Here is a 115343-nt window from a genome sequence, read left to right on the forward strand (position 1 = left end):
TTTGTTTTTGGGGGGGGGGGGGGGGGGGGGGGGGGGGGCGGGGGGGGCCGTCTGGGCGGGGGGGGGCCCCCGGCCCCCCCCCCCCCGCGGCCCGCCGCAGGCGGGCCGCCTTGATCCAGTAAAGAAACTCTGAACAGCACCGATGCCCTGGTCTCTCGGCCGGTCGCAGGGCCGTGCGCACTGTCCTCCGCTCCCATCCGTTCCGCAACCTAGACGCCGTTATCGCCGCATTAGTCGTACTGCCTCTGATTCGTTCCGATGGTCGCCAGAACTTATCCACAGGCTGAGGACTGCATGGTTCTCGTCATGAATGAGCACCGCTCACCACGTTATGGATTCGCAATCAGGTGCCGGTCACGAATCGCGGCCTTCTCCTACTTGGGGATACAGATGGGCCGCCTAGTGACTCAGGTCACTCGGGGAGGTGTCACACGGACTGGGGTGCTCGACACCTGTAGCAGGTGAAGGCAGGGACTCCGACCGGCCCTGGAGCCAAAAGAAAAGGAGTGGCGTGGATCACAGCAATTGGTGTCACACCGATGCGGAATTCCGCACCTCTATAGGCGATCCGCAAACGGAGGGAGCGGCGGAACATAGCAGCACATCGCCGGTTAGCCAAACCGGCGGTTCTCTGGACCATTGGTGCTCCCCGACGGACTTGGGGAGTGTGAGGAGGTGGTGCGCAGTGCGCCACGCGGGACACGAAGGCGAAACGTTTCGTCGCAGGGCGGGAAATCCGCGCGAGGTTGCCCGTGGGGCGGGAACGGGCCGTGCCGGTGCCCGTTTCGGCCCTCAGAGTGGTGTCCGTGGCCGCGAGGATCGCTTACCGGCTGGCTCACCAGGGCTGTTGTGGCCGAGCCGTTATGCGTCGGGCTCGCTGGTGGCGAGCGGGGTGGTGAGTACTCCGGGCTTGCATGGTGCGCAGATCTACATGGAACACACCGAGGAGAAGACCAGAACGTGGACACGCAGGAGACGGAAGAGATAGCGGCCCGGATCGCGGAACTCGTTGCCAAGATGGCGGAGGTCAAGCGGCTTGCTCAGCAGATTGAAGAGAACGTGCAGGCTACTTCGGAGGCTGAGTGAACGCTGCAAGTCGCTGGAAGAACTCGCGCATCTCTTCGATGGCCTTGTCCATCTGATCCAGCCGTTCCGACAGTTCGACGTATTCCTTCGTGGGCATCCGCCCGCCGCTTGCCGCCTCGGGAGTGCCGGCCTTCGGGTCGGCCTCCGGCAGAGGATCAGCGACGAAATTGCCGCGACCCGGCATGGTGTTGATCAGCCCTTCGTCGCGCAACATGCGCAGCGCGGAACGCGCGGTCATGTTGGCGATCTCGTAGGTCGCCTCCAGATCGCGGGACGAAGGAACCTGCTCGCCCGGCTTGAGTCGGCCGGATCGGATCTGCCGCCGCAGTTCCTCGGCGACCAAGCGGTAGGGCGGGGTGTCGGAGTCCTTGGGCAGCTTCATAGCCCGAGCGTAGCGGGCCTGGCCCGTCTACCGCAGTAAGACCCTGTTGCACCTCCCATTTCCCCTACGTGCTTACCCTGCCACAGGTGCGATGTGCGCTAGGCGCTTGACGGACCCATTCAGGGTGGTGCACTGTTGCTCTCGCCCCGCCACCCCGGCGGAGCACCTACCGAAAGGACGTAACTCCCATGGCCCGTATCCGTGTTGGCCTGCTTCCCACCGCATCGTTCATGGTCGGCAACCTGCCGGTGCCGAAGTACGCGGACGCCGAGAAGACCCAGTTCGCCACCGACCGCGAGACCGGCGCGAAGCTGTTCACGATCACCCTCTTCTTCATGGAGGAGGACCGTGCGGAGGCGCTGAAGATCACGGTTCCGGAGACCGGTCTCCCCAACGGCCTCAAGCCGGGTCTGCCCGTGATGCCGGTGGAACTGTTCGCCACCCCGTGGGCGCGGATCTTCAACGGCTCTCTGTCGGACGGCATCGCCTACCGCGCCGACCGCCTGGACCTCGCCACCCCGGCTCCGGCCGCTGACGCCGCGTGAGCGGCACGGCTTTCTGGTTCGGCGCTGAGCGCAGCTACCCGCTGGCTCACGCCGGGCCGGACCCCCGGTTCTCCGAATCGCTCGTCAACTCGGTAGCGGCCGTGCTCGTCGGCTATGGCTACCCGCGCATGGCGGCGCTTGAGGACTGGATGGCTCTCGAATCGGCCCTCGCGGCCTTCCTCTACACATCCAAGGAGCAGTGAATGTCCGTACAGGAGGTGTCCGGCCTCGTCCCTGTCGTCGCGCTGATCGGCGTCGTCGTGTTCGCCGTGTGGGGCGTGTTGTGGGTGGTGCGCTATCTGCGGGCCGATGCCATGACCAGGCAGTCCATCCGCCAAGCCGTGCGGGTGCGGCGGACGTGGAAGCGGCTCGCGCAGATGCTGAAGCTGTGCGCCACGGACAGGATGCCGACCACGCTGGCCTCGCTGGCGAACACGGACGGCAAGCCCGTCAAGCCCCGCGTCCTGGTGCCTGCGCTGAAGGTCACGCATGACGCATACGGGGTGATCGCACGGGCCGCCTGCCTGCCCGGGGTCGGTCTGGAGCAGTATCAGAAGGCGGCCCCACACCTGGCGGACGCCTGGCGGTGCACGCGGGTGGCGGTCACCCAGGACGAGCCGGGATCGGTCGTCATCCGGGGTGTGCGGCTCGATCCGCTGAAGTTCCCCACCGAGCATCGCCCCACGGGCAAGGCGCCCAAGCAGGTGGCCCAACTGGACCTGGGCGTGGACGAGTACGCACAGCCGGTGTCCCTCGACCTTCGGCACGTCCCCGGCATGACCGTGGGTGGTCTTCCCGGCAAGGGCAAGACTTCGCTGCTCAATCGGCTTCTGTCGGACTGGGCGCCGGCGTCGTGGGTGCAGTTCGCCTGCGCGGACGGCAAGGTGTCCGCCGCGTACGAGGGGGACTACGCCGCGTGGGTACAGCGCATGTTCGCCTTCGTCGGCGATGACCTCGAAGAGGCCAACAAGCTGTTCAAGCGGCTGGTGGACCTGCGGCGTGTGCGCTCGGCCCGGGTCGGCGATGTGCTCGGTGTGAAGTCGGTGTGGGATGTGGGTCCGTCCGAGAGGTGGCCGCTGGTCGTGCTGATCATCGACGAAGCGCACACCTACTTCCGCGATCACAAGGGCAGCGACGCCCGGACGAAGAAGCTGGCCGCGCTCGCCGCCGAGAACGCCCGGCTCGTGGAAGACCTGGTCAAGAAGGGCCGCTCGGTGGGCATCCTCGTCATCCTCGCCACGCAGAAGACCACCGGGGACGCCATCCCGACCTTCATCCGCGACGTGTGCCCCGTCGGCCTGTCCTTCGCGCAGAAGACCGCCGAAGCCGCCGTGGCCGCGCTCGGTGAGGACGTCCGGGAATGGCCCGACGCCAACCCGATCAACCTCCAGGACCCTGCCTACGTCGGCGTCGCCTCGATGAACCACCAGTCACAGCCCGGCTTCACCCGCATCCGCACCCCGTACGTGCCGGACGAGTGGGCGTCCGGCATAGCCCACGCAACCAACCATCTGACCGCCGATCCGGCCGACTTGCTCCCCGCCGTCGACCTCACCAAGCCCGGCCCGGACGACGACGGCCCCATGCCGCTCGCTGCCTGACCCAACACCCCGCGATTACAAGGCACTTGGAAGGGAGGTGAACTCTCTGTGTCCGAGGACCGGATCACCCAGCGCACCGTGACCGTCGTCATGGGCGTCATCGCCGCCCTGGCGTTCGTCTTCTCCTTCGGCAACGTCTGGACCCTGGCCCTGCGCCTGGGCGTCCCCGCCCCCATCGCACCGCTCATCGCCCCGATGGTGGACCTGTCCGTGGTCGGCCTGCTGGTCGCCCTGCGCCACCTGTCCCTGCGCGGCCTTCCGCCCGAGCAGTTGAAGGCGGCTACCCGGCTGATGCACGTCTCGGGGCTGCTGACCCTGGCCCTCAACATCGCCGAACCCATCACCGCCGAGCACTACGGCCGCGCCGCAGTGGACGCGGTGGCGCCCCTGCTGCTCCTCGGCTGGGGAGCGGTCGGGCCGCAACTCCTGCGCTCCTTCCACGTGGACGCCGCCGAAGCAAGCACCCCGGCGCCCACTGCCGAACCGGAACCCGCCGAAGCGCCGGTCCCGGCCTCCGTCGAACCGGTCTCCGCCCCGGCAACGCCTGCGCCTGCGCCTGCGGTCAAGGTGCCTGAGCCGCTGCTGACCGAAGCACGCTCCATCGCCGCGTCCCACCGGGCCGAGCACGGCGAACCCATCACCGCGGCACAGCTCAAACGGCGACTCGGCATCGGCCTGCCCATGGCCACCGCCCTCCACAGCGCCCTGTAGAGCCGCACTCCCCGCCGGCCTCCCGGCACCCCCACCCCCTGCCCGCCCCAGGGCCGACCCGTCATGCCTGCGGGCAGCAGCCCGAACCCAACTTCTTGCTGCTGCCCGCAGGTCCCACCCTCGCGCCGGAAGATGCCCCACGCCCCATGCGCCCCTGCCTGCACCACGTGATCAGCCCCGCCCTGCGGGACCTGATCGAACTGGCCAACACCCACGACTTCGACCGCGTACAACAGCAAGTCCGCGACCTGCGCGGCTGCACCAGCCCCATCAACCTCCACGGCTGGACCCTCACCACCGACCCGGCCACCAAGGAAGTCGTCCGCTCCTACCGCTCCGAGGACGAACCCACCGGACGGCTGCTGACTACCTGCGGCAACCGCCGCGCCTCCCGCTGCCCCGCCTGCTCTCGCGTCTACGCCGCCGACACCTACCACCTCATCAAGGCCGGGCTCTCCGGTGGCAAGACCGTCGCCGAAACCGTCCGCCACCACCCCCGCGCCTTCGTCACCCTCACCGCCCCCTCCTTCGGCCCCGTTCACCACCACAAACCCGACCACACGGGCAACCCCCGCCCCTGCCACTGTGGCACCCAACACCCCGAAGACGACCCGGTGTTGGGCACCCCGCTCAACCCGGCCACCTACGACTACACCGGAGCCGTGCTCTGGAACGCCCACGCCGGACAACTCTGGTCACGCTTCACCACCTACCTGCGCCGCGCCCTCGCCGAACACCTCGGCATCCCACAGAAATCGCTCAACGCCGCCCTCCGCATCTCCTTCGCCAAAGTCGCCGAATACCAGAAACGCGGCCTCGTCCACTTCCACGCCGTCATCCGCTTCGACGGACCCGACGGCCACACCACCCCACCCCCGCCCTGGGCCACCTTCGACGCACTCAAGGTCGCCGTGGGTCTGGCAGTCGGCCGCACCCGGCTGACTATCGAGTCCGCCGCCATCGGCGAACACACCATCACCTGGGGCGACCGGTACAAGGTCGACCCCATCACCGCCCTCGGCGACGGCGAACTCACCGACGCCAAAGTCGCCGGATACGTCGCCAAGTACGCCACCAAGAACGCCGAAGGTGCGGGCACCGTAGACCGCACCCTCATGTGCCGCCCCTGCACTGGCCGGGGCTACGTACGCGGCCCCGACGGCTTCCACGACCGGTGCACCGACTGCGACGGCGCCGGACAGGCCGAACCCATCAAAGCCCTGCCCGTCCAACAACACGCGCGACAAATGATCCGTACCGCCTGGGCTCTGGGCCACCTACCGGAGTTCGCCCACCTCAAGCTCTGGAAGTGGGCACACATGCTCGGCTTCCGCGGCCACTTCTCCACCAAGTCCCGCGCCTACTCCACCACCCTCGGCGCACTCCGCGACCAACGCCGCGCCTGGCGCCTCGCCCAAGCGGAAGCCGCCCGCATCCGCGCCGGCCACCCCACCACCGACGACAACACCACCCTCGTCACCGCCTCCTCCTGGACCTACCTCAGCACCGGCTACCGCCCCGGCGAAGAACTCCTCGCCGCCCAGGCCCGCCACGACAGCGCCCGAGCACGTGATGAAGCCGAACGCGCCAAGACAGAAGGAGAGGTGTGGCAGTGACCGCGGCGACTGAGTCTCCTGTGAAGCGGTCGATGACGTGTGATGCAGAAGCCGTGGACCGTTGGGTCGAGCGCTGCTTGCGTGACGCACCGCCACTCGGCGACTCCCAGCTTCGCCGCATAGGGGAAATCCTTGGGGTCTCCCTCACTCGGAAGAGCGCCACACCGGCCTGAGCTGGTCCACGTCGAACGGCTTCCGGCCCTTGCCGCTCGGTTCCGCGATGACAGCGTGAAGCACGCGCTTGATCATCTCTCGCTTCTGGGTGAGCGTCTTTCCTTTCCACTCCATGTCGATATCGGTCGTGGCTTCCTCAGCAGCCACGACGAGTGCCTGATGCGCCGCCTGGTCGGCGCGCAACTCCTTTACGAGCGAGTCGAGAGCTGGGAGGTTGCGGAAGAAGGCCTCGTCGTCAATCTCGCCGGTCTGCCAGCGTTGTTCGAGAGCATTCCTTCGCCTGACGGCGGCCTCTAGTTCGTTGCCCCTCGTCCACTCTGGGACCTCTTGAGCAGCGGCGGCGGCCTCCTTCTTGAGCTTGGCTCTGACCAGCCGTTCTATGTACTTGTCAGTCTCATCGCCGCGCTTGTACGTCTTATTGCAACCGCCGTCCACGGTCTTCTTGCACATGTATGCGTGCCTGTAGCTGACCCAGGCGTTTGCCTTGAGGCCGATCATCTTGTTGTTGCAGGTGGTGCCGTCGTCCAGCACGCTGCCGCAGCGAAGGATGCCGGTCAGCAAGTACTTGTGGACAAGACCGCCGCGTGGCTGACCGGCTCCTTGACCCCGCTTTCTGATCGAGGCCACGACGGCGAACCACTCCTTGGGCGTGACGACGGCTTCCCACTCACCCACGATGGGCTGCTCATCCTCGCCGCGTACCAACTCGCCCTTGATCTCGCGGTAACCGCAGAGTCGGGCGTTGAGGAGTACTTGTTTCACGGTCGCGTACTGGAAGGGGTTGCCCCGGCTGGTCAGGAAGCCTGCCTTTTTCCACTGCGCGGTGACTTCGCTGATTGATGCTCCAGCGATCACGTCCTTCACGGCCTGGCGGATCGCTGCTGCCTCCTGGGGCCGAAGCGTGATCTTGTCGTCGTCCCAGCCGAAGGGACGCCAGGCGGATACCGACTGTCCCCGGACCGCGCGGTTGTGATGGCTGGTGCGACTGCGGCGCTGTTTCTTCCTCGTTTCGGCCAGCGACATGGCGACGCCCACAAGCCCCTTGACCTCGAACCCTTCGGCGTAGAGGTCCTGGAGCCCGTTGGAATCGAAGTAGACGCGATCGGGGTGGGCCGTGAAAGCGCGGAGATACCGCTCCCAGTCGCCGGGCCGCCGGTACAGCCGGTCGTCATTGATCGCCATGACGCCGTGGATGGGGTACCCCTCTGGTGTGCGGCCTGCGTTCAGGTCCACAAGCATCTGCTCGAAGTCGTCCCGGACGACTTCTTCTTTGCTGGCGCTCTTGTCGTTGTCTGTATACCGGTAGACGACCAGCCAATCGAGCTCCTTCGCCTTGCCCGTGAGTTCGCGGTGCTGGTCCTCGATGCCATGAGCGTCCTTTGCCCGTCCGTCGAACGAGATACGGGTGTAGCAGACCACGCACTTGATCGCTGGATTTGCGGCCAGCATCGCTTGGACTTCGGCCACCGACGGAACATCGGCCGGCACTCCTCGAAGCCTGTTGACTACCTCGTCCCGTGCGGCCACATCTCCCCCTCAACTCCGTGTTCTGTCAGGTCGGGGAAGCAATCTAGCATGTGGCGTTTCTAATAAAGTTCTGCTCGATGAAGATCAGCCAGGACATCCGCCGTGAGCACGGCGGCACCCGGCAGGAGGTGGAGGAGGGCATGGCGCGGAAGTCCCGCGAATTCGCCGCGGGAGGCAACCGCGTGTACCTCCCGATCGCGGACTGACCGCGGAAACCGCAGCCGACGGGGCGGGCCCCGAACCGAGGGGCCCGCCGCGACCGGGCCGGGCGCCGGCAGCCGCCCGTCATCATGGGCGGATGGCATACAGCGAGGTCGAACTGGAGGTCCTCCTCCACCGCCTGGACGATCCGGTGCTGATGGAGCGGCCACCCGGCTACGACCACGCCGCGACACGGGCCTTGTTCGAGCGGCTGGTGGCCAGGCTGGAGGAGGACTTCGGCACCCGCTGCACAGCCGATCGCCAGGTCCAGGACGCGAGCCTGCACGCCAGGGTCGAGGTGCCGGCGCAGGCCGCGGCGTGCGGGGAGCGGATCACCGTATCGGTGAGCAACTTCGGCTCGATGGCGGTCGTGGCCGCCGAGAACCCGGGCGTCTACTCCGATAACGAAGAGGCGGTACAGGCGGGCGCGCTCGCTGCCGACGACCTGCGGAGAGTGGAGCGTGCCATCGCCGACCTGGGGTATGTGCCGATCCCCGAGCGCCTGCTCACCCGCCCGTACGACGGCCCGAGCCCGCTGGCCCGGTACCGCCCCGGGGGCCGGGTCGACTGGTGGGTGCGGTACTTCGACTACCTCTAGGCCGGGTGAAGTCCCCGCCCGGAAGCGGCAGTTCACTGCCCGGTGTGGTCAGGGCCGGGTCAGGCGGTGGGCGGCTTCGATGGTGGTGTCCACGTAGGCGAGGGCGTCGCGGCGGCGGGTGAGGGGGGAGTGGTAGCGGGAGTGGGGGTCGGTGGTGCGGCGGATGCGGAGGCACTCGTCGAGGATGCGGTGCCAGCGCGGACCGAAGACGTCGCGGGCGTAGTCACCGGCCGCGGACTTGGAGACGATCTCGCCGGTGGCCAGGGTGCAGTGCATCCGGCTCACCCCGAGTACGCCCCAGGCCGGTGCCCAGGAGCCGAGGCAGGCCAGGCCCGCCGGGGTGCCGAGTCGGGAACTGCGGCGCCACCAGGGCCGCCAGTACAGGTCCAGATTGCGATCGGTCCAGCGGGCCAGGCCGACCGGATCGGTGTCCACGGTGAGCAGGGCGGGGTCCGGGCCGCGCAGCGGGATGCCGTGGCGGGCCAGGGTGTGCCAGACGACGGGGGTACGGCCGGCGGAGGACGGGTGCCGCAGCCGCCCGGCGTGGGCGTGCGGCCCCGGCGGCACCCCGGCCGGATCGTCGGCCAACTGCCGCCAGGTGACATAGGGGCCGTCGAAGTGGGGCCGTGGATAGCGCACCGAGAGCAGCTTGTGCACCTCGGTGAGGGCGTGCGCCTGGGCGGGTGTGGCAGGGCTGGCGGAGACGGCGACGAAGTCGATGTCGCTGTGCCCGGGCACGAAGTCCCCCAGCGCCGCGGACCCGGTCAGATACAGCCCCTCGACCAGCCCGGGGACGGTCTCGTCCACCAGTGACAGGTACTGCTCCGCGGTCTCGTGTACGAGAGGATGCACCAGCACATTCGCCAGGCTGCCAGCTCCCCCGCGTTCCCGCATCGCGACCCCGGCACCCGGCCCCGACCTGCGGACACACCGGGCACACCGCGTACGCGGCCCCGGTGCCGGTCAGTCCGGCTGGTGCTCCGGGCCGCCGAAGTCGGGGCTGGTGAAGTCGGGGCTGCTGAAGGTGGGGTGCGAGCCGGTGGAGGGTTCGCCGCCGGGGCTGGTGAAGCCGGGCCGGTGGTAGCCGAGGTGCGGCAGTTGTCCGCCCTCGGCCCTGCGGTCCCGGCTCGCCCCGCTGACCGGCTCGGCCAGCGCGTCCCGGAGGAACGGCAGGATGCCCCGGTCGAGCAGCGCCCGGTGCCAGGCCTCGCGGGCGCGGGCCAGCTCCTCGTCCTGGGCGCGGGTGTCGGCGGCGCGCAGCGAGGTGGACCCGTTGCGCAGGGCGGTGAGCAGCAGGCCGACCGCGGCCAGCAGGATCGCGGCCGCGGTGAGCGCGGTGAAGACCCAGCCGGTGACGAGCAGGGTGCGGGCGGCCCCGGGCGCCGGATCGAGCAGCCCGAGCAACCACCCCGCCAGCAGGAAGATCACCGCCGCGGCCCCGGCCAGGACGGGTGCCAGTACGGTGACCACCGCGGCGAGCCCGGCCCCGGCCGGACCGCCCGGATCCGCCGGACCGGTTCTGCCCGCACCCGGGAAGCCGCCCGCCACGCCTCCTGCCGCCACGCCGAGCGGTGCCGTCCCGCGGGCCGGCGGTGCTGCGGCGGGCGCGGTCCGGGCCGGCCGGGTGCGCGACTCGGTGCGGATCTTGACGTACTCGCGGTACTCGTCGGACGCGGCGGCCGTGATCAGGGCGATGGCGCCGAGGGCCATGGTGCGTAGTTGTCCGGTGCTGAGCGGGCGGGTGGCGCCCGCGGTGGACGGCGCCGAGCGCAGCGCCTCGTCGAGGAGCCGCTCGACGTCTCGGCGGTCCTCGTTCAGCAGGTGCGGAGCGCTGTTCATCTGCATCCCCCGATGCTCCGTAGGGCTTGGGCACGCTGGTTGCGGGCCCGGAGGGCAGAAACGGAGGGGAGCCTGCTACGGATGGACCGATGGTAGATCGGTCACTGCGCGCAGTGACAGGGAAATAACGGAATTGCGCGGTGGGGCAACGGTCAACCGGCCAGCGGAAGCTGCTGCACCAGCAGCTTTCCGGCCATGGTCACCCCGCCGTCCATGGCGATGGCCAGGCCCTCGGCGTAGATGTGCGGCCCGGTGACGGTGGGCCCGGTGCCGTCCTCGCCGTCCTCGGAGCCGACCTCCCCCAGCAGATAGGGGATGGGGCTGTGGCCGTGCACGATGCGCTCGCCGCCGAAGGTGTCGAGGAGCTTGCGTACGGCCTGCGGGCCGCTCTCGTCGCGGAAGGCGAAGCGCTTGGTGAACTTCCGGAAGAGGTCCCAGCATTCATCGGCGTCATTGCGCGTCAGGGTCTCGCGCACGGTGTCGTTGACCGCCTCGATGGAGTCGCCGTAGTCGAGGTAGGCGGTGGTGTCGGAGTGGGTGAGCAGATGGCCGTCCTCCAGCTCCATCGCGTCGAGGCGGGCCATCCACTGGAGGTGGTGGTCCTGGAGGCGCTCCATATCGGTCTTCTGGCCGCCGTTGAGAAGCCAGGCGGCCTGGAAAGTGGCCGTACCGGCACCGGAGTTGACCGGGGTGTCGCCGAAGCGGCGGGCGCCCAGCAGCAGCAGCTCGTGGTTGCCGAGGAGGGCCTTGCAGTAGCCGCCGGCCGCGGCGGCCTGTGCGGAGAGGCGCATCACCAGGTCGATGACGCCGATGCCGTCGGGGCCGCGGTCGGTGAAGTCGCCGAGGAACCAGAGGCGGGCGTTGCCGGCGGTCCAGTTGCCCTCGGCGTCGGTGAGGCCCTGGGCGGCGAGGGCGGCGAGCAACTCGTCGAGATAGCCGTGGACATCGCCGACGACATAGAGCGGGCCGTGGCCCTCGTCCTCCGCCTCGGCGTCCTCGGGCTGCTGGGCGACGGGGACCTGGAGGGTGTCACCGCGGCGGATCACCGGCAGGTCGTGCTGGGTCGGTGTGTACCCCTCGGGCGTCTCGGCGTCGCCGTCGGCCGCCTCGGCCGGGGGGACGAAGCGGAACTCACCGGCCTGACCGGTGCCGTCGGGCTCGCCGGACCGCTTGGCGGTGGGCTGCTGCACATAGGCGGGCACCCGGAAGTCGCGCAGCGTCGCCGTCCGCATCTCGGGTCCTTGGCCGGCCCCCTGAGTCATCGACCCCTCCACTGTGCCGCAACTGCACCTGATCGGACTGCCTGGTCGCAGCGGCCCGCGGTGTCCTGCGCCCATCATAGGAACGCGGATCGCGCTGTGTGATGACCCAGGGGTGGTCAATCCTGACCTGACCCCGAATCACTGTGCCTTTCGCCCGGGTTGGGGCGGAGTTGGGCACTGGCCGATTCGCTCTCCCCGGTACAGGGCGGCGTGGATCCGTCGGACTTCGGGGCGTCCGACGGCCTCGCCGCCGCCCTGCGTCCCGCTACCCCGGCCCCGGCGAGCGCGGTGCGGAGACCGTGGTGCGCGGCGGGCGGCGGCGGGAGGACGTCCTCACGATCAGCTCCGTCGGTATCACCTGCTCGACCGGTTCACCGGAATCGACCCCCTCGATGGCGTCGATCAGCAGTTGCACCGCCGCGGTGCCGATCCGCCGCGGCTGGAGGGAGAGCGTGGTGACGGGTGGCTCGGTGGTGGCGTAGACGGTGGACTCGCTGCAGCACACCAGCAGCAGATCGTCCGGGACGCGCAGCCCGTAGCGGCGGGCGGCGGCCAGCAGATCGGTGCCGTTGGGGTCGAAGAGTCCGTAGACGGCGTCCGGCCGGTCGGGCCGGGCCAGCAGCCGGTCGGCCGCGACGGCACTGGCGCACGGGTCGTGCGCGGGATAGCTCTCATAGACCGGGGCCTGCCCCACCCGCCGGCACCACTGGAGGTAGGCGGTGGTGGAGAGGTGGGTGTACGTGTCGGTGGTGGTCCCGGTGAGCAGTCCGATACGGCGGGCGCCGGCCTCCGCGAGGTGGTCCAGGATGCCGGTGACCGCGGCCTCGTGGTCGTTGTCGACCCAGGCGGTGACCGGCAGCGAGTCAGCCGGGCGGCCGTCGGAGACGACCGGTAAACCCTGCCGGACCAGCTCGGCGACGACCGGGTCGCTGTCCGACGGGTCGATGACGACGGTGCCGTCGAGTGCCACGTTGGACCAGATGTCGACGGGGCTGCGGCGGGAGGTGGCGGGCAGGATCACCAGGGCGTAGCCGCGGGCGAGCGCCGCCGAGGTGGCCGCCCTCGCCATCTCGGCGAAGTAGGCGAACTCGGTGAAGGTGAAAGGTTCATCCCCGTAGGTGGTCACCGTGAGGCCGATGAGTCCGGATTTGCCGGTGCGCAGGGTGCGGGCGGCGGCGGAGGGCCGGTAGCCGAGCCGGTCGGCCACCTCGCGTACATGGCGTCGGGTGGCGTCGGGGAGCCGGCCCTTCCCGTTGAGGGCGTCCGAGACGGTGGTGATGGAGACCCCGGCGGCTGCGGCCACGTCTCTGATGCCCGCTCGGCCCGGCCGGCGGGTCCTCCGGGTGGTTTCCGCGCGGCTCACCTGGTGCTTCCCTGCTGCTGTCATGGCGAGCCGATAGTAGGGCTCATGGGGTGGGGTGGTGCGGACGCATATGCACGCCCATAGAGGCACGTTTCTGCAAGGTGATTACCCATCAGGTGCCTTTGAAAGTATGTCAGTTAGGCATTTGGCCGGTGGATGGGGGGATGGTGACCCGTGGGTGCCTGCCAAATGATCGATGTTTCGAACAGGTCTCAACTCACCTTCACGAGCGATGCGCGCCACGGCGCCAGCCACCGGCGCGCGCCCGGAGCGGAAGCGCCCCCTCCGTTCTGTCCCACCCGGCGCGGGAAGATCCTTCTTTGTCCTCGAAGTGATCTTGGGCGGGGACTTCCGGCTGCTCAGAGCACCTCTCGCCGACGACCCTGTTCGCAGCGGAGGGCAATCCTCATAAGGTGTGCAGTATTGAAGCGGGAGTGAGTCCCCTCAGCCAACCCGAGCGGCTGCGGCCGGCAGGAGGATGCGGTGAGCGAGAAGACCCCGAAGCTGCGTGCCGAGCTGGCGGGTGTGCCCGCCTATGTCCCGGGCAAGCCGGCCGCCAAGGACGGTCCGCTGACGTACAAGCTGTCCTCCAACGAGAACCCCTACCCGCCGCTGCCCGGGGTGCTGGAGACCACGGTGGCCGCGGCGGGGAGCTTCAACCGCTACCCGGACATGGCCTGCACCGGTCTGATGGCCGAGCTGGCCGACCGCTTCGGGGTGCCCCTCTCCCATCTGGCCACCGGCACCGGCTCGGTGGGCGTGGCACAGCAGCTACTTCAGGCCACTTCTGGTCCAGGCGACGAAGTGATCTACGCCTGGCGGTCGTTCGAGGCGTACCCGATCATCACGCAGATCAGCGGGGCCCGTTCGGTGCAGGTGCCGCTGACGCCGGGTGAGGTGCACGACCTGGACGCGATGGCGGCGGCGATCACCGACCGGACCCGGTTGATTTTCGTCTGCAACCCCAACAACCCCACCGGCACCGTGGTCCGCCGGGCCGAGCTGGAGCGCTTCCTGGACCGGGTGCCGGACGACGTACTGGTGGTGCTGGACGAGGCGTACCGCGAGTTCATCCGGGATCGGGAGGTGCCGGACGGTATCGAGCTGTACCGGGACCGGCCCAATGTCTGTGTGCTGCGCACCTTCTCCAAGGCCTACGGTCTGGCCGGGCTGCGGGTCGGCTTCGCGGTGGCACACGAACCGGTGGCGGCGGCGCTGCGCAAGACGGCGGTGCCGTTCGGGGTGAGTCAACTGGCGCAGGACGCCGCGGTGGCCTCACTGCGTGCCGAGGACGAACTCCTGGGCCGGGTCGGCTCGTTGGTGGTCGAGCGCGGCCGGGTGGTGGAGTCGCTCATCGGGCAGGGCTGGACGGTGCCCGAGACGCAGGCCAATTTCGTGTGGCTGCGCCTGGGCGAGCGGACGATGGACTTCGCGGCGGCCTGCGAGCGGGCCGGTGCGGTGGTGCGGCCGTTCGCGGGGGAGGGCGTGCGGGTCACCGTCGGGGAGACCGAGGCCAATGACATCTTCCTGACCGCCGCGGCCGCCTTCCGCAAGGAGCTGTAGGCGGCACGAGAAGCTCTGGCGACCCCGCGGCTGACCGGCCGGACCGAGTGCGGTCCGGCCGGTCAGCCATGTGCGTCTCCGGTCGCCTGATCCGGCGTCCCGGGTTCTTCCACACGTAGGGGACCCCCCGTGTGAAGGGGGAGAAATCGGTACGGCATAATGCTTGTGAATGTGAACGCATTCACAAGCGTGTGCTATTTGCGTAGGCTTGGTCCAGCTTGATCCCGGTCCACCGGCCCCGCACCCCCGGGGCGGGCGGACCGGGCACCGCGACGTAAGGAGAAGGCGACGTGGAGTTGGCTTTGGCGCCGGAGACCCTGGCGCGCTGGCAGTTCGGAATCACCACCGTCTACCACTTCCTCTTCGTCCCCCTGACGATCTCGCTGTCCGCGCTCACCGCCGGCCTGCAGACCGCCTGGGTGCGTACCGGTAACGAGAAGTACCTCCGGGCCACCAAGTTCTGGGGGAAGCTCTTTCTGATCAACATCGCCATGGGCGTGGTCACCGGCATCGTCCAGGAGTTCCAGTTCGGGATGAACTGGTCGGACTACTCGCGCTTCGTCGGCGACGTGTTCGGCGCTCCGCTGGCCTTCGAGGCGCTGATCGCGTTCTTCTTCGAGTCCACCTTCATCGGTCTGTGGATCTTCGGCTGGGACAAGCTGCCCAAGAAGATCCATCTGGCGACGATCTGGATGGTCGCGATCGGCACCGTGCTCTCCGCGTTCTTCATCCTGGCCGCCAACTCCTGGATGCAGCACCCCGTCGGGTACCGCATGAATCACGCCACCGGCCGGGCCGAGCTGACCGACTTCCTCGCGGTCCTCACCCAGAACACCGCACTGGCGCAGGCCTTCCACACCCTCACTGCGGCCTTTCTGACCGGCGGCGCCTTCATGGTCGGGATCTCCGCCTTCCATCTGCTGCGGAAGAAGCACATCCGGGTGATGCGGACCTCGCTCCGCCTCGGCCTGGTCACGATGGTCGTCGCCGGACTGCTCACCGCCGTCAGCGGCGACCAACTGGGCAAGGTCATGTTCAAGCAGCAGCCGATGAAGATGGCCGCCGCCGAGGCCCTCTGGAACGGCCGGGCCCCCGCCCCGTTCTCCGTCTTCGCCTACGGCGATGTGCAGAAGGGCCACAACACGGTGGCCGTGGAGATCCCCGGGCTGCTCTCCTTCCTCGCCGACGACAGCTTCAGCTCGTTTGTGCCGGGCATCAACGACGTCAACAAGGCGGAGCAGCAGAGGTTCGGGCCCGGCGACTACCGGCCCAACATCCCGGTCACCTTCTGGGGGTTCCGCTGGATGATCGGCTTCGGGATGTCCTCCTTCGCCCTCGGGCTCGCCGGGCTCTGGCTCACCCGGAGAAAGTTCATGCTGCCCGCGCCGCTGCGCACCGGTGAGGACGAGATGCCGCACCTGGTCCCGTTCCGCCGCCCGCTCGGCGCCCGTACCGGGGTCTGGTTCTGGCGGCTGGCCGTCTGGACGCTGGGCTTCCCGCTGATTGCGAACTCCTGGGGCTGGATCTTCACCGAGATGGGCCGCCAGCCCTGGGTGGTCTACGGCGTGCTGCGCACCCGGAACGCCGTCTCCCCCGGTGTCTCCGAGGGCGAGGTCCTCACCTCGCTGATCGTCTTCACCCTGCTCTACGCCGTGCTCGCGTTCATCGAGGTCAGGCTGCTCGCCAAGTATGTGAAGGCGGGCCCGCCCGAGTTGACCGACGACGACCTCAACCCGCCCACCCGGATCGGCGGCGACCGCGACGCGGACCGCCCGATGGCCTTCTCGTACTGAGCGGCCGAGGAGACAGGAGCTAAGGCATGGCACTCCACGACGTCTGGTTCGTGCTCATCGCGGTCCTGTGGACCGGCTACTTCTTCCTGGAGGGCTTCGACTTCGGGGTGGGCATCCTCACCAAGCTGCTCGCCCGCGACCGGACCGAGCGGCGGGTGCTGATCAACACCATCGGCCCGGTCTGGGACGGCAACGAGGTCTGGCTGCTCACCGCGGGCGGCGCCACCTTCGCCGCCTTCCCCGAGTGGTACGCGACCCTCTTCTCCGGCTTCTATCTGCCGCTGCTGCTCATCCTGGTCTGCCTGATCGTGCGAGGTGTCGCCTTCGAGTACCGCGCCAAGCGGCCCGAGGACCGGTGGCAGCGGAACTGGGAGCACGCCATCTTCTGGACCTCCCTGCTGCCCGCCTTCCTCTGGGGCGTCGCCTTCGGCAACATCGTGCACGGCGTGCCGATCGACCGGCACGGCGAGTACGTGGGCACGGTGCTCGATCTGCTGAACCCCTACGCACTGCTCGGCGGGCTGGTCACGCTGACCGTCTTCACCTTCCACGGCACGGTCTTCGTCGCGCTCAAGACCGTCGGCGAGATCCGCGACCGGGCCCGGCGGCTCGCCTCCCGGGGCGGGCCGATCGCCGCGGTGCTGGCGCTCGGCTTCCTGCTCTGGACGCAGGCGCACAGCGGGGACCGGTGGAGCCTGGTGGCGCTGGTGGTCGCGGTGGCCGCACTCGCCGCCGCGCTCGGCACCAATCTGCGGGGACGGGAGGGCTGGGCCTTCGCCTGCTCGGGGCTGGCCATCGCGGCCACCGTGGCGATGCTCTTCCTCTCGCTCTTCCCGGACGTCATGCCCTCCTCGCTGAACGGGAGTTGGAGCCTCACCGCAAGCAACGCCTCGTCCAGCCCCTACACCCTGAAGATCATGACCTGGTGCGCCGGCATCGCCACCCCGGTGGTGCTGCTCTACCAGTCCTGGACGTACTGGGTGTTCCGGAAGCGGATCGGGACCCGGCATATCGCCGACTCCGCGCACTGACCGCCGACTCCCTGTAGCGAGGGTGTTTCACGTGAAACCGATCGACCCGCGTCTGCTCCGGTACGCCCGGGCCACCCGCTTCTTCCTGCTCGCCGTGGTGCTCCTCGGGCTGGCCGGGGCGGGGTTGGTGGTGGCCCAGGCGATGCTGATCGCCGAAGTGGTGGCCGGGGCCTTCCGGCACGGGCTCACGGTGGACGATCTGCGTACCCCGCTTCTGCTGCTGGCGGCCACCGCCCTCGGCCGTGGAGCCGTCGGCTGGCTCACCGAACTCGCCGCCCATCGGGCCGGTGCGGCGGTCAAGTCCGAGCTGCGAGGCCGGCTGCTGGCCCGGGCCGCCGAACTGGGACCGGAGCTGCCGACCGGTCGGCGCACCGGCTCACTGGTCGCGGTGGCCACCCGCGGGGTGGACGCGCTGGACGACTACTTCGCCCGCTATCTGCCCCAGTTGGGCCTGGCCGTGGTGGTGCCGGCCGCGGTCCTCGCCCGGATCGTCACCGAGGACTGGGTCTCGGCCGCGATCATCGCCGGCACCCTGCCGCTGATCCCGGTCTTCATGGTGCTCATCGGCTGGGCCACCCAGTCCCGGATGGACCGCCAGTGGCGGCTGCTCTCCCGGCTCTCCGGCCACTTCCTCGATGTGGTCGCCGGGCTGCCCACGCTCAAGGTCTTCGGCCGGGCCAAGGCACAGGCCGAGTCGATTCGCCGCATCACCGGCGAGTACCGGCGGGCCACCCTCCGGACCCTGCGGATCGCCTTCCTCTCCTCCTTCGCGCTGGAACTGCTCGCCACCCTCTCGGTGGCGCTGGTCGCGGTCACCATCGGGATGCGGCTGGTACGCGGCGAGCTGGACCTCGCCACCGGCCTCCTCATCCTGATCCTCGCCCCGGAGGCCTATCTGCCGGTACGCCAGGTCGGGGCGCAGTACCACGCGGCCGCCGAGGGGCTGGCCGCGGCCGAGGAGATCTTCGCCGTCCTCGAACTCCCGCACCCGCGGCGGGAGATCACCCACCCGGAACCGCGGACCCCGGCCGGTGAGATCCGCCTCGAAGGGGTCACCGTGCGGTACGAGGGCCGCTCCCTGCCCGCCCTGGACGAGGCCACGCTCACCCTGAGCCCAGGGGAGACGGTGGCGCTGACCGGGCCCAGTGGCGCCGGCAAGTCCACCCTCCTCCAGGTACTGCTGGGCTTCACCGCCCCCACCTCCGGCCGCGTCACCGTCGACGGCACCGACCTCGCCGCGCTCCCCCGCGAGACCTGGCACCGGCAGATCGCCTGGGTACCGCAGCGGCCCCAGCTCTACGCCGGGACCATCGCCGAGAACGTCCGGCTGGCCCGGCCCGAGGCCGACGACACCGCGCTGCGCACCGCACTGCGGGAGGCAGGGGCGCTGGACTTCGTGGACGCCCTGCCCGAGGGCGCGGCCACCGAACTCGGTGAGGACGGTGCCGGGCTCTCCGCCGGGCAGCGCCAACGCCTCGCCCTCGCCCGCGCGTTCCTCGCCGACCGCCCGGTGCTGCTGCTGGACGAGCCGACGGCCGCGCTCGACGGCGCCACCGAGGCCGACGTGGTCGACGCGGTACGCCGCCTCGCTCGCGGCCGCACCGTCCTCCTCGTCGCCCACCGCCCCGCGCTGCTCCCCCTCGCCGACCGCGTCCTGCGAATCACCCCACCGGAACCGGCGACAGCACCCGAGCCGGCGGCACCCCGCCTCGCCCGCCCGCCCGAGCCCACGGGCGTCGGTTCCGCAGCACCCGCCCCGGAACCGACTCCCGGTACGGCGCCCGGCAGCCGCTCCGCTCTGGCCTGGGTGCGGGGGCTGGCCGGGCCGCGGCGCGGTCGGCTCGGGCTCGCCCTGCTGCTGGGCAGCCTCGCGCTGGGCAGCGCGGTCGGGCTGATGGCCACCTCCGGCTGGCTCATCTCCCGTGCCTCGCAGCAGCCGCCGGTGCTGTATCTGATGGTCGCGGTGACCGCCACCCGCGCCTTCGGTATCGGCCGCGCCTGCTTCCGCTATGCCGAGCGGCTGGTCTCGCACGATGTGGTGCTGCGGATGCTGGCCGACACCCGGGTCGCCGTCTACCGGCGGCTGGAGCGGCTGGCGCCCGCCGGGCTGCGCCGTACCCGCCGCGGTGATCTGCTGACCCGCCTGGTCGCCGATGTCGACGGGCTCCAGGACTACTGGCTGCGCTGGCTGCTGCCGGCCGCCGCGGCCGCCGTGGTCGGTGCCGGAACCGTCGGCTTCACCGCCTGGCTGCTGCCCTCGGCCGGACTCGCCCTCGCCGCCGGACTGCTCTGCGCCGGGGTGGGCGTACCACTGCTCTCCGCGGCGGTGGCGCGGCGGGCCGGGCGGCGGCTCGCCCCGGCCCGCGGCGCGCTCGCCGTCCGGATCACCGAACTCCTCACCGGCACCGCGGAATTGACCGTCGCCGGTGCGCTGCCGGAGCGGCTGGCGCGTACCCGGCGGGCCGATGCGGTACTCACCGCGCTCGCCGCCCGTACCGCCACCGCCACGGCGCTCGGCAACGGCCTCACCGCGCTGGTCACCGGCCTCACCGTCACCGCCTGCGCCCTGCTCGGCACCGCCGCGGTGCACACCGGGCGGCTCGACGGGGTCGCCCTCGCGGTGGTCGTCCTCACCCCGCTCGCCGCCTTCGAAGCGGTACTCGGCCTGCCGCTCGCCGCCCAGTACCGGCAGCGGGTGGCGGTCGGCGCCCGCCGTATCACCGAGGTCCTGGACGCCCCGGAACCGGTACGCGAACCGGCCGACCCGCGGCCCGCGCCCGACGGGCCGTTCCCGCTGCGGCTGCACGGGCTGACGGCCCGCCACCCCGGGCAGCGGCGGCCCGCGCTGGACGGGGTCGCGCTCACCCTGGAGCGGGGCCGCCGGATCGCCGTGGTCGGCCCCTCCGGCTCCGGCAAGACCACTCTTGCCCAGGTCCTGCTGCGCTTCCTGGACCAGGAGAGCGGCGACTACACCCTGGCCGGCGCGGACGCCCGCACCCTGGACGGGGACGCGGTACGCCACCTGGTCGGCCTCTGCGCCCAGGACGCCCACCTCTTCGACAGCTCGGTACGGGAGAACCTGCTGCTGGCACGGCGGGACGCCACCGAGGAGGAACTGCGCGCCGCGCTCTCCCGGGCCCGGCTGCTGGACTGGGCCGACTCGCTGCCGCACGGCCTGGACACCCTGGTCGGGGAGCACGGGGCGCGGCTCTCCGGCGGGCAGCGGCAACGGCTCGCACTCGCCCGAGCGCTCCTCGCCGACTTCCCCGTCCTGGTCCTGGACGAGCCCGCCGAACATCTGGACCTGGCCACCGCGGACGCCCTCACCGCCGATCTGTTGGCCGCCACCGAGGGCCGCGCCACCGTACTGATCACCCACCGGCTGGCCGGTCTGGAAGCGGTGGACGAGGTGCTGGTACTGGCCGACGGCAGATTGGTGCAGCACGGCACTCCCGCCCAACTGGCCGCTGCCGACGGCCCGTTCCGTCGGATGCGGGACCGGGAGCTCGCCACGGAGGGGGCCCGGGGCGCGGCCGACGCGGTACCGGCCGTCGGCGCCGCCATCTGAGAGGTGCCCCCGGCCGACTTTCCCGGGCAAAGGGGACTTATTACTCTCGGGGCATGGCAGCTCCAGGTCCGCCCACCCCACCCGGCCCGGCGGAGTCGTCCGGGCGACCGCCGGGCGAGGCCGAGGCGGCGCGGACGGGCCGGGTACGGCGGCTGCTCGACGCCATGCGGTCCGTCGGCACCGGGCTCGACCTGGACGCCACCCTCCGCCGTATCTGCGAGACCGCCGTGGAACTCGCCACCGCCCGCACCGCCACCCTCCTCGTCGACGAAACCACCGGGACCACCGGCGCCGGGACCCACATCCCCCGCGCCACCGCCCACCGCACCCCGCGCGAGCCCGCCACCGGTCCGGAACCGGCCGCCGACGTGCTGGAGGTGCCGGTGCGGGTCGCGGGCGAACCGTACGGGCGGCTGCGGCTGGAGCGGCGGGGCGGGGGCGGCGCCTTCGGGCCGGAGGACGTGCATCTGATGCGGGTGCTCGCGGCCGAGGCGGGCATCGCCATCGGCAACGCCCGGCTCTACGAGGCGGCCCGCAGACGGGAACGCTGGATCGACGGCTCGGCCGCCGTCAGCACCGCCCTGCTCTCCGGCGGCGACACCGACGAGGCACTCCAGACCGTCGCCGAGCAGGCCCGCCGGCTCTCCGGCTCGGCCGCCGGGCTCGTACTGCTGCCGACCGCCGGCGTTGGGCTCGAAGTGGCCGCGGTCTCCTCGCAGCGCCCCTCCCGGATGCTCGGCGCCGTCATCGGCCCGCACAGTGCGCTGGCCGCCCAACTCCTCGCCGGGAACGCGGTGTTCATCGAGGACGCGGCGGAGGACCCGGCGCTCGCCACCGGTCCGGGCGCCGGTCTCGCCGCCGGTTTCGGACCGGTGATGCTGCTGCCGCTGCACAGCGACGGCCGGGTGCTCGGCGTGCTGATGACGCCGCGGTGGACCGGCTCGCCCCCTTTCACCGAAGCGGAACGCACCCTCGCCGCACGCTTCGCCGCCCAGGCGGCGCTGGCCCTGGTACTGGCCGAGGCGCAGCGCGACCGGGAGCGGCTGGCCGTCTTCGAGGACCGCGACCGGATCGCCCGCGATCTGCACGACCTGGTGATCCAGCGGCTGTTCGCCACCGGCATGATGCTGGAGGACGCCCAGCGCGGGTCCCGGATCCCGCAGGTAAGGGAGGGCGTGGGCAAGGCCGTCGCCGAACTCGACGTCACCATCCAGGAGATCCGGACCGCGGTCTTCGCCCTCCAGCCGGAGCAGTCCGAGGAACCGGCCGGGCTGCGCGCCCGGGTCCTGCGGGAGATCACCATGGCCGCGGTGCCGCTCGGCTTCACCCCGGCCCACCGCTTCCGCGGCCCGCTGCGCTCGGTCGGCGAGCCCACCCGGAAGAACCTGGTCGCCGCCCTGCGCGAGATGCTGTCGAACGCCTTCCGGCACGCCCACGCCTCCCGTATCGAGGTCACCGTGGACGCGGACGCGGTACTCGCCGACGGCCGGCCCGGCGTACGGCTCACCGTCGCGGACGACGGGGTCGGAATGCCCGACTCCGGGCGCCGCAGCGGGCTGCGCAATCTGGAGCGGCGTGCGGAGTCCCTCGGCGGCGAGAGCGGTCACGGCCCCGGCCTCGGCCCCAACGGCACCGGAACGACGGTCACTTGGCAGGCCCCGTACTGACGACCCGGCAGCCGCGGGGTGCGCCGGCCGGGCGCCGTGGCGGGGCTGCGGCTGTTCGGGGTACGCGGCTGGTCCATGCGGGGCACCGTGTCCCCCGGGGGCAGGAGCAGGCGGGGCCGGGGCACGGGCGGCGGGTGAGGATCCGGGCATGTCCACCCGCACCCGCCGCCCGCCGCCGGTCCCGCGCCGTGTCCCGCACCGGGTCCTGCGCTGTGTCCTGCTTCGCGTGGCGCTCCCGCTGACGCTGCCGTGCACCCTGCTGCTGGGCACCGCGGTACCCGCCACCGCAGCGTCCGCCGCCGAGCCGCCCGCCGAGGGCGCCGGTGCCCGGGTGGCCCGGCTGTACGACCAGGCCGCCCGGGCCGCCGTCCGCTACCAGGAGGGCCGGCAGGCGGCGCGGTCCCAACTCGCCGCGGCCCAGGGCCTCCAGGAGCGGCTGGCCGGCCGGCGGCAGCAGGCCGCGGAACTCCGCGGCGAGGTGGGCCGTATCGCCCGTGCCCAGTACCGGTCCGGCGGCGCTGTCCCCGACACCGTGAAACTGCTGCTCGCGGACAGTCCCGCGCAGGTGCTGGACGGGCAGCGGGTGGCGCGGCAGGCGGGGCACGCGGTGGACCGCGCGGTCGGCGCCAGCCGGGCGGCGCAGCGGCGGCTCGCCGCACAGCAGCGCCGGGCCGACGCCGCCTGGCGCGCCCTGGACCGGCGCAACGCCTCGCTGGCCCGGCTGAAGGAGACCATCCGCGGGAAGCTGGTGGCCGCACGCGAGGAACTCCAGGCCGAGGGCGCGGCCTCGGTGGCGGCCGGCAGTTGCCGGGGCGCCGCCCGTCTCCCGCAGGACGAGGCGGCCGCCACCGCGCCCTGGGTGGCGCCGGTCGAGGACTACCGGCTCTCCGCCGGGTTTGAAAGCTCCGGCTCGCACTGGGCGCACCGGCACACCGGCCAGGACTTCGCCGTCGACATCGGCACCCCGGTACGCGCGGTGGGCGCCGGGCGGGTGGTCAGCGTGCGGTGCGGCGGCCCCTTCGGCATCCACCTCGTACTGCGCCACGACGACGGCTACTACACGCAGTACGCCCATCTCGCCTCGGCCGCGGTGGAGCAGGGCGAGCGGGTACGGGCCGGGCAGTGGATCGGCCTGACCGGCACCACCGGCAACTCCACGGGCCCGCATCTGCACTTCGAGGTGCGCCTCACCCCCGCAACGGGCTCCGGCGTCGACCCGGTGCCCTGGCTCGCGGACCACGGCGTACCGGTCGGCTGAGGCCAGGCGCCTGGCCTCCGCAGGAAAACGTCAAGTGGCCCGGCCCGAAAGGCAGTTGGGCGTCCTCAGCGGGAGCGGAGGACTTCCTCGATGACCGCGGCGACTCCGTCCTCGTTGTTGGCCCCGGTCCGCCCCGAGGCGGCGGCCAGTACCTCCGGGTGTGCGTTGCCCATCGCGTAGGAGGTGCCGGCCCAGCCGAGCATCTCCACGTCATTGGGCATGTCGCCGAAGGCCATCACCTCGGCCGGATCGATACCGCGTTCCGCACAGCACAGGGCGAGCGTGCTGGCCTTCGACACCCCGGGACCGCTGATCTCCAGCAGCGCGCTGGGACTTGACCTGGTCAGCGTGGCCCGCGCCCCGACCTCCGCCCGCGCCGACCGCAGGAACTCGTCCGGCGCCAACTCGGCATGGTGGGCGAGCACCTTCAGTACGGGCTGGTCGGCGCCGGGGGAGCCGGCGGCGAGCAGGGCCTCGGCGGGGGCGATGCTCTGCGGGGGCTCCAGGTGCAGCGGCGGATAGCCGGGCTCGCGGTGCAGGCCGCCGGTGCGCTCCACCGCGAAGGCGGTACCGGGGGCCGCCGCCCGCAGGATCTCCACCACTTCCAGCGCCGTGGCCGGAACCAGGTCCCGGATCTTGACGAAACGATGCGCCCCGGGGCCGCCGTGCAGATCCACCACGGCGGCGCCGTTGCCGCAGATGGCGAGCCCATGGCCGTGGACATGCTCGCTGACCACGCCCATCCAGCGGGCGGGCCGCCCGGTCACGAAGAAGATCTCGATCCCGGCCGCCTCCGCGGCGGCGAGCGCGGCCACGGTGCGCGGGGAGACCGAGTGGTCGTCCCGGAGCAGGGTGCCGTCGAGGTCGGTGGCGATCAGCCGGGGCCGGAGGGGGCGGGCCGGAATCCTGGGCGGTCTGGTAGCTGAGGTCACAGGGCGCATTCTTCCGCATATGCGCGCACGGGCGTGCAGGAAGGCGCGCATCTGAGTACCGAGCGCCCCCTCTCTTCTCCCCCGTCTCTCCTTCCCCTCAGCCGAGCTGCGCCGGCGCCTCCGTGGCGATGCGCTCGAAGGTCTTCTGATCGGCCGCGAAGTCGGTGTCCGGGATGGGCGCGTGGACGGCGATCTCGGTGATGCCCAACTCGCGGTGCCGGCCCGCGAAGTCCACAAAGGCGTCGACGGACTCCAGCCGGTGGGCCCAGTCCGGGGTGAAGCCGGTGAGCAGGATCCGGTCCAGCTCGGCCGAGTCCCGCCCGACGGCAGCGCAGGCCTCCCCGAGCCGCTCGATCTGCCCGCCGATCGCGGCCCGGGACTCCTCCGGGGTGCCGGACTCGAACACCTTCGGGTCCCCGGTGGTGACCCAGGCCTGACCGTGCCGGGCGGCCAGCCGCATCCCGCGCGGCCCGGTGGCGGCGACGGCGAACGGCAGGCGGGGGCGCTGCACACAGCCCGGGATGTTGCGCGCCTCGTCCGCGGAGTAGTGCGCGCCGTGCTCGGTGACCGCGTCCTCGGTGAGCAGCCGGTCCAGCAGCGGCACGAACTCGGCGAAGCGGTCGGCCCGTTCACGCGGCGTCCACGGCTCCCCACCGAGCGCGGTGGCGTCGAAACCGGTACCGCCGGCACCGATACCGAGAGTGATCCGCCCGTCCGATATGTCGTCCAGGCTGATCAACTCCTTGGCGAGGGTGACCGGGTGCCGGAAGTTGGGCGAGGTGACGAGGGTGCCCAGGCGGAGTCTGCTCGTGGCGGCCGCGGCGGCGGTCAGTGTCGGTACCGCGCCGAACCACGGGCCGTCCCGGAAGGTCCGCCAGGACAGGTGGTCGTAGGTGTACGCGGTGTGGAAACCCAGCTCCTCAGCGCGTACCCACTGCTCGCGTCCGCCCTGCTGCCAGCGGCGGACGGGAAGGATCACGGTGCTCAGACGCAGACTCATACCGCCGACCCTACGGGCCGCCACCGACAGCGCTCCCGGGGCGGGGACTGGTGCGGGCACCCCGTGGCATCGGGGGGTTTACCCCATCGTGGGCGCAAGTGCGGCTGCCTAGAGTCGAGGGACCTGATCACCGGTCCAACTCGCCTCATGCTGGGGGAACTTCATGCGACGCCTTCCGACGCGCCTCCTGGCGGCAGCGGTTCTTCTCCCGCTCGCCGCGGGCGGGCTCTCCGCGTGCTCGGTCCTGGAGCAGAAGGTCTTCGAGGACGACGCCGAGGTGCCGCGGAAGGTCACCGCGATCCGCGTCGACAGCGGGAACGGCGGGGTGCGGGTGGACGCCTCGGCCGACGTCCGGACGCCCTCCGTACACCGCGAGGTCAAGTACCGGGGCGACAAGCCGGGCGGCACCTCGTTCCGCGTCGAGCACGGCGTGCTGACCCTCTCCGGCTGCGGCCGGAACTGCGGGGTCGACTACGTGGTCAAGGTCCCCGCCGGCCTCCCGGTGACCGGAGGCACCTCCAACGGTGGCCTCACACTGAACGACGTCGGCAAGGTCGATGTGCACACCAGCAACGGCCGGATCAAGGTCAGCAAGTCCAGGGGCCCGGTGAAGCTGCGCACGTCCAACGGTGACATCGAGATCGAGAACGCCGAGCACGGCGACATCGACGCGCAGACGTCCAACGGCCAGGTGACCCTCGGGACGGCCACCCCGCAGAACATCAAGGCCCACTCCTCCAACGGCGACATCACGGTCACCGCCCCGCCCGCCGAGTACCGGATCTCGGCGCACGCCACCTCCGGCGGCAAGAAGCTGGCGTTCGGGAACAACCCGTCTGGCCGGTACCGCCTGGACCTCTCGACGTCGAACGGCGACCTGGTGGTGAGGTCCGCGGGCCGGTGACCTCACCACCGGGTCGGGCTCAACTCGGCGGCCGGACCGCCTGGTTCAGAGGGTGAGGGCCGCGCGGACGGTGTGCTGGAGGAGGAGCGCCGTGGTCACCGGACCGACCCCGCCGGGCACCGGGGTGAGGGCGCCCGCGGTGTGCCGTACCGAGGGGTCGACGTCGCCGACGAGTTCGCCGTCCGGCGTCGGATTGGTGCCCACGTCGATCACCACCGCGCCGGGCCGCACATGGTCCGGGGTGATCAGCCGGGGCCGCCCCACCGCGGCGACCAGGACGTCCGCGGTGCGGGTGACGGCGGCGAGGTCGGCGGTGCGCGAGTGGCAGACGGTGACGGTGGCGTTCCGGTCGAGCAGCAGATGGGCGGCGGGCTTGCCGACGACGGTGGAGCGGCCGACCACCACCGCATGGCGCCCCGCCAACTCCACCCGGTGGTGGTCGAGCAGGGCCAGGACCGCCTCGGCGGTGGCCGGGGCGAAGGCGGGCAGCCCGGTGGCGAGACGGCCCAAGGAGAGCGGATTGGCGCCGTCCACGTCCTTCACCGGGTCGATCGCGGAGGCGAGTTCCTCCAGGCGGGCGCCCTCTGGCAGCGGTGTCTGAAGGATGATGCCGTGCACGCCGCGGTCCGCGCTCAGCCTCCGCAGCCGCTCGCGGACCGCGTTCGCCGGAGCGTCCGGGCCGAGATCCACCACCGAGCAGCCCAGCCCCGCCTTCTCCGCGGAGCGCGCGATGGACCGCACGTACCAGGCGCTGGACTCGTCCGCGGTGGCGGTGACCACGGCGAGATGCGGCCGGGCACCCCGCTCCGCCAACTCGGCGGCACGGTCCGCGGTCTCGGTACGCAGCGTCCCCGCCAACTGCCGCCCCCGCAGCTCACGCGCGGCCGAACTCCCTTGCCCCGCCGGCGTGTTGGCGGCCTGCTCCGGGGCGGCTGGCGTGGGGGCGGGGTGGTCTCCGGCGGCGGTCACGCGGTGATCTCCTGGCGTACGGCGCTGGTGAGGCGGTCGGCGCGCTCGCAGAGGGCGTCCACCTGGTCGGTGACGGCGGCGAGTTCGGCGCGTACCGCCGGGTCCTTGATGCCGCCGAGGTTGATCTCGATGTTGACCCGGGCGGTGGTGGCGGCGGCGCGGGCGGCCTCGGCTGCGGCCGCCACATCGGTGATCACATTGCGGTTGCCGACGGGCAGCAGCGCCTCGGCGAGCGCGACGGTGCGCAGGGCGACGGTGACCACATCGGCGGGCGGTGCGGCCGCGGCGGCCAGAGCGCGGGCGATGGCGGCGGAACGGGCCGCCTTCTCCTCGGCGGTGGACCTGGGCAGCCGGTAGGCCTCGGTGACGGCGGTGAACGCGCCGGCGTCCTCCTCGGCCAGCCGGAGCGCGGTGCCACGCAGCTCCTCGGCGGCACCGGTCACCTCGGCGATCACCTCGGCGTGCTCCGCGTAGCGCGGGCCGGTGCTGTAGTGCGCCACCATCGAGATCAGCGCGGCCCCCTGGGCGGCGTGCAACGCAGCCGCCGCACCACCACCCGGGGCGGGCTCCCGGGCGGCCAGCCGGTCCAGATATCCGGCAAGCGTCTCGGCCCGCAGCGCGGTGGCGGGCGCCTTGTCGCGGGTGGGCGCCCCGGCGCCGGTGGGCTCGGGGGTGCCGGTGGGCGGGGACGGGTCCTCGCTCATGGGGTGATCGCCCTCCAGGACGGTCGGTGCCAGGGGCCGCGGCCATCCTTCCACGGGGGACGCGCGGGCGCGCGTACAGGCGGGCGCCCGGATACCCCTGGTACCTCCGGATTTCCTGATCGCCGGACAGTCGGTAGATGTGCGGATCCGACCGTCGTCCCATCCGCGGATCGGTCCATCGGTCCATCGGTCCATCGGGGCATCCGTAGATCCGGAAGTCGGGAAGTCAGGAAGTCAGGAGGCCTGGAAAACCTGCGTATGAATATTGCTCCGGATGTTTGATCCACAGACAACAGGCCTTATCCACAGGGGAGTTGGCCAGATTGTGGATAACTCCCGTCCCCTTTAAGCGATTTGGGTAACTTGCCTTCAGTGGTTGGCTGTTGGGGGGCAGCCCCGGCTCCACCACCCCGCCGTGTGATGTGCTGACAGCGGGGACGAGCGGACTGGCAGGTATGTCGCAGTGATCGCACGCGGTCACGCCGGGCGGCGGAACGGACGGCGGGGACGCCAGGTCGCCCGGCGGTCGGTGGTCGGTGCTCGGGGCGGCGGTGGCGGGAGTGGGCGCGTTCGCGGGGTGGCGGTTCTACGGCGCATCGGACCAGGACGTGACCATTCCGGAGCCGCCCGTGCGACGTGCCGCCTGGACGTATGCGCTGAGCGGGGCGGCCAAGGGGCTCACCCATCTCTGCGTTTCCGGTGACCACCTGTACGCCACCCACGATGACCCGCTGGCTGTCCATGCGCTGGACGCCGGGAGCGGTCGCAGGCGGTGGGTCGGTGAGGCGGCGGGTGGTCGGGCGGGGGAGGCGAGTCTGGGGCCGGTCACGGTGTCCGGTGGGACCGTGTTTCGTCGCAGTCGAGGGCGGTCATGTCAACGCTTTCGTGGACGAGGACGGCACCCGGCGCTGGACGAGCGAGCAACTCGGCGGCGCCCTCCGGCGGCCCTCGCCGTGATCGACTCCACGGTGTGCGCCCTGCTCCGGCCGAAGACCATGGCGGACGACGCCGGGGGTACCCGCGATCCGGCCGACGGAGTCCTCTTAGCCCTTGCCCCCGACACGGGTCACGTCACATGGCGGACCAGGGGCGACCGGCTGCTGTTCGGAGACCCGGCACACGGCCGGTTGATCGCCGAGACCCGCGGCGGAGCACGAACTCGCCGCCCTGGAAGCGGAGTCGGGCAGACGAGGGCTGGACACTGCCGAAGGCGGACAGCGCAGTTCTCGGCAGGAGACTGCTCTACGCGATCGGTTCCGGAAAGACCGACGAACTCGTCGCGTACGCCCCTCCACCGGCGCCCGGCGCCGGAAGGCCTCCGCGCCGCCGAGGGAATCCTCATCGGACACCGGCGCCGAGATCTCGCTCTCCGCCGACGTACGCACCGTCTACGCCTGTGCGGGCGGGACCGGCACCGTGTACGCCTACGACGCCGCGACGGGTGACCGGCGCTGGCGCGCGACGGTCGCCCCCCCCACGACGCCCACGACGGCGGCCGACGTCGCCGCTGCCTTCCTGACCACGAGCGACGGTTTATGGGCTGCGCAGAACCTCGACCCGGGTCGGGCCTCTGGGACCTCGTCTCCGGTTCGGGCCGGAAGCCACGCGCCGGTTACGTCACCGCCCGTGCCGCGTCCGGTGGCGGGGAGTTGTGGCGTACGGCGAGCAAGGCGTGCACCTCGGCGCTGGTCCTGGCGGGGGACCGGGCCGAACTCATCCTGGTGGAACACGAGTTGGAGATCTGGGCTGCAACTCCCTTACTGGAAAGGCACTTTGGCGTGCCATGGGCGAGGCGGACGCCATGGGCGCACCTCTGTCGGACGGCGGACTGCTGTATGTGGTCGGCGGCAAGGGACTTGAAGTGGTGCGGTGGTGAAGTCCCGGTCCGGTCCACGAGGGGCGGAGGTGCTGGTCCCAAGTCCCCCTTCACAGTGGAAGTTTCAGCCGGGCGAAGGCTCGCCGGACGCTTGGGGACACCCGGGCCAGGAGGCGGGCGCCCCGGGCTTCCGGAGTGACCGGTACCACCGCCTGGTTGCGGGCCACGGCGCGTAGGACCGCCTGAGCGACCTTCTCCGGCGGGTAGTTGCGCAGCCCGTAGAGGCGGGTGGACCGGTCGCGGAGGCGGTCCTGCTCCTCGGCCGACACCCCGGCGAACCGGGCCGTGCCGGTGATGCCCGTATTGACCAGGCCGGGGCAGACGGCGCTCACCCCGATGCCCTGCCCCGCCAACTCGGCCCGCAGGCACTCGCTGAGCATCAGCACCGCCGCCTTCGAGGTGCTGTACGCGCCGAGCATCCGCGAGGGCTGGTAGGCGGCGGCCGAGGCGGTGTTGACGATATGGCCGCCCTGGCCGCGCTCCGCCATCTGCCGTCCGAAGATCCGGCAGCCGTGGATGACTCCCCAGAGGTTGACGTCCAGGACGCGCCGCCAGTCCTCCGTGCGGGTGTCCAGCAGGGGACCGGCCAGACCGATGCCCGCGTTGTTCACCAGGACGTCCACCACGCCGTGTTCGGCGAGGGTCTTCACCGCCAGCTCGGCCATCGCCTGCTCGTCCGAGACGTCGACCTGTTCAGCCCAGGCGTCCGGGGCGCCGGCCGAGCGGGCCAGCTCCGCCGTCCGCTCGGCGCCCTCCGCGTCCACGTCGACCGCCAGCACCCGGGCCCCCGCCGTGGCGAAGGCGAGCGCCGTGGCCCGGCCGATGCCACCGGCCGCCCCCGTCACCAGCACCAACTGCCCGCCGAACCGGTCCGCGTAGGGCAGCCCGAGCGCCGCCGGTATCGCCGCCGTGCCGGGGCGCTCCTGGTCCTGTACGAACTCCGATATCCAGGAGGCGAGTTGGTCGGGGCGGGTGCGGGGCACCCAGTGCTTGGCGGGCAGGGTGCGGCGGACCAGTCGCGGTGCCCACTGCTCCAGCTCGTCGTAGAGATGGTCGGACAGGAAGGCGTCCCCGGTGGGCGTGATCAACTGCACCGGCACCCGGGCGTAGGCGTCGTCCCGGGGGTGGCTCAGCCGGGCGCGGATGTTGTCCCGGTAGAGCCAGGCGCCGTGTGCCGCGTCCGAGGGGAGGGTGGACGTGGGGTAGCCGTCCGCCGGGACCTTCTCCAGTCTGCGCAGCAGCCGCGGCCACTGCGTGCCGAGCGGCCCCCGCCAGGCCAGCTCGGGCAGGACAGGTGTGTTCAGCAGGTACACGTACCAGGACTTGGCGCCCTGGCCGAGGAGTTGGGCCAGGGCGCGGGGGGTGGGGCGGCCCGCGCGCTTCTTGATCCACTGGCCGAAGTGGTCCAGGCTGGGGCCCGATATCGAGGTGAGGGAAGCGATCCGGCCCTCGGTGCGCTCCACCGTGGCGAACTCCCAGGCCTGCACCGAGCCCCAGTCGTGCCCCACCAGATGCACCGGACGGTCGGGCGAGACCGCGTCGCACACGGCGAGGAAGTCGTCGGTGAGCTTCTCCAGGGTGAAGCCGCCCCGCAGCGGCTTCGGCGCGCTGGACCTGCCGTGGCCCCGCACGTCGTACAGCACCACATGGAATCCGCCGCGGTCCGCCAGCCGCCGGGCCACCCCGCCCCACACCTCCTTGGAGTCCGGATAGCCGTGCACCAGGACCACCGTGGGCCGGCCCGGCTCGCCCAACTCGGCGACGCACAACTCCACCCCGCCCGTCCGGACCGTACGCTCCCGCGCCCCGTCGAGACCCGTGCCGTTCATGCCGCTCCCTTTCCCCGCTGTCGCACCGCACCCGTACCGCACCCGCACCCGCCCGCGGAAGCCAACGTCCGCACCGCGCACCGCACTCGGCGCCTCCCGAGCGGGCGGCACCAAGTTGGCACTGATGAATCTGGCAATGCCGGGAGGCCAGGTCAAGAGCCCCCCGGACAGCCTGTGGATAACTCTCCGCGGAGACACTCCGCTCCCGTCCCCCGATTTCCGCCTGTGGATAACCAGCCTCTGGTGCGAGGCCCTGTGAGACCTTGGCAGGGCGCTCCCCTACGGGCCGTAGTCCCGGAGTCTGACCTGCGTACAGCACCCTGGGCTGACGCCTCGGAGCGGGCGCGCGCCTACGTTCGAGGGGTGACAGTGATCGAGACCGAAAGCCTGAGCAAGCGGTTCCCCCGGGTGACCGCGCTTGACCGGCTCTCCATGGACATCGGGCCCGGCGTGACCGGACTCGTCGGAGCCAACGGAGCCGGCAAGTCCACCCTGATCAAGATCCTCCTGGGGCTGTCCCCCGCCACGGAGGGCCGCGCCGCTGTGCTCGGCCTCGACGTCGCCACCGAGGGCGCCGCCATCCGGGAGCGCGTGGGGTACATGCCGGAGCACGACTGCCTGCCCCCCGACGTGTCGGCCACCGAGTTCGTCGTACATATGGCGCGCATGTCGGGCCTGCCGCCCACCGCGGCCCGCGAGCGCACCGCCGACACCCTGCGCCATGTCGGCCTCTACGAAGAGCGCTACCGCCCCATCGGCGGCTACTCGACGGGCATGAAGCAGCGGGTGAAGCTCGCCCAGGCCCTGGTGCACGACCCCGAGTTGGTCTTCCTCGACGAGCCGACCAACGGCCTCGACCCGGTCGGCCGGGACGAGATGCTCGGCCTGATCCGCCGCGTCCACTCCGACTTCGGCATCTCCGTCCTCGTCACCTCGCACCTCCTCGGCGAGCTGGAGCGCACCTGCGACCACGTGGTGGTCATCGACGGCGGCGCCCTGCTGCGGTCCAGTTCCACCACCGACTTCACCCAGACCACCACCACCCTCGCGGTGGAGGTCACCGACTCCGACACCCACCCGGACGGCACCGGTGCGCTGCGGGCCGCCCTCGCCGAGCGCGGCCTCGCCGCCGAGGACGGCCGCGGCCTGCCCGGCGCTGGCCACATCCTGCTGCTGACCACGTCCGGCGAGGACACCTACGACCTGGTCCGGGACACCGTCGCCGACCTCGGCCTCGGCCTGGTCAGGATGGAGCAGCGGCGGCACCACATCGCCGAGGTCTTCCATGACGGCCAGAGCGCCGGACAGCACAAGGAGGCCGTCAGCCATGGCAGTTGAGCCGACCGGGCTGCCCGCCGCAGCCGAGCAGACCCGCATCCACAACATCGGCTACCGCCGCTACGACGGCCCCCGCCTGGGCCGCTCGTACGCCACCCGGTCGCTCTTCTCGCAGTCCCTGCGCGGCGCCTACGGACTTGGCAGATCCGCCAAGTCGAAGGTGCTGCCGATGCTGCTGTTCGCGGTGATGTGCGTACCCGCGGCGATCATCGTGGCCGTCACCGTCGCCACCAAGGCGCACGACCTGCCCCTGAGCTACACCCGGTACGCGATCCTCCTCCAGGCCGTCATCGGCCTCTATCTGGCCGCCCAGGCACCCCAGTCCGTCTCCCGGGACCTGCGCTTCAAGACGGTCCCCCTCTACTTCTCCCGGCCGATCGAGCACCGCGACTACGTACGCGCCAAGTTCGCGGCCATGTCCTCCGCGCTCTTCATCCTCACCGCGGCCCCGCTGATCGTGCTCTACCTGGGCGCGCTCCTCGCCAAGCTGGGCTTCGCGGACCAGACGAAGGGCTTTCTCCAGGGGCTGGTGTCCGTGGCGCTGCTCTCCCTCCTCTTCGCCGGTATCGGCCTGGTGATCTCCGCCGTCACCCCGCGCCGCGGCTTCGGCATCGCCGCCATCATCGCCGTCCTCACCATCAGCTACGGCGCGGTCTCCACCGTGCAGGCCATCGCCTACAACCAGGACAGCACCGGCGCCATCGGCTGGCTCGGCCTCTTCTCGCCGATCACCCTGATCGACGGCGTGCAGACCGCGTTCCTCGGCGCGAACACCGCGTTCCCCGGCGACATCGGCCCCTCCAGCGCGGCCGGACCGGTCTATCTGATCGCCGTCCTCGGCATCATCGCCGGCTGCTACGGCATCCTGCTGCGCCGCTACCGAAAGGCCGGACTGTGAGCACCCTGAGCATCGACCATGTCTCCCGCTGGTTCGGCAACGTGGTCGCGGTCAACGACGTCACCATGGACATCGGCCCCGGCGTCACCGGACTGCTGGGCCCCAACGGCGCGGGCAAATCCACCCTCATCAACATGATGGGCGGCTTCCTCGCCCCGTCCACCGGCTCCGTCACCCTGGACGCCGACACCATCTGGCGCAACGAGCAGATCTACCGCCGCATCGGCGTGGTCCCCGAGCGGGAAGCGATGTACGACTTCCTCACCGGACGTGAATTCGTCGTCGCCAACGCCGAGTTGCACGGCCTGGGGGAGCGCGAGGCCGCCGAGGCCCTCGCCACCGTCGAGATGGAGTACGCCCAGGACCGCAAGATCTCCACGTACAGCAAGGGCATGAGGCAGCGCGTCAAGATGGCCTCCGCGCTGGTGCACTCGCCGTCCGTGCTGCTGCTCGACGAGCCCTTCAACGGCATGGACCCGCGCCAGCGGATGCAACTCATGGAGCTGCTGCGGAGGATGGGCGACGAGGGCCGCACCGTGCTCTTCTCCTCGCACATCCTGGAGGAGGTCGAGCAACTCGCCTCGCACATCGAGGTGATCGTGGCCGGCCGGCACGCCGCCAGCGGTGACTTCCGCCGCATCCGCCGCCTGATGACGGACCGCCCGCACCGCTACCTGGTCCGCTCCAGCGACGACCGCGCGCTCGCCGCCGCCCTGATCGCCGACCCGTCCACCGCAGGCATCGAAGTCGACCTGAAGGAAGGCGCGTTGCGTATCCAGGCGGTCGACTTCGGCCGCTTCACCGCCCTGCTCCCCAAGGTGGCACGCGACCACGGCATCCGCCTGCTCACCGTGTCCCCGTCGGACGAGTCCCTTGAGTCCGTCTTCTCTTACCTGGTCGCGGCGTAGGAGGCCACCATGTACGAACCCACCGTCGCCCGGCTCACCTACCGGGCCCTGCTCGGCCGCCGCCGGGCCCTCATCCTCTTCGCACTGCCCGCCCTGCTCATCGTGATCTCCCTCGCGGTACGGCTGCTCACCGGCGCCGACGACCAGGTCGCCGCCGATGTCCTTGGCGGATTCGCCCTGGCCACCATGGTCCCGATCATCGGCGTCATCGCCGGCACCGGAGCCATCGGCCCGGAGATCGACGACGGCTCCGTCATCTATCTGCTGGCCAAGCCCGTCAAACGGCCCGTGATCATCTTCACCAAGCTGATCGTGGCGATCGCCGTCACCATGGCGTTCTCCGCGGTGCCCACCCTGATCGCCGGATTCATCCTCAACGGCAACGGGCAGCAGGTCGCCGTCGCCTATACGGTGGCCGCACTGGTCGCGTCCATCGCCTACGCCGCGATCTTCCTGCTGCTGGGCACGGTCACCCGGCACGCCGTGGTCTTCGGCCTGGTCTACGCCCTCATCTGGGAGGCCCTCTTCGGCTCCCTGATCGCCGGGGCGCGCACCCTCAGCGTCCAGCAGTGGTCGCTCGCCGTCGCACAGCGGGTGGCCGGGGGCGACCTGATCACCTCCGACGTGGGCCTCCCCCTGGCCACCGTCCTACTGGCCGGCGTCACCGTCGTCGCCACCTGGTACGCCGGGCAGAAGCTGCGCACCCTGAAGCTGGCCGGGGAGGAGTGAGCGGGCCGACGTCCCGGCACGACTGATATTCGGTGGCGGGAGCGGAGCTGTCCCGGGCACAGTGGAGAGGCCGCGGAGCCCACGGGAGCCGCGGCACCACCGGACCGGGAGCGGAGCGCGCGGACGCCGAGAGTGTCCGCTGCGCTCCCGTCGGGGCGGCCGGCGGAGCAGGGCTCCGGAGTGGTCACTGCACTCCGTCGAGCTCGCGCCGTGCGGAGCCGCCCGGGGGCGGCCGCTTCGAGCGCGCATCCCCGCGATGCGCGGGCCGCCCCCTCCCAACGAACCCTCGCCCGACGGGCCTCCGTTACAGCAAGCGCTCCAGGACGACGGCGATGCCGTCCTCGTCGTTGGAGGCGGTCACCTCGTCGGCGACATCCTTGAGTGCGGGATGGGCGCCGGCCATCGCCACACCATGGGCCGCCCACGCGAACATCGGGATGTCATTGGGCATATCGCCGAAGGCGATGGTGTCCGCGGCCTTCACGCCGAGGCGCCGCGCCGCCAGCGCGAGGCCCTTCGCCTTGGTGAGGCCCAGCGGCAGCAGCTCGACCACACCCTCACCGGCCATCACCACACCGACCAGATCGCCGGCCACACCACGGGCCGCGTCCGCCAACTCGTCGTCGGTGAGCCGCGGATGCTGGATGTAGATCTTGTTGAGCGGCTCCGCCCACAGCTCCACCAGGTCGTCGGTCGCGGTGGCCGGCAGCGGCCCGTCCTGCACCCGGTAGCCGGGGCCGATCAGCACCCGGCCCTCGATGCCGTCGCGGCTCACGGCCAGCGCCAGCGGGCCGACCTCCGCCTCGATCTTGGCCAGCGCGAGACCGGCGAGCTGCCGGTCCAGGGTGACCGAGGTCAGCAGCCGGTGCGCGCCCGCGTCATAGACCTGCGCGCCCTGGCCGCACACCGCGATGCCCTGGTACCCGAGGTCGTCCAGGATGTGCCGCGTCCACGGCACGGCCCGGCCGGTGACCACGATATGGGCGGCCCCCGCCTCGGTGGCCGCGGCGAGCGCCGCACGGGTACGCGGGGACACCGTGTCGTCGGACCGCAGCAGCGTCCCGTCGAGATCGGTCGCCACCAGCGTGTAGGGGAAGGCGGGCGCCCCGGACCGGTCGGCGGGTCCGGGGGCTGCGGTCGGCGCACTCACGAAGGGGGGTACTCCAGACTGTTCTCGCTCACTTGGGCTCCAGTACGTCCCGGCCGCCGAGATAGGGCCGGAGCATCTCGGGCACGCGGACGGAGCCGTCGGACTGCTGGTGATTCTCCAGGATGGCCACGATGGTGCGGGGGACGGCGCAGAGGGTGCCGTTGAGCGTGGCGAGCGGGCGGACCTTCTTGCCGTCCCGCATCCGCACGGCGAGCCGGCGGGCCTGGAACTCGGTGCAGTTCGAAGCGGAGGTCAGCTCGCGGTACTTGCCCTGGGTGGGGATCCACGCCTCGCAGTCGAACTTGCGGGTGGCGGAGGCGCCGAGGTCACCGCTGGCGACGTCGATCACCTGGAACGGCAGCTCCAGACCGCTCAGCCACTGCTTCTCCCAGGCCAGCAGCCGCCCGTGCTCCGCCTCCGCGTCCTCCGGCGCGACATAGGAGAACATCTCCACCTTGTCGAACTGGTGCACCCGGAAGATGCCGCGGGTGTCCTTGCCGTAGGTGCCCGCCTCGCGGCGGAAGCAGGGCGAGAACCCGGCGTACCGCAGCGGCAGCCGCTCCGCCTCGATGATCTCGTCCATGTGGTAGGCGGCGAGCGGGACTTCGGAGGTGCCGACCAGGTAGTAGTCGTCCTTCTCCAGGTGGTAGACGTTCTCCGCGGCCTGGCCGAGGAAGCCGGTGCCCTCCATGGCGCGGGGGCGCACCAGTGCGGGGGTGAGCATGGGTGTGAATCCGGACTCGGTGGCCTGGGCGATGGCCGCGTTCACCAGGGCCAGCTCCAGCAGAGCGCCGATGCCGGTCAGGTAGTAGAAGCGGGAGCCGGAGACCTTCGCGCCGCGCTCCACGTCGATGGCGCCGAGCGCCTCACCCAGCTCCAGGTGGTCCTTCGGCTCGAAGCCCTCGGCGGCGAAGTCGCGGATGGTGCCGTGGGTCTCCAGGACGGTGAAGTCCTCCTCGCCGCCGACGGGTACGTCGGGGTGGACCACGTTGCCCAGCTTGCGCAGCAGGGACTTGGCCTCCTCGTCGGCCTGGTCCTGCTCGGCGTCAGCGGTCTTGACCGCGGCGGCCAACTCCCCGGCCTTCCGCAGCAGTTCCTGCTTCTCCTCGGCGGACGCCTTGGGGATGAGCTTGCCGAGCGCCTTCTGCTCGGAGCGCAGCTCATCGAAGCGGGCGCCGGACGACCTGCGCCGTTCATCGGCGGAGAGGAGGGCGTCGACGAGTGCGACGTCCTCTCCTCGGGCGCGCTGGGAGGCGCGTACACGGTCGGGGTCTTCACGGAGCAGGCGAAGGTCAATCACAGCGTCAAGGCTACCGGGGCCGTCGCGGCGCACGAACCGGCATTCCACCCGGTGCGTTATGTCCGCAATGCCGGTAATGAATTCGCCGGGTCGGTCGGCGGCCGGAAAGCGGCGGTCCGGTGGATCTTCGTGGCGGTCCCGGCCTGTCAAGGAAAGCGGCCCGCCGGGCTCGAAAGGGGGCGGGGGGCGTTTTCTTGACGTGGGTTTTCCCGCTCGGGCCCGAGTTGGCGGGCCTGGGGCGGCGAGTTGTCCACAGACTCGGGGTGCTGGAGAAAGTTATCCACAGGGTGTGTGGAAGATCTGTGGATGCCGGACGTGATCATTTCCAAAGAGGGCGCTCGGTCCCCGGATTCCCCGATCATGCCCGCTTGGTCCCTGTTTTCGGCCGGAATTGCCATGCTGAGAAGGGAGGATCAGGGAAAAGAGTGGATCGCGGTCGGGTCGTCCCGCTCCGGGTACGGCTAGGGCGCTTGCGCCGATTTATCGGCGATGATGGGGTTGCGGGTCTGCTCTGTCGACTTGTCCCCAGGTCGAGAGAGCCAGCCTGTGGATAACTCTGTGGATAAAGAAAATCTGCAGGTAGGACCGCGGCCCCGGCGAGCGGAGTCCCGCCCGATCCGCCCGCCGAACCTCAGAACCGGCCGTCCTGACAGCGCGCCAACCAGTCCGAGGCCGCCATGAACTCGGCGTCCGACGTCCCCGCCCGCAGCGCCCCCACCTCATCCGGCGCCACCCCGGCCCGCGGATAGGAGCCGAGGAAACGCACCTGCGGGCAGATCCGCTTCAGGCCCATCAGTGCCTCGCCCACCCGCCGGTCCGTGATGTGGCCCTCGGCGTCCACCGAGAAGCAGTAGTTCCCGATGCCCGCGCCCGTCGGCCGCGACTCGATCCGCATCAGGTTGACGCCGCGTACCGCGAACTCCTGGAGCAGTTCCAGCAGGGCGCCGGGGTGGTCGTCGCCCAGCCAGATCACCAGCGAGGTCTTGTCCGCGCCGGTCGGGGCGGCCGGGCGGCCGGGGCGGCCCAGGAGTACGAAGCGGGTCTCGGCGTTCGCCGCGTCGTGGATCTCGGTCACCAGCGGCTCCAGGCCGTAGGTGGCGGCGGCGAACTCCCCGGCGAAGGCCGCGTCGTACCGGCCCTCCTGGACCAGGCGGGCGCCGTCGGCGTTGGAGGCCGCGGACTCCCAGCGGACGTCCGGGAGATGGGCGGCGAGCCAGTTGCGCACCTGCGGCTGGGCGACCGGGTGCCCGGTGACCGTCTTGATGTCGCCGATCTTGGTGCCGGGCCGGACCAGCAGGGCGAAGGCGATGGGCAGCACCACCTCGCGGTAGATCATCAGCGGTTCGCCCCGGGAGAGCTGGTCGAGGGTGGCGGTGACCCCGCCCTCCACCGAGTTCTCGATCGGTACCAGCGCACCGCCCGCCTCCCCGGCGCGGACCGCGTCCAGTGCGGCCGGCACCGAGACCATGGGCATCAGCTCCCGCGTCGCGGCCTCGGGCAGCGTACGGAGCGCGGCCTCGGTGAAGGTGCCCTCGGGGCCGAGATAGGTGTAGCGCATCGCCGACATACCGTCACCCTAATGGCCGGGGGCGAGCGGCGGCGCCCGATGCTCCCCGGACGCGGCCCGGGGCCTCAGCCCTCCAGTAGCGGCTGGCCCACATAGGCGCCTGCGGCCGGTGCGGCGGGCACCGCGAAGAGGCCGCTGGCCTCGTGCCGGATGAACCGGGACAGCGCGTCCCCGCGATCCAGCTTCCGCTGCACCGGTACGAAGCCGCGCAGCGGATCGGCCTGCCAGCACACGAAGAGCAGCCCGGCGTCCGGGATCCCGTCCGGGTCGAAGCCGTCATGAAAGGAGAAGGGGCGGCGCAGCAGTGCGGCCCCGCCGTTCTGGTCCGGGCGCGTGATCCGGGCATGGGCGTTGAGCGGCACCACCAGCTTGCCGTCGGGGCCCGTCTTCTCCAACTGCATCTCGGTGGTCTCGCTGCCCCCGGTCAGCGGTGCGCCATCTGATTTGCGGCGCCCGATGACCTCCTCCTGGGCGGACGGCGGCAGTTTCTCCCAGTCGTCGAGGAGCATCCGGATCCGCCGCATCACCACATAGGACCCGCCCGCCATCCACCCCGGGACCCCAGCGGCGGGCGGATCGGGTACGAAGAGGCGCTGCTCGAAGTCCTGGTCGGAGGGCTTGGGGTTGTTGGTGCCGTCGATCTGACCCATGAGGTTGCGGGTGGTCATGGGGCGTTCGGTGGCTCCGGGCGTGCGGTTGAAGCCGTTCATCTGCCAGCGGAGCCGGGCGGTCTCCCCGGCGTCCTGCTGGAGGGCGCGCAGTGCGTGGAAGGCGACGAGGGCGTCATCGGCGCCGATCTGTATCCAGAGGTCGCCGTCGCTGCGGGCCTTGTCCAGGTGGTCGGAGGAGAAGGCGGGCAGCGGATCGAGGGCGGCCGGGCGCTGCTTCCCCAGCCCGGTCCGCCCGAAGAAGCTGTGGCCGAAGCCGAAGGTGACGGTGAGCGAGGACGGCCCGGCGTCCAGGGCGATCCCGGTGTCATGCCCGCCCGCGGTACGGACCGGTTCGCCCGCCATCAGCCGCTGCGCCGTCGCCGACCAGCGGCGTAGCAAGGCCGCGGCCTCCTTGCGCCCGGCGCCGGCCGCGAGGTCGAAGGCGAGCAGATGGCCGCGGGCCTGCAAGGGGGTGGTGATGCCGGGCTGATGTTTCCCGTGAAACATGACCCGCCCGGCGCCGACCGAGCTGAGCGGCGCGGCCCCGTCGCCGTCCCCGGACCCCACGGCGTACCCCGCGGTGGCGCCGCCCGCGCCGAGTACCAGTCCGGTGGCGCCCGCCGTGCCGATCAGCCGCCGCCGACTGATCCCGGTCTCCGCGTCGGACGTGGGGCCGCCGCCGTCCCGATGGGCGGAGCGGGCAGGGGAGTTGGCAGATTCGGGCATGGGCTTCAGCCGATCTTCGCGTTCCGGTGGACGGTCACTTCATCGATGTCGGAGGTGCGGACGGTCACCGCGAACCGCCAGTCCCCCGCCATCGGTACCTGGACCCGCTCGGCGGCCCAGTGTGCGGCGGCGATGCGTTCGGGGGTGGCCCGCAGCGGGCCGAGGTCCCGCGCCTTGAGGGTGAGCGAGACCCGGACCTCGGGGACATCGAAGGCCGATTGATCGGGGTGCTCCACATACAGGTGCAGTTCGTTGCCGCCGATCCGGCCGGGCGTGAGGTCCAGCAGGACCACGCCCTTGCCGTTGCGGCCGCCGGTGTCGAAGGGCAGCTTCAGCGAGACCGGCCCGGACTGCTGCCGCCCGGCCGCGGCGGCGGACCCGTTCCGGGCCTCCTCCACGGTGCGGCCCGGTTCGGTGCTGGTCAGGGCCGTGGTGACGGCGAGCAGTACGACGGCGACTCCGGCCTCGGCGAGCAGGGAACGGCGCAGCCCGGACCGGACCGGGTCGGCGTCCCGGGCCCGTTTGACCCGCGCCGCTTCCACCGCGGCCCGCTGCCGAGCCAACTGCGCGGCCCGCCCGGCATCCGTCCGGCCCGCCCCGGCGTCCGCCCCCGCGGCCACCACCTCGGGCGCGGCCTCGGCGGTGGGCTCGGCGACCGGTGACGGGCGAGGAACGCGGGCCTCGGCGGGGGCGGTGAGGCGGCTGGTCCAGCGGCGGGAGAAGTAGGCGAGGCCCACCAGTACGGCGACCAGGGCGACCTTGGCCAGCAGCAGCCGCCCGTAGGTGGTGCCGAACAGGGCGGTCCAGGTGCCGAGTTGGCGCCAGGACTGGTAGAGCCCGGTGGCGGCGAGCACCACCACGGAGGCGAAGGCGAGCCGGGAGAAGCGGTGGACCGCGGAGGCGTCCACGGCCGGGGTCCGGTAGAGCGCGGTGAGCAGGGTGGTGAGCCCGCCGAGCCAGAGCGCCACCGCCAGCAGATGCAGTACGTCCACCGGCATGGCCAGCCCGGCCTGGAGGCCGACCGAGGCGTGTTCGGACATGGCCCAGGTGGCGGCCAGCCCGGCGGCCACCACGCCGCCGCCGACGGACAACCCGAAGGCGAGATCCCTCCGCGAGGTCCCGTCGCCACCGTCGTCCCCCTTCTCCTCCGCCTCTCCCTCGGCTTCGTCCTCGACGTGCTTCGCGTAGGCGCCGAAGAGGACCGCGAGGAAGAGGGCGGCCACGGCGAGCAGCAGCAGCCGGGAGACGAGCGCGGCGCCCGTCTTGGTCTGTAGCACTCCCCCGAGCAGCCCCAGGTCGAAGATGTCGGCGGCCTTCCCGCTACCGGTGTAGGCGCCCCGCATCAAGAGCAGCAGCAGGGTGCCCGCGGTGAGTCCGACCCAGCCGCCCGCCACCAGCCGCTGCACCGGCCGCCGCCCCGCCCCGCCCGGCCAGCAGGCCAGTAGGAACGCGGCCCCGCCGACCAGCAGCACGAACGAGGCGTACGACAGATAGCGCACGGTGTGGTAGAGGCCGCCCACGGTGCCGCCGCCCGCCTGCCCGGTGTCCAGCGAGACGCTCGTCCTGGACGGGGCGCCTACGGAGAAGGTGAAGGCGCCGGAGACGGGGTGGCTGTCGGCGGAGACCACCTGGTAGGCGACGGTGAAGGTGCCGTCGGGCAGCTTGCCGCGCAGGCCGACCCGGTAGGTGTCGGAGCCGACCGAGCTGATCCTGCCCCGGTCGACCCGGTGCCCCGCAGGATCGAGGACCCGCAGCGAGCCGGAGTCCATCGCCACCTCCTCGGAGAAGGTCAGCGACACGGACGTGGGCGCCGTGCCGACCACCGAGCCCTGCCGGGGGTCGCTGCCGGTGAGCGCGGCATGAGCGGAGGCAGGCCCCGCACCGGCGAGCAGCAACCCGAGCCCCATCACCACACTGGCGAGCACAGCACCCAACGCCCGTACGGACAGGCCGGATACGGGCAGGCCGCGGGGCGCCCTCGGTGGGTTCTGGGCGGAGGCGGTCGGCGGGGTCGGCACGGGCGGTCAGCTCCTCACGGGGACGTCGGCCGGCTCGGGCGGCCCGGCTGGTAGGTGGCGGACTTCACCGGGACGGCAACCCGTACCGCACCGGACCGCTCGAAGTGCAGGGTGATCCGCACGGTGTCGCCCTGCCGTGGCAGCCGGGCCAGCTTGCCGAACATCAGATGGTTGCCGCCGCGGCCGAAGTCGAGGCGGCCGTGCGCGGGCACCGTGAAGGAGTCCTTCTCCTTCATCGAGCCGCCGTCCGTGGTGTGCAGGGTGACGCTGTCGGACAGTTCGCTGCTCACCGAGGTGAGGGTGTCGGCGCCGCCCTCGTTGGTGACGGTGAGGAAGCCGGCGGCCATGGCGGCGGTCACCGGCTGGGGCATGAAGGCGCCGCCGACACTGAGCCGCGGCTTCGCACCGGCGTCGGACTTCCCGCCGTCGTTCCCGCCGCAGCCCGCCAGCGCCAGCACACCGGCCAGGGCGGCCGCACCGGCGGCCCATATCCCACCCCGGGGCGAGGGGACCGCGGGCCTCATGGCTTCTCTCCCTTGACCAGCTTGGGGAGGTCCCGGGTGTAGTCGTCGACGGTGGCGTCCTCGCCGTAGAGGACGTACGCCTGGTCGGTCTTGGGGGAGAAGGCCAGGACCTGGGTGCCGTGGGTGGAGACGGTCTTGCCGTCCTTGTCCTTCTTCGGCGGCTCGATGCTGATGCCGAGGGACCGGGCGGCGGTCTGGATCTTCTTGAAGTCGCCGGTGAGGCCGGTGAATTGAGGGTCCTGGGCGCGCAGCCAGGAGCCCAGTGCCTTCGGGGTGTCCCGCCCGGGGTCGGTGGTGACGAAGACGACCCGCAGCCGGTCCCGCTCGGACCGCGGCAACTGCTTCTTGGCGACGGCTATGTTGCTCATCGTCAGCGGGCAGACGTCGGGGCAGTTGGTGTAGCCGAAGTAGAGCAGTGTCGGGCGGCCCTCGGTCTCGGCCCGCAGGTCGTACTTCTTCCCGTGGGTGTCGGTGAGGACCAGGTCCGGTTTGGTGAAGGGCTGGTCCAGTACGGTCGCCGTCCCCTTCTTCTGCTGGTCGGAGACCTTCACGGGAGAGTCGTCGCCGTCGTTGCCGCCACATGCGGTCAGTGCCAGCGAGGCGGCGGCGAACAGGGAGGCGGCCAGGAGGGATTTTCTAGGCATCAGTGAGATTCCAGGGTGTTTCAGGCCCGGGCGGGCCGGCCGGAACGCCGTCCGGCCCGCCCGGGGGGAACGGTGGTCAGCCAGTGGTCCGGCGGCGCCCGGCGAGCACCCCGAACGCCACGCCCAGTACGCCGACGACGATGCCGACGGCGCCCAGCACCCGGGCCGTGGTGTCCACGTCGTCCGCGGCGGCCGCGGTCTGATCGCCGGTCGAGCCCGAGGCGTTCTTCGCGTCGTCGGAAGCCGCGCCGGAAGCCGCGGAGGCGCCGTGCCCGCCCTCGGCCGCAGCCGTCAACTCCAGTACCGGCGCCGGGTTCTCGGGCTCTTCCTCGCCCTTCTGCTGCGGCTGGATCCAGCGCACCACCTCATGGTTGGAGTACGTCTGGACGGCCTTGAAGACGAGCTGGTCGGTGTCCTCGGGGAGCTGGCCCACGGAGAGCGGGAACTTCTGGAAGTAGCCCGGCTCGATGCCCTTGCCGTCGGCGGTCCAGGTCACCTTGGAGACGGCCTCGTCGATGCTGCTGCCGTGCACCTGGATCGGCTTGGCCAGCTTGCTCTTGGTGATCTTCACGGTCCAGCCGGGCACGGGCTCCGGCGAGACCGACGCCAGCGGGTGCTCGTCCACCGGCAGGCTCACCTCGACCTTGGTGGTCGAGGCCTTGTCGCGCTCGTTGGGCACCTTGAAGTCGACCACGGTGTAGCCGCCCTTGGCGGCCTCGCCCTCGGGCTGCACGGTGACATGCGCGAACGCCGGCACGGACAGGCCCAGGGTGGCGGCCGCGGCGGCGGCGCCCACGGTGAGAACGCGGGAAACCTTCATGGCAGAAGACACTCCATCGTCAGGAGGAAACGGTGAGGAGGCACGTGAGCGTGCCGCACGACACCCCTCCTGTGGTGGGCACACGCCGCGAACCGGGCGTGCCGCACACAGGTCCGGCGGACCGCCGGACCCCAGGGTGCCGCGTCAGGCTGCGAGCCGGAGGGCGGCGGGCGGCCCGCGCCTGATCACCGTGTGCTGAAGCGCGGCGGCCTGCGGTACGGGCGGCGCGGGCGCGTCGCACAGCCGGGGCAGCGGCCGCAGCGGGCCGGTGCCGGGCAGGCCCGCGCGCAGCGCCCGTACCAGGCGGAGTGCCGCGCGCAGGGCGGGCATCAGGGCGCTCTGTGCGGCGCCCCGGGCCGAGAGCGTCACCAGTCGGAGGAGCGCCAGATCACCGCGGCGCAGCAGCCAGCCCGCGGCCACCGCGGCCAGCAGATGGCCGAGGACCATCGGCAGCGAGGGCATCAGCGGCCCCGGCACTCCGCCGTCCCCCATGCCCGCGGCCCCGGCCGCCGGATGGACCCCGGCGTCGACCAGGATGCGGTGCGCCTGCCCGGGGCTGAGCGAGCCCGCGTGCACCCCGCACATCAGCCGCGCCGCCTGCGCCACGAGCGCGGAGTCACCGCCCGTCGAACCGGCGGCCGAGGCGTGCTGGCCGCAGCCGAAGAGCGTGTGCAGGGCGAGTTGGCCGACCGCGAGTACGGCGGCGATACCGGGCAGCGACCGAGGCCGCCCGGCCAGCGGCACCGCCACCGCGAACACCACCAGGAACCCGGCACCCAGCGCCCACAGCGGCACCGGCGTACGGGAGGCGAGGACGTGCCCGGCTGCGGACAGGGCGACGCAGACCGCGGTGAACACCGCGGCCCTCAGCAACCGGAGATCGACTCCGGTGCGCGCCTCGCGCAGGTCGGGGGCAGTCATGGCGGCCCCATCATCCCACCGCCCTCCCGGCACCCTCACGGCAGGTCTCCCGCCCGCCAAAAGCCGCGTAAGGGTGGGGATGCGGAGACTTGGGGCGCGGTGACATACCGGAGGCGGGCGGCGGGCCACATCCGCCGAACGAGCGGTCTCACGTCAACCTCGCGCTTACGTACTCCCCCTTGCGGCAATACGTATCGGTATGTCGAGCCGCGGCCGGGAGGCTGGAGCATGAGCATCTTGTGGTCACTCCACCTGCGGCGTGAAGCGGCCAGTGTGCCGCTCGCCCGCCGTCTGCTGCTGGGTGCGATGGACGCGGCGGGCGTCGACCCCGACATCTCCTTCGATCTCTCCGTGGCGCTCAGCGAGGCCTGCGCCAACGCGGTCGAGCACGGCGGCGCCGCCAGCGTCGACGGCGCCGGTGGCGACTATCGCGTCACCGCCTATCTGGACGGCGAGCGGTGCCGTATCGAGGTCGCCGACTCGGGGCCCGGCTTTCCCGCCGGGCGGGCCCGCACCGCGGCCCGCCCGGCCGCCGGGAGCGCGGAGAGCGGCCGCGGCCTCTGCCTGATCGAGCAGCTCGCCGACCATGTGCACTTCGGAAACCGGCCCGGCGCCCACGGCGGAGCCGTCGTCAGCTTCGACAAGATCCTCAAATGGCGCGAGGACGCCCCGCTGTCGGTGGTCTGAGCGGCGGGTGGCACACGGCGGCCGCCCGTACGTTCAGGCGCCGGGCGCGGTCAGTCGCGCAGTCCGGCCATCCACCGCTCGACCTCGTCGGACCGGCGGGGCAGGGCCGCGGAGAGGTTCCGGTTCCCGTCCTCGGTCACCAGCAGATCGTCCTCGATACGGACACCGATCCCGCGGTACTCCTCCGGCACTGTCAGATCGTCCGCCTGGAAGTACAGGCCCGGCTCCACCGTCAGGCACATCCCGGGCTCCAGGGTGCCGTTGACATAGGTCTCGGTGCGGGCGACGGCGCAGTCGTGCACATCGAGGCCGAGCATGTGGCCGGTGCCGTGGAGGGTCCAGCGGCGCTGGAGGCCCAGTTCCAGCACCCGGTCCACCGGGCCCTCCACCAGGCCCCACTCCACGAGGTGGGTGGCGAGCACCCGCTGCGCCGCGTCATGGAAGTCGCGGTACTTGGCGCCCGGCCGCACCGCCGCGAAGCCCGCCTCCTGCGCCGCGTACACCGCGTCGTAGATCTTCCGCTGGATCGCGGTGTACGTGCCGTCGACGGGCAGGGTGCGGGTGACGTCGGCGGTGTAGAGGGTGTGGGTCTCCACGCCCGCGTCGAGCAGCAGCAGGTCGCCGGCGCGGACCGGGCCGTCGTTGCGCACCCAGTGCAGGGTGCAGGCGTGCGGTCCTGCGGCGCAGATCGAGCCGTAGCCGACGTCGTTGCCCTCCACCCGGGCGCGCAGGAAGAAGGTGCCCTCGACATAGCGCTCGCTGGTGGCCTGCGCGCGGTCCAGGACCCGGACCACGTCCTCGAAGCCGCGCACCGTGGAGTCCACGGCCTTCTGGAGCTCCCGCACCTCGGAGTCGTCCTTGACCAGGCGGGCTTCGGAGAGGAAGACCCGCAGTTCCTGGTCGCGCTCGGCGGTCACCTTGTCGGTGAGGGCGGCCTCGACGCCGGTGTCCTGGCCGCGGACCACGCGGACCGGGCCCTTCCCGGCGCGCAGCACCTCGGCCACCTCGCGGACGTCGCGCACCGGGATGCCGTACAGCCGCTCCGCCTCGGCCAGGGAGTGGCGGCGGCCCACCCACAGCTCGCCCTGGCCGTCCAGCCAGAACTCGCCGTTCTCCCGGTCGGAGCGGGGCAGCAGGTAGAGGGTCGGCCGGTGGCCGCCGGTGGTGGGCTCCAGGACGAGGACGCCGTTCTCGGTCTGGTTGCCGGTGAGGTAGGCGTACTCGACGGAGGCGCGGAAGTGGTAGGCGGTGTCGTTGGAACGGGTCTTGAGATTGCCGGCGGGGATCACCAGGCGTTCGCCGGGGAAGCGGGCGGAGAGGGCGGCGCGGCGGGCGGCGGTGCGGTCGGCCTGCTCGACGGGCCGCAGATCGTGCAGCTCCGTGTCGGCCCAGCCGGACCTCATGCTCGCGGCCAGTTCCTCGGACACTCCCGGGTACAGGCCGTTCTTCCGCTGCTTGATCGGCTCCCCGGCCGCGTTCTCGGTCTCGGTGATCTCCGGGGTCTCCGGTGTCTCCGGGAACTCTTCGGCCACGGTCTTCTCCTTAAAACGTGCAACGCAGGACCGCCCTCCATGGTATGGCCGTCCGAGCGCGTCCCCCAGGCCCCGAAGACCCGGGCCCCGAGCGCGCTGCCCGTCGGGATGTCAGCGGAAGCGGGCCGCCAGCAGTACGACGTCCTCCGGGCTGTCCGCCCGGTCCAGGCCGTCCGGCAGCACGGTGTGCAGGACATGGTCCGCGATGGCGTCCGGATCGTCGCGCAGCGCCGACGGCACTCCCGCCGCGGCCGCGTGCAGCTTGGCGTAGGCGCGGTCGGTCGCGTCGCCGGTGCGTTGCAGCAGTCCGTCGGTGCAGAAGAGCACCGTCTCCCCGGCGGCCGGCTGGAGTTCCACGCTGGGCGCCTCCCAGCAGGCCAGCATGCCGAGCGGCGCGGAGACCGAGGTCTCCACGAACTCGGTGCGCCGCTCGCCGACGATCAGCGGCGGGCAGTGCCCGGCACCGGCCAGCGTGAGGCGGCGCAGCGCGGGCTCGCAGTAGGCGAAGAGGGCGGTGGCGCTGCGGGCCGGTTCGGTCAGCCGCAGCAGCAGCTCCAGATCCGACAGCACCGCCACCGGATCCTCCCCTTCCATCACCGCGTACGCCCGCAGTGAAGCGCGCAGCCGGCCCATCGCGGCGACCGCGCTCGGCCCGGACCCGGTGACCGAGCCGACGGACAGCCCGAGGGCGCCCTCCGGCAGCGGCAGCGCGTCGTACCAGTCGCCGCCGCCGCGCGGGCCGGAGCGGTGCCGTACGGCCAGTTCGACGCCAGCCACCCGCGGCAGCCGGGCGGGCAGCAACTCCTGGGTGACGGTGGCCAGTTCGGCGCGGGAACGTTCCAGCTCCAGCAGGCGGGCCAGGTGCTCGGTGGCGTAGCGGACATAGCGGCCGAGGAGGTGGCGGCGGCGCTCGGGCGGCTCGGCGGGCTCGTCGTAGAGCCAGACCGCGGCGCCGAGGGGGCCGGCGGCGGTGGTGGCGAGCGCGAGTGCGTAGCTGGCGCCGATGCCGAGGCGGGCGGCGACCTCGCGGTGCCGGGGGTCGAGGCCCTTCTCGGCGAGGAGGTCGGGGCGCGCCAACTCGCCGCTGCCGCCCGGCAGTCCGGGCGGAGTCTCCACCAGGCGGCCGTAGGGGGTGGTGCCGCAGGGGATGGTCTCGATGGTGCCGAGGTCGTGCCGGGCCAGGCCGAGGCCGACGGTGCTGTCCGGGCCGAGCCCGTCGGCCGGTTCCAGGACGACCATGCCGCGGCGCGCACCGGCCAACGCGGCGCCCGCACGCAGGAGTTCGTCGAGTGCTTCGCCGAGGGTGGTGGTGCGGGCGAGGCGTTCGGTGAGTTCCTGAAGGGTGGTGAGATCGGAGACCCAGCCGGCCAGGCGGTCCTGGAGGGCGGCGCCCGGGCCCGGGATGACGCGGGTGGGGGCCGGGGAAGGCTGGACAGTGTGGGCGGGGGCCGGGACACTTGAATCGATTCCAGCCACTTTTGGCAGGTGCGGGGCGCTCATGATGTTCGGCTTCCTGGCCGGTGCGTAGTGCTCAAAAGCATCGCAAACCCCCTGTCGTTGGGCACCGCAGCCATGTCTCCACAAGTACACGCAGGGCAGATGTGATGTAAAGCATCGTTCAGGCGATTGCCCTGGCGTTATTCCCGTTGTCGACACGGCCTCCGGTGCGGTGCGAGTGTGGTGCGGCGATGGCGCTGGTGCGGTGGTTGCAGTCGGGTCACGTTGTCTTAAAAACGCTGCGAGTATTGGCATATTGCGGTCGACTGGGCTGAGTTCACGGCGTGCGCGGTATGCGCGCCGCGACTCGGCAGGAGCGTCACCACGGCCGGGACGGGTACGTACTCGGTAGACGCGCTGGGAAACACGGGGTCAACCCCCGGAACCCGGCGGCGGATCCGGGCGTCCTACCCGTCGGCAGCCGCAAGTCCCATCCTCCGTGGCGGAGGCGGCAAGCAATACCTCAGTGCGGCAATTCGCCAGGCGCCGCCACCCCTGACCGAGCCCACGATGAGTACCGCCTCATCGCGGGCCGCGGCGCGGGCTTGGCGCCCGCATCCGCCGCGACTGCACCGGCCACCGGTGCGCACCGGCTCACGCCGAACACGGCCGCTCGGGCCGGGGCCTGCGGCGGAGCACAGAACACGCACGGCAGCGAATGCACCAGGGGCGCCCGCCCCCGCGGCACGGAGGAGCACGGCACACCTCCGGCGGCAGCGGAAGCGCCCGGCGGTACGCACGGCACGGCGAACAGGCACAGCGGTAGGCACGGCGGCGCGTGCGGACACAAGGCACGTGCGGCGACAGGTCAGTACGTACCGGCGCACAGCGGTACGTGCCCGAAGTACGCACAGCGAAATGATCGGCACACGGTGTGCTGCGGCCCTCGGTGTTCAACGGAAAGGAACGAGCGCTCATGCGCGAGATCCTCGGAAGGCGACCCAGGTTCCTGTCCCGGCCAGTCAAGTTCCCGGCCCGGCCGGTCAAGCCGTCCACCCTGCTCCGGCAAGCCAGACGGGCGGTCGGCACCCTGACCGCCACAGCGATCAACGAACGGAAGAAGAGGCGGCCCGACATGCTCAGCGAGGCGCTCACCTACGCGACGGCATGGCGGTGGCCCGTCCTTCCCGGCGTGGGGCTCACCACCGGCCGCGGCATCCGCTGCGCCTGCCCCGACCCGGAGTGCACGGTGCCCGGCGCCCACCCCTTCGAGCCCGGACTGCTCGCCGCCACCACCGACCGGCGCATGGTCGGCTGGTGGTGGACCAACCGGCCGACCGCCCCGGTGATCCTCGCCACCGGCGGCCACGCGCCCTGCGCGGTGAGCCTGCCGGCCCTCGCCGCGTCCCGCGCGCTGCACACCCTGGACCGGCGCGGCATCCGGCTCGGGCCGGTCATCGCCACCCCGGCCCGCTGGTCCATCCTCGTCGCGCCCTACACCATGGAGCAGCTCGGCGAACTCCTCTACGCCCAGGACTTCGTGCCCGGCTCGCTCCGCTTCCACGGCGACGGTGGCTATCTGGCGCTGCCGCCTTCCCGCACCGGGCAGGGCCAGGTCCGCTGGGAACGCGCACCGCTGCCGGGGTCGGCGGCGCCATGGGTGCCGGATGTGGAGGCGGTGGTGGACGCGGTGGTCGACGCGCTCACCGGGAGCGGGAGCGGGGTGGGGACGCCGGAGGTGTGACGGCGGGGCCTGTATGTGGGGGGCGGTGCCGTGTCGCGTCGGCCGCTGTTCCGGGCTCGTCAGGTGCGCCGGATATGAAAGGACCCGGTTGCTGGCGACGGGGGATGCACCAGCAACCGGGCTATCTGAACGGTAACAAGAGATCTGCCGTTCGCAAATTCGATCCAGGCCAATCCGTACCGGATTCACCTGCGGAGAGCGGGAGTTGTGACCGGATTCACCCGCGGTGGGGTCCGGTCAGCTCAGGGTCACCTGGCGGTTGGTGAGACCGCTGCGGGCCCGGCGCTCGTCCGCGTTGAGCGGGGCCGATACGGCGAGCGCCTTGGTCAGGCGCTCCGCGAAGGCGGCGGCCGGCTTCTCCACGTCGGCCGCGGACATCTCGCTCGGCAGGTCCCACACCGGCACCGTCAGCCCGTGCGCGCGGAACGAGCCGACCAGCCGGGTGCCCTCGCCGAGTGCGGACTCGCCCGCCGCGTGCAGCCGGGCCAGCGCGTCGAGCAGCCGCTCCTCGTCGTGCGGCATCACCCAGCGCAGATGGTTCTTCTCCGGCGTCTCGCACCAGTACGCGGCGTCCACGCCGGAGAGGCGGGCCGTCGGGATGGCGGCCTCGTTGGCCCGCTCCAGGGAGGCGGTCACCTCGGGGGTGCTGCTGTCCGAGTCCGGCACCCAGAACTCGAAACCGGAGTGCACCGCCGGCTCGAACGGGGCCGAGGCGTCCAGCAGGTCCTGGAGGCGGGCGCCGTCCGCGGGGGCGCGGCGGGCCGGCACGGGGCTGCCGGGCTCGGTCTCCAGGGCACGCCGGAGGATGTCGGCCAGGTCCCTGCTCAGGTCGCCGGAGGACGTGTCGTTCTGCAAACCCAGCAGGACGGAACCGTCCTCACGGCGTAGCGCGGGCCAGGCCATCGGCAGCACCGTGGCGAGGGTCACCGACGGCACGCCCTCGGGCAGTCCGTCCTTCAGCGTCAGCTCCACCGTGGCGGCCGGCACCAGTTCGCGCAGGGCCACCCAGTCGCCCTCCGCGGGCAGGCCTTCGAAGGGGCGCTGCACCAGCTCCGTCACGGCCTGGGCGGCGGCCCGTCCATGGCAGGCCTTGTAGCGCCGGCCGGAACCGCAGGGGCAGGACTCCCGGGCACCGACCACCGGAATGCTGCCGTCCGCGGCTCGGGCGCTCTGCTGCGGGCGGTTGCCCTTCGACTGGGGGCGCTTCTTGGCCATGGTGGAGGTCTCCCGATGACGGCTCGTGCGGTACGGCGGCGAGCCTAGCGGGTTCCCTGCGGGGGTGCTGCGGTGTGCTTTGCCGGTGCGCTTTGCGGGTGCGGTTTCGTGGGGGTCGGGGGTGCGGGGGGATGTCCGTCCTCGGAGCCGGTACGTGGACGTGGGCCGTTGGGTTGCCGCCTACTTGCACCGGCTCCTGCGGGCGAACATCCCCCCACACCCCCTTCGGTGCGATTCCGGCTTTCTCGCCGTTTCCGCCGCCCCTTTCGTCAACGGGGGCGTTGTGTACGGGAGTTGGCGGGGCGGGCCGGGGTGGGGGATGGGGTGAGCGGGGTGAGGCTGTCGTACGGGTGCTCTTGGCCGGCCAGGACTACCCATACGGTGACCTCGCCGCGTACTTCGTCCCTTACGCCCCAGTCCGCGGCCAGGGCGGTGATGATGTTGAGGCCGCGGCCGCCGTGTGCGGTGACGGAAGGAGTGGCCGGAATTGGTCTGGTGGGACCGCCGCCGTCCGTCACTTCCAGAGTCAGCCGCCCCTGCGGTTCCACCCGCCACGCGGCCCGTACGTCACCGTCTCCGGCGAGCGCCTCGCCGAGCGGCCGGCCGTGCCGACACGCGTTGCTGAGAAGTTCGGACAGGACTAGTTCTGCGTCGTCAACGACGGTTTCCGGTACCCCGTGCCCGCGCAACTGCTCCCGCATCCGGTGTCTTGCCCGCCCCACGCCGGCAGGGCCGTGAGGTACGGCCATGCTCGACGACGCGGGCACCTCCTGTGCCACCACCAACGCCACCCCCGAGACCTCCTTTGCCCCACGCCACGGGTTGGATGCCCCACTCGGATGGGCCGGAAACCGGCCAACCGGCACGTGGTGACGCACTCGACACCGTCAGGCGCGGGTGGACGCGCAGCGTATGCGCCGGTGCACTTTCGGTGACCGGGATGGGTGGGCGGAGGAGGGGCGTTACCGTCCCAACTGGGTCAGAACTTCGCGCGGTCGGTTGGTGATGATGGCGTCCACGCCGAGGGAGGCGCAGAGTTCCACGTCGTGCGGCTCGTCCACGGTCCATACGTGCACTCCGTGCCCGGCGCCCCGCAGCCGCTGTACGTACCCGGGGTGGTTGCGCACGATCCGCAGGGAGAGGCCCGCGATGCCCACCCCGGGCGGCAGCCGGCCCTCCCGGTGGCGTGGCGAGATGAACTGCATCAGATACACGGTCGGCAGGCCCGGCGCCTCGGCCCGTACGCGCTGCAGGGAGCGGGCCGAGAAGCTCATCACGCGGACCTGGGACGAGGTGCCGGGGCGAGGGGAGTCCAGGCCGAAGCGGCGCAGCAGCACCAGCAGCCGCTCCTCGACCTGGCCCGCCCAGCGCGTCGGATGCTTGGTCTCGATGGCGAGTTCCACCCGGCGGTCGGCGTCGGTGACGAGGCCCAGCAACCGCTCCAGGGTCAGCACCGAGGTGTCGGGCGCCCCGGACCAGTCGGGTTCCTCGGCTTCGCGCTCGCGCTGTTTCCAGGAACCGAAGTCGAGGGCGGCCAGTTCGGACAGCTCCAGGGTGGAGACGGCACCGCGGCCGTTGGACGTACGGTTGACGCGGCGGTCGTGGACGCACACCAGGTGGCCGTCCGCGGTCAGCCGTACATCGCATTCCAGCGCGTCGGCCCCGTCCTCGATGGCTTTCCGGTAGGCGGCCAGGGTGTGCTCGGGGGCGTCACGGGAGGCCCCGCGATGGGCGACCACCTGGATCTGGGGTGCGGCGTTCACCGCGTCATGGTGCCACCCCGGGGGCGATGCGCGGGTGGACGGCCCGTAGCGGATGCGCCGGCCTGCGCGGACGTAAAGGATGGGGGACGCACAGGTACGGCTTATGGTGCCCTGACGGCTCATGGGAAAAGCTGGGCGTCGTACAAATGCGTATGCCGGAAACGATCAGAACAGCCGTGGATCAGGGAGAAGAGCTGTGAGCACCGAGAACGAGGGCAACGCGGTACCCCCGGCCCCGCCCGCACCTCCGGCCCCGGTGGACGCTCCCACTCCGCCCCCGACCACCTCCACCTCAGACACCGAGCCCGCTGAGCGGGCCGAGCCCGCCGGGCAGGGGGACGGGCACCCTTCGAGTCCCTCGGATCAGGGTGCCTCGGCCGCTCCCGGCACTCCGGGTGCCCCGGCTTCGGCGGAGGGGGAAACGCGGCAGATGCCGGTGGGCGGGGGCGATACGCATCAGGCGCCGGCGCCGCCGTACGGTGCGCCGCCGCAGCCGGGGCAGGCGCCTGGCGGTCACCCCCAGCAGGGCGGGCCGGTCGGTGACTGGCCGCCGCCTCCCCCGCCGGTGCCCGCCTACTCCCAGGGTGCGGGCGGCAGTTGGGGCGCCTCGTACCAGCAGCCGCAGAAGTCCGGTGGGCGCGGTGGGCTGCTCGCCGCCGTGCTGATGGCCGCCCTGGTCGCCGGCGGTGTCGGCGGCGGTATCGGCTACTGGGCGGCGGAACGCGGCGACCGGACCACGGGCTCCACCACCGTCTCCGCCGACACCCCGCAGAGCGTCAAGCGGGCCGCCGGGTCCGTCGCGGGGATCGCCGCGGCCGCGCTGCCCAGCGTCGTCACCATCGAGGCGGAGGGCGGCAACGGCGAGGGCGGCACCGGCACCGGCTTCGTCTACGACAAGCAGGGCCACATCCTCACCAACAACCATGTGGTGGCCAGCGCCGCCGACGGCGGCCGGCTCTCCGCGACCTTCGCGGACGGCAAGAAGTACGCCGCCGAGGTCGTCGGCCACGCCCAGGGTTACGACGTGGCCGTCATCAAGCTGAAGAACGCCCCGTCCAACCTCCGCCCCCTCGCGCTCGCCAACTCCGACAAGGTCGCCGTCGGCGACTCCACCATCGCCATCGGCGCCCCCTTCGGCCTGTCCAACACGGTCACCACCGGCATCGTCAGCGCCAAGAACCGCCCGGTGGCCACCAGCGACGGCGCCGAGAGCAAGACCTCGTACATGAGCGCGCTCCAGACCGACGCCTCCATCAACCCGGGCAATTCCGGTGGCCCGCTCCTTGACGAGCACGGCGCTGTCATCGGTATCAATTCGGCTATCCAGTCCACCGGCGGTGGCGGAGTCGGCGGTTCCAGCCAGAGCGGTTCCATCGGCCTCGGTTTCGCCATCCCCGTCAACCAGGCCACCAATGTGGCCAAGCAACTCATCAGGACCGGCCAGCCCGTCTACCCGGTGATCGGCGCCTCCGTCTCCCTCCAGGAGCAGGACAGCGGGGCCACCATCACCCAGGAGGGCGCCTCCGGCACCGCTCCGGTCACCCGCGGCGGCCCCGCCGACAAGGCCGGACTCAAGCCCGGCGACACCATCACCAAGCTCGACGACCGGGTGATCGACAGCGGCCCCACCCTGATCGGCGAGATCTGGACCCACAAGCCCGGCGACACCGTCAAGATCACATACAAGCGGGACGGCAAGGAACGCACCTCCGACGTCGTCCTCGGCCAGCGCAAGGGCGACGAATAACCACCGACCGAAGCGGCCGACCCAGCCGGTAGGCTGTAGCCGCCCCGCAGCAGGTACGCGGAGCAAGGAGGCGTGCCCGAGCGGCCGAAGGGAACGGTCTTGAAAACCGTCGTGGCAGCAATGCCACCGTGGGTTCAAATCCCACCGCCTCCGCGGAGGTCAGAGACTTCGCAGGTCAGAAGGGGTGCCCCCGAACTCGGGGCACCCCTTCAGCGTTGAGGATGTCTCACCCTGATTCGCCCGTATCCCACCGTTGACCAGTGTGTGTGGGCCATCTGTGGGCCAGAACGAGGGCTACTTTCCGCTGCTCAACTCCCGTGCGATCAGCTCCTTGGAACGGCTCTGGTCGCCCCGGAGGATCTTGGCGTAGAAGCGGAACAAGACGGCGATGCTGTGGCCGGCGCGGCGGGCCACCTCCACCGGGTCGACCCCTGACTTGATCCACAGAGACACCCCGGCGTGCCGGAGTGAGTAGGGGACTTCGGCGAGCGGGGTGGCGGCCTCTGCCTCGGACAGGACGGAGGAACGTGCGCTGTCCCAGAGATCGCAATACTCGGTCGAGCGCACCCGCCCACCCCTCGCGGCGCGGAACAGGCGTCCGTCCGGCGCGGTGCCGTACGTCTCCAGATGCTTGCGCAGCATCTGTACGAGGACCGGAGGGATGGGTACGGAACGTGTTGCGCCCCGCGCCCGACGCTTGAGGCCTCGCGCCTCGTAGGACTTCCCGTCGTCCGTCCAGCCGCTTGCCACCTCCGGCCTGCTCTCGCCGAGGAGGAGTTCGCCCCAACTCTCGGATTCCTCCTGGGTGTTCGGTGGCAGAGTGCAGTCAGCCTCCTTCAAGGAGGCGATTTCCCCGGGACGCATGGCGGCGTAGTACAGGCACCCGAAGAACGCTTCGAGGTGCTGCCCCCGGGTGCCGGTATTCCGGACCGCGGTCAGGAGGGAACGGGCCATGGCCGGGTCCGGGACGTAGCGGAAGTCGATTTCGTCGTCTGTATCCGGCGGCGTCCAGTCCACCCTGGCCAAGGGGTTGTGCGTCAGCAGGCCCTTTTCTTCGACCGTGTACCGCAGGAAGTTACTCAGCACCATCCGCTTGCGGCGAGCCGTGTTCTCGGCGGCTTTCTTGCCGTCGAGTCGCTGGGAGATGGCTTCAAGTGCGGGACGGAGCAAGGCCGGATCTTCAAGTGCGTGCACCTTCATCGAGTGCTGCGAGAGCCAGTCCAGAGCGGACCGGATGTCCTCCGGGGCCTCTTCGGCGGTATGGCTCGCGACCAGTTGTCCGTCCGAGTTGCGCACACCGCGAAAAGCCCACTGGTAGAGCGCCCTTCTCAGGGTGCGGGCGTCGGGGGCGCCGCGGCTGCTGGTGATGAGTGTGGGAACGATGACTGCCAGGGCTTCACCGATACCGGCACGGTGCTTTGCTGAGGCTCGCGGCCACTTCATCAAGGCGTATGCCATGGCGTGCTCGAACCAGGAGGGCGAGGAGAGAGCAGCCAGTTCGCGCGCCGGCAGGCCGGTGTCCTCGTCGAACTGTTCGCGTTCCCGCAGCGCCGCCATGAGTTCCGAACGGCGGCCGTCGGCCTGCGGCTTCAGCTTGAAACTCTTCGAATGGGGGCGGGAGCCGACGCGCCATCGCAGCTCGTACGGCTTTTTGCGGCCGGCCCGTTTCCGGATGGACCAGATGTCCACGTCGTAGGTCAGCATGTTTCTCCTGCCAGGCTTCTACGAGAACGGGGCCCGTTGGGTGACGGGCCCCGTGGAGGTCATGAACGGGCTATGCGGCGTCCTGCTCGCACTGCTCCCACCAGGTGTCCAGGTCGCGCCGGCTGACGCGGACCTGGCCGTTGGGGAGCTTGCGGATACGGGGCGCCAGACCGCGGGCGCGGAGGCGGTAGAAGGCGGCGCGGCTCATGCCGATCTCATCGAGGACGTCCGCGAGCTTCAGCATCTTGGGGCCGCCCCTGCCGGGAGTCGGGGACAGGCCGACGGTGGCCGTGACCGCGGTGACGCTGTGACGGGTGTGACGGTTCATGCGGAGCCCCCGTTCTCGGTGGGGACGACGTAGCCGCCGTCCCTGCGGATGAGTTGGACGTCCTTGGCCATGCGGGAGCAGGTCTGGCGGACGAGGTCAGAGGCCAGGCCGGTGCCCGTGGCGATGGCTTTCGGGGCCGCGCCGGGGTTCTCTCTGACGTAGCGGAGGATCGTGGCGCGGCTGTCGCTGATGGTGTGGTCGGTGGCGGGGCCTTCGAGGAGCTGCCAGGCGCCGGCTTCCGAGTGGAAGCGGAGGGCGTACTCGGATTCGTCGACGTCGCGGCCGGTGACGTGGAGGACACCATCGGCTTGGCCGCGGGAGCGCTTGAGGACGAGGGTGGCGTCGGCGGCGCCGGCCAGGCCGTTGGTGCCGGAGACCTCCGCGAGGAAGTCGTCGGAACCGGCCTTGCGGACGTGGTGGACCAGGACGACGGCGATGCCGTAGTGGTCAGCGATGCGCTTGGCGTGGCCGACGGCCGCGTAGTCCGCGTCGTAGGCGGAGGCGCCTGGTGCGGAGAGGCCGCGGATCTTGGCGAAGACGTCGATGACGATCATGCGGGCTTCCGGATTGCGCTCGCACCATTGGGCGATGGCCTCGCTGCCGCCCTGCGGGAGCGGCGGGCAGGAGGTCGCCAGGGTGAGACCGCCGGGCGCCCGGCCATCGGCGCCGAGGATCTTGCGCATACGGGTCTGGAGGCGTCGTGGGGTGTCCTCCAGGGCGAGGTAGAGCACCGGGCCGCCCTCCACGGTCACGCTGTCCATGGCCTGCCCACCGGCCGCGACCGAGAGGGCCAGGCCGAGGGAGAGCCACGACTTTCCGACTTTCGGTGGCCCGGCGAGGAGGTTCACCCCTTCCGAAATGATCCCGGGCACAGCCCACTTGGGCTCCGGGAACTCCATCGCCATCAACTCGTCCGCGGTCCAGGCGGTGCGCATACGCTGCTGAGCGGGCTGGAGGGGGTGGGGTTCGGCGGTAACCGACATGGTCGTTTCGTTGGGTCGGCCGGTCATGCCGTATCGCCGTCCTCGGGGTGCTGGGCGGCGATCCACTTGGCGGCTGCGGCGAGGGTGCGAAGGTCTTCCTGCACGCGCTGCCAGCGGAGGGTGCCGAGTCCGTACCGGCCGTCCGGGGTGGGGAGCGCGAGGGCCGCGTAGCGGGTGCCGCCGCGGGGGCCGCGCTCCTCGTGGATCTCCCCGACGACGTCCGCTGGTTGGACGCGGACGGGGGCGGTCCGGGTGGCGAGCCACTGGTGCGGCTCGCCGTCGAACCACGGCATCCCCGGCCAGAGGCAGAGCCCGGCCACCCTGCGTGGGGCCTCCCCAACTCCGGTTGTTTTGGTGGTGGTTAGGCGGAAGGTCGGGTTCTCGCCGCGGATCACGTGGGCGGTGTGGCAGGAGGAGCAGACCACGCGAACGGTGAGGCGGGGGAAGGTGCTGCCGTGGTCGCAGTCCTCGTCCGGGCATCCGTGGACGGGGCGGGCGGTGGCGTACGAGGAGCGGTAGCCCTGGTCCTCGCGGAGGTCGACGGTCCACGACGGACGGGCGCAGCCCACGGCATGGCTGAGCTGCCGCCAGTCGAAGTAGGTGTCCTGAATGGTGAGGTTCACGCGGCATCCCGCCCGCCGAGGGTGCGCGGCTTGCGGGCGCCGGCGCGGAGGCCGGAGGTGATGGTGGCGCGGGCCTCCGGTTCCGGGAGGCCGACACCGAGAGCGGTTTCGGTGAGGTGGTCGGTGACGTAGGGGGTGGGGAGGGCGCCGCCGGCGACGAGTTGGCCGAGGGCGACGGAGGCGATGTAGAGGGCTTCGTTGCGCCGGCCGACGGGGGCGGTGCGGATGCGGCGGAGTTCGCCGGTGACGGCTGCGTTCAGGTAGGCGTCGAGCTTGGCCTTGCCGGTGAGGGGGATGAGGGTGCGGATCTGTGGGGGCAGGGGGCGGGGCGTGAGGAGTTGGAGCAGCCAGGCGGGGAGCGGGGCCGGGGGTACGTCGTGGGTGACGGTGTAGGTGGTGCCGTGGACGGTGCTGCCGGGGCCGACGATGTAGCCGCCGTGTGCGCGGGTGTCGATCTTCGAGCCGAGGGTTCCGGCGGTGTTGCGGAGGCGGGTGTCGGCGGGGGCGGTGAAGTAGAGGTGCGTGCCGCCGCTGGGGGTGCGGACGGTGTACGTGTCGGAGGGGTACGGGGCGCCATGTTCCTCGGCGAGGAGGGCCAGGGCACCGGCGCCGTCGGTCGCATCCTCGGGCGGGGTGCCGTTGGGCTTCGGGACGTCCAGGTCGACGACGAGGAGGCCGGACGGGCCCGTGGCGATGCCGTAGTTGTAGGGCGCGGTGGACCAGCAGCGGCGGATGCGGTCGGCGTCGGTCGTGGCCCGCTGTTCCCAGGCGCGGATGGCGGGGCGCTTGGTGCCGGGGACGAGCGGGAAGACGTGCCAGCCGCGTGCGGCGGCGGCGAAAACAGCGTGCGGCAGCGGGGCGGGAGGGTTCTGGTGCATCCTTGGGGCACCTCCTGTTTCTTGGATGGGATGGGAGGGCCGGAGCAGCGGGCTTCGTTGACCCGTCGGCCGCTGCTCCGGTCAGAATTCAGAGAGCCTGGGTGATCACCCGGCCTCCTGCGCGGCGTCGTGCATCCGCCCGCTGAGCAGTACGAATTGCAGAGCCCGCTCCGCCGCTGCCCCGTAGGCGTACGCGGCGTCCGCCAGACCCGCGGCGTACTCGGAGGCCTCGGCGAACTCCGCGTCGGCGCAGTCCGACAGGTCCTCATAGAAGGAGAGTTCGCGGACGGCCTGGCGGGCGCGGAGGTGTTCGGTGACGATCTCGCGGAGGGCTGCGAGGTTCGGGCCGTCGGGCCAGTCGCCGAGGGCGGCGGGCAGGTCCTCGGGGAGGGTGGCGCCGTCCAGGACATAGCTCAAGTCACGGCGTTCGAAGGTGAGATGGCACGGGCACTCGCCGTCGAGGACGGCGGTGGTCGCCGCGGCGGCACCGTAGGCGTAGGCGAGGGCGGTGTTCTCGTAGAACTCCTTGGTGCGGCGTTCGGTGGCGGCGTGGAGTTCGCGGAGGGTCCAGAGGGCGTTGTCGTGTGGGGGCAGGTAGTGGCGGCCGACGACGTGGACGGAGCCGGGGGTCGGGCGGAGTCGGCTCGGGTCGTACTGCCAGGCGGTGGCCTGCGCGGCTTGGTGGGCCATGCGGTACTCGCGGGCGGCGGCGCCGAGGGCGTGCACGCTCGCGGTGAGGCTGTCGAACCACGGGCGCGTGGTCTGGGACATGTGTTCCTCCGGTAGCGGGGGCAGCGGGTGTCAGGTGAGGGGCTTGCCGTCCTGGCGTTCGGCGGCGGCGAGGAGGAGGGCGCGGAGGTCGCTGCCGATGACGGCGGCGAGGCGGCTGTCGATGGCCTGCCAGGACTGCTCATCGATGGCCAGCAGTGCCGCGATGGCGGTCGGGCCCTTGCCCTCCTCGATGGCGGTGAGGGCGTCGCGGAGTTCAGCGGCGGCCATCAGGGAGAGGCCGTGGCTGGTGTGGTGGGGCATGGCGAATCCCCTTTCGGTATGGGCGAGTTGAGGCGGAGAGGACTGGCGGTCAGAAGTTGCTAACCGTGCCGCTGATCGCGTTCATGAGCTGGTCGATGGTGGAGGCGGCGTCGCTGCGGGCGAGGTAGTAGCCGAAGAGGACGCCGACCACGGCGGAGCCGGGGCCGAGGGCACGGAAGCGGACGAGGAGGGCGAGAACGGCGCCGAAGAGGACGACGGCGGAGATGGAGAGCGCCACGGGGGGCCACCTTTCGGAGTACGGGAGGGGAGGTCAGCGGGTGCCTTCGCGGCGGAGTCCGGAGAGCGCGTTGTAGAGGTGGCGGCCGAGGCGGAGCCGCTGCCCGTGGCCGTCGCAACGGCGGCAGACCGGGCCCCGCTTGAGCCGTCGGGAGAAGCGGCCGACGGAGACCTTGGCGCCCCAGCCCTTGCACTTCCGGCAGGTCCCGAACGGGCTCGCGGCGCACAGCGCGGCATAGCAGAGCGTGAGGAACAGGAGGCCGGGCAGGGAGTGCAGGAAAGACGGCATAGCGGTCCCCTCTCGGGCGGGAAACGGGAAATGGATGTGGCGCGCGGAGGGCGGCGCTAGAAGCTAGACGGCAGGTCAGGGGAGCAATGGCGTGCTAGCGGGGGTGCTAGGTCTAGCGGGGGTGGCCGCTAGACCTAGCACCGGTTCGGCTAGGCCGCTTCGGCTTGTCCGTCACGTTGCGCGACTGCTCGGAGGATCTCGGCGCGCTTGATACCGCGCCGGTTGGCGCCCCTGCCGCCCTCGGCGGTGCCCCAGACCTGGCCGGTGCGGATGCCGAACGGCTTGAGGGCGGCGGCCAGTTGCTCCGGTGTCCAGGCGCCGTAGATGTCCGGACGGAGGTCGCCGAGTCGGGCGAGGAGTGTCTCGGACCAGACCTTCGGCTCGCCGCTGGGGACGACGGCCATGATGTCGGCCAGCACGTCCGGCGGCGGGACCGTTTCGGCGGTCGGCTGCTCACCGAGGGCGTGCCCGGCGAGGGTGCCGGCGCGTTCGCGGAAAGCGCGGGCGCGGAGCGCGATGCGGTCGGCCTGGACCGCGTCGATGAAGACGTCGCGGACGATCTGGGCGTCCGCGCCTTCGCCGAGGAAGTAACAGATCCCCTTGTCACCCCAGGCGAAAAGGGTGGCGCGGACGCCGCGCTTGTAGGCGCCGGTACCGAGGACCATGTCGTTCTCGATCTGCCCCATGACCTTCAGGCACCAGCGGGCGGAGGCGTTGGCGCTGATCGCGGTCGGGATGGCGTCCTTGTCGGGCCGCTGCGTGGCGAGGAGCAGCACGATGCCGGTGGCCGGCCCACGCTTCACCAGGTCGGTGCAGATCTCCTTGAACTCCGCCCCGTACTTGGGGTGTTCGAACCAGATCTGGCACTCGTCCACCCCGACAACGATGGGATGGAGGCGCAGTGACCGCTTGGATGCCAGCTCCGTCGTCACCTTGGACTCGGGGCAGATGTCGCGCGGGAGCGACCGGATCACCTTCGCCCGCCGTCTCAACTCCCCCTGCAATTCCCTCATATCGGCGATGGCGTACTCGATGTCCTCGTCCTCCTCGCCCGCCCGGTGGCGGTAGGAGACACGGTCACCGACCGAGTCCAGGTCACCGGTGCCCTTGAGGTCGTACGTGTGGATCTCCGCGCGTACGTCGAGCGCGGCGATGAGGAGGAGCAGCCGGAGCAGGAACGTCTTGCCCATGCGGGGGATGGCGCCGATGATGCCCGCGATGAACATCAGGGTGACGCCGACCCAGCGTCCGCGCTGGTCAGTGCCCCAGTCGACGGGCTTGAAGAGGTCCACCGCCCCCGATTTGGCGAGCGGCCAGGCGGCGTTCGCGGTCTGCGACATGTCCTGGTCGCCGACCCAGAGGCGGAGCCGGCCGGTGTGTTCGTCCGGTACGGACTCGGGCCATACGCAGCCGAGGGGGCGGCGGAGGCCGGAGGCGAGTTTCTCCCGGCGGTCCGCGACGTCGGTCACGGTGACGCCGTACGGGAGGTCTCCCTCGGCGAGCCAGCCGGGGCCATCCCGGGTGATCGGGGCGGTGAAGGCGAAACCGTCGCCGCCCTTGGCCTGTGCCTGATTGATGGCGGGGATGCCGAGGGAACCGAGGGCGCGGAGCACGATGTCGCTGGTGAGCCTCGTGGCCTTCGGGATGTCCACAGACCTGTGGATGACGGGCTCGTCGGCCGGTTGCCCGAGCCGGCCGAGGGAGAGCGCGACGATCGCGCCGACGCTCGTCAGCAGCCAGGCCGGTGCCAGGACGTACAGCGCGAGGGCGGTCGTGGCTCCGACGATGGCGGCCGCGATACCGACGAACGCCCGCCAGCGCACGCGGCGGTCCCGCTGCCGGGAGAGCTTCAGATACCGGTCGATGTCCGCATGAGCGGCCGCCTCCCGGCGGAACGGATCGCCCTCCCCGTCATTCATCCACCGGACGCTGTCACCGACGAAGCGTCCGGCACCGAGCGGGGCTTGCAGCAGGAGCCGCGCGGCGTACCAAGGGGTGCGGATGGCGTGGTACGAGGCGATGTGCCATGCGTAGTCCGCAACACCGCCGCCGGCCTTCTTGAACTCGGTCGCGGAACGGGCCCAGGCCGGGACGACGGGGCGACGCTTGGCGCCGCGGACACGGTCCATGAGGCCGGGGCCGATGGGGCCGCCGGGGCGGTCGACGGGGCGGGGTGCGGTGGGGTCGGGTTCGGGCTCCTCCGGTGAAGGGGCGCTGTCCGGTGGGGAGTTGGTCGGATTCGCCGCCCTCTCGTGCTGGGGTGCGTCCATCTCCTTCTCCAGGCGGGCGAAGAGTTCATGTTCGGGGTCGGGGGTGTCTCCGTCGTTCTCGTGGTTCGCGTCGTGCACGGGCGCTTCCTTCGGGCTCTGCGGGAGGGGCCGGGCCTGGCGTACGGCGGGGGCGGGCTCAGGGGCGCGGCGCTCTGGCGGCGTCCGGCTCGGCTCCATGGCCGTTGATCAGGGCGAGTTGGCCGGGGACGGGCCGTGGTCCGCGCTCGCGTTCCAGGCGGACGAACACCTCGTGGACGTAGCTGGGGGCGCGGGTGGCGCGTTCGGCGGTCTCCCGGACGGTGAGGCCGCCGAGCCAACCGGCGGTGATCTCCGCCGTGGCCGCTTCGGTCCCCAACCTCTCCGGCGAGGTCTCCCCCTGCGGCGCGGCATGTTCGGGTGAACGTTCCTCGCCGTCCACCGCCTGAGCAGGTGCGACGTCGGCGAAGAGAAGCCGCGTGAGGGTCCGGCTCCGAATCTTCTCCGTCGCCTGGCTCATCTGTGTCCGGGTCTGGGCCGCCAGGGCGGAGGCCACTGGATCAGCGGTCGGCTCGTCCCAAGGGGAGGGCAGTTCGATCGTCGCCAGGCTCGCCGCATGGCGACGGGCGGCGAGTTGATCGAGGAGCGCGCGTCGCTGGCCCGCGTCGACACCGACGGAGGCCCGGGCCACGGCGACGGACAGCCTCCGGGCGAGCCGCTGCCCGCGACGCCGACCGCGCTGCCGCGGCGTCTGCTCCGCGAGCCGCGCCGCCAGGGCCACAGCTCGTACGGTGGCGCGGTCCCGGGTGATCTGAGCGGCGTCCCGGTTCCGCTCGGCCAGACCGAGGCGGGAGAGGGTACGTTCCCTCAACTCCCGCCCGAGCAAGGCGAGTAGACCCGAGGAGGCGGCGTCCGGCGTGCGGTGCCGCAACTCGATGCCCATCGCGAGATGCCAGAGCAGCGCAGCCATGACCGGGCCGACGAAGGCCCGCACCGTGCCACCGACCACCCCGGACTCGGCGTACGCCGGGATGATCTGCACCCCGGTGATCACCCAGACCAGGACGCCCGGCGCGCCGGGTGCCCCGTTCGGCCCGTTGAGGTTCTGCCGGGCGAGGAGGGAGCTGGCGAACAGCGCCAACTCGGCGGCGGCGAACATGGCGACACGTTCCGCCGTGCCGCCCATGTCCAGATAGTCCGCGGCGAACCGCCAACTCGTGTCCGCCGAGTACGCGGTACAGCCGACCGCGGCGAGGGCGGCGATCCGGATGGCCGGAGTGGCGCGGCCGCCGGTATCCCGAAGCCGACGCCTACGCAGGGCCCGCCAGGTCAACCACGCTGCGGTGATGAGGACGACCATGAGGGCTGAGGCCGCATCGTGGAAAGACACGAGGTCCACGGGCCTCACGCGGCCTTCCGTACCCAGTGCATCCGCGGACCGCGGGCCCGCTTTCGCAGGTTCGCGGCGCAGACGAGCTGCGCCGCGTACATCGCGTTCAGCCGTTCCAATTCGTCGTCACGGCCCGCGTCCAGCAACTCGGCGAGGATGTGCCCCGCGGCCTCCTCACGGGCGCGGCGCTGTTCGTCGGTCTCACCGGGCGGGCCGAAGAAGAGGTCCCGGAAGTCCTCCGGGGCCTCCTCGCGGAAGACCCGGTCCAGGATCTCGGCCGGCAGTTCCCTGAACTCGCCCGATCCACGGGCCAGTTCCTCGAACTCCTCGGCGGTGACGGCCTCCTGGCGGCCGATATAGATGCGCATGTGGTGGCTCCATGTCCTGGATGGGATGGATGCGGAGGGATGGAAGCCAGCGCGGTGGGCTGATTGACCCGTCGGCCACCGTCGCTGACCGGAGAAGTAGTGGTTCCGGTGGTGCTCAGATACGGAAGCGACGCGGCCCCGCCAGGCGGCGAACCACGCGGAAGGCGACCGCGAACACCTCGTACGCGCCGACCGCCGTAATGGCCGCGAGCAGCCAACTGCCGCCCAGCACCCGCACGTTGTGAGCACAGCAGCCGCCGGTCACGACTGCGGCGAGGAGGACGAGGCCGGCGGCGATCTGCCGTCGGCCGGTGACCGGTGCGGTGTGCCGCCGTACGACCTCCAGGTCCTCGGCGCAGGCCGCCCGCGTGACGCTGCCGGGTACATGCACGACCACGCGGCGGGCGGTGTTGCGGTCGATACGGGCGACGGTGCCGAGGACCATGTCGGTGCGGTCACGGACGACGTCGCCTACGGCGAGACGCATCGGGTCTCCCTTCTCGGGTTGGGTGCCGGTCAGGGTGGGGGCGCGTAGGCCGTGCCCCGATTTCCTCGTTCGGGAGGACCACCCGTCGGACGAGTGGCCATGACCTCCGACCCGCCGCCACCTGCACGGCAACGGGAGCCGGAGATCAAAAACACTCGTTCGTGTCAGTCACGCTGTGCAGTTCTCAAGGTCCGGATGCTTCCGCCGTACTCGCCCCGGGAGTCCTGGGGCTTTCCTGCGGGCAGAGGTGATTCCCCAACTCCTCAAGAGGTGAAGTCCTCAAGTCCTCTTTAGGAGTTGCTAGGGACTATGACGCTTGACTCCTTCGGTCGTCAAGTCCTCTTGAGGAGTCGTATGCTGAGCTGCGTCGCACGACTGGGACGGTGAGCACGCATGGCGAAGGTCTACGAGAAGATCGCGGACGAACTCCGCACCGAGATCCGCGCAGGTCAGCCCGGTCCCGGAGAACGACTCCCCTCGGAGTCCGACCTCTCCCGCCGCTTCGGCTACAGCGTCCCGACCATCCGCGAAGCCCTCCGCGTCCTCCAGGCCGAGGGCCTCATCGTCAAGCAGCACGGCCGCGGCAACTTCGTCCGCGAACCGCGCGTCCTCGTCCAGCGGTCCAACGCCCGCCACCAGTGGGAGAAGGACCGAGCCCGCAAGCCCCAGGAGAAGCGCGAGAAGACCGGCGCGACGGAACACGACACCGGGCTCACCATCAACGACCTGGTGTTCCACGCCGCCTACCGCGAGATCGAGGCACCGAAGAACATCGCCGAGGCCCTGGGAGTCGACGAGGGCACCCCCCTCGTCGAACGCACCTACCGCACCCGCTACAGCGCCGAACGCAACCCCTTCAACCTCGTCACCTCGTACCTCGTCCGCGCCCACGTCGCGGGCAATTCGGACCTCCTGGACGACACCAACGAGCCCTGGCCCGGCGGCACTTGGAACCAACTCCTCACCGTCGGCATCGAGATCGACCGCGTCGAGGAGCGCGTCACGGCCCGCCCGCCTACCGCCGAGGAAGCCGAGGAACTGGGCCTACCGCCCGGCACCGCCGTCCTCGTCCTCCGCAAGACCTCCTACGACACCGAGGGCCGGGTGGTGGAGATGTCCGACGTCACCCTCCCCGGCGACCGCACCGAAATGCTCTTCACGACCCACTTGGAAAGGTGGTGAGCCGTGAGGCGGCGCATCATCATCGTCACGGCCGTCCACGGACCCTCCGCGCACTTCCTCGCCGACGCCTACAAGTCGCTGTGCGAACAGGAGTTGCCGGACGGTTGGGAGTGGCACTGGCTCATCCAGGAGGACGGCGCCGGCGACCAGGTCTCTCCCCATGTACCGGACGACCCGCGGGTCAGCTTCCGGCAGGGTCGGCGCGGCGGCCCCGGCGTCGCCCGCACCATTGCACTCGCCCACGCCGACGGTGACTACATCAAGATCCTCGACGCCGACGACCAGCTCACCCCGGGCGCCCTCGCCCGCGACCTGGCCGCCCTCGAAGCCGACCCCACCCTCGGCTGGGCCACCTCCCGCGTCCTCGACCTCCTCCCCGACGGCACCACCGCCGGCTTCCCCGGCGACCCCGAACCCGGCCCAATCGAGCGCCAAGCCGTCGTCGACCACTGGACCACCCACGACTACCGCGCCCAGGTCCACCCCGCCACCCTCTTCGTCCGCCGCGACCTCCTCCTCGCCGTCGGCGGGTGGATGGCCCTCCCCGCCTCCGAGGACACCGGCCTCCTCCTCGCCCTCAACGCCGTCGCCCGCGGCTGGTTCACCGCCGAGGTAGGCCTCCTCTACCGCAAGTGGGAAGGGCAGATGACGAGTCAGGCGGCGCATGTGGACACGGCGGAACGGGATGCGCGGATGGCAGTGGTGGAGGCACGGGCGCGGGCGTTGGAGGGGATGGGGTGGCGATATCCGGCGTGAGACTTGGTGAATCTTCCTGGCCTGACCAGCCGTGGCAAACACTCGCCTGGCCAGCGCTTCAGGCACAGCACCTCCGACCTCTCCATCGATCGGCCAGGCATCAAACTGTCACGCTGTACGTGACATCGGTACTGTCTCGGCGAAGGTCCGCGACCAGTTATGGGACGCGGTCAGCGCCTCTGCGGAGGAAGGAGTAGCCGTGCTGGTCCACCCCGCCGACAACGAGCAGGGCTTCGAACTGAGAACAGCCGGCCAACACCGCCGCAAACCAATCGACTTCGACGGCCTGACCCTGATCGCATACACAGGAGACGCCGAACCCGACGGCGGTAAAGACATCGCAAACCCGCCCTAACACTGCAGGTCACGAAGGGTGGTCCCCGCGCAGGCGGGGGTGAGCCGGCGTCGTTCTGCTTCATCAGCTCCTCGAAGTGGTGGTCCCCGCGCAGGCGGGGGTGAGCCGCCGTCGAGCAGCTGCTGGGCGGTCGGTGCGATGTGGTCCCCGCGCAGGCGGGGGTGAGCCGTGGTGGCGGTCTGCCTTACACTCGACAGCGTTGTGGTCCCCGCGCAGGCGGGGGTGAGCCGTACTTGTGCAGCATCGCGGACGACGTGAAAGAGTGGTCCCCGCGCAGGCGGGGGTGAGCCGTCGAGTGCGGCTTGGGCGAGTTCCTTGATCTGGTGGTCCCCGCGCAGGCGGGGGTGAGCCGCAGCGTCGGTCTACTCGGGATGGCCCTGGGGCGTGGTCCCCGCGCAGGCGGGGGTGAGCCCTCGCGAACCGTGCCGGGAGCACCCGCACGGACGTGGTCCCCGCGCAGGCGGGGGTGAGCCGACGGTCGCCGGACAGGCCTCCGGCACGCTGGGGTGGTCCCCGCGCAGGCGGGGGTGAGCCGCTACCTTCAAATACTGGACGGCAATTCATGAAGTGGTCCCCGCGCAGGCGGGGGTGAGCCGAATTCACCGAGGTCACGGACCTTGCGGTTGGAGTGGTCCCCGCGCAGGCGGGGGTGAGCCGACTGACAACGAAACACAATCGAAACCGAGAACGTGGTCCCCGCGCAGGCGGGGGTGAGCCGTCGGACAGACGGATAACGGGAAGGGTGTGACAGTGGTCCCCGCGCAGGCGGGGGTGAGCCGCGTGATCATACGGTCTGCCGCTTCGCGAACTTGTGGTCCCCGCGCAGGCGGGGGTGAGCCGCCGCGCAGCGCGGCGGCCGCCCAGGTGCGGGCGTGGTCCCCGCGCAGGCGGGGGTGAGCCGCGTGACAACGCCGAGCGCGCCGAGCTGGCCCGGTGGTCCCCGCGCAGGCGGGGGTGAGCCGCGCTGGCACCCGGGCAAGCTGTTCCTCCCCGGGTGGTCCCCGCGCAGGCGGGGGTGAGCCGCCCGAACCTTCAACACCAGGGAGACGACATGAGTGGTCCCCGCGCAGGCGGGGGTGAGCCGGCGGCACCTGCACCTGCGAATTGATCGCGGAAGTGGTCCCCGCGCAGGCGGGGGTGAGCCGTCCTCCCGGACCCACATCGCACGGCGGTGGTCGTGGTCCCCGCGCAGGCGGGGGTGAGCCGAACGCGGCCCCGGGTACGGCTCGAACACGTCGTGGTCCCCGCGCAGGCGGGGGTGAGCCGGAGACCCTCGACCGGGCCCAGACCAGCCGGGAGTGGTCCCCGCGCAGGCGGGGGTGAGCCGCCGTTGGTCGCGGCGCGCTCCTGTCGGTCCTGGTGGTCCCCGCGCAGGCGGGGGTGAGCCGACCGCGAACAACGCGCTGTCCGGAGACCAGGTGTGGTCCCCGCGCAGGCGGGGGTGAGCCGATCCGTCAGGGCGTCGACCACGTCGTGGCGTAGTGGTCCCCGCGCAGGTGGGGGTGAGCCAGGGCCCGGCAGGTGGAGAGGGCGGGGTGGTGGTGTCCGGATGGCTGAGCAGTGTTCTCAGCCAGGAGACACAGACCTGCACGCCCAGACCTTCCGGGTCCAGCGACCGTTTTCTCTACTTCCGGGGACCGTTGTCAGTGGTGCCTGCTATCTCTGTTCATGCGGCGGTCTGCTGCCGCTGGGGAGATGGAGTGCCACATGGCGTTATCAGCTGTAGACGTCCGCTTATGGGGGAAGAGCCGAGGTCTGACGCGTCCATATCCGCTTGTGTGTCACCTGCTGGACACGGCCGTCGTCGCCGGGGCCCTCTGGGATGTGACGCTGACTGATGGCACGCGAGAGCGGTTGGCGCGGCAGTCCGGTGCCTCGGTGGATGTGTGCCGTCAGTGGCTGTGTCTGTGGGCGGGATTGCATGACCTGGGGAAGATCAGTCCGCCGTTCCAGGCGATGGTGCCCGACGCCTACAAGTCGGTGACGCAGGACGGGAGATACAGCCACACTCCCGGTGCGGAAACCGAACGGCTACGACATGACGTCGCCGGACACTGGGCCATGACGCAACTCCTCGCAGACTGGGGATATCCCCAGGCGCGAACCCCTTCGCGTTCACCGCACCACCAGATCGCACAGCTTCTCGGCGGTCACCACGGTCGATTCCACCGAGCACTCGAACCGAAGCATCTGCGCAACCTGGAAGGCCACTTGCCGGGACTCGGGGGCACCGAGTGGGCGGCACAGCGACGGACCCACGCCGATGCTGTCGCGCGGATGGTGGGAAGCGGAGCGCCGATACCGTCGCTGCAGGCGCCTCTGCCCGCAGATGTGGCCGTGCAGTTCCTGGGGCTGATCGTCGTGGCCGACTGGCTGGCGAGCCAGGAGCAGGTCATCGAGCGGAGACTGCCGCCAGCAGGCTGGCAGGCAGGTGAGGCGGAGTTGCAGCAGCACTGGCGTGTCGCGGAGTCGCAGGCACGGCGCATTGTGGCGGACGCCCGACTCGGGGCTGCGCGGTTTCCCGGCCGGGACTTCGGCGAGCAGTTCCCCTTCGCCCCCAACGAACTCCAGGCTGATCTCGCGGAGAAACTCCCCGAGTTGGCGGCCGACGGTGCGGGGCTGCTGCTGGTCACCGCGCCTACCGGAGACGGCAAGACGGAGGCCGCGCTGCACGCGGCGTCGGTGATGGCCGCGTCCTCCGGGGCGAGCGGGTTGTACTTCGCACTGCCGACGATGGCCACCGCCGACGCCATGTTCGGGCGTGTGGCGGAGTTCGCCCAGGGCAACGTGACGGGCGATCGGGCGATGACGCTCCTGCACAGCATGGCCTGGCTGAGCGACGCCTACGCCGGCGGGACGACTACTGTTCCGGCGGAGGCCACCGGGGGTGTGGGCGCCACCGTCTCGGACGGGGCTTCAGGGATGGAAGCAGGTCACTGGCTGCGAGGGGCGAAGCGCGGGCTGCTGGCCCCGCTGGGCGCGGGCACGATCGACCAGGCATTGATGGGCGTGCTGCCGGTGCGCTACAACGCGCTGCGGTTGTCGGGCCTGTCGAACAAGGTATTCGTCGTCGACGAGGCTCACGCGTACGGGCCATGGATGCACAGCCTGCTGGTCCGGCTGCTGGAGTGGCTGGGCGCAATGGGGACGCCGGTGGTGCTCTTGTCCGCAACCCTGGCCGGGCGGACAGCCACATCCCTCGTGGAGGCCTACCGCCGTGGCTGCGGCTTCAGCGATCCGATCAGCGTGGAGCCCGTGTATCCCGGCTGGCTCTACGTCGACGCCGGCACCGGCAGCGTCTCGCCGCCGCGGCCGGTGGTCAGCAGCAGGCCCCGCACGATCCGACTCGACCTCGAACCGGTCTCGTGGGACACCGACACCAGTCCGGCGAGCGTCGACTCCGTACGGCCGGGAACCCGCAGCGCTGCACTGCTCGAACACCTGCGGCCAGTCATCGACGAAGGTGGCTGTGCCCTCGTCTGCTGTACGACGGTCGCGGAGGCGCAGCGCACCTTTCGGCTGCTGCAAAGGTGCCACCCGGAACTCGCGGCGGAGCCGGAAGGCCTGATGCTGCTGCACTCTCGTTACCCGGCCAAGCGCCGAAGGGAGATCACCGAGGCGTGTGAGAGCGCCTTCGGAAAGCCGGGCAGTGGTGACAGAGCAGGACAGCGTCCGCACCGGTCGGTACTCGTGGCGACTCAGGTCGTGGAGCAGTCACTCGACCTGGACTTCGACGTGGTGATCAGTGACCTCGCTCCTCTGGCGCAGTTGCTGCAACGGGCGGGGCGATGTATGCGCCACGACCGTTCCGGCCGCCCGGGCTGGATCGGTGACGCACCGCGTCTGGTCGTTCTGGAACCGGTCTCCGGCGATCGGGTCACTGTGCCGGCGACTTGGGGCACCGTCTACGACACCGCTCTGCTGCAACGGACGTCCCTGTTGCTGCACGACTTGCAGCAACAGGGCATCTCGGTGCCGGGAGATGTGCAGCACCTGGTCGACGCCGTCTACTCGGAGGACTTCGCGGATCGCCTGTCGGATGCAGCCGCTGCCGAGTTGCGTAGGGCCGATGCGCAACGGGAGGCGACGGCGCTGGCAGAAGAGCAACTGGCGATGATGACAGCGGTCCCCGGACCGACCGGCCTGCTGAACCTGGCGAGACTGAGCGACGACGGCTTGGGCCTGCTGGACGAGGCGCTGCTGACCACCCGACTCGGCGCGGACTCCGAGCGTGCGGTGTGCTTGTACCGCCAGTCGGACGGGGCGCTGGCTCTCGATCCGGATGGGCGGATTCCCGTTCCCACGGTGGGGCAGAGCCGGACAGCACTGGATGACGTACGACACATCATGCGGCAGGCGGTTCCCGTTCCCGGTCGGTGGCTGGCCCAAGCCGGCGCCGAGCAGGAGCCGCCTCCTGACTGGTCCGCCCACCACGTGCTCGCTGACCTTGTGGTCCTGCGCATGACTCCGACGCCACTGGAGCTGCTGGACGGAGATCCTCAAGGCGACAGTTGGTCGTGCCGCGTGGGGGACCACACCCTGGCCATGACCGACATCGGCCTCCGCCGCATTTGAAAGCTCCTACCAGGAGCACATTCAGCCTGCCCGACCATCCTGCTTCGGAGGCGTTATGCCCGTTGCCGATCCTTACGACCTGTGGGAAAAGCCAGCCGTGCCCGTGAGATGGGCTGAACACGCCGATCCCGACAAGCGACCGGAGGCCGTGGGTTTTCGAGAACTACTCACGCGTGCACACGAGATCAGTGCCCTGGCGGTGCCGCTCCCGCCCGCCCTCTCAGGCCTTTACCGCATCCTCTACGCCCTGACGGCGAGAGTCACCGGACTGGACTCGCCACAGGGCTGGCATGACCGGCGCGAACGGATCGCTGACGAGGGCCACTTCGACTCGGAGGGCGTCAACGCATACATCGCCAGGTACCTCGACCGGCTGCGTCTCTACGACCCGCGGCATCCCTTCCTACAAGATCCCCGGCTGGCCACCGAGTGTGAAAAGCCGGCTGGGGTGAACAAGCTGGCGATCACCCGCGCTTCGGGCTCCAACCAGGCCTGGTTCCAGCACACCTTCGACTCTCGGCCTGCTCCGCTGTCCTCCCTTGAGGCGCTTCTGCATCTGCTCGTGTGGCGCTACTACGGGCCGGCCGGTCGGTGTGCCACGCGCACGCACCAGCAGACCAAGGAGGCCAACTCCAAGGCCGGCCCCTTGCGTAGCGCCCTCTCCTACCACCCTGTCGGCGCCACGCTGTTCGAGACGCTGCTGGCAGGGGTGCCAGAGCCCGATCCTCACAGCTCGCCGGAGTCCGACCTCTGCCCCTGGGAACGTGAAGAGCTACCGAACCCACTGGACATCAAGGGCGAGGTGGCAGGGCCTCTCTCCGGCCTGACCGCCCGCTCGCAACACGCCGTGCTTCTCGTCCCCGACGCCTCCGGTCAGCACGTCGAAAACAGCTACATCACTTGGGCGTTCCGCGACGGGATCCCACGCAACGACGATTTCCTGATCTGGCAGACCAGCCAGGCGGGCAATCCCTACGCCCGTTATGCGGACGCACAGCGGGCGTTGTGGCGGGACCTGGACGCACTGCTCCTGCAGGACGTTCCAGGGACGGATGCGCGTAGGCCGCGCATCTTCGCCAGTGCTGTGGAACTGGGCTTCGATCTACGCGTGCAGGCCCTCGGGATCGAACAGGATGGCCAGGCGAAAGACACGCAGTTGGTGTCGGCGTCGACTCCACCGATTCTTTCTCTCGCGGAAGAACGCGATCCGCAGACCGCCCGCATGGTGGGACTCCTCCGGATCAGTGGAGAAACCGCGGGGGCCCGACTGGATAGGGCCGCGAAGCGGGCCTGGGCTGTCTTCAGTAATGCCCGAAAGGCGAAGGACTGTGCGTGGTCGCAGGAGGCCGCGGCCCGGTACTGGCCTGCCGCCGAGAGCGAATTCTGGGAGCGGCTGGAAGAGCGCCGCTTCGAAGGCGCAGGCCAGTCCTTCCGCCAGATCGCCGAAGGCATCTACAACCAGGTCACCCGGAACGCCACCCGCATGATGCGAGGCGCAAAGGCCGTGGAATCCGTACGCATCGAGCTTTACGGAGGCCGGCCCAAGAAAACAAAACCGAAGGACCGAAAGAGCCTTCCCTCCACCGGCGCCGAACAGAAGGGCCAAGCATGACCACTGCCAGCACCACAACACCGCCCGCAGAGGCGCCCAAAGCACCCTCGCCGTGGCTGGCTCACGCCCGAGTGTTCGTCGCCCATATCGAGAAGATCTGCGTTGCGGATACGGGTGCCAGGGCGGCTCTGCGCAGCGGCTTGGGTAAGCGTTTGGACGAGGTACCGCGTATGCACCGCATCGTCGCCCCTCTACTGCCGCAGGCAGCTCAGGACGAACACACTCAGCGTGCCTTCTACACCGTGGCCGCGCTGATCGCAGCGCAGAAGTCGGAGGCCCTCCGGGCGTCGCGCTTCGCATCCTCCACCGAGGCCGAAGCCGGCCGAGAGGGTGATCAGGCCGCCGTCGGCATCTCTCCCTACGGCGTCTCCCTGGGCAGCACGTTCGCGGCGGCTGTCGCCCTGGGCCATGGAGGGCTGCGGGAGAGCGCGGCCGAGACCAGGCTGAACCTGCTCACGAGGCAGAGCCCAGCGGGACTGCACCGTCATCTTCCGTCCTCAGTACGGCAGTTGTGCGACAAGAGGACACCACCGGACTGGGCCCAACTCCTCGTCCACCTACGGGCATGGCCGACCCACCGAAGGAGCATCGGGCGTCGCTGGCTGCAGGACTTCTACCGCGCCCGCCACAAGGCAGTACTCGACGCAGCGCTTGAAGCCGACGACGCCACGCTCCCCGAAGACTCCCAACTCTGACTTCCGAACAACGGGCCACCGCCCCGCCGCACTGCCGACCCACGATCCAAGGGACCACCATCATGACCGCTCATCTGCCCGTTCCCACTCCGGGCCGGTTCATCTGCGCCCACATCGTGCAGAGCATCCCCTATGCCAACCTCAACCGGGACGACACCAACTCCGTCAAGACCGTGCAGTACGGCGACCGGGAGCGCACCCGCGTCAGCAGCCAGTGCTGGAAGCGAGCAGTGCGCAACTACTTCCAGCGGGCAATCGGCGAACAGGCCCTGCGCACCCGTCGCATCGGTGAGGCGGTCGAGAAGCACCTCCGCGAAGAACGCCAGTGGCCGGCCGACCTCGCGCGCCGAGCGGGGCAGCACATCACGGCGGGCAGCAGCATCACGGCCGACCCGCCCTCCGACGATGCGCCGGCCTGGACGACCAACGCCGCGGTGTACGTCCCCACGACGGCGGTCACCGAACTCGCCGATATCGCCGAAGCCCACCGAGTACAGCTCGAAGCAGCGAAGGATATGAAGAAGGGCGTGAAGAGCGTCCTGCCCGCGGCAGGCATCGAGGGTGTTCTTCGCTCCCGCAACGGCGTCATCAACCTCTTCGGCCGGATGCTCGCCGAAGTCGACAAGGCAGGCGTCGACGGCGCCGTCCAGGTCGCCCACGCCCTGACCACGCACGGCACCGACGTCGAACTCGACTACTTCGCAGCCGTCGACGACATCACCGACGCCTGGAAGGACACAACCGGCAGTGCCCACATGGGCAGCAGCGAATTCAGCGCCGGGGTCTTCTACCGCTACGCCACGATCGATCTGGCGGACCTGCTGCGCAACATCGGTCCCGACCTGACCACAGCCCGCCAGTTGACAACAGCGTTCCTTGAGGCCTTCGTACTGTCCCTGCCCGAGGCCAAGAAGACCGCCACCGCTCCGCACACCATCCCCGACCTCGTGCACCTCACCGTCCGCCAAGACCGTCCGGTGTCCTATGCGGCCGCGTTCGAGCAGCCCGTGACCGCCGACCGCACCGGCGGTTTCTCCGCGCCGTCACGCGCCGCGCTCGACCACTACGCACAGGCCGCAGGCCGACTTCTCGGCGGCCGCGGACTGGTCACCGCAGGCTGGGCCGGCCTGGAGACCACGGATCTGGCCGGCCTGGGCCGACGGTCCGACTCCTTCGACGAACTCATCACGGCCTCGGTCGCCGCCGCGCTCGGAGAGGAAGCCGCAGCGTGAGCACGCCCCAAGACTCTGGGCAGGAACCAGTCGGGATCCTGCTGCACCTGGCCGGACCACTCCAGTCCTGGGGAACACACAGCGCATTCAACGAGCGTGACACTTCCCGGTTTCCGACCCGCTCGGGGATCATCGGCCTCCTCGCGGCCGGCATGGGGCGGCAACGCGGTGAGCCGATCAAGGATCTGGCCCGCCTCTCGTTGACCACCCGAACCGATCGCCCTGGTGTGCTGCTGCGCGACCTCCACACCGCAGGCGGCGGGCTGCCCACCAAGGCCACCGTCACCACTGCCGAAGGCAAGAAGAGGCCCCCGGGAAAGGGCACCCTGCTCTCTCACCGGGCCTACCTGGCGGACGCCGCCTTCACCGCCGTCCTCACCTGCGACGACGCGGAGTTGCTCCACCACTGTGCGCAGGCCCTGACCAGGCCGGTGTGGCCCCCGTACCTCGGCCGCAGAGCCTGCCCACCCGAAACCCCACTGCTGATCGGAGTGGTCACCAATCCGCTGCACCACCTGATCCGCATCCCGCTGGCCCGGAGCGCGCCCACCGACGCACGCGATGGGACCTCGCCCCGGGTGGAATTCCACAGCGACGCCCCCCTGCACCACCTGCCGCTCGCACCTGACGCCGCCGTACCCGATGGCCACCTGGACGGCAGCGCTCCCGTCGGAGAGGTGACCGACGACCCGGTCGATCTGTCTCCAAAGCGCCGGGTCTACCGCGCACGCCCCCTGTACCGCCGCACTCTGCGGCTGCCGGCGACACCGTACGGCGGTCTGGGTGCCGACTACCTGACCGCTCTGCAGGACTACCTGGAACCACTCACCAGCCGGGAGCAAGGAGACGCCGCATGACGCTCTGGCTCACCCGCATCCAGCCGGACCTTCGTTACCGCGACGCCCGCCGCGACCTGGCCAGCGCCGTGGGGATGCACCACCGCCTGATGATGCTGTTCCCCGACGGTCTGGGCCCCACCGCCCGGAACCAACTCGGTGTCATGTTCCGTGTCGAAGAAGGCACCGGCCCAGCCCGAAGCACCAGCATCCTCGTCCAGAGCCGCGGACGCCCAGACCTCGACCGTCTGCCCAGCGCCTACGGCACCGCGGTCACCAAGGACATCAGCACACTCCCTGATCTGCTCACCACCGGACTCACCGTTCGCTACCGCATCGACGCCAATCCCGTCCGAAAGCCCGGGCACACCACTCGCGCAGCGACGAAAGCCAAGTCCGTCATACCGCTGAGCGGGCCTGACGCGGACGACTGGTGGGTCCGTCAGGCCGAACAACGCTCGGGTCTGAAGCTCACCAGCAGCCACAGCACACCGCTGGCCACCAGCCACGGCGAACGAAGCCAGGACAAGAGGCACATCACCCTGGCCCGCACCCGCTTCGAAGGGACCGCTGTCGTCACCAACCCCCAACTCCTGCGTGAGCGCGTCCTCGAAGGCATCGGCCGAGGAAAGTCATACGGCTGCGGCCTCCTCAGCCTTGCCCCTCACCGGCAGGCACGGTAGCCGCATGTCCCGAACGAACACTGCACGGCGCAGACTCACAGCACCGACAGTCGCCATGCTTCCGCGCGTGGGCGACTCCCTGTCCTTCCTCTACCTCGACATCGTCCGCATCCATCAGGACGACACCGGTGTCTGCGCCCGCGTCACCACCGAGGAGCGGGGCACCGAACTCGTCTACCTGCCGACCGCAGCCCTCAGTTGCGTACTGCTCGGCCCAGGAACCAGCATCACTGCGCGGGCCCTCAGCACCCTGGCTCGGCACGGCACCACAGTGGTCATCGCAGGATCCGGCGGCGTCCGGACCTATGCCGGCATCACCCCCGATTCACTGAGCACCACCTGGCTCGAAAGCCAGGTCCGCGCCTGGGCGGACGACGGCCGGCGCCTCGCAGTCGCCACCCGCATGTACGAGCACCGCTTCGGCCGGGGCACCGCTCCGGCCGAAGCCGGCCTCGCCCAACTCCGCGGACTCGAAGGCCAACGCGTCAAGGCGATGTACAAACTCCTGGCCCAACAGCACCGCATCGGCCGCTTCAAACGGGCCTACGACCCCGACACGTGGGACACGCAGGACCCGGTCAACCTCGCCCTCTCCTCTGCCAACACGTGCCTGTACGGCATCGTCCACGCCGCTCTCCTCGCCATGGGCTGCTCGCCTGCCCTGGGCTTCGTCCACAGCGGCAACCAACAGGCCTTCGTCTACGACATCGCCGACCTGTACAAGGCCGAACTCACCATCCCGCTGGCGTTCTCACTCAACGACAGCCCCAACCCCGAGGCAGAAGCGCGCCGCCGCTTCCGGGACGGTCTCCGCCTCTTCAAGCTCATGCCGCGCATCGTCACCGACGTCCAACGCCTTCTGGTGCCCGAAACGGACGCCGAGGAGCCCGACCCCGAAGAGCAACTCGTCGACCTGTGGGACCCCGTCTCCGGGCCTCTCCCCGGAGGCGTCAACTACTCGGCAGAAGCCGAATGAACCACAGGAAGGGCACCGTCGTATGGCGTCGATGATCACCCTCACCATGTCCGCCGTGCCCGACCATCTCCGCGGAGCATTGAGCCGCTGGCTCCTCGAAGTCACGCCGCAGATGTACGTCGGTACTGTCTCGGCGAAGGTCCGCGACCAGTTGTGGGGCGCGGTCAGCGCATGTGTGGAGGAAGGAGTAGCCGTGCTGGTCCACCCCGCCGACAACGAGCAGGGCTTCGAACTGAGAACAGCCGGCCAACACCGCCGCAAACCAATCGACTTCGACGGCCTGACCCTGATCGCATACACAGGAGACGCCGAACCCGACGGCGGTAAAGACATCGCAAACCCGTCCTAACACTGCAGGTCACGAAGAGTGGTCCCCGCGCAGGCGGGGGTGAGCCGTTCTGTCACAGCGCCGACCCGGAGGTGACGACGTGGTCCCCGCGCAGGCGGGGGTGAGCCGTCGTCGTCTGACGGGGACGGCGGGAAGTCGGCGTGGTCCCCGCGCAGGCGGGGGTGAGCCGCCAATCCGCATTGATTTGGATTGTGTGGCCGAGTGGTCCCCGCGCAGGCGGGGGTGAGCCCCGAAAGCTTCGCTGATTCTGACGCTCGAAGACGTGGTCCCCGCGCAGGCGGGGGTGAGCCGACTTACACACTCACTCGCTCCGGTCCGGAACGGTGGTCCCCGCGCAGGCGGGGGTGAGCCGGCTCGTTGAGTCGCGTTTTCCTGGTCAGTGGGGTGGTCCCCGCGCAGGCGGGGGTGAGCCGGCCAGGAAAGCGAGGAGACAACACTCGTCCGGGTGGTCCCCGCGCAGGCGGGGGTGAGCCGGCGACCGGCATCAACAAGGGCAGCGTGGCCCGGTGGTCCCCGCGCAGGCGGGGGTGAGCCGGCGACCGGCATCAACAAGGGCAGCGTGGCCCGGTGGTCCCCGCGCAGGCGGGGGTGAGCCGACGTGGTCGTTCATCGAATTGGAATCCGAAACGTGGTCCCCGCGCAGGCGGGGGTGAGCCGATTCTTCCCACACAACTTCGAATGAGGCTGTCGTGGTCCCCGCGCAGGCGGGGGTGAGCCGTTTCAGGCGGGCGACCGGCACTCTCTCCTCGAGTGGTCCCCGCGCAGGCGGGGGTGAGCCGTGGGAGGCGAGCCGGTTGGCGCCTTCGATGGAGTGGTCCCCGCGCAGGCGGGGGTGAGCCCCCGCCGCGCCTGGTCCCAGGTCCTGGACGGACGTGGTCCCCGCGCAGGCGGGGGTGAGCCGGCTGGCAGGGAGGGGGCGGGGTGCCAGCGAGCGTGGTCCCCGCGCAGGCGGGGGTGAGCCGTTCGTGCGGAGACAGCTCGACGACCAAGTGCGGTGGTCCCCGCGCAGGCGGGGGTGAGCCGTAGGGTTGGGGACCATGGGGTCCGCCTCTCTTGTGGTCCCCGCGCAGGCGGGGGTGAGCCGCCCTCTTGCAGTACAACCGCCGCCGCCCCACCGTGGTCCCCGCGCAGGCGGGGGTGAGCCGGCGGGTGGTGCGTGATGTGGACCGCCAACTGTGTGGTCCCCGCGCAGGCGGGGGTGAGCCGACGATGACCTCGAACTCGTCTGGAACGAGGCGGTGGTCCCCGCGCAGGCGGGGGTGAGCCGTGGCGTGAGCAGACCGCCCGTTGTCTCGCGGAGTGGTCCCCGCGCAGGCGGGGGTGAGCCGCAGCGGTAGCCGCGTCTTGACCGGTGGGAGGTGTGGTCCCCGCGCAGGTGGGGGTGAGCCGGACGTCACGGAGGTCCTGGAGGAACTGGCGCAGTGGTCCCCGCGCAGGCGGGGGTGAGCCGGCCCGTCTTGCGGTCCTCACCCAGGTAGGTGCGTGGTCCCGGCGCAGGCGGGGGTGAGCCGCAGCACCGACGCGCTCAACCAGCCCGCGGTCAGTGGTCCCCGCGCAGGTGGGGGTGAGCCGGAGGCCTACGGCACGTCGCCCTCCCAGTCCCAGTGGTCCCCGCGCAGGCGGGGGTGAGCCGACGGCGGTCCAGACGATCACGGACCGGTACGCGTGGTCCCCGCGCAGGCGGGGGTGAGCCGAACATGTTCGTGGAGATTTTCAACAAGGTCGCGTGGTCCCCGCGCAGCGGGGGTGAGCCGGTGGTGAGCGGCTGATGGCTGGCTTTGTTCACGAGAAGCGGTTCTGGCTCAGCTTCCGTGCAGCGGCAACTCTGCGTCACGCCAACAGGACGCGTTTCCGGAGGAGTTGGAAGCCAGCCCGGCCGAACATTTGGCGCTTGAGCATCTTGATGCGGTTGACGTGGCCCTCGACCACGCCTGAGCTCCAGGGCAGGCTCAGGCCGGCGGTCACGGCGTCATGGTCTCGGTCGATGCCCGCGGCGAGGGTGTGAAGGCTGGGGAGGTCGTCCTGGCGGACGGCGTTGAGCCACTCGGGCAGCTGCTGCCCTTGGCGTTCGGTGAGCATGGTCGCGAAGTGGCGGACGTGGTTGGTGAGTGCTTCGAGTTCGGGGCAGTTCGTCAGGACTGCTTTGAGTCGGAGTTGCTCGGGTTCGGAAAGGGTTTCTGGGCGGCTGAGAATCCATCTGGTCACGAGTCGGGGTGGCGGTGGTTGGGCGGTGACCGGGCGGGGTGACGTGCGCTTCTTCCTGATGTAGGCGCTGACAATGCCGTAGCTGCCCTTGTAGCCGAGCGGGACGATCTCCTCCCATAGCTTCCAGGCGTTGGTGCAGCCCTCGTTCCAGCGGTCGTCGAGGTAGGGCTTGTACTCGTCCAGGGCGGAGGTCCGGTTGTACGGCCACTGTCCTCGGAAGAGGTCTTCCGGTCTGGCGGCGTCGGCAAGGCTTTTGACGGTGCGGTGGGTCATGTGGAGTTGGCAGCCGATTGACCGGCGGCTTTGGCCGGCTTCAAGCATCGCGTGGACGGTGGCGTGCCTGGTCCGGATGCGGTTGGCAAACCGGTCGCTCTTCCAGGGCGAGACCGGGACGTCGTCAGCGGCTTCGGTCTCGTCGACCTTGTCCTTGACCGGTTCGGGGACGAGGACTCGGAGGCACTGACGTTGCCGGGCGACTTCGCGCTCGGCGGCCTGGCCGAGGTTGTGCCAGAGATGCCACCGGTCAGCGACCTCGACGGCTTGGGGCGCACCGACCGTGGTGCCGTCTGCGAAGAACGGTGCCCGGTCCCGGCAGACGACCTCGATGCCGGGGCGCTTCGCCAGCCACTGGGCCAGGCTGGACGCCTCTCGATCCGGCAGCAGGTCCACCGGTCGTCGGCTTTCGACATCGACCAGCACAGTGCCGTAGTGGCGGCCCTTGCGCGTTGCGTACTCATCGACGCCGACCACCCGCGGCGGCGACGCTTCTGGCTCGGGAAGCGCCTTGACTAGACGTAAGACCGTGCTCCGGCTCACCGACACCCCAAGGACGGTAGCCAGCCGGGCGCCAGCCCGGCCGGCCAGGGCGAGACCGAGCGAGGCCAGCGTCGAGCGCAGTCGTTTCGTGCGCTGTCCGTACCTGCGGGTCAGGCCGGATATCTGCTCCACGAAGGTCTGGCGCGGACATACCGTGTTCCGGCAGCGGAACCGCCGGACGCGAAGTTGCAGGACAACCCGTCGTCCTCCGCTCGGCACATCAGCAGGAAACCGCAGGTAGGAGCTGTGCACGTGAGCGGACCAGATCCCGCACCCCGGGCAGGAGGCGCCAACCGTTGTGCAGTGCGCGTCAACACGCACTATCGCGATGTTCACGTCCACGGACAGCACCGCGATGTCCGCGACCGACAGGAACAACAGCTCCTTCAGACGGAGCACGATCTCTTCCACGGCCCCGAACTGTCAGCCCAACTGCCGTGACCACGGCCCATTTTCGGGCGACTTCGCGCACCAACCCCAGACACTCAGCCGTCACTCACAGTTGCCGCTGCACGGAAGCTGAGCCAGAACCGCTTCTCGTGAATAGAGCCAAGAAGGCCGGCACGCGCATTGAGCCCCTCGTTCACGGTGACTATCGGGGCGCGCAGCCCACCCCCGCGGTTCTCATCACGGTCGATGCCGACGGCACCCTCGGCCTGGCACAGATACGTGGTCCCCGCACAGGCTGGGGTGAGCCCTTATCCCAAACGCTACACAGCGCATCATCATGATGCAGTTCCCGCGCAGGCGGGGTCGCCGTGCAGCCAGCAGCAAAAGGCAGGAAACAGCCCCGGTACCCAAGAGGTAGGTACGGGGCCGTTCCATCTGGCCCACCCTGCCGTACGGGGGAACAGCGGTGGCAGGGCCTGGCCCTCCCCTCCCTTGCCGGTGCCATGGCATAGGAAGGGCGGGGAGGACGCACGCGACTACTGCATGGCGTGCGCCTCAGTGGCTTACGTCATATCCGCCGGATGGTTGTCAGGCCCATGTGTGCCCGGTTGGTGGCGAGGACGCGTTCGACGTACTGGTCGAGCATGTCAGGGCCAGCGCCCGGCGGTATGGGATCGAGACCGATCGTCACGCACGTCGGCCACCCACTGACGATACGCAAGCGCCACTCCGTGGGCGTGGCCGCGAGCCGCATGAGATACCGGGGGTGCCCGTAGTCGAGGGCGGCGTAGGGGCTGCGGATCAGTAGATGCGCGCCGATGGTCGACGGTCGCTCGGTCGCCGGTCGCAGGCGCATCCCGTCGACCATGCCCATCAGACCGGCCTCGATGCCCTCGGCGGTCTCCTCTGGTCGCCGTGGCGGCCGGTGGCCGATCAGCAGGTGCGCCAGAGGACCGGCCGGGGTCGTGTCGAGCCACGTCCTCACCGTGCACCCGGCAACGAAGCCGGGGCCGGGTACGGCCCGGATGGTCATCGCCATACCAGCTCCGCCCAGACGTATTTGCCGAACGGGCGGGGAGCGACACCCCACTTGTGCGCCAAGGCGTCCAGGACGATCAGGCCGCGTCCCCGCTGGCGGTCCGCGCTCGGAGCCTTGACCCTCGGGTACCGCCGCGACGGGTCGTGCACCTCGACACGCACCCGGCCCGCCGACGCGGAGAGGACGACGGCGACGGAATCGCCCGGCTCGGTCCCGTACCGAATGGAGTTGGTGACCAGCTCGGAAACGATCAGCTGTAGGTCCTCGATGAGGGCGCGAGGAGCGTCCGGCGTGTACCGCTCTACGACTTCACGTGCATACGCGCGCGCCTTGCTGACGGAGCCGGGATCACTGGCGAACACGGCTTGTTGTGGCGGGCCGGCCGGTGGCGGGCAGCAGGGCGGAACTTGCTGTGTCGGATGTTCTGGCATAGACGTGCGAACTCCTTCAGAGGAGTGCGACCCCAGCGCATAGCTTCGTAACGCCAACGGGGCAGCCGGTTACGTTTCGTGCCTCAGAGTGCACCTCTAGCTACCTACTCAGCAAGTACTCTCACGAAAGAATGAGAATTTGCATGTAATGCCGAGAGTGGCTACAAGGGGGAGGCGTCGCAGGTGACACGGCCTGATGGCACACGGCAGACTGTCGAGCAGGACATGGAAGCGGAGGGGATCGTGAGCACACCCACGGTGCGTCGGCGACGACTCGGCGCGAAGCTGCGGGCCCTACGTGACGGCCTCAATCTCACTTTGGAGGACGTGGCCGAGAAGTCCGAAGGGACCGGGCGGCCGATCACGGTCGCTAAGTTGTCGCGGATCGAACTCGCCCGTAGCGCGGCCAAGAACGCGGATATTGATGCACTGCTCGACCTGTACGGCGTCGAGGACGGCGAGCTGCGCGCGGCCCTGCTGGCACTCACTCGCGAGGGCGGGCGCCGCGGGTGGTGGCAGTCGTATCGCGGTGTCCTGTCGCCCGTGTACGAGGACTTGATCAGCCTTGAGGCGGAAGCCACTGCGGTGCGGACCTGGCAAATGGGAGTCATCCCGGGCCTGTTGCAGACCGGCGAGTACGCCAGGGAGTTCATGACCAGTATCGGCATGTCGGCCGCCGTCGAGGAAAAGGTGGACGCCCTTGTCGAGGTTCGCCTCGCACGGCAGGCCGTGCTGACGCGAGAGCAACCGCTCGGCCTGTGGGCGATCATCGGCGAACAGGCCCTACGGACCCGGTGCGTTGGCGAGGGCGTGATGCGCGACCAACTCGCAAGACTGACTGCCCTGTCCAAGCGGCCGAACGTGACCATCCAGGTATTGCCCGTCGATGCCGCACCGCATGTGGGGCAGATGGGTTCCTACACGATCCTCGGCTTCGAGGAGCACATCGACCTCGACGTCGTTCACGTCGAGAGCCTGACCTCAGCTCTTTACGTTGAGGACCGGGAACAAGTAGGCGTCTACCGGGACGCATTCGAGCGGTTGCGCGCCGCCGCGCTGCCGGTCGAGGCGTCCGCAGATTGCATCGCAGAGATAAGGAAGACACACCCATGACGCACATTGACGACGCCTCGACTCTCGCCGTTTCCTGGTGGAAGTCGTCAGCGTCCGGTACGCAGTCCGACTGCGTCGAGTTCGGCATCGTCGACGATCAGTCCGTCGCGGTGCGGGACAGCAAGAACCCGACGGGGCCCGCGCTGCTGCTGAGCCGTGAGCAGGTCGCCGGACTGGTGTCCGGACTCCGTGACGGCGGGTTGGACGTCTAACGCAACCGTGCACCAACAGGCGGCCCGCCCCGGCCGCGGCACCGACCAGCTCGTGAAGGTGTGATCCCCGCGCACGCGGGGGTCAGCCACCCCCGCACAAGACCGGCTACGGCGCGATCGCGTGCTCCCCGCGCAGGCGGGCAGTCGCTGGTGAAGAGGCAGTCGCGGTCGGGAGCTGTGTGGTCGGTGGTCCTGCGGACGCCCTTCCGCCCACTGGCACCTCGTACACCACTTCACACAACGCCGCCGGCACCACCAGATCCGCTGTCTCGACCGCGCGCCCGCCGTCATCGAGGAACGTCCGCCGGATGCGGATGCACGCGGCGCCCCGCTGGACGCCGAGGAGGACCGACTCCTCGGCGCTCGTCGTTCCCGGCTCGGACCGCTCCTCCGCCCGCACGACCGTGATGCCGATCTCCGCCATGCGCCGCACCACACCGGCCCCGGCGAGCGGTCCGCCGTCCGGGAGGACTACGAGTGAGCCGGACGTGATCGCGTACGGCTCCCAACTCACCGTCAGGTAAACGGGCTTGCCGTCGACCAGGTGCTCGTAGTCCGTCCGCACGCAGTAATCGCCTTCGGCGATGCCGAGCCGCTCGGCGATGTCCGCCGGCGCCGGCACCATGGCCTCACTCCGGCTCTCCCAGGTTTCGCCCTCCCCGAGGGCACCACAGTCCGGGCCTCCACGTGCTTCGCCTGCCCGGACGCCGACGCGCGTGCGGGTCATCTGCCGCCTGACCCGCTGCTCGACCACGTACGTACCCGACCCGGCCCGCCCCTCCAGGACGCCGTCCGCGATCAGGGCCTCCTGCGCGCGCCGGATGATCGCGTCGCTGACGTCGAATTCCTTTGCGAGCTGGGCGCGGGACGGGAGTTGGGTGCCCGGCGACCACTCGCCGACAGCGATCCGCTGCCGCAGCACGTCGGCGATCCGGAGGTAGGACGGCTGCTCTCGCATATGGAAAATCTAGCCGACCACCTTTAATCTAGACGTCCAGATGTCTCCTGGACGTCTAGATCATGCCCGCAGGCATGGTCCCATCGGCGATGGAGGAAGGCCCTTGCGCTCAGCCGAAGCGCGCATCGTGGAACTCCTGGCCCGCCTCGTCGCCGCCGGCTTCCACCCCCACAGGCAGGACGAGGACGGTTGCTTCGGGCTGGTGACGGACGTGCCGAGGCCCCTGTCGCCCGCGGTCTGGCGGGAGCTGTACGAACTGCTCGCCCTGGCCGACCGGTGGGGCCTGGAAAAACGCCCTGATGGCCTCACCGCCCGCGCGGTCATCAGAAAATCCCCGCCACAGACAAGGCCGTCCGGGAGGCGCGGCCCATCAGCGTTAGGGAGCTGACCAGCGTGCTCAACACTGTCCACCGCACCACGGAAGCAGCCGGAGTCGCGCGCCTGCCGCTTCAACTGCCGTACGCCGCAGAGGTGTTGTGATGCCGATGGTCAACCGCACCCACCGCACCGGCGCAGTCCTCGATGTCCACCCCAAGACCCGACTGTCCGCGCAGCGGACCGCAAGGAAGTAGTGACCCCGTCCATGGCAGTCAGGTCCATCCATGTCGCCCGTCACGCCCGTATCGCCGATGAACTCCGCCACCGGATCACGAACGGCAACCTCACCGCGGGGGACCAACTCCCTCCCGAAAGCGACCTCATAAAGCAGTACGAGACCAGCCGGCAGACAGTACGGGAGGCCCTCGCCGCGCTGGAGAACGAAGGCCTCATCGTCCGCCGCCACGGCCGCGGCAACTTCGTCCGCCCTTCCAGCGGCCACACCACCTACACACCCAACGCCCGCGGCCCGGAACCCCAAACGACCACAACCGTGGCCCTGGACACCACCGTCACCACCAACTCGACACCGGCCGATGCCGAGTTGGCCGCCCTCCTGGACGTCCGCCCCGGCACACGCCTCACCGAGTACACGTATCTGAGCAGCTACGCCGACCATCCCCACAGCCTGGCCCGGGTCTACGTACCCGACGACATCGCCAAGCGCCTGGCAGTGCCAGGCACCGGCACCTCGCCCACGAGCGATGACATCTCAGCCCAACTCACTGCGGCAGGTATCAAGTTCGCCGAGGTGACAACCCGCGTCACGGCCCGCCTCCCCGAACCCGAGGACACATGGGTCCTACGTATCGGAGCGGGCGCCCCAGTCCTCAGCATCCAACGCACCTCCCGCGACACCGACGGACGCGTAGTGGAGGCCGCCCTCCTACTCCTCCCCGGCCACAGCGCCGAAGCCCTCTTCACCACACACCCGGCCGCGGCGGGAGTACGGCCGGAGGGGTGACCTGCTGATGTTCAAGGGACAGAACCGCATTCCGCCTATCGCCAATGCCGGCAAAGGGACAGGCGTACGCCTCCTCGTGGAGGACGTTCTCGACGGAGTCCGCAACACAACGGGCTCGCTCTGCTGGTAGCCCGCCCGCAGCGCGTAGAAGGGGCCGGTTCCCCTGTCGTCCAGGTGGGAACCGGTCCCTTCTCCTCTGCTACTCAGCCCATCAATCAAGCTGCTCCGCATCCACCCGCGAAAAGATCAACTGCGTCTCCCCCTCGATCGGCCCGCGCCAACGCACCGGCGCCACCGGATGCCGCACAGCCCGCGCATACGCCGCCGGCGCATAGTCGTTCGGCAACCGGTACACGTGGAAACCGTGCCTCCGCATGGTCCCCAACAACTCCTCCGCCGACTCCCCAAGCCGCGCCATCCGCTCCGGCGTCACCTCCACCGCGATCTCGGCGTCCGGCGGGATCAGGTCCAGCAACGGCTCCAGCCCTCGCACCACCGCCCCCTCAGCCCCCTCAACATCAACCTTGACCACCCGAGCCCGCACCACCTCGTCAAGCTCCAGGACCTCCGTCAACGGCAAGGCCTCCGCCTCAAAACTGGACTCGGCCGGCCCCTCGTACGGAACGATGCTGTTGGCCCCCATGTTCGCCGAACTCGCCAGAACGAACCGCAACTTCTCCCGCCGATCCGACACCGCGGCATTCACCGCCCGAACGTTCCGGCACCCGTTCAACTCCACATGCTGCAACAACCTTTGATGGAACGCCGGCGACGCCTCAACAGCCACCACGCGGCCCGTCTCACCGACCAACCGCGACGCCAACACCGAGAACACCCCGATGTTCGCCCCGACATCCACCATCACGTCCCCGGGGCGCAGGCGGCTCTCCAGCCAACGGGTTACGTGGGGCTCCCAGACACCGAAGAGGTACAGGTAGCGCTGGATGAGGTCCCGGGTGTCGAGGGCGAAACGAGTGCCTAGGGGGCCGCCTGCAACCCGCTGGCGGGGCCTCTCCCGAAGAGCGTCATTGAGAAAGCGCCCCACAAGCGCCTCTTTCGCGGCGTACAAGCAAGCGTCGCGCACGTAACGCCGTCCCAGCGTGAGCAGACCTTCACTCACAAGCCCACGCACAAGATCGCCCCCGAACCATTCGGCCTCGGCTCACAACTGCAAGTCCACCGAGGATACGGAGGAGTCGCAACCTCAGTATTTCGGCTCACTTTCTCTACTTCATCAAGGCGGCTCGCTCCCCCCCCCGCGGCCTGGCTCCCCGGGCCGCCGCCCCTGCCTCCGCCCCGCTCCGCCCCGCTCTGGCCCGGTCCGCCCGGCCGCGTAGCAGCAGCAAGCACCTTGGCTAAGACCGCGTTTGAGATCTGGTCGTAGGACAATCGATCGGTGACGCGCCCCTTGAATTGTGACCGTTCCCTTGAAGAGCTTGAACGCACTCGCTGGCCAGCCCCGTCAGCCGGCGACACCCGTCTTGTCGCTACTGCACACGCTTTGCGGCGTCGGCCGATCGGCGAGCTGACCGTCGAGGACATGCGCTTGTTGATCGGGCAGGACATAGGCCTGCCCTACCTCCTGCCATTGGCACTGGAGGTACTGCGGGAGAACCCGATGGCAGAGGGGGACATGTACGAAGGTGATCTGCTGTCCGCGGTTCTCACCAGGAACCCATCGGTCTGGGCCGAGTTGTCCGAACTCGGCCGAGAGCTTCGCGTGATCGTCTCGAAGCTGCCTGCCCTGCCCTCTGACCTGCAGCAGAGGGTTGAGCGCTTCCTGACCCCATAGCGCACCGACGCAGGACGTCCCCCGCCGAAGGGAGGACCGGCGTATTCACGGAACGTCTCGCAGAAACAAGCGCGGGCCGGGACGCGTCGCCGGTCGGCCACGGGTGAGCCGACGGACCATGATGCCGATCGCCCAGCGGATCATGGTCTCCGAGCGGGCCGGGCTGGTCTCGTAATCACGCGCGAGGCGGCGGTGGGCGGTGAGCCACGAAAAGGTGCGCTCGACCGCCCACCTCTTGGGCTGAACCTGGAATCCGCGCTGGTCCGGAGCCTTGCGCACGATCTCCAACTCACGGCAGAGGATCGTGCGTGACCACTCCACGAGGCGACCTGCGAAGCCCTGGTCCGCCCAGATCCTCTGCACGCCCGGATGGTCCAGGCGAGGCCACAGCAACGAACGCTTCGCACCATCGCGGTCCTGGATGTTCGCCGCAACCACGTGAACAGTCAGAAGCAGGCCCAGGGTGTCCGTGATGATGAACCGCTTGCGGCCCTTCACCGTCTTCCCCGCGTCGAAGCCCCGGGTGCCGACAGGGACCGCATCGGCCGTCCGCACGGACTGCGAGTCGATCAGCCCGGCGCTCGGCTCCGCGCTACGGCCGTCAGCCTCAAGGACCCGGCCGCGCAACGTGTCGTGGACCTGCTCGACGGTGCCGTCGTCATGCCACCAAGGGAAGTACCAGTACACAGTCGGCCAGGGCGGGAAATCCTTCGGCGACTGGCACCAGGCACACCCGGTCCGTACCACATAGAAGATCGCGTCCACGATCTGCCGACGTGGGTGCTTCTCCCGTCGCCCGCCCTTCGGCCCAAACCCTCGCCGCCGGCAGTAAGGGCTCGACCAGAGCCCACTGCTCATCCGTCAGATCCGACGGAGACCCACCCCCAGAGCCACTCACGCAAGGCTCAACGACCACCCTCGCCCCAGGACACGACAGATCTCAAACGCGGTCTCAGCAACCGTCCGTGGCCCCGACCCAATCCACATAAAGCTACGGACCAGAAGGTTGCGGCCGTGGCGAGCGCACCACGGCCGCACCACAAGAGCACCAGATCGAGCGGGGAGCAGCGTGAAGTCACGGTGACAACAGCCAGCGCAACGGAGCCAAGATCCGATCGTTCGCCCAGGTCAGCGTATCAACCAGGCCCAACTGTCCCCAGCTTCCCAAGCTGATGGCGTGCCTTCAACCGCCGCCCATGGCTCAATCAGGTGTCACAGCCGTCACACCGTCACGAGCCGACCGCGGCCGACTGTCTGTTCCAGCCGTCCTGTTCACCGCACATAGCTCGCCGTAAGATCATCCAGTCGTCTGGAGGACTGCGGCTGAACTGGGGGATGGGTGGAGCAGGGAGAGCAACTCGTCACGATCGCTGCGGTGTTGCTGGGTGCGATGACGACGCATGTGACGAACTTCCTGATGGAGCGCAGCAAGAACCGGCACGAGTTGCATGTGCGCTGGGACGAGCGGAAGTTATCCGCGTATGAGGGGTACGTAGATGCCGTGCGGGCTGGCGTCTTCCTGGCGGTGCAGCTCTACGAGGTTCGGGAGGGGCTGCGGGAGAGTGACCAGGGGGAGGCTGAGGTCCGGCGGGAGATGGTGGAGGCCGGTCATCTTCGGGGGCGTGCCTTCGAAAGGATCATGCTGCTTGCTGGGGACGACGTCATCGAGGCGGCGCACGAGTTGAACGCAGCGGTCTTGCAGGTCGACTGGCAGGCGAACGGGAAGCATCCCGGGACGCTTGAGGAGTGGCGGGATCGCAATCGGGCGGTGTTCAGCGCCATCAACAGCTTCCACGATGCGGCGCGGACGGATCTCGGTGTGAGTGGGAGTGTCAGCGGCGACCATCATCCGGATCGGGATCTGTTGCTCCCGCCGGCCCGTCGGGATACCTGATGGATCGCGCCCAGGCTGAAACAGGGGCAGGTCCCGGGGGCTGTGGGCTATTTGTGGGCCAGCTCTCGGCTTGATCCGACCACCAACCGCTAAGCCGCAGGTGGATGGGCTGCAGCGCTCCACAGCGTGACTCTCTGAAAACCGTCGTGGCAGCAATGCCACCGTGGGTTCAAATCCCACCGCCTCCGCGCTGATGAGCTCTGAAAACGGCCCCTGACCTGGGTAGTTGGTCGGGGGCCGTCGGCGTGCGCCGGTGCCCGTTACTCCCCGGACTTTCCCTTGGGTTCCCGCCACGTGGGGCACGGATGGGGCACGGGGAGATGGGTGCTCGGGCGGCTGATCTGTTCAGTGCTGCGAGGGGGCTGGGGGGCGCTACCGGTTGACCGGAATCTCGTACACGATCTCGCAGCGGGCCACGGGCACCACGATGTCCGCCGTTTCGACCGGGCGCCCCTGGTCGCTGTAGTACGTCCGCTGGATGTGGGTGACGAGGGCTGCCTTCTGGATGCCGAGGAGTGACGCCTCCTCGGCGGTCGCCTGTCGGGGCTCCGGCTGTTCCACAGCATGGCTGACGGTGATCCCAATGGCGGCCATGCGGTTCACGACGCCCGCCCCGGCGTACGGCCCTCCTTCGGGGAGCACGATGAGCGTGCCGGCGGTGAGGTCGTACGGCTCCCAACTCGTGGACAGCTGCACGGGTTTGCCGTCGGCTAGGAACTCATACGCTGTCCGTACGCACAGCTCGCCCTCGCCGATGCCGAGTCGTGCCGCGATGTCCGCCGGGGCCGACACCTTGGCCTCGGACCTGCTCTCCCAGTCGCCCCGCCTGCCGACGGCCTTCATGTCCGCCCGGAACGGCGACCCCTGGGGCTGCTCACGGGCCGATGACCGGACCATCCGCACTCGCTGCCGGGGTTCGGCGACGTACGTGCCGGAGCCGGCCCGGCCCTCCAGCAAGCCTTGCGAGATCAGCAGCTCCTGCGCCCGGCGCACCACGTTCTCACCCACGCCGAACTCCTGGCCGATCTGGGTGCGTGAGGGCAGGCGGTCTCCGGGGTTCCACTCGTGCTCTGCGATCCGTTGCCGGAGTGCGTCGGCGATGCGGAGGTAGGGCGGTTGCTCGGGCATATGGAAAATCTAGTTCACTAGGCTTAATCTAGTTAACCGGCTTCACTGAACGTGTTGACCGAGTGACGGAGGCTGCCCTGTGCCCAGTTCGGGAGTGAGTGCGGCGGCCATCGCTGCCCGGTTGTCCGCCATCGGACTCCTCGTGCGCGTGGAGGAACACCCGCTGCATACGTCGGTGGAGGCGGAGGTGCCCGGCGTGCTCACCGCCGAGTTATGGCAGGAGGCCCTGAACGCAGTGGATCCGGCCGATCAATTCGGGCTCCTCGCCACCAGCTTGAACGACTGCACCATCTGGGCGGTCGTACACAAAACGGTCCCCTCGGCGGGCGATGCCGGGGGACCGAGCCGTCAGCGATAGGGAGCTGAACAGCATGTTCAACCGTATCCGCCGCGCCTTCACCCTCACCAGGGCGCGGAAGTCCTCAACTGGCAGGCACCGGCGCCCGTTTACGCGCTCGTGCCCCGCGTCCGCTGCAACTCCTGCCGCGTCGCCCATTGTTCTGGGGGCCACAGGCAATGCGGCGTCGAATCCCCGGTCTCGCCTCGTCGGGGAGGACGTCGCTCTCGTCCGCCCGTATGTCCTGGAGTGGGAACGGCGAGTCCGGACCCGTTCGCTGCTTGTTGCGACTCGTGTACCGGCGGATGCCTGGTCGGCCTTGGCGGGGAGTTGCTGATGCCGTCTCGTCAACAGCCACGCATCACGGGCCTCTCCTCCACCTCGTACCGCTCCACCGAATGCCGGATCGGCACGCACTCGGATTGTGCCGAGACTTCTCCGGCTCCTGTACCGGCCGACATCCCGGTGACGGGTGAAGCGTGCGACTGCCCCTGCCACCCGGCCGGTGACGGGTCCACGTCCGTGGAGGTGACGCGATGACGGCCTCGGTGCCCAGCGGAGCGCAGGTTTCCGACATCGAGGTCACCGCGGCCACCGTGCAGCGCGGCGACATCATCCAACTCGGCGGTGGGACCTACCGGGTGAGAGACCTCCGCCAACTCCCGCAGGGAGGGAAGCAACTGGTCTTCGCGACAGGCGAGTTGCTGACCATGCACGCGCGTACCCGGCTCCTCGCCATGCGCATCAGGAGCAGCTGGTGAACGACGCCACGCGCTCACGCCGCCACGCCATCGCCGACGACCTCCGGCAGCGGATCACCACCGGCCGCATCCTGCCCGGAGCACGCCTTCCCTCCGAAACCGACCTCGCCGATCGGTACCAGGTCAGCACGGCGACCTTGCGGAACGCCCTCGCCATACTCCAGGGCGAAGGTCTCGTGGAGAAGATCCACGGCAAGGGCAACTACGTCCGCTCTCCCCGCCGCAAGATCATGTACGTCGGCGGCTGGGGCATCCTGGACCCGTGGACCGCCGCCGAACCGGCCTTGCGGGTCACGGTCCGCCGCTCCACGATTCAGGCTCCCGTCGATGTGGCGGCCTCGCTGAAGGTGCCTGTGGGCAGCCCCGTCGCGGAGTTCAACTGCCTCAGCCATGAAGGGGATTCGCCCCATGGCCTGGCACGTATCCACATGCCGCCCGACTTGGTACCGGCCGGGGTGCTCGACAACGGCTCCGCGTGGCGGGAAGCCGCCGGAAGGTTCGCGCTCCTCGGCCCGCAGCCGGCCGCCGTCCGGGAGACGGTCTGCGCTCGTCCCCCCACACCGGAGGAGGCATCGGCCCTCCGAATCGGCTCTGCATCGGTGGTCCTCTCCATCCACCGCATTGCCACCGACTCCGCCGGCCGCATCCTCGAAGCCGCGCACCTGGCCCTTCCCGGCGACCGCTTCAACGCCGTCTTCACCACCCACCACATGACCGACGAGAGGCAGGCCCGAGCATGACAGCGCCGAACGAATTGCGGCTCCTCCCGTGGTCGAGCGCGGACGGCAAGCCCTGCTACCTGAGCACCGACAACCCGGACAGCTACATGTCCCGCCTGGCGGACAACATCGAGGCGGTCCAACTCGGCACGGCGGCCGAACTCTTGGAGGAAGCCTCGGAAACCCTCGCTGACCAGGACGCGGACGCCGAGGAGGTGCGGTGCCTGGGGAAGGAGCTGGCGGGGTCTCTCCGGGACGTCCTTCGCGTTGCCACCAGTCGTGGCCATCGCTTGGTGGTGAGCGAGGCGGGCGAGTCTGCATACTGAGCTACGCGGGCTGAGCTGCACAGCAAAACGGAAGCCTGCGGTGTCCGATCTGTTAGTTAGCCGGGCTATCCGCGTCGAGAACCGCGAGGATACGCGGCACGGCCTCCTCTGGAGCCTCGTGCTCCCACACGCGGACGACTGTCCACCCGGCGGCTGACAGAGCCTGGTCGGCGGCCCTGTCCCGGGTGACGTTGCGCTCTAGCTTCGGTCTCCAGTACCCGCCATTTACGCCGGGCTGCCGACCGTGCTCGGGGCAGCAGTGCCAGAAACATCCGTCCACGAAGATAGCCACTCGTGCGCGCGTGAAGAGGATGTCTGGTCGCGGCCGTGCGCCCTCCAGCTGCAGGCGGACATCAACGCGGTAACGCTTCCCAGCGGCGTGAAGCAAGGAGCGGATGGCTCGCTCGGGCTTGGTGTCCCGCCGCTTGATCGCAGCCATATTGCGCGAGCGGCCGGGAGTCGGCGGCGTCGATGCTGGGGGGTCACTGTGGAGGGCCATCGGTTACACCGTAGCCAACAGTGTCAGACCCTCGGTGTTTGATGCGTCAGGATGGTAGACCTGTGCAATCACGACCTGGAGGTACGAGCGTGGCTGATCTGACGGCCGTGGAGATCTGCGCGGGCGCTGGCGGCCAGTCGCTCGGCCTTGAGCTGGCAGGTTTCGACCATGCGGTAGCCGTCGAGCTTGATGAGAACGCGGTGAACACTCTTAACGAGAACCGCGGACACTGGGACGTGCGGCACGGCGACGTGGCTGATGAGGGGATCTGGAACCCCAAGGAGTTCGTCGACGTTGACTTGCTCGCTGGTGGGGTTCCTTGCCCTCCATTCTCCATCGCTGGCAAGCAGCTTGGTGCCACCGACGAGCGAGACCTTTTCGCGTGGGCCGTTGAACTTGCTGGAAGGATGCAGCCGAGGGCTGTTCTCCTGGAGAACGTACGAGGGCTTTCTATGCCGCGTTTCTCCGCGTACCGCCAGCATGTTAAGGACCGATTTAAGGATCTCGGGTACTGGTCCGACTGGAAGCTTCTTCACGCAAGCGACTATGGCGTACCGCAACTGCGTCCCCGATTCGTCCTGGTCGCCATGCGCGATGACGATGCTCAGTGGTTCGAGTGGCCCGAAGAAACGCCCTACCAGGGCACGGTCGGAACTGCACTGTTCGACCTGATGGCAGCGGATGGCTGGCCGGGCGCTGAGGAGTGGAGAGCCAAGGCGAACGACATTGCGCCCACCATCGTCGGTGGCTCCAAGAAACACGGCGGGGCTGATCTTGGACCGACTCGCGCCAAGGCCGCTTGGCGTGCACTTGGTGTAGATGCGATGGGTGTCGCTGACGCTCCACCAAACGAGTCGCACCCTGTTGACTTCCTGCCCAAACTCACAACGGAAATGGTCGAGCGCATCCAGGGCTGGGGACCTGAGCCGGAATATGACTGGGAATTCACAGGCCGCAAGACAACGAGATATCGGCAGATCGGCAACGCTTTTCCCCCGCCGGTGGCTAGGGCGGTCGGTACGTCGATTTCCAATGCGTTGAACCGCAAGGGCCTGCCGAAGGAACTATCCGAGGTGGAGAACGAGGTCATGCATGACCGGCTCTACCTGGCCTTGAAGAATGCGCCAGCTCCGCTTACGGAGAAAGAGCTCGTGAAGCTGGCCGGAGAGAAGATCGATTCCCCCACCTTCGAGCGCCGTATGGCCATGCTTGCCAGGGACTTCGTGATTGACGAGGACGACCAGCTTGGCGGTCGTGCGTACCGGCTTGCGGGCTTCAAGGGGTTTATAGGTCAGGAAGGCCACGAGCGGCACGCACGATTCGCTGAGATGCGTTCCCGGATCAGCTAGTTTCGCCGAGGCGCTTGGCGAGATGATTGATTAGCGTCGCTCGGTCACTGTGGGGCAGCTTGCGTGCGCGGTCGTAAGCCTGGTCGACCTTTGACCGGGGGCGTTCACCCTTGCGCATCCAGTTGAGAAGTTCGCCCGCCTCCTTGCTGGTAAGCCGCTTCAACCCGGCGAGGACTTCGTCGTATTGCTCGGGGTCGGGCATTTCATCCCGAACTGTTTCGTTGCAGCGAGAGCACTCAACGCGCCAGTTGTCGATGTCGTCACGAGCACCACGGGACTTAAGACGCTCCTGCGGCACGAGATGGCCGATGGTAAGTCTGACCTTCGCGCCAGGCTCCCCCGGGTACTCCTCGTCAACACCTGCTCCGCAGATTCTGCAACGAGAGCCATCACGTTCCATGACGACTCTTCGAACCCGGGCACTAGGGGCAAATTTATCGTACTTCGCTCGCTCGCTGTCGATCCAGAGCTTTCCCCCCTTGGCCTCAAGGCGGTACTCGTCGTGGGCGAGAGTGGCGTCGTTTCTCTGAGAGGGGATGACCCAGTCGCACTTCCGCAGCTCGCGCAGCCTGCGGTTCAGGTGCTCCGAGCTTTCAGCTATGTCAGGTCCCAGAGCGGCGCGAAGCTCCCGCATCGTGAATGTGTCGCCTACGTCCTTCCTGAACCATAGCCAGGCCGCCAATCGGCACTCTTGACCGAACCGCTGTTTCTTCGTGCCGGGTCGAATAGAGAGCTCCCACCATAGGGTCCCGTCCGGCGCTCTCGAGTCATCGCGTTCGCTGGGGTCCACAGACATGCACGGGAGTATGGCCGGCCTGGTGGATCTTTGCCCAGAGATCCTTTGACTTCGGCGGGTAGCCCTGCCGCCGCCTACTGCGGCCAGCCCCCAGCCAACCACTCGCCCCGGCTTCTATCCCGTACGCCGTCGACCCACACACCGTGGAGCAGGCGCGGTTCAGGGACGTCAAGGTGGAGCGCGCCACTGTACGAACGACCTTGACGCCCCTGGGCCGTGTCTGCTCGGCTCTGCCTGGGTCGACGGCGTACGGGATGGAAGCCTCACCACGCTCACCCCTACGGGTCCGTAGTCGGGTACGGCGCCCCGTCCATCCCGGTGTCGGCCGATCCCCCGCCGGAGGCACCGTCTGTGACTCGCGGGTGATCTCCTGCCCTTGCCCGCGTGCACGTAGCGCGCTGCCGGGCGCGGCCAGCCGGGGCGGAGACAGGAGGCGGGCCGCGCCGTAGAGGCGGCGCGAGCCCGCGCTGTGCGCGGGCCTTGATGAAGTAGGGAAAGTCTTACCGCGCCGGTGTCAGGTGCTTGCCGTCGTGCCTTCGGAGGTGGGGGCGAGGGTGTCGAGGAGGCGAATTGCATAGAGCCATTCAACGGCCGCGGGCTCGCTGGAAGTTCGCCGGTGAGGTTTGTAGGGGAAGGCCGGGGCGGCGATTCTGCGGGCGATGTCCTTGTGCACGCCTGTCAGTTCGCCCAAGGCGATGTGGATGCTGGTTCCTTCAGGGACCTTGCGGGACCTCTGGGGGCTCCTTCAGTTCGAGTACGCCGCCAGGTATCTCTCAGGTGCTGTTGTCGGCTCGGCGGGCGGTGAGGAGCCGCCCCGTCTTTGCGGACCACGCCGTTTGCGCGGACCACGCCGCTGGGTCGGCCGCCACGGTTCTTGGTAGGTGAGTGGGCTGGCGGGGACTCGGCACGGCAAGGGGCCACGGGGACGAACCGCCCGTCTACCCGGCTGAGTTCGCGCTCCGGTGCTACGGCGAAGGTGCGCGTTCCGTATGTCGGTGGTCCGGTGGTGGCCCGGTCTCGCGCCTCGGTCGGGACCTCGTCCTCCGCTACGCCCTTGCAGAAAGGGCGAGTTGGGGTCGAGGGAGGGGGGTGGCCTGCGGGTGGTTCGTAGGATAATTAGATTAGTTGGGGATGGCGGGTCTAGAGTCGATCATCGCGTCGTCGGTGCTGGTGGGGGCACGTTTGCGGCGCTTGGTCCTGCCTGTGGTGCGTGGCGTGTGCGCTGTGGGTGTTCGCTGATCGGAAGGCCTTCGACCTTGTGAGGAAAATGCTCGTTGGTGCGGCTTTTGTGGCGGTTGAGGTAGCGGTGGCTATGCCGGTTGTGCCGGTGGCGTGTGCCTATGCGCCCGATACCTGCATTGTTTATGGGCCGCAGTCGGTCAGCGGGCTACGAACTGGGTGAGGATGGCCTGGACTTCGTAGATGTCGACGCCCTTGGTGAAGGTCTTCTCCAGGGGGGTCTCGCTGCTGGAGATCCAGATCTTCAGTTCGGCGTCGAGGTCGAAGTGGCCGGCGGTTTCGACGGAGAAGTGGCTGATGCTGCGGTACGGGATGGAGTGGTACTCCACCTTCTTGCCGGTGAGGCCCTGTTTGTCGATGAGGATGAGGCGGCGGTCGGTGAACAGGATGGTGTCGCGGATCAGCAGGTACGCGGCGTAGACCTGCTCGCCCTGGCCGAGCAGGCGCGCGTAGTCATGTGTGGCAGAGGCCGGGTCGATGCTGTGGGCGTTGCCGAACAGGGCCATGGTTCCCCCCGGATGACGGTGATGCGGCTGTCCTCCACGGTAGCCGGTCAGTCGGACACTCCGAGGTCCTCCCGCATCAGTCGGCGCAGGGTGGCCAGAAGTGGGTCGGCTTCCGAGGTGAGTCGGGCGATCAGGTCCCCGGGGGTGTCCTCGGGGCGGGCCAGGCCGCGGTCGAGGCGTTTGACGGCGCCGTCGACGGGGGCGAGGACGCGGTTGGCGGCGCGGATCGCGTCCAGGATGCGGGCCGGTACCACCATCTGGGACTCGGCGTAGCAGTCCCGGTACTCCAGCCGGGCCGCTTCGAGGGCGGTGCGTTCCTGCTCTCCGTAGACGCCGTCGCGCAGTCGGTGCAGGGCGTCCTTGAGGAGGGTGTTGAACTGGCGGGCGCTGCGGTTGACGGCGATGTACGAGGCGCGGCGCTCCTCGTGGCGGCGCTGGAGTTCGGACTCGGTGCGCTGCTCGGCGCGTTCGCGGGCGGCGGCGCGCTGGCTGACGAGTGGGGCGAAGAGGGTGCCGAGTACACCGGCGACGGCGGTGAGCATGGCGGCTATGACGGCGGTCACCGGGCAAGCCTACGACGGGAGTTGGGGGCTCCGGGGGGTGGTGAGGCGGGCGGCGGAGGCGAGGGTGGCGCGGGCTTCGTGTGCGGTGAGTCCGGTGCGGGTGGCGGCGTCGACGAGGGCGGGGGCGAGTTCCTCGCCGAGGCCGTTCTCGTAGGCGCGGCAGGCGGCCCAGAAGAGGCGGGTGTTGCGCTGGCCCTGGTGGGCGGCGAGGACGAAGCGGACCAGGCCGCGGCCGTGTGCGCCGCCGCCGCGGTACGGCGCGGGGTGGGGGCGGGGCGGTGGCAGCAGGAGCCGCAGCAGTGCGGGCGGGCAGGGGGCGGGCGGCAGGTGGGCGGTGCCGGGCAGGGCGCGGTAGACGCCGTGTTCGCCGAGGGAGCCGGGGCCGACCAGGTAGCCGCCGGCGCCGCGGACGTCGATCCCGGGGGCGAGCCGGCCCGCCGAGTTGGGCACCACCAGGTGCGGTGGGCCGCTGAGCCACAGGTGGCGGCCGTTGCTGGGGGTGGCCACGACGACGGTCGCCGGGATGGTGAAGAGGTGCCGCAGGGCCAACTCACGTAGGGCGGCGGAGGAGTCGGTGGGGCCGGTGGTGTCGAGGTCGATGCCGATGAGGTGGTGTGGGGGCAGGCCGCAGGCGATGCCGTAGCCGGTGGCGCGGGGTGCGGCGGCGAAGAGGGCGCGGATGCGCCGCGGGTCGGTGGTGGCGTCGTGGATGCCGTGTCCGAACTGTCCGCATTCGCCGTGGCAGTGCACCGGCCGGGGGTCGTCGTGGTGCGGGGAGCGGAGGGCGGGGAGTTTGGTGCGGGACAGCGGGATGACGGCGAGCCCGCGTTCGGCGGCGGACAGGGCGTGGGCGAGGGCGAGCGTGGCGGGTGGCACGGCGCGGGCGGCGGAGGGCGGTCTGCGGTGGCGGTTGCGGTTCCGGGAGGGGGTCGGGGGTGTCGGTGGGTCTGGTGAGGTGGCGGGTGTCGGTGGGGTGAGGGGTGCGCGTTCGGTGAGGGGGGTGTGGGGTGCGGTCGGTTGGGGTGGGGTGGTGGGCCAGGTGGAGGCCGGCTCCTCGGGGGTGAAGGGCTCGTACGGCGGCAACTGGGGTGCGGGGGGCGGTGGTTGGGGGATGCCCGGGGCGGAGGGCTGCGGTGGTCCCGGGGGGTGGGGTGGTGCTGCGTACTGCTCGTGCGGCTCGGGTCGCTCGGGTTGCGTGTCCGGTTCGCGGTCCCCGGTCGGTTCCCGCGCCCCGTTCGGTTCGGAGGGATCGAAAGTGGCCATGGCTCTATGTTCGTACGTATGTTCGATAAAGGGAAGGGGGATTGGGTGACGAAGGGGGTGCGCCGGGGTGGGGTGAGGGGTCGGGGCGGTGGTGGGGCGTGCCTGGGTTGGTGAGTGGTGGGGCGGTGGGTGTGCGGAGGTTTAGGCGGGGTTGCTCACGCTTGCCGGTGAATCGGTGGCTGTGAAGTGGTTCCGCCCGGTCGGTTGGGCAACTCTGATCCCGCGGCGCGGAAAGCACCGCGGAACAGACCGGGGCGGACCCCAACCTCCCTGGTGACAGCCGTACTTATCGGCCGCACAGACGGGTGCGGGCCGGACTGGAGGAACTCATGGCAAGCATCCGTACCGCCCGCGTTCTCGCCTTCGCCGCGGCGCTGCCCCTCGTGGTGGCGGTCGGCTCGGGGGTCGCGGCCGCCGACAACGGGGCCATCGCGGGCAGCGGATCCGACGCGGCCGTCGCCACCGTCGGCGCGGCCGGGGTCGGCGGCGTCAACACCGGCAACTCGTCCACCACTCAGCAGCAGGCGGTCGGTACGGGGGCGAGCAACCAGAACAACTCGGTCCAGTTGGACGGTCCGGCCGTCGTGCCCATCCACCAGTCCAACCAGAACTTCGCCATCCATTTCAGTCAACTGTGGTGATGCCCCGGTGAGTTGAGCCGCGTACGGCGGCGCCGACCGGGGTGACGAGACCGGGGGGCCGGGGGGTCGAGCCCGAGCGGGAACGGGGAAGGAGGCGGCGGCGTAAGCCAGTTCTGAGCCGGGGGGTGGGGGAGGAAGGGGAGAGGAAGAAGAGGCCGGCTCGGCGACCGGCCACGGTGTGGTGTCCTGCGCGGCGGTGCTTCGGCCCGCCGCGCAGGTCCGTGTGCCTGTAGGGCGGCGGGAGTCTCCGGGTGGTCCCCAGGGTGCGGGTCGGGGCCCTCCACCCTCAGGAGGTGGGGCCTGCACCACTCCTACAACCTGAGGCGGACACCGCTTCGGGACCTGCGGCCGATCCGCGGATGAGGGGCCCCTCCTAGCGTGTGTGTATGACCGTTCTTGTGGGGATCGCCCGCACCAGCACCCCCGAGGCCGCGGGTTCCGAGCCCGCGGCCCGCCCGGCGGCGCGCGCCCGCCATGACGCGCACCCGGCCGACCGTACCTACTCCTCGTTCGCCTCCTATATGCAGGCCCGCGGGCCGGTGCTGCTGCGTACGGCACGCTCGCTGACGGCCAATCCGTGCGATGCGGAGGACCTGTTGCAGACGGCGCTCACCAAGACATATGTGGCCTGGGACCGTATCCAGGACCATCGGGCGCTGGACGGCTATGTGCGGCGGGCCCTGCTCAACACCCGTACCTCGCAGTGGCGCAAGCGCCGGGTGGACGAGTTCGCCTGCGACGAGCTGCCGGAGCCGGAGCAGCAGCCGGGCCCGGATCTCGCCGAGACCCAGGCGCTCCGCGACGCGATGTGGCAGGCCGTGCTCAGGCTGCCGCCGAGGCAGCGCGCCATGGTCGTGCTGCGGTACTACGAGGATCTGAGCGAGGCGCAGACCGCGGAGGTACTGGGGGTCTCGGTCGGCACGGTGAAGAGCGCGGTGTCGCGTGCGCTGAGCAAGCTCCGGGACGATCCGGCGCTGGTGGGCACGGCGGCGGGGGACACCGGGGAGGCAGCGCAGGCGCTGGCCGCCTGAGCCGGGCGGGGCGGCCACCGCGGTGGACCGTGAACGCGGCCGCTTCCCGCCCGTGCCAGCCGCTCACCGATTTTCCGGTGGACGAAGTTCATAAGGCATCGCGGTAACGCGGGACGCTTGCCAGGTCCGGGGCCGCATAATACTGTCTGGTCAGCCTCAACTACCCAGTAGCATCGGGAGGTTGAGGAGTGCGCGGCTGTAGGCGCACGGGGACTCCCACGTACTGCGTTCCGATAATTCATGACAGTCCCCGATTCCGTCCTGACCACACGGAGAAACCGCATGGCTTTGGTGAATCCCGTCCACGGGGAACTGGGTTCGGGCAGCCTGCTGTCCTGGTCCCGCCGGTACACCGAGCAAGATATCGCCGCCTTCGACGCGCTTTCCGGGCGGGTACTTCCCGTGGACGGTGCGGAGTTTCTGCCGGATCTTCTCGTCGTCGCTCCGCTGACCAAACTCGGCGGGGATCTCGATTATCTGGCCCGCAAAATGGTCTGGACTCATGCGCGTGCGGTGCGTGTGGACGAGGAACTCACCGCGGAGTTGGAGATCCTCGGGCTGGAGGAGGCCGAGGGCTTCCACAAGATCAATTTTGCCGCCCGGGTCCGTTCCGACAAGGGCGATGTGGTGCTGGACGGGACGAGCAAGGGCATGATCCTGCGCGTCCCCGGGGCCGCCGGCGAGGCGGCCGGGGAGACCGCCGGGGCTGGGGAGCCGGGCGCCCCCGCCGGTCACCAACCGCGTGCGGCAGCCGATCCCGCGGTCCTGGACGAGGTCGCGGACGGCGCCGTACTGCGGAACCAAGTCACCGTCGGGGAGGGGGACATCGACCTCTGCGCGATGCTCACCGGGGACCGCGGCGCGCACCACGCGGTCGGGCTCGAAGGCCGGCGGATGGCGCAGGGCCTGCTCACCGCCACCACCGTGCCGCTGATCCGCGGGGACGGGCACTTCCACTGCCGGTCCATGTCGATGGTCTTCCTGGCACCCGTCTTCGCGGGCGACACCGCCGCGTCCGAGGTGCGTGTCGCCGCGGGCCCGGAGCCGGAGACCTTCACGCTCAACACCAGCGTGCGCGGCACCGACGGCACCGAACTGCTGGTGAGCGAGAGCACGGGCGCATTCGGCACCTCGCTCTAGACCGTTGGCTCCAATTGTTCGCTCCAACTGTTCTCTCAGAACGGTTCGTGCCGAATGGCTCGGGCCGGGTGATGCGGTGCGGGGTGTGCGTCGATTTCTGTCGGCAAGTCGCTTCGGGTAAATCGCTCTGAGCCGTTCGGACACCTTGCGGGAGTCTTCGTGGTGGACAGTTCGGATCTTCTGGGTATGGAACCGGCTCGACCAGATGGTTTCGGGGCGGGTTTCCGCGGAGGCCGGGAAGAAGGCGGAACCGCTGGTGCGTATGGCCCGGGAGTGGATGTGGATGAACGACCCGCATTCCACACCGCACTGCACAGCCCGATGAACCACGGATTCACTCCGCGCGCCATCGGCGGTATGGAGAAACGAGATCGCGCGGATCGTGGACATGCCGCCGGCCCGTAGGCTGCCGCGCCGCGGAGGACGCGGGCTTCTCCGCCACCGGCATGACCGACCTGACCGCCCACTACCACCGCACCATCGAGACCGGATCAGCAATGTCACCGCCCGCGCCGGCGCAGGCCCCGGGTGGTGACGTACGTAGTGACAGACCGCGCGGGATGCGCCGAGAATCGGCCGCAGGCAGCGACGGCGCCCGGCCGCGCGACCCAGTCGGGTAACTCAAAGGGGAGGCCCCCGGTGTACAGCACCATGCAGGATGTTCCGCTCACCGTCTCGCGGATCCTGGAGCACGGCCGGAAGATCCATGCGACCTCGCAGGTCACCACGTGGACCGGCGAGGGCGGGGGCCGGCGCCGGTCCTACGCGGAGTTGGGCGACCGCGCCGCCCAGCTTGCCCACGCGCTCCGCGACGAACTCGGCGTAACCCCCGGAAGTGTTGTGGGGACGCTGATGTGGAACAACGCCGAACATGTGGAGGCGTACTTCGCCGTGCCCTCCATGGGCGCCGTGCTGCACACGCTCAACCTCCGCCTCCCCGCAGACCAGTTGGCGTGGATCGTCAACCACGCCGCGGACCGCGTCATCCTGGTCGACGGCTCCCTGCTGCCGCTGCTCGCCCCCCTGCTGCCCCGGCTCCCCGGCGTGCGCCATGTGGTGGTCTCCGGCCCCGGCGACCCCTCCGTACTCACCGCGGGAGACGGCGACGGGGACGGCCCGAGCGTGCGGGTGCACGACTACGAGGAGCTGCTCGCCGGGCGGCCCACCGTCTACGACTGGCCGGAACTGGACGAGCGGCAGGCCGCCGCCCTCTGCTACACCTCCGGCACCACCGGCGACCCCAAGGGCGTCGTCTACTCGCACCGCTCGATCTATCTGCACTCGATGCAGGTCAACATGACCCAGTCGATGGGCCTCACCGACGAGGACACCGGCCTGCTGGTGGTGCCGCAGTTCCATGTGAACGCCTGGGGCCTGCCGCACGCCGCCCTGATGGCCGGCGTCAACATGCTGATGCCGGACCGCTTCCTCCAGCCCGCCCCGCTCGCCGAGATGATCGAGACGGTACGCCCCACCTACGCCGCCGCCGTCCCCACCATCTGGCAGGGACTCCTCGCCGAGCTGACCGCACGCCCCCGCGACGTGTCCTCCCTGCGCCAGGTGACCATCGGCGGCGCCGCCTGCCCGCCCTCCCTGATGGAGGCCTTCGACGAGCTGGGGATGCGGGTCTGCCACGCCTGGGGCATGACGGAGACCTCCCCGCTGGGCACCGTCGCCCGCACCCCCGCGCACGCCGTGGGCACCGACGAGGAGTTCGGCTACCGGCTCACCCAGGGCCGTTTCCCGGCCGGTGTCGAGGCCCGGCTGGCCGGCCCCGACGGCGAGATCCTCCCCTGGGACGGCACCGCGGCCGGCGAACTCGAAGTACGCGGCCCGTGGATCGCCGGCGCCTACTACGGCGGCGCCGAGGGCCAACCGCTGCGTCCCGCCGACAAGTTCAGCGAGGACGGCTGGCTGCGCACCGGCGACGTCGGCACCATCACCCCCGACGGCTACCTCACCCTCACCGACCGCGCCAAGGACGTCATCAAGTCCGGCGGCGAGTGGATCTCGTCGGTCGCGTTGGAGAACGCCATCATGTCCCACCCGCAGGTCGCGGAGGCGGCCGTGGTCGCCGTACCGGACGAGAAGTGGGGGGAGCGGCCGCTGGCGACGGTGGTGCTCCGCGAGGGCGCCACCGCGGACCTGGCCGAGCTGCGCTCCTACCTCGCCGAGAGGATCGCCCGCTGGCAGCTCCCGGAACGCTGGTCCCTGATCCCCGCCGTGCCCAAGACCAGCGTCGGCAAGTTCGACAAGAAGGTCATCCGCCGCCAGTACGCGGACGGCGAGCTGGACATCAGCAACCTCTGAGGAGCGCCTGACCGCTGAGACGCTTCTGACCGCACCGCGCTTCTGCCCGCACCGCGCCGCTGACCGCACTGTGCCGGGGCCGCCGATCGGCCCCGGCCCGCGGTCAGTTGGTGCCGATCCGCGCCAGCAGGTCCACGATCCGGGTCTGCACCTCGTCGCTGGTGGAGCGCTCGGCGAGGAACAGCACCGACTCACCGGACGTGAGCCCCGGCAGCTCCGCCGGATCCACGGCCGCCGTGTACACCACCAGCGGAGTGCGGTTGAGCAGCCCGTTGCCGCGGAGCCAGTCCACGATCCCGGCGCGGCCCCGGTGCATCCGCATCAGGTCCATCACCACCAGGTTGGGCCGGAACCGGTCGGCCAGCGCCACCGCCTCGGCGTCCCCGCCCGCCTGCGCCACCTGCATCCCGCGCCGCTCCAGCGCCACGGTCAGCGCCTGCGCGATCTCCGGGTGCGCGTCGATGACCAGCACCCGCGGCGGATGCTGCTCACTGTCCCGCGGCGCCAGCGCCTTCAGCAGTATGGCGGGATCAGCCCCGTACGCGGCCTCCCGCCCCGCCTGCCCGAGCCCCGCGGTCACCAGCACCGGCACCTCGGCGGCCACCGCGGCCTGCCGCAGCGACTGGAGCGCGGTCCGGGTGATGGGCCCGGTGAGCGGGTCCACGAAGAGGGCGGCGGGATAGGCCGCGATCTGCGCGTCGATCTCCTCCCGGGAGTTCACGATCACCGGACGGTAGCCGCGGTCGCTCAACGCCTGCCGGGTGGGCACATCGGGCGCGGGCCACACCAGCAGCCGCCGCGGATTGTCCAGCGGCTCGGGCGGCAACTCGTCGTCCATGGGCTGCGGCAGCGGCTGATCCGCCACCTCCACCGCACCCCCCGGACCGTCCAGCGGCTCGGGCCCCTCGTCGGCGTTCTCGTCGGGCGCCCCGATGGCGTACGAACGCCCGGCCTCCTCGACGGTGGGCGCTACGGCGCGGGCCTGCGGCTGCGGCAGTGGCCGGGCCGCGGACTCCGCCGGGGCGGCCACGGCCGCGGTCCGGTTCCCCAACTTCCGCCGGCGCCCCGCCGCTCCGGCACCACCGGTGGGCGTCGGCGACTGCGTGGTCGGCGGGGTGACACCGGTGCCGGTTCCGGTGGGTGGCGTCGCGGCCGGTAGCGGGCCGGGCTGCTGCCTGCCGATCTGCCGACCGAACGGCACACCCTGCCCCAGCGTGCGGACACTGAACGCCCGCCCCTGCGTCGAGTCCGGATCCACCGCGTCCTCGGCGGGCAGCGGCTGCGCCTCCGGTACCGGTACCCGAGGATCCCCGGCGGCGGCCATCGGCTGCTCCCCCGGTACCGCCTGAGCGGCGGCGGGCTGCCCGGCACCACCCTGCGCCGGAGCACCGGCGACCCGCGGATCGACCGGCCCACCGGCAGCGGCCTCTTGCGCGGACTCCGGTACGGGCGTACCGGGGGCCGGGGTGCTGACTGCGGGCGCGGAGCCGTCGGCCGGGGTGCCGGGAAGGGCGGAGTGGTGGGGCTGGACGGGCGGTTGGGGGTGGTCCTGGGCCTGGTCGTGGGTCGCCGCCTCGGGCTGCCCGGACCGCAGGGGACGCCGCGCCACCCCGGGCTGCCCCGGCGTCGGCAGGCCGTGCGCACCCGGCTGCCCGTCCTGCACCGGAGCACCCACCCCACCGTGCTGACCGGGAACGGCGGGCGCCCCGGTTGGAACGCCGGGCGCACCGGGTGCCACCTGGAGCGGGTGCGGCGCCTGCCCCAGCGGCGCGGGAGTCGCGGGAGTGTCGGTGGCCGCGGGCCGAGCCCGACGGCGTCCGGTCGGAGTGGGACCGGGGGCGGGAGCAGGAGGGGGCACCGGACCGGGAGCCGGAGCGGGCACCGGAGCGACGCCGCCCAGCGACGCCGGCCCCTCGGCCGGGACACCGCCCTGCGCCGCCAGGTGACCCGACTGCCCCGAATCCCCCAACTCCCCATCCGCGCCGACGCCTTGGGCCGCCACCCCGTCCTGGCTCGCCGAGAGCGGATGCGGCTGCGGCGGTGTGTGCCCCCGCGCCGGATCGTCCTGGAGCGGAGCGTGCTGCCCGAGGGACTCGTCACCAGCGGGTGCGGGAACCGCGGCCTCCGGAGCACCCGCGACCGCCCCGGCCCCACCCGGCGGCAGCGCGAAGACCGTACGGGGCGCCGCCTCGGCCGCGGCGCGCTCGCCGGCCACCGCCAGGGCACGCCGCGCCCGCTGCCCGGTGGACGGGCCCGCGTCCGCCGGAGCACCGCCGTCCGCCCCGGTCCCGGGCTCCGCACCGGTGTCCGTGGCGGCCGCGGGCAGGGCGGCCTGCTCTTCCTTGGCACGGCGGGCCCGCCGCCCGGTGGGGGCCGGCGCACCCTGCGACGGCACGGTCTCACCGAGTGCGGTCACCGTCGCCACGCCGCCCTCCGCCGGGCTCGGCCGCCCACGGCGCCGCCCCGTACCGCCGCTCGCCGCCGGGGCGGCCGGGGTGCCGTTCGAGGCCGCGCCCTCCTCCTCGGCGCGACGGCCGCGGCGCCGCCCGGTGGGCCTGCGCGCCGGCTGCGCCGATCCGTCGTCCTCCCCGACCCGAGCCCCCGGCACCTGCACCACCCCGGCTTCCGAAGCACCCACCGCCTCCGCGGCAGACACCCCCTCCGAGACCTGAGCCTCCTCCGAGACCTGAGCCTCCTCCGAGACCTGAGCCCCCTCCGAGGCCGGACCGGCCTCCGCGGAATCCGTGCTCTCCCCCGACTCCTCGATCTCCCCCGACTCCGGCTCGTCCGTCGCCAGGAAGGAGTCCACCGAGGAGCGGCGTGCCCGGCGGCGTCCGGCGCGCGTGGAGGTGTCGGACGCCTCCCCGGCGGGCCGTACGCCCTGGGGGTCCGCCACCGAGAGCGCCTCCGGGGCCCGCGCCTCCTGGTCCGGTGTCCGGCCCGGCGCCGGGTCCGCCAGCGCGACCGCCGCGGACTGCCCGTTGCCGAGGCCGATCGGCACCTCCAGGACGTACGCCGTCCCGTTGGCGCCCGGCACCCGGTGGGTCTGGAGGACGCCGCCGTGGGCGCGCACGATGCCGCGGACGATCGGCTCATGCACCGGATTCCCGCCGGAGTACGGGCCGCGCACCTCGATCCGCACCACATCGCCGCGCTGCGCCGCCGCCACCACGATGGTCGAGTCCAGGTAACCGCCCGTGGTGACAGGCGCGTTGCCGGTCGAGTCGACGCCCGCCACATCGGCCACCAGATGGGCGAGGGCCGTCGCCAGCCGCTCCGGGTCCACCTCGGTCCGCAGCGGCGGCGCGTGCACCGCGAACTGGGCGCGGCCGGGCCCGATCAGCTCCACCGCGCCGTCCACACCCGCCTGCACCACCGCGTCCAGCGGTACCGGCCGCTTGGCGAGGCTGTCGGTGCCGGCGTCCAGACGCTGGTAGCCGAGGACGTTCTCGACCAGGGTGGTGATCCGGGCATACCCGGCGGCCAGATGGTGCAGCATCTGGTTCGCCTCGGGCCACAACTGCCCCGCGTCGTCCGCCGCCAACGCCGCCAGTTCCTGCCGCAGTTGGTCCAGCGGCCCGCGCAGCGAGTCCCCGAGCACGGCCAGCAACTGCTCATGGCGGGCGTCCAGCGACTCATAGCGGTCGTTGGCCCGCTCCACCAGCGCCGCCGTACGGTCCTGGTCGGCGGTGGTCCGCTCGGTGTGCTCGGCCAGCAGCTTGGCCAGCTCCGCCTCGTGCTCCTCGCGCAGCCGGTCCACCAGCGCGGTGTGCTCCGCGCGCAGTCCGGCGACCTCCTCGGCGTGCCGGGCGGCCTCCCGCTCCTTCTGCGCGGCCAGCTTGTCGTAGGGGCGGCGGTCGGTGAACGTCAGTACGGCGCCGACCAGTTGGTCCCCGTCGCGCACCGGGGCGGTCGTCAGGTCCACCGCGACCTTCTCGCCCTTCTTGGACCACAGCACCTGCCCCCGCACCCGGTGCTTCCGCCCCGACCGGAGGGTGTCCGCGAGCGGCGACTCCGCGTACGGGAAGGGCTCGCCGTCGGCCCGGGAGTGCAGCACCAGGGAGTGGAGTTCGAGGCCGCCGAGATCGCTGGCGCGGTGGCCGAGGATCTGCGCGGCGGCCGGGTTCACCAGCACGATCCGGCCCTCGGTGTCGGTGCCGACGACGCCCTCCGCGGCGGCCCGCAGGATCATCTCGGTCTGCCGCTGCGAACGCGCCAGCTCCGCCTCGGTGTCGACGGTGCCGGACAGATCCCGCACCACCAGCATCAGCAACTCGTCACCGGTGTAGCCCTGGACGTCGTAGGCCTGCTGCCCGTTCTCCAGATTGGCGCTGGTGACCTCGACGGGGAACTCGCTGCCGTCGGTACGGCGGGCCGTCATCCGGGTCGGCTTGGTGCGGCCCCGCCCGTCCGTGGACTCGGGGCGGCCCATCGACCCCGGGATCAGCCGCGAGTCGAACTCGGGCAGCAGATCCAGCAGCCCCCGCCCCACCAGCGCGGTACCCGGCGCCTCGAACGCCTCCAGCGCGATGGTGTTGGCGTTGACCACGGTGCCGTTGGTGTTGACCAGGACCAGCGCGTCCGGGAGCGCGTCGAGTATCGCTGCGAGGCGAGCAGCGCCTCGGGATGGCCTGCTGCTCACGACGACGCTTCCTCCCTGTTACCTCACCTTGCCGACCGCGCGAGCCATCTTGCCTCCGGACCCGCCACATGTCACGGGAAGGAGTCTACGGGCACCGCTCGCGCTCGCGTCGGCGGATGAGACGGACATCGAACGGACATCCTGCGAGCACCGGACACAGAACCCGCGCAGATCCTGTGAGCCCCCAACCGTCCCCCCATCCCCACCCGTTGCCCGACAAACCGCCTGATTACGGTACGACGCGAACACCTGGAAACGGGGGGACGGTATCGGGGCGGGCGGCGTCCTCAGCCGCGGCCGACCGCCGGCAGCACCGGCACCAGCGCGTCCCAGCGCCGCACCTCGCAGCCGTCCGTCCGACGGAACTCCGTGTCCACCCGCCGCCCGCCCCAGGTACCGGTGACATGCGCGGTCGCCGGGCCGCCGTACACCATCGTGCACATCGTCCCCGCCGACACCGGCGCGAACGGATCGGCCCCCCGCACCTGGTACTCGCCGAGCTGCCGGCAGGCCTCCGCCGGATTCGGGTGGCTGCCCGCGGCGGGCCGGCAGGACAACTCATAGGTGCCGTCGACGTCCCCGCCCGCCCCCGTCACGGACACGGTGAGCCGGTCTCTGGGCGCCAGCAGCGAGGACAGGTCGGGCAGCCCGGCGGGACCGGGCTCCGCCTGGGCCGACGCGGGCAGAACGGAGAGCGCGGCCAGGGACACGGCGGCGGTGACGGCGAAACGGCGCAACATGACGAACTTCTCCCCAAGGTCGACGGCGCACGCGGCGCGTGCGATGGATCCACCGCGTCTAACGCCGAAACCGCCCCGACGTTGCGCACCCCGCCCAACCTGCCGTCCAGCCCCAAAGCGCTTTGCCCCTCGGCCCCACCGCCTAGTACCGTGAGAGGCGATTGGTGACACCCCGCTCATCTGTGTCATCATCTCCACGCACCACCGCGCTCGCGCGGGTGCATCAGGAGGCGTCGCCTAGTCCGGTCTATGGCGCCGCACTGCTAATGCGGTTTCGGGGTAACCCCCTGATCGAGGGTTCAAATCCCTCCGCCTCCGCCCCACCACCGAAGCCCCGGCCCCACCGCCGGGGCTTCGCCCTTTCCACCCCCGCCACAGGCGATCAGCGCAGTTCAGGCCGGGTGCGACAAACGGATTTCGCCTCACGGCACAGGTCATGTAATGTTGTTCCCGCAACGCCGACCGGGCCAAAAACCCGCAAGGAAGCGCACCAGCACCACACAACAGAACACAAGCACTCGTAGCTTAACGGATAGAGCATCTGACTACGGATCAGAAGGTTGCAGGTTCGAATCCTGCCGAGTGCACAGCAGTCCGGAGGCCCGTGGAGCAATCCACGGGCCTCCGGCTTTTGCCTTGACGGCAGTGTCCGACGCAGGACGCGCAGCCAGGTACGGCGGGAGTGCTCGCCCGCCTGCTGCCGGCTGTAGGTCTCGACCGAGTACGGCATGTGCAGGCGCTCGGACAGGGCTGTGAACAGCGGCGGTACAGCTTGTCGACCTGTTCCGCGACGCCGTCTGCGCCCAGGGCCTGCGCAAAGGCGCGCTGGTAGCGGTGACCGGTCCCCTTGTCGGTGACGGTGGCGGGCGCCAGTTGGACTACTCGGCAATCAAGGGGGCCACCGTGACCGCGGCGCTGGCTCGGATGATGTGGGGGCGGCTTCACTGGCCGAGGCGGTCCGGAAGGTTGCCGCGTAATCGAATGTGCTCGGGCCGGCTCTCAGGTCGGTGAGGTGGCGGCCGTGTTGTCGGCGTTGTGTGGTCTGGGCCGGTACGCGGGTGTCGGGTCGGGCGGGAGCCAACTCGGCCTAGGAGGAGGGGTGTTGGGTGTCCCTCCGGTGGGGTTGCGGAAGGTGGGTGGGCTGGGGTTCGTAACGCTGTGGGGGGCGGCTGCCAAGTAGGGGTGTAGGCAGTGGCGAGGGGATGGGGAGCTTGACGTGAAAGTACCTGTATGGGAGGGGCGCGGTGGGGCTGCGGTGGACTGGGATCCGCAGGGCTTCGAGGAGTTCTACCGGCGTCATGTGGATGGGGTGACGCGGTTTGTGGCGCGTCGGGTCAGTGATCCGCATACGGTCGCGGACCTCACCGCCGATGTGTTCCTCGCTGTGATCGACTCGCGCCGGTCGTACCGTGCGCAGCGCGGCAGCGAGACCGCCTGGTTGTTCGGCATCGCCCGCAACGTGGTTTTCGGTGAACACCGGCGCGCCGCCCGGGAGTCGAGGCTCACCAGCCGGGTCGCCGGGCGCCGTCTGCTGGAGGCCGATGACATCGCGCGGCTTGAGGAGAAGCTGACGGCGGAGAGTGCCGGCCGACGGGCGCTGGGCGCGCTGGGGGATCTGCCCCAGGGGGAGCGGGCCGTCCTGGAGCTGATCGTCGTCGACCAGCTCACCGTCGGCGAGGCGGCGGCCGCGCTCGGCATCAGCCAGGTCACGGCGCGCGTCCGCCTGCACCGCGCCCGCAAGACGCTCGGCCCCGCGGCCCGTACGTCCGCCGCCGGTTCGGAGACGACGGCCCGTACGGAGCCGACGGCCGGTTCGGAGAAGGCCGCTGGGCTGGGGGAACTCGTATTTCCAGGGAGGAAAGCATGAAGACCGCATTCGAGGACCGGTTGCTGGCGGAGCTCAAGCAGGAGGTGGTGCGGGTCGCCGAGGATCGGCAGCCCGTGGCGCGGGGGCGCCGGCTGTTCACGCCGGTGCGGGTCGGCGTGGGGCTGGTGACCGCCGCGGCCGCGGTCGGTGCCGTGGTCGCGCTGCCGGGGCCCGGCGATGCTCCCGCCTATGCGGTGGAGAAGACCGACGACGGCATCGTGATCTCCCTCGACGAGTGGGACCCTCAGAACGAGGCCGAGTTCCGGGAGTTCGTCGACAAGCTGCGCGAGGTCGGGGCCGCGGTCGTCTACAACCCGCCGGAGAACTACCAGTGCCAGCCGAGCCCCGAGGGGGACGGGGACGACCGGCCTCCGCAGGGCGCGGGCGCGGACTTCGTCGGGGGAGCCACCCCGATCGCACCGGACGGCGGTGACCGTGCGAAGGGCGGCGGTGAGAAGGGCGCACCGGCGATCGGGTCCGGCAAGAGCGGGAAGGCGGCGGAGCTGGGGGAGCCGTTCCCGATCGAGAAGTTCACCGTGCACATCAAGCGCGGGGACACGGTGATCCTCTCGGACCTGGACGAGCTGGGGTACATCGCCTTCGTCCAGGGCCCCTGCGCGCCGGTACCGGACGGCGCCGCCGCCGAGTAGCCGCTACGACGCTCCTGCCGCGGTAGGTGCGCCTGCCGCGGTAGGTGCGCCTGCCTCGGTAGGTGTGCCTGCCTCGGTAGGTGTGCCTGCCTCGGTAGGTACGGAGGACCCGGGAGAGCGTCCCGGGTCCTTCTGCGGTTCCCGTGGGGCACCGACTGCGGTTCCGTGGGGCACCGATGAGTTTCCCGGTCGTCGGGGGTCTGTAGCGCGGAACGGTTGTCGCGTTTGGGAGGTCTGTGATGGGCGGGGTGCTGACCTATATGACCATGTCGCTGGACGGGTTCGTGGCGGACCCGGTGGTCGTCCAGGGGCGGCGTGCTCCGCATCTGCGGTATCCGGTCCGGCGCTGAGGGCCGCCGGGAGGGCGGGTACGGTGCCGGGATGGTCAAGGGGACGGGTGACGGGGTGGCGGGCGGTGGCTTGCGGGGGCCGGTGACCGCGGACGATCTCGACCTGGCGGTACAGCTTGCGGTGGCGGTGTTGCGGGAGGCGCCCGCGGATGCCTGGGACG

The 115343-nt window shown here is 70.5% G+C and carries 101 protein-coding genes, 3 tRNA genes, 3 pseudogenes and 2 CRISPR repeat arrays (1 of these 109 cut by a window edge); of the genes and pseudogenes, 54 read left to right on the plus strand and 53 right to left on the minus strand.

The window, feature by feature from the left end:
- Positions 1 to 960: 960 nt before the first annotated feature.
- Positions 961 to 1086 (plus strand): hypothetical protein, encoded by a 126-nt coding sequence (locus tag ACFVST_RS08195; protein ID WP_390148066.1) that lies wholly within the window; start codon positions 961 to 963, stop codon positions 1084 to 1086.
- Here the strand turns inward: ACFVST_RS08195 and ACFVST_RS08200 are convergent.
- Positions 1067 to 1468: a GntR family transcriptional regulator gene (locus tag ACFVST_RS08200; protein WP_390148067.1), complete on the minus strand. Its 402-nt coding sequence runs from the start codon at positions 1466 to 1468 to the stop codon at positions 1067 to 1069. The two genes, ACFVST_RS08195 and ACFVST_RS08200, sit on opposite strands and share 20 nt — an antisense overlap.
- Before the next feature lie 188 nt (positions 1469 to 1656).
- On the opposite strand from ACFVST_RS08200, the gene ACFVST_RS08205 reads away from it, so the two are divergent.
- The 5 genes from ACFVST_RS08205 to ACFVST_RS08225 all read left to right on the plus strand — a co-directional run bounded on the left by ACFVST_RS08205 (position 1657) and on the right by ACFVST_RS08225 (position 5941).
- Positions 1657 to 2013, plus strand: a complete 357-nt coding sequence (locus ACFVST_RS08205; RefSeq protein ID WP_390148069.1) for a hypothetical protein — start codon at positions 1657 to 1659, stop codon at positions 2011 to 2013.
- The gene (locus ACFVST_RS08210; RefSeq protein ID WP_390148071.1) at positions 2010 to 2216 is read left to right on the plus strand and encodes a hypothetical protein; all 207 of its coding nucleotides are present in this window, start codon (positions 2010 to 2012) and stop codon (positions 2214 to 2216) included. Before ACFVST_RS08205 ends, ACFVST_RS08210 begins: the two co-directional genes overlap by 4 nt.
- Positions 2217 to 3614: a cell division protein FtsK gene (locus ACFVST_RS08215; protein WP_390148073.1), complete on the plus strand. Its 1398-nt coding sequence runs from the start codon at positions 2217 to 2219 to the stop codon at positions 3612 to 3614. It begins immediately after the preceding gene.
- Between the two features lie 48 nt (positions 3615 to 3662).
- Positions 3663 to 4325, plus strand: coding sequence for a DUF2637 domain-containing protein (locus ACFVST_RS08220; protein WP_390148075.1), 663 nt, complete (start codon positions 3663 to 3665; stop codon positions 4323 to 4325).
- A 146-nt stretch (positions 4326 to 4471) separates the two neighbouring features.
- A complete protein-coding gene (locus ACFVST_RS08225; protein ID WP_390148077.1) occupies positions 4472 to 5941 on the plus strand; it encodes a replication initiator in 1470 nt (489 codons plus the stop codon).
- A gap of 144 nt (positions 5942 to 6085) precedes the next feature.
- On the opposite strand, the gene ACFVST_RS08230 is transcribed toward ACFVST_RS08225, so the two are convergent.
- Positions 6086 to 7642, minus strand: coding sequence for a recombinase family protein (locus ACFVST_RS08230; protein WP_390148079.1), 1557 nt, complete (start codon positions 7640 to 7642; stop codon positions 6086 to 6088).
- 77 nt (positions 7643 to 7719) lie between these two features.
- On the opposite strand from ACFVST_RS08230, the gene ACFVST_RS08235 reads away from it, so the two are divergent.
- Both ACFVST_RS08235 and ACFVST_RS08240 read left to right on the plus strand, forming a co-directional pair.
- Positions 7720 to 7848, plus strand: a complete 129-nt coding sequence (locus ACFVST_RS08235; protein ID WP_390148270.1) for a hypothetical protein — start codon at positions 7720 to 7722, stop codon at positions 7846 to 7848.
- A 92-nt stretch (positions 7849 to 7940) separates the two neighbouring features.
- Positions 7941 to 8441, plus strand: coding sequence for a hypothetical protein (locus tag ACFVST_RS08240; protein WP_390148081.1), 501 nt, complete (start codon positions 7941 to 7943; stop codon positions 8439 to 8441).
- Between the two features lie 48 nt (positions 8442 to 8489).
- On the opposite strand, the gene ACFVST_RS08245 is transcribed toward ACFVST_RS08240, so the two are convergent.
- The 4 genes from ACFVST_RS08245 to ACFVST_RS08260 form a co-directional block, all read right to left on the minus strand.
- Positions 8490 to 9299: an aminoglycoside adenylyltransferase domain-containing protein gene (locus ACFVST_RS08245; protein ID WP_390148083.1), complete on the minus strand. Its 810-nt coding sequence runs from the start codon at positions 9297 to 9299 to the stop codon at positions 8490 to 8492.
- A gap of 105 nt (positions 9300 to 9404) precedes the next feature.
- Positions 9405 to 10286 carry a hypothetical protein gene (locus ACFVST_RS08250; protein WP_390148085.1) on the minus strand — a complete coding sequence of 294 codons (882 nt, stop codon included), beginning with the start codon at positions 10284 to 10286 and terminating at the stop codon, positions 9405 to 9407.
- Positions 10287 to 10432: 146 nt separating this feature from the next.
- Positions 10433 to 11542: a metallophosphoesterase gene (locus ACFVST_RS08255; protein WP_390148087.1), complete on the minus strand. Its 1110-nt coding sequence runs from the start codon at positions 11540 to 11542 to the stop codon at positions 10433 to 10435.
- A gap of 265 nt (positions 11543 to 11807) precedes the next feature.
- Positions 11808 to 12929 carry a LacI family DNA-binding transcriptional regulator gene (locus tag ACFVST_RS08260; protein WP_390148089.1) on the minus strand — a complete coding sequence of 374 codons (1122 nt, stop codon included), beginning with the start codon at positions 12927 to 12929 and terminating at the stop codon, positions 11808 to 11810.
- A gap of 459 nt (positions 12930 to 13388) precedes the next feature.
- Between ACFVST_RS08260 and hisC the strand changes: the two genes are divergently transcribed.
- From hisC to ACFVST_RS08290, 6 genes are all read left to right on the plus strand, one after another.
- Positions 13389 to 14468 (plus strand): histidinol-phosphate transaminase, encoded by a 1080-nt coding sequence (gene hisC / locus ACFVST_RS08265; protein ID WP_390148091.1) that lies wholly within the window; start codon positions 13389 to 13391, stop codon positions 14466 to 14468.
- 290 nt (positions 14469 to 14758) lie between these two features.
- Entirely contained in the window at positions 14759 to 16261 is a 1503-nt protein-coding gene (locus ACFVST_RS08270) for a cytochrome ubiquinol oxidase subunit I (protein ID WP_390148093.1), read from the plus strand.
- Between the two features lie 26 nt (positions 16262 to 16287).
- Complete coding sequence (gene cydB / locus ACFVST_RS08275) at positions 16288 to 17292, plus strand: cytochrome d ubiquinol oxidase subunit II (protein WP_390148095.1); 1005 nt, start codon at positions 16288 to 16290, stop codon at positions 17290 to 17292.
- A gap of 31 nt (positions 17293 to 17323) precedes the next feature.
- Positions 17324 to 20860, plus strand: a complete 3537-nt coding sequence (gene cydD, locus ACFVST_RS08280) for a thiol reductant ABC exporter subunit CydD (protein WP_390148097.1) — start codon at positions 17324 to 17326, stop codon at positions 20858 to 20860.
- Positions 20861 to 20913: 53 nt separating this feature from the next.
- Complete coding sequence (locus ACFVST_RS08285) at positions 20914 to 22527, plus strand: GAF domain-containing sensor histidine kinase (RefSeq protein ID WP_390148099.1); 1614 nt, start codon at positions 20914 to 20916, stop codon at positions 22525 to 22527.
- 148 nt (positions 22528 to 22675) lie between these two features.
- Positions 22676 to 23785 (plus strand): peptidoglycan DD-metalloendopeptidase family protein, encoded by a 1110-nt coding sequence (locus ACFVST_RS08290; protein WP_390148101.1) that lies wholly within the window; start codon positions 22676 to 22678, stop codon positions 23783 to 23785.
- A gap of 65 nt (positions 23786 to 23850) precedes the next feature.
- Here ACFVST_RS08290 and ACFVST_RS08295 read toward each other — a convergent pair whose 3' ends face one another.
- Positions 23851 to 24717, minus strand: coding sequence for an HAD hydrolase family protein (locus tag ACFVST_RS08295; RefSeq protein ID WP_390148103.1), 867 nt, complete (start codon positions 24715 to 24717; stop codon positions 23851 to 23853).
- Positions 24718 to 24814: 97 nt separating this feature from the next.
- On the minus strand, positions 24815 to 25717 hold the full coding sequence (locus ACFVST_RS08300) for an LLM class flavin-dependent oxidoreductase (protein ID WP_390148105.1): 903 nt from the start codon (positions 25715 to 25717) through the stop codon (positions 24815 to 24817).
- Positions 25718 to 25880: 163 nt separating this feature from the next.
- Between ACFVST_RS08300 and ACFVST_RS08305 the strand changes: the two genes are divergently transcribed.
- Positions 25881 to 26621 carry a DUF4097 domain-containing protein gene (locus tag ACFVST_RS08305; RefSeq protein ID WP_390148107.1) on the plus strand — a complete coding sequence of 247 codons (741 nt, stop codon included), beginning with the start codon at positions 25881 to 25883 and terminating at the stop codon, positions 26619 to 26621.
- A gap of 45 nt (positions 26622 to 26666) precedes the next feature.
- Here ACFVST_RS08305 and ACFVST_RS08310 read toward each other — a convergent pair whose 3' ends face one another.
- Positions 26667 to 27494 carry a bifunctional 5,10-methylenetetrahydrofolate dehydrogenase/5,10-methenyltetrahydrofolate cyclohydrolase gene (locus ACFVST_RS08310; protein WP_390148259.1) on the minus strand — a complete coding sequence of 276 codons (828 nt, stop codon included), beginning with the start codon at positions 27492 to 27494 and terminating at the stop codon, positions 26667 to 26669.
- A gap of 92 nt (positions 27495 to 27586) precedes the next feature.
- Entirely contained in the window at positions 27587 to 28294 is a 708-nt protein-coding gene (locus ACFVST_RS08315) for a cyclodeaminase/cyclohydrolase family protein (protein WP_390148109.1), read from the minus strand.
- Between the two features lie 1359 nt (positions 28295 to 29653).
- Here ACFVST_RS08315 and ACFVST_RS08320 point away from each other — a divergent pair.
- Positions 29654 to 29758, plus strand: a pseudogene (locus ACFVST_RS08320) (hypothetical protein); the annotation flags it as partial.
- 462 nt (positions 29759 to 30220) lie between these two features.
- Here ACFVST_RS08320 and ACFVST_RS08325 read toward each other — a convergent pair.
- Positions 30221 to 31999 (minus strand): SDR family oxidoreductase, encoded by a 1779-nt coding sequence (locus ACFVST_RS08325; protein WP_390148111.1) that lies wholly within the window; start codon positions 31997 to 31999, stop codon positions 30221 to 30223.
- A 369-nt stretch (positions 32000 to 32368) separates the two neighbouring features.
- Here ACFVST_RS08325 and ACFVST_RS08330 point away from each other — a divergent pair, with 369 nt between their 5' ends.
- From ACFVST_RS08330 to ACFVST_RS08345, 4 genes are read left to right on the plus strand one after another with little or no spacing between them, the layout of a single operon-like run.
- Positions 32369 to 33337 (plus strand): ABC transporter ATP-binding protein, encoded by a 969-nt coding sequence (locus tag ACFVST_RS08330; protein WP_390148261.1) that lies wholly within the window; start codon positions 32369 to 32371, stop codon positions 33335 to 33337.
- Positions 33327 to 34235, plus strand: a complete 909-nt coding sequence (locus ACFVST_RS08335; RefSeq protein ID WP_390148113.1) for an ABC transporter permease subunit — start codon at positions 33327 to 33329, stop codon at positions 34233 to 34235. The genes ACFVST_RS08330 and ACFVST_RS08335 overlap by 11 nt, the downstream gene beginning before the upstream one ends.
- Positions 34232 to 35143 (plus strand): ABC transporter ATP-binding protein, encoded by a 912-nt coding sequence (locus ACFVST_RS08340; RefSeq protein ID WP_390148115.1) that lies wholly within the window; start codon positions 34232 to 34234, stop codon positions 35141 to 35143. The genes ACFVST_RS08335 and ACFVST_RS08340 overlap by 4 nt, the downstream gene beginning before the upstream one ends.
- A gap of 9 nt (positions 35144 to 35152) precedes the next feature.
- On the plus strand, positions 35153 to 35872 hold the full coding sequence (locus tag ACFVST_RS08345) for an ABC transporter permease (RefSeq protein WP_390148116.1): 720 nt from the start codon (positions 35153 to 35155) through the stop codon (positions 35870 to 35872).
- A 304-nt stretch (positions 35873 to 36176) separates the two neighbouring features.
- Here ACFVST_RS08345 and ACFVST_RS08350 read toward each other — a convergent pair whose 3' ends face one another.
- From ACFVST_RS08350 to ACFVST_RS08390, 9 genes are all read right to left on the minus strand, one after another.
- Positions 36177 to 37022, minus strand: a complete 846-nt coding sequence (locus ACFVST_RS08350; RefSeq protein WP_390148118.1) for an HAD family hydrolase — start codon at positions 37020 to 37022, stop codon at positions 36177 to 36179.
- A 28-nt stretch (positions 37023 to 37050) separates the two neighbouring features.
- Positions 37051 to 38322, minus strand: coding sequence for a serine--tRNA ligase (serS, locus tag ACFVST_RS08355; protein ID WP_390148120.1), 1272 nt, complete (start codon positions 38320 to 38322; stop codon positions 37051 to 37053).
- Positions 38323 to 38953: 631 nt separating this feature from the next.
- Positions 38954 to 39889, minus strand: coding sequence for a prephenate dehydratase (gene pheA / locus ACFVST_RS08360; protein WP_390148122.1), 936 nt, complete (start codon positions 39887 to 39889; stop codon positions 38954 to 38956).
- A gap of 65 nt (positions 39890 to 39954) precedes the next feature.
- On the minus strand, positions 39955 to 41265 hold the full coding sequence (efeB, locus tag ACFVST_RS08365; protein ID WP_390148123.1) for an iron uptake transporter deferrochelatase/peroxidase subunit: 1311 nt from the start codon (positions 41263 to 41265) through the stop codon (positions 39955 to 39957).
- 5 nt (positions 41266 to 41270) lie between these two features.
- Positions 41271 to 43172, minus strand: a complete 1902-nt coding sequence (locus ACFVST_RS08370; protein ID WP_390148263.1) for a copper resistance CopC/CopD family protein — start codon at positions 43170 to 43172, stop codon at positions 41271 to 41273.
- Positions 43173 to 43297: 125 nt separating this feature from the next.
- Positions 43298 to 43807 carry a copper chaperone PCu(A)C gene (locus ACFVST_RS08375; protein WP_390148125.1) on the minus strand — a complete coding sequence of 170 codons (510 nt, stop codon included), beginning with the start codon at positions 43805 to 43807 and terminating at the stop codon, positions 43298 to 43300.
- A complete protein-coding gene (locus tag ACFVST_RS08380) occupies positions 43804 to 44451 on the minus strand; it encodes an SCO family protein (RefSeq protein ID WP_390148126.1) in 648 nt (215 codons plus the stop codon). The genes ACFVST_RS08375 and ACFVST_RS08380 overlap by 4 nt, the downstream gene beginning before the upstream one ends.
- Positions 44452 to 44527: 76 nt before the next feature.
- The gene (locus ACFVST_RS08385; protein ID WP_390148128.1) at positions 44528 to 45271 is read right to left on the minus strand and encodes a YcnI family protein; all 744 of its coding nucleotides are present in this window, start codon (positions 45269 to 45271) and stop codon (positions 44528 to 44530) included.
- 144 nt (positions 45272 to 45415) lie between these two features.
- Positions 45416 to 46192, minus strand: coding sequence for a hypothetical protein (locus tag ACFVST_RS08390; protein ID WP_390148129.1), 777 nt, complete (start codon positions 46190 to 46192; stop codon positions 45416 to 45418).
- 228 nt (positions 46193 to 46420) lie between these two features.
- On the opposite strand from ACFVST_RS08390, the gene ACFVST_RS08395 reads away from it, so the two are divergent.
- Positions 46421 to 46879 carry an ATP-binding protein gene (locus ACFVST_RS08395; protein ID WP_390148131.1) on the plus strand — a complete coding sequence of 153 codons (459 nt, stop codon included), beginning with the start codon at positions 46421 to 46423 and terminating at the stop codon, positions 46877 to 46879.
- 50 nt (positions 46880 to 46929) lie between these two features.
- Here ACFVST_RS08395 and ACFVST_RS08400 read toward each other — a convergent pair whose 3' ends face one another.
- The gene (locus ACFVST_RS08400) at positions 46930 to 48411 is read right to left on the minus strand and encodes an aminopeptidase P family protein (RefSeq protein WP_390148133.1); all 1482 of its coding nucleotides are present in this window, start codon (positions 48409 to 48411) and stop codon (positions 46930 to 46932) included.
- Positions 48412 to 48522: 111 nt separating this feature from the next.
- Entirely contained in the window at positions 48523 to 49911 is a 1389-nt protein-coding gene (locus ACFVST_RS08405) for a PP2C family protein-serine/threonine phosphatase (protein ID WP_390148134.1), read from the minus strand.
- A gap of 913 nt (positions 49912 to 50824) precedes the next feature.
- Here ACFVST_RS08405 and ACFVST_RS08410 point away from each other — a divergent pair.
- Positions 50825 to 51592, plus strand: coding sequence for a bifunctional DNA primase/polymerase (locus ACFVST_RS08410; protein ID WP_390148136.1), 768 nt, complete (start codon positions 50825 to 50827; stop codon positions 51590 to 51592).
- A gap of 237 nt (positions 51593 to 51829) precedes the next feature.
- Here ACFVST_RS08410 and ACFVST_RS08415 read toward each other — a convergent pair whose 3' ends face one another.
- The 3 genes from ACFVST_RS08415 to ACFVST_RS08425 all read right to left on the minus strand — a co-directional run bounded on the left by ACFVST_RS08415 (position 51830) and on the right by ACFVST_RS08425 (position 54570).
- Positions 51830 to 52807: a DUF5926 family protein gene (locus ACFVST_RS08415; RefSeq protein ID WP_390148138.1), complete on the minus strand. Its 978-nt coding sequence runs from the start codon at positions 52805 to 52807 to the stop codon at positions 51830 to 51832.
- A 269-nt stretch (positions 52808 to 53076) separates the two neighbouring features.
- Positions 53077 to 53598 (minus strand): ATP-binding protein, encoded by a 522-nt coding sequence (locus ACFVST_RS08420; protein WP_390148140.1) that lies wholly within the window; start codon positions 53596 to 53598, stop codon positions 53077 to 53079.
- Between the two features lie 171 nt (positions 53599 to 53769).
- Positions 53770 to 54570, minus strand: a complete 801-nt coding sequence (locus tag ACFVST_RS08425; RefSeq protein ID WP_390148142.1) for a glycerophosphodiester phosphodiesterase — start codon at positions 54568 to 54570, stop codon at positions 53770 to 53772.
- A gap of 196 nt (positions 54571 to 54766) precedes the next feature.
- Here ACFVST_RS08425 and ACFVST_RS08430 point away from each other — a divergent pair, with 196 nt between their 5' ends.
- Both ACFVST_RS08430 and ACFVST_RS08435 read left to right on the plus strand, forming a co-directional pair.
- Complete coding sequence (locus ACFVST_RS08430; protein WP_390148144.1) at positions 54767 to 56317, plus strand: S1C family serine protease; 1551 nt, start codon at positions 54767 to 54769, stop codon at positions 56315 to 56317.
- A gap of 66 nt (positions 56318 to 56383) precedes the next feature.
- A tRNA-Ser gene (locus tag ACFVST_RS08435) sits at positions 56384 to 56470 on the plus strand.
- Between the two features lie 141 nt (positions 56471 to 56611).
- Here the strand turns inward: ACFVST_RS08435 and ACFVST_RS08440 are convergent.
- The 13 genes from ACFVST_RS08440 to ACFVST_RS08500 form a co-directional block, all read right to left on the minus strand.
- Positions 56612 to 58021, minus strand: coding sequence for a tyrosine-type recombinase/integrase (locus ACFVST_RS08440; RefSeq protein WP_390148146.1), 1410 nt, complete (start codon positions 58019 to 58021; stop codon positions 56612 to 56614).
- Between the two features lie 70 nt (positions 58022 to 58091).
- Positions 58092 to 58265 carry a helix-turn-helix transcriptional regulator gene (locus ACFVST_RS08445; protein WP_390148264.1) on the minus strand — a complete coding sequence of 58 codons (174 nt, stop codon included), beginning with the start codon at positions 58263 to 58265 and terminating at the stop codon, positions 58092 to 58094.
- A gap of 80 nt (positions 58266 to 58345) precedes the next feature.
- A complete protein-coding gene (locus tag ACFVST_RS08450) occupies positions 58346 to 59359 on the minus strand; it encodes an AAA family ATPase (protein ID WP_390148148.1) in 1014 nt (337 codons plus the stop codon).
- Positions 59356 to 59955, minus strand: a complete 600-nt coding sequence (locus tag ACFVST_RS08455) for a hypothetical protein (protein ID WP_390148150.1) — start codon at positions 59953 to 59955, stop codon at positions 59356 to 59358. Before ACFVST_RS08455 ends, ACFVST_RS08450 begins: the two co-directional genes overlap by 4 nt.
- Entirely contained in the window at positions 59952 to 60833 is an 882-nt protein-coding gene (locus ACFVST_RS08460) for a bifunctional DNA primase/polymerase (RefSeq protein ID WP_390148152.1), read from the minus strand. Before ACFVST_RS08460 ends, ACFVST_RS08455 begins: the two co-directional genes overlap by 4 nt.
- 105 nt (positions 60834 to 60938) lie before the next feature.
- On the minus strand, positions 60939 to 61604 hold the full coding sequence (locus ACFVST_RS08465; protein WP_390148154.1) for a hypothetical protein: 666 nt from the start codon (positions 61602 to 61604) through the stop codon (positions 60939 to 60941).
- A 30-nt stretch (positions 61605 to 61634) separates the two neighbouring features.
- The gene (locus ACFVST_RS08470; RefSeq protein ID WP_390148156.1) at positions 61635 to 61865 is read right to left on the minus strand and encodes a hypothetical protein; all 231 of its coding nucleotides are present in this window, start codon (positions 61863 to 61865) and stop codon (positions 61635 to 61637) included.
- 49 nt (positions 61866 to 61914) lie between these two features.
- Entirely contained in the window at positions 61915 to 62103 is a 189-nt protein-coding gene (locus ACFVST_RS08475) for a hypothetical protein (protein WP_390148157.1), read from the minus strand.
- 33 nt (positions 62104 to 62136) lie between these two features.
- Positions 62137 to 62391 (minus strand): hypothetical protein, encoded by a 255-nt coding sequence (locus tag ACFVST_RS08480; protein ID WP_390148159.1) that lies wholly within the window; start codon positions 62389 to 62391, stop codon positions 62137 to 62139.
- 149 nt (positions 62392 to 62540) lie between these two features.
- On the minus strand, positions 62541 to 64661 hold the full coding sequence (locus tag ACFVST_RS08485) for a cell division protein FtsK (RefSeq protein ID WP_390148266.1): 2121 nt from the start codon (positions 64659 to 64661) through the stop codon (positions 62541 to 62543).
- 136 nt (positions 64662 to 64797) lie between these two features.
- Complete coding sequence (locus tag ACFVST_RS08490; protein WP_390148161.1) at positions 64798 to 66027, minus strand: hypothetical protein; 1230 nt, start codon at positions 66025 to 66027, stop codon at positions 64798 to 64800.
- 14 nt (positions 66028 to 66041) lie between these two features.
- Positions 66042 to 66395 carry a hypothetical protein gene (locus tag ACFVST_RS08495; protein ID WP_390148163.1) on the minus strand — a complete coding sequence of 118 codons (354 nt, stop codon included), beginning with the start codon at positions 66393 to 66395 and terminating at the stop codon, positions 66042 to 66044.
- A 115-nt stretch (positions 66396 to 66510) separates the two neighbouring features.
- Complete coding sequence (locus tag ACFVST_RS08500) at positions 66511 to 66882, minus strand: hypothetical protein (protein ID WP_390148165.1); 372 nt, start codon at positions 66880 to 66882, stop codon at positions 66511 to 66513.
- Between the two features lie 393 nt (positions 66883 to 67275).
- Here ACFVST_RS08500 and ACFVST_RS08505 point away from each other — a divergent pair, with 393 nt between their 5' ends.
- From ACFVST_RS08505 to cas2e (ACFVST_RS08555), 11 genes are all read left to right on the plus strand, one after another.
- Positions 67276 to 68064: a GntR family transcriptional regulator gene (locus ACFVST_RS08505; RefSeq protein WP_390148167.1), complete on the plus strand. Its 789-nt coding sequence runs from the start codon at positions 67276 to 67278 to the stop codon at positions 68062 to 68064.
- 3 nt (positions 68065 to 68067) lie between these two features.
- On the plus strand, positions 68068 to 68820 hold the full coding sequence (locus ACFVST_RS08510; protein ID WP_390148169.1) for a glycosyltransferase family 2 protein: 753 nt from the start codon (positions 68068 to 68070) through the stop codon (positions 68818 to 68820).
- A 31-nt stretch (positions 68821 to 68851) separates the two neighbouring features.
- The gene (gene cas2e / locus ACFVST_RS08515) at positions 68852 to 69175 is read left to right on the plus strand and encodes a type I-E CRISPR-associated endoribonuclease Cas2e (RefSeq protein ID WP_390148171.1); all 324 of its coding nucleotides are present in this window, start codon (positions 68852 to 68854) and stop codon (positions 69173 to 69175) included.
- An 18-nt stretch (positions 69176 to 69193) separates the two neighbouring features.
- Positions 69194 to 70685: direct repeats of the CRISPR family, unit length 29 nt; unit sequence GTGGTCCCCGCGCAGGCGGGGGTGAGCCG.
- A gap of 197 nt (positions 70686 to 70882) precedes the next feature.
- Positions 70883 to 73750, plus strand: coding sequence for a CRISPR-associated helicase Cas3' (cas3, locus tag ACFVST_RS08520; RefSeq protein ID WP_390148173.1), 2868 nt, complete (start codon positions 70883 to 70885; stop codon positions 73748 to 73750).
- 55 nt (positions 73751 to 73805) lie between these two features.
- Positions 73806 to 75362: a type I-E CRISPR-associated protein Cse1/CasA gene (gene casA, locus ACFVST_RS08525; protein ID WP_390148174.1), complete on the plus strand. Its 1557-nt coding sequence runs from the start codon at positions 73806 to 73808 to the stop codon at positions 75360 to 75362.
- Positions 75359 to 76057, plus strand: coding sequence for a type I-E CRISPR-associated protein Cse2/CasB (gene casB / locus ACFVST_RS08530; RefSeq protein WP_390148176.1), 699 nt, complete (start codon positions 75359 to 75361; stop codon positions 76055 to 76057). Before casA ends, casB begins: the two co-directional genes overlap by 4 nt.
- 62 nt (positions 76058 to 76119) lie before the next feature.
- Entirely contained in the window at positions 76120 to 77289 is a 1170-nt protein-coding gene (cas7e, locus tag ACFVST_RS08535) for a type I-E CRISPR-associated protein Cas7/Cse4/CasC (RefSeq protein WP_390148178.1), read from the plus strand.
- Positions 77286 to 78146 carry a type I-E CRISPR-associated protein Cas5/CasD gene (gene cas5e, locus ACFVST_RS08540; RefSeq protein WP_390148179.1) on the plus strand — a complete coding sequence of 287 codons (861 nt, stop codon included), beginning with the start codon at positions 77286 to 77288 and terminating at the stop codon, positions 78144 to 78146. The genes cas7e and cas5e overlap by 4 nt, the downstream gene beginning before the upstream one ends.
- Positions 78143 to 78808, plus strand: coding sequence for a type I-E CRISPR-associated protein Cas6/Cse3/CasE (cas6e, locus tag ACFVST_RS08545; RefSeq protein WP_390148181.1), 666 nt, complete (start codon positions 78143 to 78145; stop codon positions 78806 to 78808). Before cas5e ends, cas6e begins: the two co-directional genes overlap by 4 nt.
- A 4-nt stretch (positions 78809 to 78812) precedes the next feature.
- Positions 78813 to 79784, plus strand: coding sequence for a type I-E CRISPR-associated endonuclease Cas1e (cas1e, locus tag ACFVST_RS08550; RefSeq protein ID WP_390148182.1), 972 nt, complete (start codon positions 78813 to 78815; stop codon positions 79782 to 79784).
- A gap of 22 nt (positions 79785 to 79806) precedes the next feature.
- Entirely contained in the window at positions 79807 to 80133 is a 327-nt protein-coding gene (cas2e, locus tag ACFVST_RS08555) for a type I-E CRISPR-associated endoribonuclease Cas2e (RefSeq protein WP_390148184.1), read from the plus strand.
- Positions 80134 to 80151: 18 nt separating this feature from the next.
- Positions 80152 to 81888: direct repeats of the CRISPR family, unit length 29 nt; unit sequence GTGGTCCCCGCGCAGGCGGGGGTGAGCCG.
- A 75-nt stretch (positions 81889 to 81963) separates the two neighbouring features.
- On the opposite strand, the gene ACFVST_RS08560 is transcribed toward cas2e (ACFVST_RS08555), so the two are convergent.
- The 3 genes from ACFVST_RS08560 to ACFVST_RS08570 form a co-directional block, all read right to left on the minus strand.
- Positions 81964 to 83565, minus strand: a complete 1602-nt coding sequence (locus ACFVST_RS08560; protein WP_390148186.1) for an ISL3 family transposase — start codon at positions 83563 to 83565, stop codon at positions 81964 to 81966.
- A 547-nt stretch (positions 83566 to 84112) separates the two neighbouring features.
- On the minus strand, positions 84113 to 84583 hold the full coding sequence (locus tag ACFVST_RS08565) for a hypothetical protein (RefSeq protein ID WP_390148188.1): 471 nt from the start codon (positions 84581 to 84583) through the stop codon (positions 84113 to 84115).
- Positions 84574 to 85014 carry an ATP-binding protein gene (locus ACFVST_RS08570; RefSeq protein WP_390148190.1) on the minus strand — a complete coding sequence of 147 codons (441 nt, stop codon included), beginning with the start codon at positions 85012 to 85014 and terminating at the stop codon, positions 84574 to 84576. The genes ACFVST_RS08565 and ACFVST_RS08570 overlap by 10 nt, the downstream gene beginning before the upstream one ends.
- A gap of 243 nt (positions 85015 to 85257) precedes the next feature.
- Between ACFVST_RS08570 and ACFVST_RS08575 the strand changes: the two genes are divergently transcribed.
- Entirely contained in the window at positions 85258 to 86127 is an 870-nt protein-coding gene (locus ACFVST_RS08575; protein ID WP_390148192.1) for a helix-turn-helix domain-containing protein, read from the plus strand.
- On the plus strand, positions 86124 to 86339 hold the full coding sequence (locus ACFVST_RS08580; RefSeq protein ID WP_390148193.1) for a DUF397 domain-containing protein: 216 nt from the start codon (positions 86124 to 86126) through the stop codon (positions 86337 to 86339). Before ACFVST_RS08575 ends, ACFVST_RS08580 begins: the two co-directional genes overlap by 4 nt.
- 106 nt (positions 86340 to 86445) lie before the next feature.
- On the opposite strand, the gene ACFVST_RS08585 is transcribed toward ACFVST_RS08580, so the two are convergent.
- Positions 86446 to 87297, minus strand: coding sequence for a GntR family transcriptional regulator (locus tag ACFVST_RS08585; protein ID WP_390148195.1), 852 nt, complete (start codon positions 87295 to 87297; stop codon positions 86446 to 86448).
- A gap of 583 nt (positions 87298 to 87880) precedes the next feature.
- Here ACFVST_RS08585 and ACFVST_RS08590 point away from each other — a divergent pair.
- Complete coding sequence (locus ACFVST_RS08590; protein WP_390148197.1) at positions 87881 to 88639, plus strand: GntR family transcriptional regulator; 759 nt, start codon at positions 87881 to 87883, stop codon at positions 88637 to 88639.
- A 211-nt stretch (positions 88640 to 88850) separates the two neighbouring features.
- Here the strand turns inward: ACFVST_RS08590 and ACFVST_RS08595 are convergent, their stop codons facing one another.
- On the minus strand, positions 88851 to 89759 hold the full coding sequence (locus ACFVST_RS08595) for an FkbM family methyltransferase (protein WP_390148199.1): 909 nt from the start codon (positions 89757 to 89759) through the stop codon (positions 88851 to 88853).
- A 276-nt stretch (positions 89760 to 90035) separates the two neighbouring features.
- On the opposite strand from ACFVST_RS08595, the gene ACFVST_RS08600 reads away from it, so the two are divergent.
- Positions 90036 to 90431, plus strand: a complete 396-nt coding sequence (locus tag ACFVST_RS08600) for a contact-dependent growth inhibition system immunity protein (RefSeq protein ID WP_390148201.1) — start codon at positions 90036 to 90038, stop codon at positions 90429 to 90431.
- A 45-nt stretch (positions 90432 to 90476) separates the two neighbouring features.
- Here the strand turns inward: ACFVST_RS08600 and ACFVST_RS08605 are convergent.
- Positions 90477 to 91347: pseudogene (locus ACFVST_RS08605) on the minus strand (IS5 family transposase).
- Between the two features lie 423 nt (positions 91348 to 91770).
- Between ACFVST_RS08605 and ACFVST_RS08610 the strand changes: the two are divergent.
- Entirely contained in the window at positions 91771 to 92325 is a 555-nt protein-coding gene (locus tag ACFVST_RS08610; protein ID WP_390148203.1) for a hypothetical protein, read from the plus strand.
- A 372-nt stretch (positions 92326 to 92697) separates the two neighbouring features.
- Here the strand turns inward: ACFVST_RS08610 and ACFVST_RS08615 are convergent, their stop codons facing one another.
- Positions 92698 to 93453, minus strand: coding sequence for a GntR family transcriptional regulator (locus ACFVST_RS08615; protein WP_390148205.1), 756 nt, complete (start codon positions 93451 to 93453; stop codon positions 92698 to 92700).
- 79 nt (positions 93454 to 93532) lie between these two features.
- Here ACFVST_RS08615 and ACFVST_RS08620 point away from each other — a divergent pair, with 79 nt between their 5' ends.
- The 4 genes from ACFVST_RS08620 (at position 93533) to ACFVST_RS08635 (ending at position 95596) form a co-directional block, all read left to right on the plus strand.
- The gene (locus tag ACFVST_RS08620) at positions 93533 to 93811 is read left to right on the plus strand and encodes a hypothetical protein (RefSeq protein ID WP_390148206.1); all 279 of its coding nucleotides are present in this window, start codon (positions 93533 to 93535) and stop codon (positions 93809 to 93811) included.
- A 515-nt stretch (positions 93812 to 94326) separates the two neighbouring features.
- Positions 94327 to 94551 (plus strand): hypothetical protein, encoded by a 225-nt coding sequence (locus tag ACFVST_RS08625; RefSeq protein WP_390148208.1) that lies wholly within the window; start codon positions 94327 to 94329, stop codon positions 94549 to 94551.
- Complete coding sequence (locus ACFVST_RS08630) at positions 94548 to 95291, plus strand: GntR family transcriptional regulator (protein WP_390148210.1); 744 nt, start codon at positions 94548 to 94550, stop codon at positions 95289 to 95291. The genes ACFVST_RS08625 and ACFVST_RS08630 overlap by 4 nt, the downstream gene beginning before the upstream one ends.
- Positions 95288 to 95596: a hypothetical protein gene (locus ACFVST_RS08635; protein ID WP_390148211.1), complete on the plus strand. Its 309-nt coding sequence runs from the start codon at positions 95288 to 95290 to the stop codon at positions 95594 to 95596. Before ACFVST_RS08630 ends, ACFVST_RS08635 begins: the two co-directional genes overlap by 4 nt.
- A gap of 52 nt (positions 95597 to 95648) precedes the next feature.
- Here ACFVST_RS08635 and ACFVST_RS08640 read toward each other — a convergent pair whose 3' ends face one another.
- Entirely contained in the window at positions 95649 to 96095 is a 447-nt protein-coding gene (locus ACFVST_RS08640) for a very short patch repair endonuclease (protein WP_390148213.1), read from the minus strand.
- 89 nt (positions 96096 to 96184) lie between these two features.
- Between ACFVST_RS08640 and ACFVST_RS08645 the strand changes: the two genes are divergently transcribed.
- Positions 96185 to 97444, plus strand: coding sequence for a DNA cytosine methyltransferase (locus tag ACFVST_RS08645; RefSeq protein WP_390148215.1), 1260 nt, complete (start codon positions 96185 to 96187; stop codon positions 97442 to 97444).
- Here ACFVST_RS08645 and ACFVST_RS08650 read toward each other — a convergent pair.
- From ACFVST_RS08650 to ACFVST_RS08670, 5 genes and pseudogenes are all read right to left on the minus strand, one after another.
- Positions 97437 to 98240: an HNH endonuclease gene (locus ACFVST_RS08650; RefSeq protein ID WP_390148217.1), complete on the minus strand. Its 804-nt coding sequence runs from the start codon at positions 98238 to 98240 to the stop codon at positions 97437 to 97439. The two genes, ACFVST_RS08645 and ACFVST_RS08650, sit on opposite strands and share 8 nt — an antisense overlap.
- Before the next feature lie 500 nt (positions 98241 to 98740).
- Positions 98741 to 99010 (minus strand): annotated as a pseudogene (locus ACFVST_RS08655) (hypothetical protein).
- Between the two features lie 609 nt (positions 99011 to 99619).
- Entirely contained in the window at positions 99620 to 99985 is a 366-nt protein-coding gene (locus ACFVST_RS08660) for a PH domain-containing protein (RefSeq protein ID WP_390148219.1), read from the minus strand.
- Positions 99986 to 100032: 47 nt separating this feature from the next.
- Entirely contained in the window at positions 100033 to 100548 is a 516-nt protein-coding gene (locus tag ACFVST_RS08665; protein WP_390148221.1) for a hypothetical protein, read from the minus strand.
- Between the two features lie 9 nt (positions 100549 to 100557).
- Entirely contained in the window at positions 100558 to 101424 is an 867-nt protein-coding gene (locus ACFVST_RS08670; RefSeq protein ID WP_390148268.1) for a bifunctional DNA primase/polymerase, read from the minus strand.
- A 716-nt stretch (positions 101425 to 102140) separates the two neighbouring features.
- Here ACFVST_RS08670 and ACFVST_RS08675 point away from each other — a divergent pair.
- From ACFVST_RS08675 to ACFVST_RS08690, 4 genes are all read left to right on the plus strand, one after another.
- Complete coding sequence (locus tag ACFVST_RS08675; protein WP_390148223.1) at positions 102141 to 102452, plus strand: hypothetical protein; 312 nt, start codon at positions 102141 to 102143, stop codon at positions 102450 to 102452.
- Between the two features lie 386 nt (positions 102453 to 102838).
- Entirely contained in the window at positions 102839 to 103483 is a 645-nt protein-coding gene (locus ACFVST_RS08680) for a SigE family RNA polymerase sigma factor (RefSeq protein ID WP_390148225.1), read from the plus strand.
- 282 nt (positions 103484 to 103765) lie between these two features.
- A complete protein-coding gene (locus tag ACFVST_RS08685; protein WP_390148226.1) occupies positions 103766 to 104623 on the plus strand; it encodes a hypothetical protein in 858 nt (285 codons plus the stop codon).
- A gap of 639 nt (positions 104624 to 105262) precedes the next feature.
- Entirely contained in the window at positions 105263 to 106933 is a 1671-nt protein-coding gene (locus tag ACFVST_RS08690; protein WP_390148228.1) for a long-chain fatty acid--CoA ligase, read from the plus strand.
- A gap of 103 nt (positions 106934 to 107036) precedes the next feature.
- Here the strand turns inward: ACFVST_RS08690 and ACFVST_RS08695 are convergent, their stop codons facing one another.
- Both ACFVST_RS08695 and ACFVST_RS08700 read right to left on the minus strand, forming a co-directional pair.
- On the minus strand, positions 107037 to 111575 hold the full coding sequence (locus ACFVST_RS08695; protein ID WP_390148230.1) for a PAS domain-containing protein: 4539 nt from the start codon (positions 111573 to 111575) through the stop codon (positions 107037 to 107039).
- Between the two features lie 287 nt (positions 111576 to 111862).
- Positions 111863 to 112315, minus strand: a complete 453-nt coding sequence (locus ACFVST_RS08700) for an SSI family serine proteinase inhibitor (RefSeq protein WP_390148232.1) — start codon at positions 112313 to 112315, stop codon at positions 111863 to 111865.
- A 226-nt stretch (positions 112316 to 112541) separates the two neighbouring features.
- Between ACFVST_RS08700 and ACFVST_RS08705 the strand changes: the two genes are divergently transcribed.
- The 5 genes from ACFVST_RS08705 to ACFVST_RS08725 all read left to right on the plus strand — a co-directional run.
- A tRNA-Ser gene (locus ACFVST_RS08705) sits at positions 112542 to 112633 on the plus strand.
- Between the two features lie 196 nt (positions 112634 to 112829).
- Positions 112830 to 112902, plus strand: a tRNA-Arg gene (locus tag ACFVST_RS08710).
- Between the two features lie 629 nt (positions 112903 to 113531).
- Positions 113532 to 114182 carry an RNA polymerase sigma factor gene (locus ACFVST_RS08715; protein ID WP_390148234.1) on the plus strand — a complete coding sequence of 217 codons (651 nt, stop codon included), beginning with the start codon at positions 113532 to 113534 and terminating at the stop codon, positions 114180 to 114182.
- Positions 114179 to 114832: a hypothetical protein gene (locus ACFVST_RS08720; protein ID WP_390148236.1), complete on the plus strand. Its 654-nt coding sequence runs from the start codon at positions 114179 to 114181 to the stop codon at positions 114830 to 114832. Before ACFVST_RS08715 ends, ACFVST_RS08720 begins: the two co-directional genes overlap by 4 nt.
- Before the next feature lie 381 nt (positions 114833 to 115213).
- Positions 115214 to 115343, plus strand: partial view of a hypothetical protein gene (locus tag ACFVST_RS08725; RefSeq protein WP_390148238.1) — the 5' portion only. Its footprint extends 539 nt past the window's final position; 130 of the gene's 669 nt are visible here — the first part of the coding sequence; it begins with the start codon at positions 115214 to 115216; the stop codon falls past the right edge of the window.

This window comes from Streptomyces sp. NPDC058045, from assembly GCF_042885635.1.
GTDB lineage: Bacteria > Actinomycetota > Actinomycetes > Streptomycetales > Streptomycetaceae > Streptomyces.

Coding starts and splice junctions, on each gene's coding strand:
- ACFVST_RS08200 (WP_390148067.1), bottom strand. CDS start 1,468: ATGAAGCTGCCCAAGGACTCCGACACCCCGCCCTACCGCTTGGTCGCC.
- ACFVST_RS08205 (WP_390148069.1), top strand. CDS start 1,657: ATGGCCCGTATCCGTGTTGGCCTGCTTCCCACCGCATCGTTCATGGTC.
- ACFVST_RS08215 (WP_390148073.1), top strand. CDS start 2,217: ATGTCCGTACAGGAGGTGTCCGGCCTCGTCCCTGTCGTCGCGCTGATC.
- ACFVST_RS08225 (WP_390148077.1), top strand. CDS start 4,472: ATGCGCCCCTGCCTGCACCACGTGATCAGCCCCGCCCTGCGGGACCTG.
- ACFVST_RS08235 (WP_390148270.1), top strand. CDS start 7,720: ATGAAGATCAGCCAGGACATCCGCCGTGAGCACGGCGGCACCCGGCAG.
- ACFVST_RS08240 (WP_390148081.1), top strand. CDS start 7,941: ATGGCATACAGCGAGGTCGAACTGGAGGTCCTCCTCCACCGCCTGGAC.
- ACFVST_RS08250 (WP_390148085.1), bottom strand. CDS start 10,286: ATGCAGATGAACAGCGCTCCGCACCTGCTGAACGAGGACCGCCGAGAC.
- ACFVST_RS08255 (WP_390148087.1), bottom strand. CDS start 11,542: ATGACTCAGGGGGCCGGCCAAGGACCCGAGATGCGGACGGCGACGCTG.
- ACFVST_RS08260 (WP_390148089.1), bottom strand. CDS start 12,929: ATGACAGCAGCAGGGAAGCACCAGGTGAGCCGCGCGGAAACCACCCGG.
- cydB (WP_390148095.1), top strand. CDS start 16,288: ATGGCACTCCACGACGTCTGGTTCGTGCTCATCGCGGTCCTGTGGACC.
- ACFVST_RS08285 (WP_390148099.1), top strand. CDS start 20,914: ATGGCAGCTCCAGGTCCGCCCACCCCACCCGGCCCGGCGGAGTCGTCC.
- ACFVST_RS08290 (WP_390148101.1), top strand. CDS start 22,676: ATGTCCACCCGCACCCGCCGCCCGCCGCCGGTCCCGCGCCGTGTCCCG.
- ACFVST_RS08300 (WP_390148105.1), bottom strand. CDS start 25,717: ATGAGTCTGCGTCTGAGCACCGTGATCCTTCCCGTCCGCCGCTGGCAG.
- ACFVST_RS08305 (WP_390148107.1), top strand. CDS start 25,881: ATGCGACGCCTTCCGACGCGCCTCCTGGCGGCAGCGGTTCTTCTCCCG.
- ACFVST_RS08315 (WP_390148109.1), bottom strand. CDS start 28,294: ATGAGCGAGGACCCGTCCCCGCCCACCGGCACCCCCGAGCCCACCGGC.
- ACFVST_RS08325 (WP_390148111.1), bottom strand. CDS start 31,999: ATGAACGGCACGGGTCTCGACGGGGCGCGGGAGCGTACGGTCCGGACG.
- ACFVST_RS08335 (WP_390148113.1), top strand. CDS start 33,327: ATGGCAGTTGAGCCGACCGGGCTGCCCGCCGCAGCCGAGCAGACCCGC.
- ACFVST_RS08345 (WP_390148116.1), top strand. CDS start 35,153: ATGTACGAACCCACCGTCGCCCGGCTCACCTACCGGGCCCTGCTCGGC.
- pheA (WP_390148122.1), bottom strand. CDS start 39,889: ATGTCGGCGATGCGCTACACCTATCTCGGCCCCGAGGGCACCTTCACC.
- efeB (WP_390148123.1), bottom strand. CDS start 41,265: ATGCCCGAATCTGCCAACTCCCCTGCCCGCTCCGCCCATCGGGACGGC.
- ACFVST_RS08370 (WP_390148263.1), bottom strand. CDS start 43,172: ATGGGGCTCGGGTTGCTGCTCGCCGGTGCGGGGCCTGCCTCCGCTCAT.
- ACFVST_RS08375 (WP_390148125.1), bottom strand. CDS start 43,807: ATGAGGCCCGCGGTCCCCTCGCCCCGGGGTGGGATATGGGCCGCCGGT.
- ACFVST_RS08380 (WP_390148126.1), bottom strand. CDS start 44,451: ATGCCTAGAAAATCCCTCCTGGCCGCCTCCCTGTTCGCCGCCGCCTCG.
- ACFVST_RS08385 (WP_390148128.1), bottom strand. CDS start 45,271: ATGAAGGTTTCCCGCGTTCTCACCGTGGGCGCCGCCGCCGCGGCCGCC.
- ACFVST_RS08390 (WP_390148129.1), bottom strand. CDS start 46,192: ATGACTGCCCCCGACCTGCGCGAGGCGCGCACCGGAGTCGATCTCCGG.
- ACFVST_RS08395 (WP_390148131.1), top strand. CDS start 46,421: ATGAGCATCTTGTGGTCACTCCACCTGCGGCGTGAAGCGGCCAGTGTG.
- ACFVST_RS08405 (WP_390148134.1), bottom strand. CDS start 49,911: ATGAGCGCCCCGCACCTGCCAAAAGTGGCTGGAATCGATTCAAGTGTC.
- ACFVST_RS08410 (WP_390148136.1), top strand. CDS start 50,825: ATGCGCGAGATCCTCGGAAGGCGACCCAGGTTCCTGTCCCGGCCAGTC.
- ACFVST_RS08415 (WP_390148138.1), bottom strand. CDS start 52,807: ATGGCCAAGAAGCGCCCCCAGTCGAAGGGCAACCGCCCGCAGCAGAGC.
- ACFVST_RS08440 (WP_390148146.1), bottom strand. CDS start 58,021: ATGCTGACCTACGACGTGGACATCTGGTCCATCCGGAAACGGGCCGGC.
- ACFVST_RS08445 (WP_390148264.1), bottom strand. CDS start 58,265: ATGCTGAAGCTCGCGGACGTCCTCGATGAGATCGGCATGAGCCGCGCC.
- ACFVST_RS08450 (WP_390148148.1), bottom strand. CDS start 59,359: ATGACCGGCCGACCCAACGAAACGACCATGTCGGTTACCGCCGAACCC.
- ACFVST_RS08460 (WP_390148152.1), bottom strand. CDS start 60,833: ATGCACCAGAACCCTCCCGCCCCGCTGCCGCACGCTGTTTTCGCCGCC.
- ACFVST_RS08465 (WP_390148154.1), bottom strand. CDS start 61,604: ATGTCCCAGACCACGCGCCCGTGGTTCGACAGCCTCACCGCGAGCGTG.
- ACFVST_RS08470 (WP_390148156.1), bottom strand. CDS start 61,865: ATGCCCCACCACACCAGCCACGGCCTCTCCCTGATGGCCGCCGCTGAA.
- ACFVST_RS08480 (WP_390148159.1), bottom strand. CDS start 62,391: ATGCCGTCTTTCCTGCACTCCCTGCCCGGCCTCCTGTTCCTCACGCTC.
- ACFVST_RS08485 (WP_390148266.1), bottom strand. CDS start 64,661: ATGGACGCACCCCAGCACGAGAGGGCGGCGAATCCGACCAACTCCCCA.
- ACFVST_RS08495 (WP_390148163.1), bottom strand. CDS start 66,395: ATGCGCATCTATATCGGCCGCCAGGAGGCCGTCACCGCCGAGGAGTTC.
- ACFVST_RS08500 (WP_390148165.1), bottom strand. CDS start 66,882: ATGCGTCTCGCCGTAGGCGACGTCGTCCGTGACCGCACCGACATGGTC.
- ACFVST_RS08505 (WP_390148167.1), top strand. CDS start 67,276: ATGGCGAAGGTCTACGAGAAGATCGCGGACGAACTCCGCACCGAGATC.
- cas3 (WP_390148173.1), top strand. CDS start 70,883: ATGGCGTTATCAGCTGTAGACGTCCGCTTATGGGGGAAGAGCCGAGGT.
- casA (WP_390148174.1), top strand. CDS start 73,806: ATGCCCGTTGCCGATCCTTACGACCTGTGGGAAAAGCCAGCCGTGCCC.
- casB (WP_390148176.1), top strand. CDS start 75,359: ATGACCACTGCCAGCACCACAACACCGCCCGCAGAGGCGCCCAAAGCA.
- cas7e (WP_390148178.1), top strand. CDS start 76,120: ATGACCGCTCATCTGCCCGTTCCCACTCCGGGCCGGTTCATCTGCGCC.
- cas6e (WP_390148181.1), top strand. CDS start 78,143: ATGACGCTCTGGCTCACCCGCATCCAGCCGGACCTTCGTTACCGCGAC.
- cas1e (WP_390148182.1), top strand. CDS start 78,813: ATGTCCCGAACGAACACTGCACGGCGCAGACTCACAGCACCGACAGTC.
- cas2e (WP_390148184.1), top strand. CDS start 79,807: ATGGCGTCGATGATCACCCTCACCATGTCCGCCGTGCCCGACCATCTC.
- ACFVST_RS08565 (WP_390148188.1), bottom strand. CDS start 84,583: ATGGCGATGACCATCCGGGCCGTACCCGGCCCCGGCTTCGTTGCCGGG.
- ACFVST_RS08570 (WP_390148190.1), bottom strand. CDS start 85,014: ATGCCAGAACATCCGACACAGCAAGTTCCGCCCTGCTGCCCGCCACCG.
- ACFVST_RS08580 (WP_390148193.1), top strand. CDS start 86,124: ATGACGCACATTGACGACGCCTCGACTCTCGCCGTTTCCTGGTGGAAG.
- ACFVST_RS08585 (WP_390148195.1), bottom strand. CDS start 87,297: ATGCGAGAGCAGCCGTCCTACCTCCGGATCGCCGACGTGCTGCGGCAG.
- ACFVST_RS08590 (WP_390148197.1), top strand. CDS start 87,881: ATGGCAGTCAGGTCCATCCATGTCGCCCGTCACGCCCGTATCGCCGAT.
- ACFVST_RS08615 (WP_390148205.1), bottom strand. CDS start 93,453: ATGCCCGAGCAACCGCCCTACCTCCGCATCGCCGACGCACTCCGGCAA.
- ACFVST_RS08625 (WP_390148208.1), top strand. CDS start 94,327: ATGACGGCCTCGGTGCCCAGCGGAGCGCAGGTTTCCGACATCGAGGTC.
- ACFVST_RS08635 (WP_390148211.1), top strand. CDS start 95,288: ATGACAGCGCCGAACGAATTGCGGCTCCTCCCGTGGTCGAGCGCGGAC.
- ACFVST_RS08640 (WP_390148213.1), bottom strand. CDS start 96,095: ATGGCCCTCCACAGTGACCCCCCAGCATCGACGCCGCCGACTCCCGGC.
- ACFVST_RS08650 (WP_390148217.1), bottom strand. CDS start 98,240: ATGTCTGTGGACCCCAGCGAACGCGATGACTCGAGAGCGCCGGACGGG.
- ACFVST_RS08660 (WP_390148219.1), bottom strand. CDS start 99,985: ATGGCCCTGTTCGGCAACGCCCACAGCATCGACCCGGCCTCTGCCACA.
- ACFVST_RS08675 (WP_390148223.1), top strand. CDS start 102,141: ATGGCAAGCATCCGTACCGCCCGCGTTCTCGCCTTCGCCGCGGCGCTG.
- ACFVST_RS08680 (WP_390148225.1), top strand. CDS start 102,839: ATGACCGTTCTTGTGGGGATCGCCCGCACCAGCACCCCCGAGGCCGCG.
- ACFVST_RS08685 (WP_390148226.1), top strand. CDS start 103,766: ATGGCTTTGGTGAATCCCGTCCACGGGGAACTGGGTTCGGGCAGCCTG.
- ACFVST_RS08700 (WP_390148232.1), bottom strand. CDS start 112,315: ATGTTGCGCCGTTTCGCCGTCACCGCCGCCGTGTCCCTGGCCGCGCTC.
- ACFVST_RS08720 (WP_390148236.1), top strand. CDS start 114,179: ATGAAGACCGCATTCGAGGACCGGTTGCTGGCGGAGCTCAAGCAGGAG.